This is a genomic window from Candidatus Poriferisocius sp., from assembly GCF_965214065.1.
Taxonomy (GTDB): Bacteria; Actinomycetota; Acidimicrobiia; order Acidimicrobiales; family Bin134; genus Poriferisocius.
In genome coordinates this window covers 1,312,397-1,413,503 of sequence record NZ_CBDCAT010000028.1, presented here as the reverse complement: position 1 = coordinate 1,413,503, position 101,107 = coordinate 1,312,397, and the positions used below count along the sequence as shown (strand labels likewise).

The following is a 101,107-nucleotide window of genomic DNA, read 5'->3' as shown; positions in this document are numbered from 1 at the left end:
AAGAATCAGGGGATGCTTCAGCTTGTGAACAGGCCGCCGTTGCTCAAGCATACGCCGAGGAACACTGGGGCCGAGTCATCGAAGAGCACATCGCTGCTGATCAAGCATTGTCCAGCGACCCAGCATCAGAAGGCGCCCTGGCGGCGCACGACGACTCGGCCGGGCTGCTGCTGGGTGCGCGAGTCGAAGTGATACTGGCTGAGGCGGAGACTTGGCAAAGCTGCAGGTAATTGACAGAAAGAGAGAGTGACCTTGGCGTGACCCCTTGTGGTTGGTCCACGTGATCTGTCCCCCTTGTTTTGGTCTTGGTATGTGAGAGTGGCGGTGTTGCGAGCTGGGAGGTGCAGGGATGCCGTTTGCGTATTCGTCGGAGTTCCGGGAGATGGTGCTGGACCAGATGCGGGGTGGCCGGTCGGTGGTCGTGCTGGCCCGGGATCTGGGGATAGCGGAGTCGACGCTGTATCGGTGGAAGCGCCAGGACCTTGTTGATCAGGGGTTGGTGGGTGGCACGTCGAGTTCTGAGGGTGCTTTGCTGCAGGCGGCCCGTCTGCGGATCAAAGAGCTGGAGGCCGAGTTGGCGGCGGCCAAGCGGGCGTCGGAGCTGTTCGGCGAGGATCGGGTGATGCGCCCAAAAGACCTGTACCCGATCACAGAGGCCTTGGGGGCTAAGGGGCACGGCCTGAAGGCGTCATGTCGGATATTGGCCGTCTCGGCGTCCGGTTTCTTCTATTGGCGCCAAAGGCCGATGCTGGCTCGGGCTGTGCGCCGGGCGTGGCTGGCAGATGTCGTCGCCGATATCTGGGTGCGGTCCAGGCGTACCTATGGGTGGCGGCGTGTCCAGGCCGAGCTGGCCGAGGTCTACGGCCACCGCGCCGGCCGCAATCTGTTGCTGTCGGTCATGCGCGAGCAGCAGATATGCGGCCTGCCCCGTCGCCAGGGACGCAAATCCGGCAGGTCCCCGGCCGAGACGACCGCTGACCTTGTGAACCGCGAGTTCGACCGGGACGGGCCGAACCAGCTCTGGATGACCGACATCACAGAGCACCCGACGCGCGAGGGAAAGCTCTATTTGTGCGCGGTGCTCGACGCGTGGTCCCGCAAGGTCGTCGGCTGGTCCATCGACCGCAGAGCTACCGCGGCCATGGTCACCTCCGCGCTCGCCATGGCCGTCGCGAGCCGCAGACCGGCCCCCGGAGCGGTGGTCCACTCCGACCACGGCACCCAATACACATCATGGGCCTTCAGCCAGCGGCTCCGAAAAGAGAACCTGAACCAGTCACTGGGCACCGTGGGCGACGCGTTCGACAACGCAGTGGTCGAAGCGTTCTGGGCGCGTATGCAAACCGAGCTGCTGAACACCAGGAAATGGAAGACCTGCACCGAGCTGTCCACCGCGATCTTCGACTGGATCGAGATCTTCTACAATCGGACCCGGCGCCACTCATCGCTCGGCAACATCTCACCCGCCGAGTTCGAGAGACGCCACCAACAACAACCACACGCCGCCTGACTCCCACAAACCAGGACCAAAAAACAGGGCACACATCAAGTGGACCAAAAAACGGGGTCCGATCAACCTGCCAATGAAATAGATTGGCGCGCGACTAAAAGTAGTCACCGTCTGGCCAGAGCGTGCAATCACACACGACATGCGATTCCTTCACTGCCTAGTCAGCCTCCTATATAGTCCCTACTCAAAATCTCTTCCCGACAGAGAGGGGGTCTCTCGTGGCCGAAGTGACCACTACGACTGACTCTTCGACTAGCTCACCACCCGTCGAAGACGAGCGATTAGCTCATCGGGGACCAGTCCAGCAGCTGCTGACCAGGCCCGAGATCGGTGCCCTAATTGGCGCAGTCGGGGTATGGCTGTTGTTCTGGCTGGTGTCAGGGACGTTCGGCACTGCCGGGGGTACGGCCAACTATCTGGATGTGGCTGCCACCCTCGGTCTGATGGCGGTACCGGTGGCCCTGCTGATGATCGGGGGTGAATTCGATCTCTCGTCGGGTTCCATGACCGGGGCCACCGCGGTGATCGTGATCCTGTTGAGCAGCGATACTGCCGAGTTGGGCGGTGCCGGGCTCAGCCTTCACTTCGCAGTGCCGCTCTCTTTGTCCTTTGCCTTGGCCATCGGCTGGTTCAACGGGACGCTGGTGGAAAAGACCTCGCTGCCCAGCTTCATCGTTACTTTGGGCACATTCTTCATACTCATCGGGGCCAAACTGGGTTTCACCAAGCTCTTCACCAACAAGGTAATCGCTGAAGGTCTAGACCGATCGGGCGGCTATGAGTTCTGGGACAACATCTTCGGTGCAACCTGGATCCGAAACGGCCACATCTGGGAAAGCCAGGGCTGGAGCAATCTCTGGAGTAGCAGAGACTGGGCCTGGAGCGGCCTACTCATCATCGGCGCGGTCGTCCTCATACTCGGCACCATGGAGCTGGCCTACGCCCGGCGAGAAAGACCACTCCTGGGTGGATACTTGGTATTCGTGGTTGGAGCGGTTGTTGGCGTAGTTGGCTACATCCTGCTGCTCGAACGGGACAGCAAGAGCTCTAATTGGATCTTCGGCATCATCATGGGAGCTGGAGTGCTATTGGCGATAGCCGGATGGTGTCTGGCCCGATATAGGACCGCCGAGCGAGAGTCCGTCCCAACAGAGCACGATCCGCGAGTCATCCAATTTCTGCTTGCCGGGGCCGTGGCCATCGGTGGAGCCATTTTGATCGCCGCGGTCATGGACTCCAACAATGCCGACCGCCTCGACTTCTTGACCGGTACTCCAGGCCGCGCCGTGCTGGCAATCGGCATCGGCGCCACCGGGGTCTTGGCCGTACTGGCCGCTCTAGGACGAGTCGGCGTGGGATATCCGGCCATCGGCGCTGTGATCGCCCTCATACCCGGCATCAGCTACATGGTGACCGTGCAAGGCGCACGGGCCATCCTCTTTGGCATCTTGGCCATTGCCGGGGTAGTGCTGCTCAGCATGGCCGCCCGGCGTCGCGCGCTGGCGGTATTCTTCACTCTGATCACCGCTGCGGCCGTAGCGGGGCTGGCCTTCTTCATCCAGTACGAGGCTGCGTCCCGCAAGCTGCGGGTAGAGCTGTTCACTGCCCTGCTGTTGATCGCACTAGTTATGGCTGCATCAGCAGTCACACGGCTGATCGCCGCCCGGCGCACTACTGCCCCACCACCGCCAAGTCACGGCCCGCTCGCCCGGCAAATCGGGACAGTACTCGGGTTGGCGGCAGGACTGGTGTCGTTGATCCTCGAATTAGCCGACGGAGATGGAATCCTTTACAGCATCATCATGGCTGCGGTCAAAGGCGGCCTTGTTGCATTTGCTGTTTTCGCGTTGGCCACCCTTTATCGCACTCTATTCACTTCTGATGAGAGTGTCGGACGGTCCCTGGTATTCGTTGGTCTTAGCTCAGTAATGCTGGGTATCTCGGCCAAATTGTTGTTTACTACCAGCGAAGAATTGGCCGTCACCCAGGGCCAGACCAGTTTCCGCGTGGGTGTGATGCTGTTTCTCGTGTACGCGGTATTAGGGGCCTGGATCCTGGCCCGCACCCAATTCGGCAACTGGATTTTCGCGGTGGGCGGCAACAAAGACGCCTCCCGCTCAGTGGGTGTTCCCGCAGCCCGGACCAAGACCACCTTGTTCATGCTGGTGTCGGCGTCGGCCTGGATCACCGGCATGGTTATCGCCTTCAGACTCAACTCGGTACAAGCTGACGTGGGCAACGGAAACGAGTTCCGCTACATCATCGTGGCCGTGGTCGGTGGGTGTCTGCTCACCGGCGGATACGGATCGGCCATCGGTGCGGCCATAGGCGCGGTGATCTGGGGCATGATCACCTCCGGTATCGGCTTCGCCACCTGGAACAGCAACTGGCGGTTCCTGGTGCTGGGTGCCCTGCTGCTGGTGGCGGTGTTGGTCAACAACTACGTGCGCTCGCAAGCGGAGAAAGTCCGATGACCATTTCTTCGCAATACGTTCGGACAACCAAACCCTCAAGGAGGTCTGCTGATGGCTGAATTCCTCGAACTCAACAACATCTCGAAGTTCTACGGGAACATCATCGCCCTCACCGGGGTCACCACCACGGTGAACCCGGGTGAGGTCACCTGCGTGCTCGGTGACAACGGCGCGGGCAAGTCCACCTTCATCAAGATCCTGGCCGGCGTGCACCAGCACGACGAGGGCACTCTGCTCATGGAAGGTGAGGAGGTGAAGTTCAGCTCACCCCGCGAGGCTCTTGGTCGAGGAATCGCCACCGTGTACCAGGATCTGGCCATCGTCCCACTCATGTCGGTGTGGCGGAACTTCTTCCTAGGAGCGGAGCCCAAGACGGGGATTTGGCCCTTCCGCCAGATCGACATCGAGGGGGCTAAGCGAATCGCCAAAGAGGAGATGGCCAAGATGGGCATCGACATCCGCGATGTCGAGCAACCCGTGGGCACGCTTTCCGGCGGCGAGCGGCAGTCGGTGGCCATTGCCCGGGCCAGCTACTTCGGGGCTCGGGTGCTGATCCTCGACGAGCCCACCTCGGCACTGGGGGTGAAGCAGTCCGGTGTAGTGCTGCGGCGGATCATCGAGGCCCGTGACCAGGGGTTGGCGGTGGTGTTCATCACCCACAATCCCAACCACGCCTATCCGGTGGGTGACCGCTTTGTGATCCTCAACCGGGGCCAGTCCATGGGCAACTGGGCCAAAGAAGGGATTTCCCAGGCTGAGCTGACTCAGCTGATGGCCGGCGGTGCCGAACTAGATGCCCTCCAACACGAACTGGCCCAAGCCGGCACATAGAGGTTATTTCGGGCCACAACTAGCATCTCTGCGTGGCTGAAACCCAGGCGACCCCTCTTGAGGTGCTGACCATCGGGCGGGTCAGCGTCGATTTGTACCCCCAGCAGAGCGGCGTGCCGCTGAGCAAGGTCCAGACCTTCTACAAATCGATCGGCGGCTCCCCCACCAATGTGGCCGTGGCGTGTGCCCGGCTGGGCCGCCGGGCCGGAGTGGTGACTCGGGTGGGCGACGACGGTTTCGGCGAATACATCCGCGCTGAGTTGGCCGAAAAGTTCGGGGTGGACAACCGCTACGTGTCCACCGACCCCGAACTGCGCACCGCACTGGCCTTCTGCGCTCTCGACCCTCCCACCGATCCGCCGCTGCTGTTTTACCGCGAGCCCCGCGGGCCGGAGATGAACCTGCGGCCCGAAGACATCCCCGACCTCGCCGCCACCGTGCCGGTGCTTTGGACCGCTGGATCCCGGTTCGCCCAAGAGCCGTCCCGCTCCACCGTTCTAGGGGTGCTCAAACAGCGAGAACACCGCCCCTACACCGTGCTCGACTTGGACTACCGGCCCAGCTTCTGGGCATCCCCCCAGGAGGCCGGCGCCCACATCAGCCAGGCCGTGGACTTGGCCACAGTGGCGGTGGGCAACCGCACCGAGTGCGAGATCGCCGTCGGCACCGCCGATCCCCATGGTGCCGCCGATCGGCTGTTGGAGCGAGGGGTGTCGCTGGCCATCGTGAAGCAAGGGGCCGACGGGGTGCTGGTGGCCACCCCCGAGACGCGAGCTGAGGTGCTTCCAAAGACGGTGGAGGTGGTGTGCGGTTTGGGCGCGGGCGACGCCTTCGGCGGGTCTCTGGCCGACGGGCTGCTGGCCGGCCTCGACCCAGTGGAAATTGTCACTAGGGCCAACGCTGCCGGGGCTATTGTGGCCGGTCGCCTGGCCTGTTCCGACGCCATGCCCACGCCCGGGGAGATTGACGAGATGCTGGCTCGAGAGCCTACCAACCCATCGGAATCCCCAGAATGAGCGGTGCAGCCAAGCGCCATCGCATCTGGATCGACCGCACTCCCCCGGCTGAAGTGGCGATTCCCCCTGATGTGGAGTTGGTAGACGGCCCAGAAGACGCCGACGGGGTGGTGGTGGCCGCTGATCGCCCTTGGGACGACGACGCCTGCCGCCAGCTGCCTAACCTCAAGGTGGTGTCCCGCTCGGGCATCGGCTACGACAACGTGGACGTGGCCGCCTGCGCCGCCCACGGCGTTGCCGCCTGCAACACGCCCGACGCTCCCACGGTCTCCACCGCTGAGCACGCGCTGGCGCTGATGCTGGCGGCGACCAAGCGGCTCAAGAGCTCCGAGGCCCGCCTGGCCTCAGGCACAGCAGGGGGACCGGGTCGACTCATTGGCCCCGGCGCGATGGAGCTTGACGCTCGCACCCTGGGCCTGGTGGGCTGCGGGCGAATCGGCAGTCTTCTAGGGCGCTATGGCGAGGCACTGGGAATGACCGTGCTGGTGTGCGACCCCTACATCGACACGGCCCCAGTGGGCGCGTTGGTCGACATTGAGCAGCTTTGGTCAGAAGCCGACGTGATCTCGCTCCATGCTCCGGCCACCCCGGAGACTCACCACATCATCAACGCCGCCTCGCTGGCGGCCATGCGATCCGGCGTGGTCATCGTCAACTGCGCCCGGGGCGCGCTGGTGGACCAAGAAGCCCTGCTGGCCGGACTCGACTCAGGCCATGTGGGCGGCGCCGGCCTCGACGTCACCGAACCCGAGCCGCTTCCCCCCGACCATCCGCTGTTAGGGCGCGAGAACGTGGTGGTCACCCCCCATGTGGCCTCCACTACCACGGTGGGCATTGTCAGGCTGGTAGGGCAGGCCCTGGATCAAGCTCTCATCTGGCTGCGAGGCGGCACCCCCGAGCACTTGCTCGACGCTGTGGCGGCCCACCCAGGAGTAGACCGACGCTTCAAGGATGGTTCATGACATCCCGGCGGCGAATCGGGCTGGCCGTGGTGGGCTTCGGCTGGATGGGCCAGGCCCACTCCCGCTCGTATCTGCGCCTGCCCACCCTTTTCGACAACCGCGCCTACGACCTCGAATTGGTTATCTGCTCCGACAACGTGGAATCCCGCCGCCACATCGCCCAAAGCGACTTCGGCTTCCAAGAGGTTGCCGATCACTGGGGCTACGCGGTGGAGCACTCCGACGTCGACATCGTGGCCATATGCGCTCCCAACATGCTCCACGAAACCCTGGTCACCGCGGCCGCTGAGGCCGGAAAGCACGTTTTCTGCGAGAAGCCGGTGGGGGGAACCCCCAGCCAGACCGCCCGAGCCGAACAAGCCTGCCGCCAGGCAGGGGTCATCACCGGCGTGGGCTACAACTACCGCTTCGCCCCACTGGTGCTCTACGCCCAAGAGCTCATCGCCAACGGCGACCTCGGCCCGATCACCAACTATCGGGGCCGCTTCTTCTCCATGTACGGGGCCGATCCGATGGGCTTGCTCTCGTGGCGCTTTTTGATCGACCAGGCCGGGCACGGGGCCACCACCGACATCATGAGCCACGCCGTGGACCTGGCCTTGATGCTCAACGGTCCCATCTCACGCGTGGTGGGCATTGGCGAGACCTTCATCGCCGAGCGCCCGCTGCCGTCAGGGGCTGGCACGCACTACGACCGGGGCCGGCCCGGCGATCCCGTCGGCGCGGTCACCAACGAGGACTACTTCGGCGCGCTGGCCGTGTTCGCCAACGGCAGCCACGGCGTCTTCGAGGCCAGCCGGGCCATCGTCGGCCCCCAGAGCCAGATGGCCTTTGACGTCTATGGAACAGAGGGCGCGCTGAGCTGGGACCACGAGACATTGAACGAGCTCCAGATGTTCCGCTCGTCTGATCCGCAGCAGGGCTACACCACCGTGCGGGCCAGCGAGCGCCACCCCTTTCACGGCGCCTTCGTGCCCGGGGACGCCAACTCCATTGGCTTCGAGGACATGGTGGCCATCCAAGACCATGAGTTCCTCACCGCGGTGGCCGAGGGCCGGCCCCACAGCGCGGGCATGGAGCAGGCGCTGTCCTGCGTGAGCGTGCAAGCGGCCATGCTCAAGAGCTGGGAGACCGGCGCTTGGGAAGATGTGGTATCGCTGAGGATCGACTGAAAGGAGGCAAGCCATGGAAACCATCCGCCTGACAACCTCCGGGGCCGTGGTGCGCTATCTGGCTGCCCAGCGCATAGAGGTCGAAGGCCAGACCGTGCCGTTGTTCGCCGGGGTGTTCGCCATCTTCGGACACGGCAACGTCACCTGCTTGGGCCATGAGCTGGAACAGGCCGGTGATGCCCTGCCCACCTGGCGGGGTCAGAACGAACAGGGCATGGCCCTGGCCGCGGTGGCCTACGCCAAGGCCAACCGCCGCCGGCGCATTATGGCCGCCACCAGCTCGATCGGCCCCGGCGCCACCAACATGGTGACCGCAGCGGCGGTGGCCATGGCCAACCGGATGCCGCTGCTGCTGCTGGCCGGAGAAACCTTCAACAGCCGCGTCCCCGACCCCGTGCTCCAGCAGGTCGAGCACTTCGGCAACCCGACGCTCACCGTCAACGATGCCTTTCGGCCCGTTGTCCGCTTCTGGGACCGAATCACCTCTCCCGAGCAGCTCGTCCATTCGCTGCCCAACGCCCTCGCCACCATGCTCGATCCCGGCGACTGCGGACCGGCTTTCATCAGCCTCCCCCAAGACGTCCAGGGGTATGCCTACGACTTCCCCACCCGTTTCTTCACCGAAACCTTGCATGAGATCAGACGTCCTCGTCCCGACACTGGCGAGCTGCGCAGGGCCGCCGCGGCGCTGGCCGCCGCCGAGCGACCGCTGATCGTGGCCGGCGGCGGGGTCCACTGGTCGCTGTCGGAGGACGGACTCCGGGCCTTCGCCGAACAGCACAACATACCGGTGGTGGAAACGGTGGCCGGACGCACCTGCTTGGTGGCCGATCACCCGCTCAACTGCGGCCCCATCGGAGTCACCGGCTGCACCTCGGCCAACGCCATGGCCGCCGAAGCCGATGTGGTGCTGGCGGTGGGCACCCGCCTGGGAGATTTCGTCACCGGCTCTTGGACGGTGTTCAGCGGAGGCAACGATGTGCAGATAATCGGCCTGAACGCGGCCCGCTTCGACGCCACCAAGCACCGCTCGCTGCCGCTGGTGGCCGATGCCCGAGAGGGCCTGGCCGAACTCGGAGCCGTGCTGGGTGCCTACCGTGCGCCCGAGGAATGGTCCGACCGGGCTTCTTCTGAGACTTCGCAGTACCACGCCTACATCGACAAGATCGCCGCTCCCGAGACGGCAACGGCGGCCGAGCGGCCCACCGGCGACTCCGACAGCGATCTGCCCACCTATGCCCAGGTGGTGGGGGTGGTGGACCGGGCCGCTGACGAATCCACCTACGTGCTGGCCGCCGCCGGAGGATTTCCCGGCGAGCTGGTGAACGGATGGCGGGGCCAGGCCGTGCATTCCTTCGACTGCGAGTACGGCTACTCCTGCATGGGCTATGAGATCTCCGGGGGATGGGGGGCCAAGATGGCCCTTCCCGACCGGGAGGTGGTGGTGCTGGTGGGCGACGGCTCCTACCTCATGATGAACAGCGACCTGTACAGCACCGTGCTCACCTGCCACAAGCTCATCGTGATCGTGTGCGACAACGGCGGCTATGCGGTGATCAACCGCTTGCAGATGGCCCAGGGCGGCGTTCCGTTCAACAACTTGATCGCCGACTCCCGGGTGCGGGACGCGACCGCGGTGGACTTCGCGGCCCACGCCGCTTCCATGGGCTGCGAGGCCGAGACGGTGAACACCATCGCCGAGCTCGAGGCGGCTTACGGCCGGGCCCGAGCCGCTGACCGCACCTATGTGATCGCGATTAACACCCACGCCTACCGCTGGACCGAGGGCGGGTCGTTCTGGGAGGTGGGCGTGCCCGAGGTGAGCGCCAGCGCCGATGTGCGGGCCGCCCGGGCTGAAATGGACGCCGGCAAGGCCGACCAGCGGGTGGGATGGTGAGGCCGGAGGGTCGATGGCCGTAGCCGCCCGCGATTATCGAGTCGGCGGCCCCGAGGCCGACCGGGCCGCCGCCGCGGGCCTGGTGGAGGCCGAGTGGTTCCGCCCGCCGATTGACCCCGAGCGCCTTCGCCAACTCCAGGTTCGGGGCAATTTCCGCGCCGCAGCCGACACCGTCGCGTGGCTCGGCCTGCTGGCCGGATTCGGCTACCTGGCCTTGATCTCGCTGGGCACATGGTGGGCGATTCCGGCTTTCGCGGCGTATGGTGCCCTCTACGGCGGCGCTGGCGACTCCCGCTGGCACGAGTGCGGCCACGGCACCGCCTTCAAGACCAAGTGGCTCAACGACGTGGTGTACTACCTGGCCTCGTTCATGCTGCTGCGCCAGCCCACCCTGTGGCGCTGGTCGCACGTCCGCCACCACACAGACACCATCGTGGTGGGCCGCGACGCCGAGATCATCTTCCCCCGGCCCTCCACTCCCGCTTCTATCGCTCTGCTGTTCGTGCCCGTGCTGAACGTGCCCAAGATGGTGGCGCGCTCGGCCAAGCATGCCGTCGGGCGGATCGACGACGAGGCCCGCTCCTTCATCCCCGCCGACGAGCTCGGAAAGCTCAAGTGGGAGTCACGGGCCTACATCGCCATCCTCGCCGGCACAACGGCCTGGTCGGTTGCCGCCTGGACCATCGTGCCGTTGCTGTACGTCGGCCTGCCCACCATCTATGGCGCCTGGCTGATGATCTTCTTCGCCATCACCCAGCACGCCGGACTGCGCGAGGACGTGCTGGACCACCGCCTCAACACCCGCACCGTCTACATGAACCCCGTTTTCCGGTTCTTGTACTCCAATATGAACTACCACGTCGAGCACCACATCTTCCCCACCGTGCCCTACTACGCCCTGCCCGCGCTGCACCAGGAGGTCAAGGGCTACCTGGCCCCGGCTGCGCCCAACACCGGGGCGGCCTACCGGGACATCTTGTCCACCTTGCGCCGCCAGCGGCGCGACCCGGCCTACGACGAACCCCGCGGCGATGTGCCCGCGGTGGCTGGCGCCGCCCGAACCTTCGTAAACACCGGCCACACCGTGTGGGCCGGCGACCGCCACGACGGCATGGTCGACCTCGGCCCGGCCAACGCCCTCGCCCCCGGTTTGGCCAGCCAGATCGAGGTGGGCGACGAGGCCTACGCCCTGTTCTGCTTGGACGACGGCACTCTGGTGTGCGCCGAGGGCTTGTGTACCCATGGCCAGGCATACCTGGCCGAGGGCGTGTTGCTGGGCTGCGAGGTGGAATGCCCCAAGCACAACGGACGCTTCGACCTCCGCACGGGAGAGGCGGTGCGGTATCCGGCCACCGACCCCATAGCCTTGTACCCGGTGGAAATACGAAACGGCCGGGTGGTCTCCAGCCTGCAACCCCTATCTGATGAGGCCCCATCTGATGAGGTGAGCTTATGAACCCGGTGCGTATCGGAGTCTTGGGCTGCGGGCGGATTGGGCGGATGCACGCCGAGCTCATTGCCCGGCAGGTGCCCGGCGCGGTCGTGGCCGCGGTGTACGACGTGGTCGACGATGCATCGGCGGCGCTGGCCAACGGCCTCGGAGTGAGCCAGGCCGCTGCACCCGAAGAGATTCTGGAAGCCGACGACGTCGACGCCGTGGCCATCTGCACTTCTACCCACACCCACATCGACCTGCTGGTTGCCGCGGCCGAGGCCGGCAAGGCCGCATTCGTGGAGAAGCCGCTGGCCCTGAACCTGGCCGACGTAGACCGGGGCATCGCCGCTGTGGAGTCCGCCGGCATCCCGGTGCAGGTGGGGTTCAACCGGCGCTTCGACCCCAGTCACCGCTACGTGAGCGACCGGGTGGCTGCCGGCGAGATCGGCGATGTCCACTTGGTGCGCATCTCCAGCCGCGACCCAGAGCCCCCGCCGCTGATGTACCTAGATGAATCCGGCGGCATCTTCTGCGACATGACCATCCACGACTTCGACATGATCCGCTTCGTCACCCAAAGCGAGGTCACCGAGGTGTACGCCACCGGGGCGGTGCTGATCGACGAAGCCATAGGCGAGGTCGGCGATCTCGACACTGCGGTGATCGTCTGCCACCACGAAAACGGCGCCATCAGCACCATCGACAACAGCCGACAAGCGGTGTACGGCTACGACCAGCGGGTGGAAGCCTTCGGTTCAGCAGGGATGGCTGCCTCAGAGAATCCCTTGACCGCCACGGCGATTACCCGAACCGCCGACGGCGCTCAAGCACCGACCCTGCCCTACTTCTTCTTGGAGCGCTATATCCCCTCGTATGTGGCCGAGTGGGAGGCATTCATCTCCATGATGCAGGGCGAACCGTCGCCGGTAACCATGGCGGACGGGCGGGCCCCGCTGGTGATCGGGCTGGCCGCGTGGCGCTCTGTCCGAGAACAGCGCCCCGTACGCATAGATGAGATCGGCTGATTGATGAGCGGAGACGGCATGACCAGCGAATTCCAGCGAAACGTCGAGATCGGCTGAGCGGTGCGGGCCTACGTAACCGGAGGGACCGGCTTCATCGGCTCCAACATCGTCAAGGTCTTCGCCGAGCGCCACGGCGCTACCGTGCACTGCCCGGTTCGCTCGTTCGTGCCCGACAACCCCCTCAGATACAGCATCGAACCGCTGGACTTGCTGGACACCGATGCGGTGCTGTCCAGCGTGGCCCAGTTCGACCCCGATGTGATCGTCCACTCCATGATCCTCAACGACCTCCACGGGATATACAACCAGCGGGAGCTGGCGTGGCGCAGCTACGTGGACGCCACCCTCGCCATGGCCGAAGCCGCCAACCAGGCCGGGGCCAAGCTCATTGTGGTGTCCACCGACTGGGTGTTCGACGGCACCCAGGCCGGAGCCGATGAGCACACTCCGCCCAACCCGGTGAACTACTACGGAGTGTTGAAGGCCCTCAGCGAGCAGGCCGCACTGTTGCGGGCCGAACGGGCTGCGGTGGCCAGAGTGTCGGCGGTAAACGGCGTCCATTGGGCACGAGACGAGATGCCCAGGGGCCAAGACCCGGGATACGGCTATTTCGTGACCACCGTGCTCGACGCGGTGTCGCAAGGCCAGCAGTTCGGAGTATGGGAGGGCGACGACATCAACATGGCGGCCACGCCCAGCCTGGCCAGCGAGTGTGCCGAGGCCATGTGGCTGATCGCGGCCAACGACCGAGCCGACGGCGTCTTCCACTGCTGCGGCGCCGAACCGGCAGGGCGTATGGAGCTGGCCCGAATGGCCTGCGAGGTCTTCGGCCATGATCCCTCGCTGCTGAGATCGGTTCCGCCCGATTCGGAGATGATGGCCTCAATGGCCGGGGCCCGCATCCCCTACGACACCACGATCCGCACTCCCCGCACCGCTGAAGTCCTGGGCTATGAGCCGCTGGGCGCACGCGAGCTGCTAGATCGCTTCAAGCAAGAACTCGAATCCGGCGATCTCGTTCCCCCGACCATAGGAGTTTGACCATGGCCACTACCCCCCAATCAGGCCCTATTCGCCCCCAACCGGGACCGGGACGGGTTCTCAACATCACCCCGGAATCGGCCGGATGGGACAACGTGGCTTTCTCGGTGGTGGAGCTGTCTCCGTCCGCTCCGTGGTCGGGAGTCGAGCCTGAACGGGAGACGGCCATCGTCCCCTTGTCGGGATCGGGCCGGGTCCGAGCCGGCGACATCGACGCCGCCATCAGCCGCACATCAGTGTTCGAAGAGTTGGGGCGGATCGTCTACCTGCCGCCCGGCACGCCCTATGAGATCACCACCGAGGGCTCGCTTACAGCCGCGGTGGGCTCGGCCCCCGCCGAGGGCCGCTACCCGGCCCGGGTATTCGAGCCGTCTGAGATGCGGGTTGAAATCCGCGGCGGAGGCCAGGCTTACCGCCAGGTGGTCCACTCGCTGGCCCATCCGCTGCCCGCCGAGAAGCTCATCCTCTATGAAGTGTTCGTACCCCGGGGCACCTGGTCGGGCTGGCCCCCCCACTGCCACGACGGGCGGGACGGCTCGCCCTATCTGGAGGAGGTCTACTACTTCCGCCTGGATCGCCCCGAAGGCTATGCCATGCACCGCAACTGGCGCGCTGAAGAGAACTTCGACGAGGCAGTCGTTATCCGAGACGGCGACGCAGCACTGGTTCCCAAGGGCTACCACACGTCGGTGGCCTGTCCTGGCTCCAACATGTACTTCCTCAACTACCTGGCCGGCGAGCTGATCGGCGACGAGCGGCGCACACCCCCCTGCTTCGACGCTGAGCACACCTGGATCGAGGCCGACTGGGGCGCCGGGGCGTGGACGCTGCCGGTGGCCGGCGCAGTGCCCTCCAACTGATATGAGCGTGGCCGACCTCTCCCACAAAGGGCGGTTCGCGGTGCTGGCCATCGACCACCGCGACTCGCTGCGCAGCGTTTTGGCTCCCGACAACCCCGACTCCGTGTCCCACAATGACATCGTCGACCTCAAGCGCGACCTGGTGGCCGGGCTGGCCGCCGGAGCCACCGGGGTGATGCTCGAGCCCGAATACTCCATCCCCCAGCTGCTGGACGGCACGCTGCCCCCCGAGGTGGGCTTCACCGCGGCATTGGAAGCGCAGGGGTACATGGCCGATCCTGAAGCCGCCCCCGTCGCCCTTCTCGACGGTTGGTCGGTTCAGGCCGCAGCCGACTGCGGGGCCGCCGCGGCCAAGCTGCTGGTGCTGTACCGGCCCGACCGCCCCCACGCCGCGGCCCAAGAGCAGGCCGCAGCCGAAATCCTGGCCGAGTGCCGGCGGGTGGGCATTCCCCTTTTGGTGGAGCCGCTGTATTACGGACTGAACGATCCGTCGCTTCGCCCCCAGATCGTGCTCGACACCGTGGACCGGTTCGCCCCCATGGGATTCGACATCTTGAAACTGCCGTTCCCCATCGATGCCGACCACAACCCCGACCCAACCCGATGGGCCGCTACCTGTTCAGAGATCACCAACCGCTGCGACATGCCATGGACCCTGCTATCGGGCGGAGGCACTTTCGACAGCTACCACGCCCAGCTAGAGGTGGCCATGGCCTCGGGCTGCGCCGGATTCACCGTCGGCCGAGCCCTGTGGGGCGAAGCCGCATTAGCCCCCACCCCCGACCGCCCCAAAGTAATCGCCGACCTGATCGCCCCCCGCCTCGCTGCCCTGCGCGACTTGGTTGTCTAAACAGCCCCGCTCAGGCCGCGACCGCGCCGCCGGCTACTAGATCGCCTTGGTAGAAGACCACTGCTTGGCCGGGGGCTACGCGGCGTTGGGGGTGTTGCCAGTCGACTCTGCCCGCTTGGTTTACCACCCCGGATGCGGGGGTTCCATGGGCGCTTACTTGGATGTCAACCGGGCCATCGACCACTCCGTCAGCCCATTGGATATCAGTCACCTCTTGGGTTGGCGTGTATAGGTCCACGCGCCGTCCCACGGTTACACGGCCTGCGGGGATGTCCACATCGGTCACGTAGCGGGGCTCGTCGGTGCCGCCGAGGTTGAGGCCTCGGCGCTGGCCGATGGTCACGGCTTGAACGGCTTCGACTGAGCCCAATTCAGTGCCGTCGGCGTCCACCACGGTGGCCGGCGACTGGCCCAATCGACGGGACAGAAAGCCCTGTCGTCCCCCGGCCCGGTTGGCGATGAAACACACGTCCTGGCTGTCGGGCTTGGCCGAGTTCCGCAAGCCCAGATCAGCGGCCCGCTCCCTGACCTCGGCCTTGGTCAGTTGACCGATGGGCAGCAGCAGCCGAGACATCTGCTCTTGGCCCAGCATGTAAAGCACATAGGACTGGTCCTTGGCGTCGTCTACTCCGCGGCGCACTCGGAACCCTTCGCCCGATGACTCCAGACGGGCGTGATGGCCGGTGGCCACCGCGTCGAAGCCCAGCGCCTCGGCCCGCACCATCAGCTTGTCGAACTTGATGTGGCGGTTGCACTCGATGCAGGGGTTGGGCGTCAGCCCGACCGCGTGGTCATCCACATAGGGTGCCACCACCCGTTGATCGAAGGCATCGCCGAAGTTGAACACATGGTGCTGCAATCCCAACAGGTCGGCCACTCGGCGGGCATCCTCTACGTCGGACACCGAACAGCACCCGGTGTCCGACTCCCCTCCCCACAGCTTGAGGGTCACGCCTACCACATCGTGTCCCTGCTCGGCCAGCATGGCGGCAGCCACCGAGGAGTCCACTCCTCCAGACATGGCCGCCAACACTCGCATCGCTCAGCCTGTCCCCTAACCGGTTCCGTAGTCCCGGAGCCGGGCCACTGCGCCGGGGATCACCGACAGCGCCTGGTCGATATCGGCGTCGGTGGTCTCATAGCCCAGCGAAAGCCGCAGCGAGCCCCCGGCCAGGAACCGGTCGTAGCCCATGGCGGCCAGCACATGCGAAGGGTCCTGCGCCCCGCTGGAACATGACGACGCGGCCGAGGCGTACACCCCGGCGTCCTCCAACAGGAACAACAGCGCCTCCGACTCGATGCCCTCGAAGCACAGGTGAGCCGAACCGGCCACCTTGCCCGACCGCTCGCCGGTCTCCACTGTGCCGTCTACCGCGCCAACAACACCATCCACCAGCCGATCACGCAGTCCGGCCAGGCGTACCACCTGCTCGGCCCGGCTCTTCAGCACCACCTCGGCAGCCGCCGCCATGCCGGCGATTCCCGCGGCGTTGTGGGTGCCCGAGCGCAATCCCCGCTCCTGGCCACCGCCCAACAGCAGCGGCGACAGCTCCACTCCGTCGCGCACCACCAGCGCCCCTACCCCCTTGGGCCCGCCGAACTTGTGGGCGCTGACCGAGATCAGATCGGCCCCGGCGGCCAGCGAAGCCACATCCAGCCAGGGAAACGCCTGCACCGCGTCGGTATGCAGAACTGCTTGAGGCGCAGCCGAGCGCACCAACTCGGCCACCTGCTCCAAAGGCTGGACCATGCCGGTCTCGTTGTTGGCCAGCATCACCGACACCACGGTCACATCGTCGTCAAGGGCTGCGACCAGCGCGTCCATGTCGATCACCCCGGCCGCGTCCACCGCCACCACCCGGCCGCCCAGGTGCTCTACGGGCTCCAGCACGGCATGGTGCTCAATCGCCGAGCACACCGCCACACCGCCGACCTTCATGTGCCGACCGACCACCGCGAGGTTGTCGCCTTCGGTGCCGCCGCCGGTGAACACGATCTCACCGGGCTGCGAACCCAAGGCTTCGGCCATCACATCGCGGGCATCGTCGATCAAGCGGCGGGTGTCCCGCGCCATCCGGTGCGCGCCGGTCGGGTTGGCATACAGCTCCCGATGCAGCGGCGCCATGGCTTCAGCCGCCTCGGGGCAAAGCGGGGTCGAGGCGGCGTTGTCCAGATATGCGATAGCCCCAGATGTCATTGCCGCTCCATCGCCTCTACACCGATGGGAAAACCAGATCGTCGCGCTTGGAGCGCTTCAGCTCGGCGAACGACGGCCACTCGGCCAGCGTCACCACCGCATCCCACAGCCGTGTGGCGTCCTCAGAAGCGGGAACCTTGCTCACCACCGGACCGAAGAACGACGTCGTACCGTCGTTGTGATGGAAGGTGATGATAGGGGTGCCCACATCTCTCCCGGTGCGGCTCAGCGCCTCCAAGGTGGACTCCCGCAGCGCGTCGTCCAGCGACTTGTCCTCGGCTCGCTCAGACAACCCGCGGGGAAGTCCGGCCCGCTCCAGGGCGGCAGTCAAATGCCCATCGGAGGCGACTTCTCCCATCTCGGAGCGAACAACCCCGTCAGGATTCCAGATCGTGGATCCATAGGCGGTGTAAAGCTCACCGGCGGCGGTCGGGCCATGCTCGTCGCGGACGGCCTGGGCCACCCGCAGCATACGCCGACCCTTGTAGTGCAGTTCCTGGTAGCCCTCGGGAAAATCCTCGTAGTCGCTGTCCTCGTTGAGGATCGACAAGCAGATCAACCGCCAGTCCACTGCGTAGTCCCGCTGGCGGGCGACATCGGTCACCCACCGTGAGGTGATCCACGCGAACGGGCAGATCGGATCCCAGAAAAACTCGATGTCGGCATCAGACATGGCATAAAGCCTACGGCTTGGCCGCTGCGGTTCCCCCTGCAAACCGCTCTTAGACTGCCAGATAGACCGTCAGACCCACTTTAGAATCGCAGGCAATGGCCAAGATCCGGGTTTCCACCACCATCGAAGCGCCTCTGGGCGACGTATGGGAGTACGTGCGCCGAGTCGACAGCCACACCGAGTGGATGGCCGACGCCGAGTCGATCACCTTCCGGACCTCCCAGACCGAGGGGGTAGGCACCGCCTTCGAGTGCCTCACCAAGATCGGCCCCATCCGGCTCAAAGACGCCATGGTGATAATCGAATGGGCCGAGAAGAAGGCGATTGGCGTGCGCCACACCGGTTTGGTCACCGGCGAGGGGCGTTTCACCCTTGCCCCCGCAGGCACCGACCGCACCGAGTTCTGCTGGGCCGAGGAGCTTCAGTTCCCCTGGTGGATGGGCGGCTTGCTGGGGGACATTGTCGGGGCTCGCATCCTCGAGTGGGTGTGGCGCCACAATCTGAAGACCCTGCGGGCTCAGTTCTAGGCCCTCTAGAGCGCCTCCACCCTGCGGGCTCAGTTCTAAGGCGGCTAGAACGCCTCCACCCTGCGGGCTCAGTTCTAAGGCGGCTAGAACGCCTCCACCCAGCGGGAGGCGGCCCAGAGCGAACCGGCAAAAGAAGCTGCGGCCACCGCAGCGGCGACTAGCACCGGGGTAGCAGTGGTGTGCTGTTGCTTGCGAATGGCCTGAGCCGCAGCCGCCCCCACCAGTGCGCCACCGATGAGTCCGCCGATATGGCCACCCAGCGAAATTCCGTCAACGGTGAAGCTGATAACAAGGTTGACGACCAGAATTGGGCCTATCGGGGTCTGGAACAGGCCCACCCCTTGGGTCAGCAACATGGCGGCGTAGGCGCCCATCAGCCCGAATATCGCTCCTGACGCCCCCGCGACCAGCGAGTTGGGGGTCTCAATCAGCGCCCCAAAAGACCCGCATACCAATGAAGACAGGTACACCGCGGTGAACGGAACTCGGCCCAGCCACCTCTCCAGGAGCAGACCCAGGATGTACAGCGAGTACATGTTCACCGCGAGATGGAACACGCCGTGGTGCAGAAAACCGCCGGTGAACACCCGCCACCACTCGTTGTAGACGTCGATGGCCACCCCCACGGTGGCGGCTTCCACTACCAAGCCGTCAAGGGTGCTCCTGCCACCGAGGCTGTCCCCCATAGCAATGCCCACGATGAACACCGCCACGTTGGCGGCGATCAGCACGTAGCTGACGTACCAGGTGTCGGTTCTTTGCGGGACCATGCTCGATGAGCAGCTACAAGCCCACCGGCGAGCCGTCGCTCAGCAGGTTCTGGCCTGCGTTCACCACCTCGGTCACCCCGGGCACGCGGTCTTTGAGGATCCGCTCCACCCCGGCTTTCAGCGTGACCGTCGAGGCCGGGCAGCTCACACAGGCCCCTGTCAGCTCCACGGTGACCACGCCGGTGTCCTCGTTTACCTCTCGCAAGAAGATGTCGCCGTTATCGGCCTGCACCGCGGGGCGTATCGCCTCGATCACCTGGGCTACGGCGTTCTGCACGCCCCAATTGTCTCAGCCAGAACCCAATCCGCCAACCTTCCCGCTGAACTCTTCCGCCGATTCGGCCAGCGTCTGGCAGACTCCAACCCGTGGATGTACTGGCGCACCAGGGAGGTTGGGATGAGATCCTCTTGGTGGCCGCGCCTCTGGCCCTGCTAGCCGGCCTGCTGTTGTTGGCTAATCGACGGGCCTCACGCGGCGGACGTCGGGGCTCCAAAAGCGATCAGAAAACCAGCCCCGGCTAATCGTCAGGTGCCCCACGCGGCAGACGTCGGCCCCAAGAGCGCTGAGCTTGCCGGCGAAGTCCTCATAGCCCCGGTCGATGTGGTGGGGGTCGGACACCACGGTCACCCCTTCGCCCGCCAATCCGGCTACTACCAGCGCCGCCCCCGCCCGGATGTCGGACGCCCGCACTGGCGCACCGCTCAGTCGGTCCACCCCGCGGATTACCGCATGGTGGCCCTCGGTGCGGATATCAGCGCCCATGCGCACCAATTCGTCTACGTAGCGGAACCGGCCTGAGAAGAGATTCTCGGTAACGATCCCTACTCCTTCGGCCACCGACAGCATGGCCACCAGCAGCGGCTTGCAGTCGGTGGGCAGGCCTGGATACGGCAGGGTTGATACGTCGGCCGACCGCAAGCGCCCGTTGCTCATGGCCCACATCCCTTCGGAGTCCGACGAGGTTCGCACTCCCATCTCGCCCAGCTTGCGGCACGGCATTGCCATGTGGTCGGGTTGGGCGCCCCGCAGGATGATCTCCCCGCCAGCCACTCCAAGAGCGGCCAGGAATGTTGCCGCCTCTATCCGATCGCTCATCGCGGTGTGCTCGGCTGGGTGCAGTTCGTCCACACCCTCCACCATGATGGTGGACGTTCCCGCCCCGGATACCTGGCCACCCATGTGGTTCAGGAATCCGGCCAGGTCAGCGATCTCCGGCTCCCGGGCGGCATTGTCAATCACCGTCGTGCCCTTGGCCCGGACAGCAGCCATCATCACGTTCTCGGTGGCTCCCACACTGGGAAACTCCAAGAGAACCGGGCTGCCCACCAGATTGTCGGCGGTGGCATGTACATCACCCCCCGAGATCTCGAACCGACAGCCGATGGCTTCTAGCGCCGCGATGTGCATGTCGATGGGCCGGGGGCCGAAATCGTCGCCGCCGGGTAAGGCCACACGGGCGTGGCCGGCACCGGCCAGCAGCGGGCCCAGCACCGCGGTGGAGGCTCGCAACTGCTCGGTCAGCGCATAGGGCGCCTCGGGGGTGATGACCGCGGGGCAGTCGATGGTAAGGGCGTCGCCCAACCGTGTGACCGAGACCCCCATCGCCCGCAGCACATCGGCCATCACCGCGACATCGTCGATGTCGGGCACATTGCGGATCACCGAGGTTCCCTCGGCGAGCAGACAGGCGGCCATGAGCTTCAGCACTGAGTTCTTGGCCCCACCGATGGCCACCGACCCCTCCAGCGGACCGCGGGCCCTAACCTCGATCCGGTCCTGCTGATCGAAGTCCTCCTGCTGGACGCGCTCCACCCGACAAGTATGGTGCCCGCGCCCCCATCAGCGAAGTTATAGCCGCCGATGCCGTCACGGGGTATCTGTCGCTGAAAAGTAGACTGCCTCAAGCCCATGCCCCGAGTGATCTCTCGTCGCGTTCTGAGCGCCGATTCCGCCGATGCCGCACTGAACGGCCCCGACGGCCTGCTCACTCCCCGTTCCGACATCGTCTTGGAGCGCGCCGAGGCTGAGGGGATGTTCACCGCCGTGGAGGGACCGGTCGACCGCTACCGCCGCACGGTCACCATCAAGCCGATCGCCTCTGATCAGGTTGAGATAACCGAGCAGTTCGACTACCGGCTCGCCATCCCGGTTTGGCAGGTGCTCTTCACCGTCCCCATCAGCCGCGCCCTGCGCCGGGGACGGGACCTGCCCTGGTGGCACCCCCCGGACCGCTTCACCGCCCGCCAAGCTCGGATCGTTGCACTGCTGGCCACGCTGGCGGTGCTCGCCGGATTCTTGGGCACGCTGCTCGGCCAGACCATCACCTTTGCGCGAGAGGAGTTCGGGGAGAGCAAGTCAGCCGCCGGCGTCGCCCTGTCGCTGATCCGGCTTAGCATCCTGATCACGGTGGCAGTGGCCGCAATCGCCGACCGGAAGGGTCGGCGGCGCACCCTGCTGTATGCCGCTTCCGGGGCCATTGTGGCCTCGGCCGCCACATCCCTGGTTGGCGACCTAGCCGCTTTGACCGCGGTCCAGGCAATCTCCCGGGGACTGTCCCACGCCATGGCCCTGCTCATCTTTGTGTTCGCCCTCGAAGAAGCCCCGGCCGGCTCGCGGGCTTTTGTGGCGTCCATGCTCGGGATGGCCGCCGGGCTGGGTTCGGGAATCGCCGTCGGATCGGTGCCCCTGGCCGACCTGGGTGTTTCCGCGTGGCGGCTCAGTTTCCTGTTGGCACTGGCCGGACTGCCCCTGGTGTTGTTCGCAGCCCGCAGGCTGCCCGAATCCCAGCGTTTCGAAACGGCCCGTCGACAGCCTCGAACCCGCCCGCCCAAGCAGTACCGCTTCCGACTGGTGCTGCTGGCCGTGACCTCGTTTGCCGTGCTGGTGTTCGCCGCTCCAGCCTCTCAACTCCAAAACGACTTCTTGCGGGATGAGCGGGGCTTCAGCGCCACCAAGATCGCGGTGTTCACCCTGCTCACCGCCTGGACAGCGGGACCGGGCATGCTCATAGCGGGCAAGCTGGCCGACCTGCGGGGCCGGCGAGTCCTTGCCTCCGTCGGGGTCAGCGGGGGCGCGCTGCTCGCCCTGTGGCACTTCACCCTGGCCGGATGGCCCATGTGGGTTCTGATCGCCGCTGGGACCCTTTTGACCGCCACTACAGTGCCCACGCTGGGGGTGTACCGAGCTGAGATGTTCGGCACCATCCGCCGGTCGGAGTCCAATGGCCTCCTCGGCATAGCCGGTGTGGCCGGCAGTGCCGCCGGCCTGGCAGCCGCGGGGATAATGGCCGACGCCTGGGGCTATGGCACCGCGTTCAGCGTCTTGATAGCCGGCCCGATCCTCGTGGCCATCGCGGTGCTCCTGTTCTACCCCGAGACCACCAGACGGTCCCTAGAAGAACTGAACCCCGAAGACAGCTAGAACAGGCAGGCGGCTCCGAGGCCAGGGCTGGCCAGCCCGGTGGGAGCAACCGCTAGAGGCCCTCCAACCAGCCTGCCACCGCGGCGACGATCTCAGCGTCAGACTTGATGGGGCTGTGGCGCTCGCCTTTGAGCCACACCGTGGTCACCGGGCCTTTGATGGCCGGCAGATGCCGGTCGAACTCCTCGGGACTGCCGAAGGGGTCGCGATCGCCGGAGATGAAAAGGCAGGGAACGCCTATCTCTGGGAAATGCCCGGTCCGCAGATTCTCGGGCTTCTTCGGCGGGTGCAGCGGATAGCCCAACAGCACCAGCCCGGCTGCGGGCATCCCCTCGGCTACCGCCATTGAGCACATCCTCCCGCCCATCGAATGGCCGCCCAGCACCAGGCGGTCGGGCTCGGCCCCCAGCCGGGCGGCGATGGCTGGAATCTCCTCGCGCAAGAAGGCCAGCAGCTTGGGCGCCCGGTCAGGCGGTCGGCGGCCCTGGTTGCGATAGGGGAAGTTGACTCGCTCCACCGGCAGAGGCGCCAGCCCCTCGGCTATGGCCACCAGCGTGTGCTGGTCGCGGTCCCCGCCCGCGCCGTGGGTCAGCACCAGCCCGTCCACCGCCGGACTCCCCATCACATGAACCGGCGGAGGAGATCCCTGAGGTCAGTGGCGGCTTGTTTGGCCGCGGCGTCGCCTTCGGTCGGATCGGGACCGGCCACCAAGGCCTCCCGCAACCCGTCGGCGCCATCCAGCATGGCCCGCCAAAACTCGGCGTCGTACCCCCACGGCAAGCTGAGCTGCACTACTTGATCGTGGGCAATGGCGAAGTCCTCCACCGCTTTGGTGTCGGAAGTGTTGCGGCGAAGCCGGTCGGAGGAAAAGAACAGCGCCTCCAACACCTGATAGGGCTCCACGCCGGGCAGGCCTGGGCCGAACTGCCGCTGGGCGGCCGCGTTGATCATCAGGTCGAACAGGGCGTCCACCACTTCTTCGTCGGCCTCCCCCACCACCAAGTTGCCGGCGTAGTCCACCTCGTGGGCGATGCCCTCGCTCAACAGCTCGCTCATGACGTCGGCCTTTTGGGTGTCGTCGTAGTCCCCTAGTTCATAGACCACCGCAGGAATGCCCTTGTCGAGGTTAGGCAGGCGGGCCCGCAGAATCTTCTCCACCGCCTTGTCGACTTCCTCCTCGTCGGCCTCGCACACGATCAGAGTCGGGCCCAGCCAGGCGTGCTCCAGCCCGAGGGCCCGCAGCTCGGCCTCAAGGCCGTTGCGGGCGTCGTAGGCCCATTCGTGGAACTCATAGGCTATTTGCTCGTCGTCGGGGCCGCCCACCTCCTCGGCAGACTGCGGTGGCGAGGGAAAAGTGGCCACACCACATTCGGCGCACTCGGCCACATCTTCATCAAAGGAGGCACCGCATTGGAAGCACCAGACCATGCTGAACATGGTTTCAGACCACATCTGCCTGGTCGCATCGTCGCGGCAACACGGGCTAGGAACCACGAAGTAGGGGGTGCACAGCACTACGGTTGGGCAACGTGAACCCATCGCCCGAAACACCCGACCGCAACTTGGCTATGGAGTTGGTTCGGGTAACCGAAGTCGCAGCTCTGGCCGCTTCCCGATGGATGGGCCGGGGTGACAAAGAAGGGGCCGACGGCGCCGCAGTCGAGGCCATGCGGGTGCTCTTGCGAACGGTGCCGATGGACGGTGTGGTGGTGATCGGAGAGGGCGAGAAGGACGAGGCCCCCATGCTCTTCAACGGCGAGCTGATCGGCGACGGCACGCCCCCTGAATGCGATATCGCAGTCGACCCCATCGACGGCACCACGCTCACCTCGCTGGGCCGGGGCAACGCCTTGTCGGTCATCGCGGTGTCTGACCGGGGGACCATGTTCAACCCCGGACCCTGCGTGTACATGGAGAAGATCGCCTTCGGGCCCGAGTGCATGGGCTATGGCATCTCGCTGGACAATTCCCCCACCCGCAACCTCGAGCTGGTAGCCGAGGCCAAGAGCGAGGCGGTGCGGGATGTGACCGCGGTGATCCTCGACCGCGACCGCCACTGCGACCTGATCGCCGAGGTGCGCGACGCCGGGGCCCGTATCCGCTTGATCCCCGACGGTGATGTGGCCGGAGCAATCTCCACCGCCTGGCCTGACTCTGGGGCCGACATCCTGTTCGGCATCGGGGGAACCCCCGAGGGGGTTATCGCCGCGGCTGCCCTGAAGTGCATGGGCGGAGAGCTGCTGGGCCGGCTCTGGCCCCGCAACGACCGGGAGCGCAAAGAAGCAGAGAAACTAGGTCGAGACGTGACCCAAACGCTCACCGCCGACGACTTGGTCCAAGGCGACAACTGCTTTTTCGCCGCTACCGGAATCACCGACGGTGACCTGCTCAAGGGCGTCCACTACAGCAAGAACCACGCCAATACGCAGTCGCTGGTTATGCGGTCCAAGTCCGGCACCGTCCGGCTAGTCACCGCCGACCATCAGCTGGACAAGCTCAACAGCTTCTCCGCCATCGAGTTCGGCTAGTGGTGTGTCTTGGGTTTATTCGCGCGTGTCCTGCTAGGCATCGACGCCCCTCGCTGCGTTGCCCCTCCTTGCCGTACGCTCCAGGTATGGCTGCGTCGGTGCGTCTTGCGAGGAACGCTGCTGCCGTCGCAATCCACGGCGCTAAACCCAAGACACACCACTAGCGGCCTACAGGTCGGTTCGGAATAGGTAGCGCAGATCCCAATAGCCGTAGAGCGTCGGCGTGTAGTTGCCGAACACGTTGCGGACCGCACCCAGCCGCTCGCTGAGGGTGGTGAAGATCACCGGCACGTTCTCAGAGATGATGGCCTGTGCCTCCCGGTAGAGCTGCACGCGCCGGTCGCGGTCCAACTCGGTGCTGGCCTCGGTGTAAAGCTCATCGATCTCAGCCTCCCACTCGGTGGCGGGCTCGGCCTGATTGGGATGCCACAGGTGCAGCGATTCGCTGCTGTGCCACAACGAGATGCCGCTGTAGGGATCGCTGCCGCCGGTGAAGCCTATAACCATGGCCTCCCAGTCGTAGGTCGTGTCCAGCATGGACAACAGATGGGCCCATTCGACTACTTCCAATTCGACATCGAGGCCCACTGCGGCCATCCCGTTTTGGGCGATCTGGGTGATTTCGCCCCTCACGGTGTTGCCGTCGTTGGTTACCAGTGTGAACGAGATCGGGTTGCCGCGATCATCCTCGCGGACGCCGTCGCCATCGGTGTCCAGCCATCCCAGCCCGTCGAGTATCTCATTGGCCCTGTCCAGGTCGTAGGGGTACCGACTCACATCGGGATTGTGGAAATCGCCCGCTGCCGGGCTCACCGCTGACCACTGCGGATAGCCCAAACCGTGGTGGACTCCGTCGATCATGGCTGCCTTGTCCATGGTGTGGGCCACGGCCTGTCGGAATGCCGTGTTCTGGAACCAGTGCAGCTTTCCCCGATCGACATAGGGCTCACCGCCATCGTCGGACCCTGGATTCTGGTTGAGCATCAAGAAAGTCGTTCCAAAGCCGGGGCCCCTCCGGTGCAAGCTGAAGTCCTCCTGCTCGGCCAAAGGCTCAAGCAATGCGTACTCCTCCCCCAGCACGCCGTGGAAATCGCTGGTGCCGTCGCGGAACAACGCCAGCTCGTCTTCGTACTCATCCACAATCAGCCTCACCACCCGATCCAGATAGGGCAGGCGCCCGCCGGAGTCGTCGGTCAGCCAGTAGTCGGGGTTGCGCTCGTAGACAATCCGCTCGTCGGGTGTGTATTCCCCGATAGTGAACGGCCCGGTGCCGATGATCTCGGCGGGATCGGTATCGATGTCCCAGAATTCTTCAAAAGTGCCCGCGGCAATAGGCCCTTCCAGGATGTGCTTGGGGTATATGTGGGTGGTCATTGCCCGCAGAAACGGGGCATAAGGCTGGGGCAGAACGATCTCCACGGTGTGGTCGTCTAGTGCGGTCACCGTCATCGGCGACTCTTCCCAGTCACCGGTCTCGGAGTCCAAGTAGCGGAATTCGAAGGTGGAGCGGCTCGAGGCCTGGAAGTCGTCGCTGTAGATGACCTCGTTGAATGTGAACTCCACATCTTGAGCAGTGAACGGCGTCCCGTCGTGCCACTGCACGTCGTCGCGCAAATGGAATACCCAGCGCAAGCCGTCGTCGGAGCGCTCCCACGACTCTGCCAGCAACGGCTCGACCTCATCGGTAAGCCACGATGTCTCGGTGAGCCCCTCGAACAAGTACCCCAGCACCCGTGAAGTTCCGGCATCATTGGACAATTCGAAATTGAAGGTAAGCGGCCCTGAGATCGTCGCCAGCGTGAGGGTGCCTCCGTGGGCGCCTATCTCATAGGTGAACTCCTCGGCATTGCGGCGGAGTTCTTCCACAATGGCTGTGTTGGCTGCCTCCGCCGCGGAACCACTGGAGCAGCCGCTGGCGGGAACCAGCTGGGTGTCCACGCTGTACTTGCACCTGAACATGTTCAGCTTGGCTTCCAGAGCGGCAATCTGGCGGTCGCGGTCTGAGATGTCGGCTTCGGCGGGTTGCCCTACGGGGGGCGAAGGCGCTGCTGCGCTCTCAGCGGGAGCGCCGTGGGTACAGCCGCCGGATACCTGCTCGACCTCCTCGCCAAATAGGCAGCGGTACACGTCCAGCAGCGCCTCCTGGTCGGCAATCAGCTGGTCGCGGACTTGAATGTCGCTCAGCGACGGAGCGGCCGACGCTCCGGCCGTTGCCAGCGCGCCCACCAGGGCAACGGCCAGCGCGAGGGAGGACACCACTGAAAATATTCGTCTCACAGGCGACCACATTAGCCAACGCCCCACAGAGTTAACACCCAATAGGGCTCACACCCAACAGAGTTAACACCCAACCGGTTTGCCCAGCTCCCGGACTGGAGCGGCTGGGACCACTAGCGCCAGTTGCGACGGGCGTTCCAGCCCAGGATTGAACGGCGAATCCCGCGGGGAGCTTTGCTGGAGAATACGGCCAGCAGCCTGTTGTGAAGACCGGTGACAACCTCGGGCCGGGAATTGGCCGCCGCCCGCAATGCCTCAGCAGCAACGGCATCGGCGCTCTGCCACCCCGCCGAAGGCCAGTTTCCGAGGTCCCAGCGTCCTCGCTCATGGAACTCGGTACGGGTTAGCCCCGGCAAGACTGTGGTAACGGTCACATCGGTGCTCTTGTGCTCTTCGTGCAAGGCCTCCCCCAGGCTGGTGATAAAGGCCTTGGTGGCCGCGTAGACCGCGGTCATGGGGAGGCCCTGAAGCGAGGCCATGGAAGACACCAGCACTACCTGGCCCTTGCCTCGTGCAGTCATCGTCTTCAAAGCAGCATGGGTGAGGCGAACCAGCGCCAACACGTTGACCCCAATGGTCTCCGAAACCTGATCAGCCTCTTGGGCGTGGAAGGGGCCTTCATAGCCCAGTCCCGCGTTGTTCACCAGCAGGTCGATGGGGGCCTCGTCTGAAGCCACCCGATCTTCCACCGCGGCCAGCCCGGCCGGATCGGCCAAGTCGGCAGCCAGAACCTCCACTTCCAGACCCGAGCCGCCGGCCCGCAGTTCTTCGGCCAGCTCCTCCAGCCGGTCACCATTTCGGGCCACCAACACCAGATCAACCCCAGCGGCGGCCAGCTGCATCGCCATGGCCCGCCCTATTCCCGCGGACGCCCCCGTAACTAGCCCCCGTTCCCACTGCATTTCCCGCGACCTTCTCAAACCCATTCCCAGCAACCCTTTCGAGTGCGAAGCTGGCGCTCTCACGCTGGCAAAATACTGATAGTTCAGCTTACGACTGCGGTGTCGCTCAGCAGGGCTACGTTGTCGTGGGAGACTTCTACGAAGCCGCGCTCGACGGCGATGGAGGTCTTGGCGCCTTCGGAGGTGTACACCCGGATTTCGCCGGGCACTAGCACGCCCAAGAAGGGGACGTGGCCGGGCTGGAAGGCGATCTCGCCGTCGGTGGTGCGAGCCACCACCATCTCGGCCTCGCCGGTGTAGACGATCTCCTCGGGGGAGACGAGCTCTACGGTCAGGGCCATCGCTACTTCCTCGGCTCCGACGCTTCGCAACCCTCAGCCACAGCTAAGCCGCCTGGGCCTCTAGCTCGGCGGCTTTGCGGTGGGCGTCCTCGGCGCCGCCGACCATGAAGAAGGCCTGCTCGGGCAGGTCGTCGAGGTCGCCGTTCACCAGGGCCTCGAACGAGTCCACCGTCTCGTTCACCGGGGTGAATATCCCACCCATGCCGGTGAACACCTCGGCCACGAACATGGGCTGCGACAAGAATCTCTGCACCTTGCGGGCCCGGGACACAATCACCTTGTCCTCTTCCGACAGCTCGTCGAGGCCCAAAATGGCGATGATGTCCTGAAGCTCCTTGTAGCGCTGAAGGATCTCCTGCACCCTGCGGGCCACGCCATAGTGGCGGTCCCCCACCACCTCGGGGGTGAGGATGGTCGAGGTGGATGCCAGCGGGTCCACCGCCGGGTAGATGCCCAGCGCAGCGATGTCGCGGCTCAGCTCGGTGGTGCCGTCAAAGTGGGTGAACGAGGTGAACGGCGCCGGGTCGGTGTAGTCGTCGGCGGGCACGTACACCGCCTGGAGCGAGGTGATGGACCGGCCCCGGGTGGAGGTGATGCGCTCCTGGAGCTCGCCCATCTCGTCGGCCAGGGTGGGCTGGTAGCCCACCGCCGAGGGCATGCGGCCCAACAGGGTGGACACCTCTGAGCCGGCCTGCACGAAGCGGAAGATGTTGTCGATGAACAGCAGCACGTCCTGGTTCTGCACGTCGCGGAAATACTCGGCCATGGTCACCCCGGCCAGGCCTACCCGCAGCCGCACGCCGGGAGGTTCGTCCATCTGGCCGAACACTAGGGCGGCTTTGTCGAGCACACCCGACTCTTCCATCTCCAAGAACAGGTCGGTGCCCTCACGGGTGCGCTCGCCCACCCCGGCGAACACCGACACGCCGCCGTGCTGGGTGGCCACCCGGTTGATCATCTCGGTGATGAGCACTGTTTTGCCCACACCGGCGCCGCCGAACAGGCCGATCTTGCCCCCCTCCTTGTAGGGGGTGAGCAGGTCGATGACCTTGATGCCGGTCTCGAACATGCGGGTGGACGGCTCCAGGGAGTCGAAAGACGGCGCTGGGCGGTGGATCTCCCACTCTTCGCCCACGTCCAGGGTGCTGCGGTCGGTGTCGAGGCAATCCCCCACCACATTCCACACGTGGCCCAGGGTGACGTCGCCTACCGGCACGGTCATGCCCTGGCCGGTGTTGCGCACCACTGTTCCTCGGGTGAGGCCGTCGGTGGGCTTGAGGGCGATGGCTCGCACCCGTCCATCACCGATCTGCTGGGCTACCTCGGCCTTCACGGTCACGGTTTCGCCGTCGACGGTCACGTCGAACTCGAGGGCGGTGTTGATCTCTGGCAAGGCGTCCGAGGGGAATTCGGCGTCGATGACCGGGCCGGCGATGGCTACGACTCGGCCGTCTTTGAGGTTCTCCGACATCTGAACTTCTTCTCCTACTGGTTGGCGGTGGTGAGGAGATCGGCGATATCGCCGTCATCGTCCTCATCCTTGAGGGCTTCGGCACCGCCGACGATCTCCATGATTTCGGTGGTGATGGCGTCTTGGCGGGCCCGGTTCATGGCCCGGGTGAGCTTGGTGATCAGATCCTCGGCGTTGTCGGTGGCCGCTTTCATGGCCCGCTGGCGGTTGGCGTGCTCGGAGGCGGCCGCGTCCAGCAGCGCCGAGAACAGCCGCGACTCCACATACCGGGGAAGCAACGACTCCAGCACGCCCTCGGGGGATGGCTCGAACTCGAAAGCGGCCCGCACCTCGCCCGTTCCAGCGGCGGCGATCACGTCGATGCTCTCCAGCGGCAAGAAGCGCCGCACTGCCACCCGCTGGGTGCCGATGGTGAAGAACTCCATGTAGGCCAAAATCACCTCGTCGATATGGCCCGACTCGAATCGGTCGGCCACGATCTCGGCCACTTGGCGGGCGTCGTCGTAGCTGGGGGTATCGCTCATGCCGGTAAAGGACTCGTCGATCCGGTAGTTGCGGAACCTGAAGTAGTCCTGGCCCTTCTTGCCGATGAGCATTAGCGAGTAGTCGCGCCCTTTGGTCTGGGCGTCCATCAGCTCGCGCTCAGCAGCCTTGATCACCGAGCTGTTGTACGGCCCGGCCAGGCCCCGGTCGGAGGTGATGACTACGAACCCCACCCGGCGCACTGGATCGCGCCGCTCCAGCAGTGGGTGGGTGGCCTCAGCGCCACCGGCAGCCACGTCTTCGATGACGCTGGTGAGCTTGGTCGAGTAGGGCCGAGCAGCGTGGGCCCGCTGCTGGGCCTTGACCACTCGGGTGGCGGCGATCAGCTCCATGGCCCGGGTGATCTTCTTCGTCGACTGCACCGACGAGATGCGTCGGCGAAGCGCGCGCTCTTGTCCTCCGGGCATTACTCACCCACCTGGCAGCCACTCGCCCAACGGCGATAAGCCGGTTGGGGTCCACCCGGCATGGATCAGTCTTCCTCGGGGCGCTGGATGTCGGTCTCCGGCAGGGTGTGGTCGGCGTCGACCACACCGGCCTCTGCCGCGGCTTGAGCCTCCGCGTCGGGCGCATCGCCCGCGGGCTCGGCCGACGACTCGAATTGGGCGGCGAAGGCCGAAACCGCAGCCTCCAGCCCCTCTTCGTCCACCGCGCCGGATTCCACCACGGCCGACATCAGGCCGGCGTTGCGAGTCCGGACCCATTCCAACAGCTCTGCCTCGAAGCGGGCCACGTCCTCGACGGGAATGGTGTCGAGGTAGCCCCGGGTGCCGGCGTACAGCGACACCACCTGCTCCTCCACCGGCATGGGCGTTTGGATGCCCTGCTTGAGAAGCTCGGTGAGGCGGTAGCCGCGGTCGAGCTGGGCTTGGGACACGGCATCGAGATCGGAGCCGAAAGCGGCGAAGGCCTCTAGCTCTCGGAACTGCTGGAGGTCGGCCTTGAGCGTGCCCACCGCGGTTTTCATGGCCTTGATCTGAGCGGCAGAGCCCACCCGGGAAACCGAGATGCCCACGTCCACGGCGGGCCGCACCCCCGATTTGAACAAGTCGTCCTGCAAGAAGATCTGGCCGTCGGTGATGGAGATCACGTTGGTGGGAATGTAGGCCGACACGTCGCCGGCTTTGGTCTCGATGATGGGCAGCGCGGTCAGCGAACCAGCCCCCCGCTCGTCGCTCAGCTTGGCCGCCCGCTCGAGCAGCCGGCTGTGCAGGTAGAACACGTCGCCGGGATAGGCCTCCCGTCCCGGCGGGCGGCGCAACAGCAGCGCCATCTGCCGGTAGGCCTCGGCCTGCTTGGACAGGTCGTCGTACACCGCTAGGGCGTGGCCGCCGTTGTCCATCCAGTGCTGGCCCATGGCACAGCCGGCGTAGGGGGCCAAGTACTTGAACGGCGCTGGGTCGGAGGCCGGGGCCACCACCACCACCGTGTACTCCATGGCGCCCCGCTCGGCCAGCGTGGCCACCGCCTGGGCCACGGTGGAGGCCTTCTGGCCGATGGCCACGTAAATGCACTTCACCCCCTGGCCCTTCTGGTTCAAAATGGTGTCCATGGCCACGGTGGTCTTGCCCGTCTTGCGGTCGCCGATGATCAGCTCCCGCTGACCCCGACCGATGGGGATGAGCGAGTCGATAGCCTTGATGCCGGTCTGAATGGGCTCGTGTACCGGCTTGCGCCCCGTGATGCCTGGTGCCTGCACCTCCATGCGCCGGGTCGCGGCGCCCACGATGGGGCCCTTGCCGTCCACCGGCTCGCCGAGAGCGTTCACCACCCGGCCCAAGAGGGCGTCGCCAACCGGGACCGACAAAATGTCGCCAGTGGAGCGCACGGCCTGGCCTTCTTCGATCTCATCCACCTCGCCGAGCACCACTGCGCCGATGGAGCCCTCGTCGAGGTTCAGAGCCAGTCCGATGGTCCCGTTCTCGAACTCCAGCATCTCGTTCACCGCCGCGCCGGGCAGCCCGGAGATGCGGGCGATGCCGTCGCCCACCTCGGTGATCCGACCCACCTGGGCCAGCTCAACCTCGGGTTGGAACCCATCCAGGTTGCGGCGGATGGCCTCGGCGATGGAACCAGTGTCGATGGTCAGCTCTGCCATTGCTCTCCTCGGTAAGAAATGTTCATCAAATCAATCGCATTGGGCTAGAAGGTGTCCCGAAGCTGGCTCAGGCGGTGGCGGACCGATCCGTCGATAACCTCGTCGCCGATGGTGGCCACCACGCCGCCCATGATGCTGGGATCCACTATCACCTTGATCTCCACCTGATGGCCGGTGGCTGCGCTCAGCGCGGCCGACAGCCGCGTGGCCTGGTCGTCGGTGATCGCCACCGCCGTGCGCACCTCGGCCACCGAGCGGCCCCGGTCGCGGGCGTTGATCTCCACCGCCTCCTGGGCGATGACCGCCAGATCGGACGACCGCCCCGCGGCCACGATCATGGACACCACCGCGGTGGTGGTCTCCAATGCCTGGCCCCCCAGCAGGTCTTCCACGATCTGCTGGCGGCGGGCGGCGGGGATCTGCCGGTCGGACAGCGTCATCCGAAGCTCGTCAGAGCCCTCCAGCGCCCGAGCAACGCGGAAGAGCTCGTCAGATACCACGTCGAGGTTGCCCTCGGCCCGGGCCACAGCGGCAACGGCGTCGGCGTAGCTCGCAGATCGCTCGGCCATCGGGTCAGTCCTGACCAGCGCCCACGCTGGCGATGTAGTCGTCGACAAGCTGGCGCTGCATCTCCGGGTCTCCCAGGCTGCGGCCCAACACCGCCTCGGCGGCGCCGAGGGCGATGTCGGACACCTCCGACTGCAAGTCGGCGATTGCTTGGCGCTTGGAGGCCTCCACGTCGGCCGCGGCCCGCTCTCGCATATCAGCGATGTCGGCCTCGGCCCGGGTCTGGAGATCGGCCCGCACAGTGGCGGCCTGGTCCCGGGCCTCGTCCACGATGCGAGCGGCCTCGGCTTTGGCGTCGGCTAGCTCCGCTTCGTAGCGAGCCCTGACCTCGGCGGCCTCAGCCCGCTCCCGGTCGGCGTCGTCGAGAGAGTCTTGGATCCGCTGGGTCCGCTGCTCCATGAGGTTCTTCACCACCGGGAACAGCCTCCACGTCATCAGGGCCAACAAAATCAAGAACGCCGCACCGCCCCAGATGATCTCGGTGCGCTCGGGAATGATCGGGTTGGGCGCGTCAAGACAGCCTTCGAGGTCGTCGCCAAAATCCTCTTTGAGTTCTTCAGCGTGCTCGTCGCCAGCCGCGGCCAGCGTCTTCAGGTTCTTAGCCGCAGTAAAGCCTTCTCCCTCGATGCCCTCGAACTCAACATCGGCAATCTCATCGAGAATGCAGGAACCCACCGTCTCCGCGGCATTGGCCACCGACATGCTGAATACGACCGCGACCACCATAACGACAGCCGCGGCCCAAAGCCGCCGCATCATGCGAACGCAAGAAGGACGAAGACAACGAAACCGATGAGGGCCAGCGCCTCGGTGAAGGCGATGCCCAAGAACATCGTGGTCCGAGCCACACCAGCCGATTCGGGCTGGCGGGCCATGGCGGTGATGGCGTTCCCCACCACAATGCCGATGCCGACGCCAGGGCCGATGGCGGCAAGGCCGTAGCCTAGACCAGCGCCTATGGCCCTCATGCCAGCTTCACCGTCGCCGGTCAACTCGGCAAGGATCGCAGAAATCAGTGCAAGCAAGGTTTTCTCCTAATGCTCGGGGTGTAGGGAACCGCCGATGTACACGGCGGTGAGAATGGTGAAGATGAAGGCCTGAAGGGCCGAGACGAAGATCTCGAAAGCAGTGAGCAGGATCAGCATTGCAAACGGAAGCACTGCTGGCACGTAGAGGGTTCCCCACAAGGCGGCCGACAGCACCGCGAAGGTCACAAGCAGCAGGTGGCCGGCCACCATATTGGCCCAGAGCCGGATAGCCAGCGACAAAGGCCGGATCAGGATGATCTGGAGCAGTTCGATGGGCACTACCAGGACGTAGAGGAATGTGGGTACGCCGGGTGGGAACAATGCGCTCTTGAAATATTGAAAGAAACCCTGGGCCCGAATGCCCACCACGTGGTAGACGGCCCACACCACTAGAGCAAGCAGGAGCGGGATTGCCATCCGGGAGTTGGCCGGGAACTGTACGAACGGAATTACCTCGAAGATATTGCTGAAGAGCACGAAGAAGAAGATCGTGGTCAAGAAGGGCATAAACCGGCGGCCGTCGGGGCCGATGGTCTGCATGACGATGTTGTTCTCCACGAACTCGATGCTTGCCTCCACCACAGTCTGTGTCCCGGTGGGGACCAACGCCCCCCTCCGACCAGCCACCCAGAACATTCCAGCAGTGAGAAATAACGCGGCAATATAGATCAGCCCGGTCTTGTTTAGGGCCACCGGCGTATCGGTGAACAAGAAGTTGGGCCACTCGAAGAGCTGCGAGACTGGCGGAAAGTCCAAGGCAAACACGTTCACTGATTGGCTCCTTGTGGCTTCAAGCCGGGGTAAGCGAGGGACATGGAGACATATCGGGTCTCCCAAACCAGCAGAACAATATGGGCCGCGACCAGCGTGATGACAAACGGCAGCGCCTCAAACCAGCCGGTATTTCGCACCAGGAAGTAGGCACCGGTGAGAATTCCCAGGCGTATGAAGTACCCGCCCATCACCCCGGCCATCAGCATGGTGGGCGAAATCCGCACCGACCATGTGATCAGCGAGGCAGCCAACCAGAAATTGAACAGGATCAAGCCAAGGGCAAAACCGCTCGACCACAAGCCGTCGAACCCCCAAAATCCAGCGCATACGCCCACCAGGACCGGCCCGCCGATCAAACCTCGGCGAATGATGTCTAGTGCCACCGCTCGCTCTGGGGCCTCCTCGCCTGACTGCGGCACGGACTCAGCCATCGGTGGCCTCCGAATCTGATTCAACCCGTCGGCTAGGCAGGTTGCGATCAAAAGCCTCCATCCGATCGCTATAGGTCCTCACGGCCTTCCAACCAGCGTAGACCGCAGTTAGGAGGCCCAGAACCAGCGTGAACACCGGCCTAGTCCCCAGCGCTCCGTCAATGAGCCAGCCGAAGAAGGCGAATACCGCCGGGGTGGCCACCAACTCGAAGGCGATGGAAAGGGCGTCTCCCGCGCTCTGGCGGTTGTGAAACTGGCGATTCTGCGTCATTGCAGTTGGCACGGGTTGGGCCCCTATAGCGAGTGGATTGGCCTCGCCAAAATGGTTTCGCGTACCAGGCTACGGGGCCAAATCATCAGCCTGGCCAAATGAAAGACAGATCAGGGGGTCCGGCGGCGCAAGATGGGGTGGAAGACGGTGTAGAGCACAAGCACCAGCACCGCGGCGGCCGGAACCACTATGGCCTCGCCTTCGCCGGTATAGGTGGGATACAGCACCAGGGTTGACATCAACGCGGTGAACAGCCAAAGGATCAGCACGCTTCGGCGATGTCCATGGCCCAGACTCATCAGTCGGTGGTGCAGGTGCTCCTTGTCGGGGGCGGTGATGCTGGTGCGGGCCCGAGTGCGGCGCAGCACAGCCCACAGCACATCGACCACCGGCACGGCCAGGATGATCAGCGGGATGAGCATGGGGGCGAACAGGAAGTAGGTCTGGCCCGCAAAGGGCTCGCTGCTGCGGCCCCCCACCGAGACCGTTGAGGCGGCAAGCAGAGTGCCCAAGAACAGCGCACCGCCGTCACCCATGAAAATGCGGGCTCGATGGAAGTTCTGGGGCAGAAAACCCACTGCCACTCCACTGGCGAGGATCGCTATCAGCGGCCCGATGTTGTTGGGCAACAGAACCTCTTCATCGGTGAGCTTGATGGAGTACACAAAGAAGGTGAGACCGGCGATGGCCACGATACCCGCGGCCAATCCGTCGAGTCCGTCGATCAGGTTGATGGCGTTGGCCATGGCCACCAGCCACAGCACCGTGACCACGAAAGCCAGGTCTTGAGACAGGATGAGGGCTTCCAACACCGGCAACCTCAAATTCAGCACCGTCACCCCGGCAAACGAAAGGACGCTGCCGGCCAGCACCATGGAGGCCACCTTGGCCGGGGCCGACATCTCCCTCACGTCGTCGTAGGTGCCGAACACGATCATCACTAGCGCGGCGACCACGATGCCCAGCGGCTCTGAGGCGGTGGCGAAGACCACGTCGAAATCGCTCAACAGCCAAGCCACCCCCATAGCCGACAAGAAGCCGACGAACATCGCCACCCCGCCGAGCACCGCGGTGGACCGCTCGTGGACTCGGCGGGCATCGGGCTCCACCATTAGGCCCCAGCGCTCGCTGATGCGCCGCAGCACCGGGGTGGCCACCAGGGTGACCCCCGCGGCAACGGCAAAGACGATCAGATAGCTGTCAACACCAGGGGCCATGGCGGCTGGCGGGGCTCTTTCCCACGCCTATTCGGCGAGCGAATAGGGAGTGAACCGCCCGCAAAGGCCGACAACCTCGGATCGGACCTCAGCCACCGCCGTCTCGTCATCGCGCTGGCGAAGGGTCCTGCCGATCATGGTGGCAATGAGGCCCATCTCCTCGAGACCCATGCCCTGGGTGGTGGTGGCCGGCGTGCCGATCCGCACACCGCTGGTCACGAAAGGAGAGCGGGGATCGTCGGGCACGGTGTTCTTGTTCAGGGTTATTCCCGCTCGGTCAAGCACCTCTTGGGCCACCTTTCCGGTGAGGTCGTCGTCGAAAGACCGAAGGTCCACCAAGAGCAGATGGTTGTCGCTTCCTCCCGAAACCAGGCGGAACCCCTCCTCGGCCAGGCCCTTCACCAGGGCACCGCTGTTTTCCACGATGCGGGCCGCGTAGTCGGCGAATTCGGGGGTGGCGGCCTCGCCGAAGGCCACCGCCTTGGCCGCGATCACATGCTCCAGAGGTCCGCCCTGGAGTCCCGGGAACAGGGCCTTGTCGATGGCCGGGGCCAAATCCTGAGTGCATAAGATGGCGCCGCCTCGGGGGCCGCGCAGCGTTTTGTGAGTGGTGAAGGTGACGATGTCTGAATGGGGCACCGGATTGGGGTGAACGCCGCCGGCAATGAGCCCGGCGATATGGGCCGCGTCAAACATGAACAGGGCGTCCACCTCGTCGGCAATCGAGCGGAACGGCGCCGGATCGATGATGCGGGGATAGGCGGTGGCTCCGGCCACGATGAGCTTGGGCCGGTGCTCGAGGGCCAGATCCCGCACCTGGTCGTAGTCGATGCGCTCATCGCTGGGGGTCACCCCGTAGGCCACAAACTCATAGGTGCGGCCGCTTATGTTCACCGGGGAGCCGTGGGTGAGGTGGCCCCCGTGGTCCAGGCTCATCCCCAACACGGTGTCGCCTGCCTCCAGCACCGCCAGATAGGCAGCCACGTTGGCGTTGGCCCCCGAATGGGGCTGCACGTTGGCGTGGTCGGCGCCGAACAGGGCAGCGGCCCGCTCGCGGGCGATGGACTCCACCTCGTCGATCACCATGTTGCCGCCGTAGTAGCGGCGACCCGGGTACCCCTCGCTGTACTTGTTGGTTAGCACCGACCCGGTGGCGCTCAGAACCGCGGGCGAGGTGAAGTTCTCCGAGGCGATGAGCTGAACGGTGGTGTTCTGGCGCTCCACCTCCCGGCCGACCATGTCAAACACCGGGTCTTTACTGCTGTCGGGCCACATCACGGGGCTACCTCTTCTGTGTACAACGCGGCGTTGGTCTACTGCTGTCGGGCCACATCACAGGGCTGCCTCTTCTGTGGGCAATAGCGCGTCGATCTTGGCCACCCGGGGAACGTGGCGGCCCTCTTCGAAGGTCGCCTCCAAGAAGCTGTCTAGGGCTTCCCGGGCTGCCTCGGGACCGATCAGCCGCTCCCCCAGGCAGATCACGTTGGCGTCGTTGTGCTGGCGGGTCAGCCGGGCCGAGGTCACGTCGTGTACCGTGGCCGCTCTCACGCCGGGCACCTTGTTGGCTGCCATGGCGATACCGATGCCGGTGCCGCACACGCACAAGCCCAGCTCGACTTCGCCGGTGGCCACCTTGCGGGCCACCGCTTCGCCGTAGTCGGGATAGTCCACCCGTTCGGCGTCGTGGGTGCCGCAGTCGACGACCTCGTGACCCAACTCCCGCAAGTGGGCCACCAGCTCATCTTTCAATTGCACTCCGGCGTGGTCAGCCCCGGCAGCGATTCGGGCCATGGGCGTCAATCTATCCAGCCTCCTGTCCACTTACCACGACCGCACCTTGTCGCAAGACGATGATTGCGTCTTCGGTGACCTCCACGACAGTAGAGGGCGGGGACTGGAGTTTGCCGCCGTCGACCACCAACTCCACCGCGGGGAATGCAGCAGCGGCCTCGGACGCGGTGTCAGGGGTGGGCTGGCCGCTCAGGTTGGCGCTGGTAGTGGCTATGGGACCGACTTCCGCCGCCAGGGCCTGCACCAGCGGGTGGTCGGGGCAGCGCACGCCGCAGCCGTCTTGGACGATGGTTAGCGCCCCTGGCCAGAACTCCTCCATGAGCCGACGGGTAACAGGAAACGGATCGAACATCTGTTCGGCGTCGGCCGGGCGGGCCACCAGGATGGCCACAGCTTTGTCGAGTGGGCGCTGTTTGAGTTCGAACAGCAGGTCGACATTCTCCGGCAGGGCGGCCAGCCCGTACACCGTGTCGGTGGGGATGATCACCGCCCGCCCGGCCCGCAGCTCGACTCCGGCCATCTCCACCAACTCGGCTGGGCCGCCCATGCTCACTGGCTTCGGCATTGCAGCACTCGGTTTCGGCCGGCTAGATCAGCGTGGATAGCCTCTACGTTCAGCCCTTGGGCCACCGCGACGCTCGCGGCCTCTTGCATCTGGTCGGGGGACAGTTCCAGCAGCACCGATCCCCCCGTACTCAGCCACTTGCCGGCGTCGGCCAATATCTGGCGAGCGCCGTCCAGCCCGTCGGGACCGCCCCGCAGGGCCAGGGCCGGTTCCCAGTCGGCCACGTCCGCAGGCAGCGCCTCGTCGTCGCGCACATACGGCGGGTTGCTCACCACCACGTCCACCATTCCCACCAACGACTGGGGTAGGGCCTCGAACCACGACCCCTGCCGGATCGACACCCGCACCGCGGCCCGGCCCAATCCGACCAAGTTGGCCTGGGCCACACCTGCTGCATCGGACGACACGTCGGTAAGCACCACGTGGGCGGTCTCACACTCGGCGGCTACCGACAGGCCCACCGCCCCGCTGCCTGTGCCCAGGTCCACTACAACGCCGCCGGGCGGATCGCGGCGAGAGAGCTCGGCGATGGCTAGACCGGCCAGCGTCTCCGTCTCGGGGCGGGGAATGAGCACCGCGGGGCTCACCATCAGGTCCAGCCCCCGAAATCCCCAGCGCCCGAGCACATACTGCAACGGCTCACCGGCCAGGAGTCGGGCCAACATATCGTCCAGATAGGCCAATTGCCGCTGGGTGGCCGCCTTGGTCAGGCCGACGTAGTACTCGCCGCCCTCATACCCTGAAGCCTGCTCCACTAGGCGACGCGCCTGGGATTGAGCATCGGCGACCCCGATTTCTTGGAGACGGTGGGCGGTGTCGTAGGCCACATCGCCCCAGGTAACGGGCTCCGCCGCCAAGCTCACGACCCGTCCAAGATGTCCTGGCGCTCGGCTTCGGCCAGGGCATCCACCACCTCGTCCAAACCCCCGGCCAGGATGCGATCCAGTTTGTACAAGGTCAGGCCGATGCGATGGTCGGACACCCGGTTCTCCTTGAAGTTGTAGGTGCGTATCTTCTCCGACCGGCCCCCGCCGCCCACCTGGCCTCGGCGCTGCTGCGAAAGCTCGTCTTGGCGGCGCTGCTGCTCGGCCTGGAGCAGCCGGGCCCGCAGCACGGCCATCGCCTTGTTGCGGTTCTGGAGTTGGCTCTTCTCGTCCTGCATAGACACCACCATCCCGGTGGGCTTGTGGGTGACGCGGACCGCGGAGTCGGTGGTGTTCACCGACTGGCCACCCGGCCCTGATGACCGGTAGACGTCAACCTGGAGGTCCTTTTCGTCGATTTGAACCTCTATTTCCTCGGCTTCGGGCAGCACCGACACGGTGGCCGACGACGTGTGCACCCGGCCCTGCGACTCGGTGACCGGCACTCGCTGTACCCGATGGGGACCGCCCTCGTACTTCATCTTGCGCCACACATCGTTGCCCCGCAGCATGAACACCACGTCGGTGTAGCCCCCCATGTCGGAGTTCTGGGCGTTCATCATCTCCAGCTCCCAGCGGTTCTGCCCGGCGAAGGCCTGGTACATGTCGAACAGGTCCCGGGCGAAGAGATTGGCCTCTTCTCCCCCCTCGGCGCCCTTGATCTCCACAATCACGTTCTTTCCATCATTGGGGTCCCTCGGGGCCATCAACTCGGCCAATTCGGCTACCAGCCCATCAGCGGCGGCGACTGCGGTCTCGATCTCTGCTTCCAGCAGTTCCCGTTCATCGGCGTCGGCTTCGGTCAGCATCTCGGTTGCCGCCTCGACGTCCTCTTGGTGGCGCCGCAGTTCCCGTATGCGGACAGCCTTAGTCTCCAGCTCTTTATAGCGCCGGGCCACGGCGGTATAGCCATCTCGATCGGCCAGCAATTCCGGGTCGGCCAGCTGCCCCTCGAGCGCGTTGAACTCCGCCTCTATCTCCTCGTAGGCAGAATTCCCATCCATGCGTTCAACCTACCGCCGGGGTGAGTAGTCGGCGGGGATGGATTGGCGAGGTCGCGCTGGCCGGATCTATTTGGACGAGCGCTTGCGCTGGCCGTAACGGCGCTCGAAGCGCTCCACCCGGCCGGCAGTGTCCACAATGGTCATCTGTCCGGTAAAAAACGGATGGCTGGCGCTAGAGATCCCCACCTTGGCCAGGGGGTACTCGTTGCCGTCCTCCCACTCCACGGTCTCGGTGGTCTCGATCGTGGACCGGGTCAGAAAGGACGTGCCCGCGGAGGTGTCCTGGAACACCACCATGCGGTACTCGGGATGGATATCAGGCTTCATGCTCCTCCTAGCCTCACACCCCGGCGGGGCCCTTTGCCACTTCTTCTAGGAATGCGGCGTTGTTGGGGAAAGTCCGCAGGCGATCCATCAGCAGCTCCAAGCCGGCTGCCCCACCCCCGTTGCCGTCGCTGGAGAGGCCGTTGAGCACTCGGCGCAGCTTCCACACTTGCTGAAGCTGGCGACGCTCGAACAGCAGCTCCTCGTGGCGAGTCGAAGAGGCGTCGACGTTGATGGCCGGGTAGATGCGCCGCTCGGCTATGTGCCGGTCGAGGCGCAGTTCCATGTTGCCGGTGCCCTTGAACTCCTCGAAGATCACCTCGTCCATGCGGGATCCGGTCTCCACCAGAGCGGTGGCCAGGATGGTGAGCGAGCCGCCCTCTTCCACATTGCGGGCTGCTCCGAAGAATTTCTTGGGCGGGTACAGGGCACCGGTGTCGATGCCGCCGGACATGATGCGCCCGGTGGCCGGGGCGGCCAGGTTGTACGCCCTCGACAGCCGGGTGATGCCGTCGAGCATGATCACCACGTCCTCGCCTCGCTCCACCATGCGCTTGGCCCGCTCGATGGTCATTTCCGCCACATGGGTGTGCTCATCGGCCGGACGGTCGAAAGTGGACGCAGCCACCTCTCCCCGCAGCAGCCAGCGCTTCATGTCGGTGACTTCCTCAGGCCTCTCGTCCACCAGCAGCACCAGCAGGTGCACTTCGGGGTTGTTGAGCTCGATAGACCGGGCGATCTCCTTCATGATGGTGGTCTTGCCTGCTTTGGGCGGCGACACGATCAGGCCGCGCTGACCCTTTCCGACTGGCGACAGGAGGTCGATGATCCGACAAGTCATGTTGGACGGGTCGTCAACTCGCTCAAGCCGCAGATTCTGATCGGGGAACAGCGGGGTTAGGTCCTCGAACTTGGGCCGCTGTTTGACTGATTCGGGCGGCTGCCCATTGACGCTGTCGATGTGCAGTATGGCCGGGTTCTTCTCGTTCCGGGTGGCCGGCCGACAGCCGCCGGTGATGTAGTCGCCCTTGCGCAGTCCGAACTGCCGAACCTGCTTGACCGACACGTAGGCGTCTTCTTTGCTGGGGTGGAAGCCCTTTATTCGCAAGAAGCCATAGCCGTCGTCCCTCAGGTCCAGATAACCGGATATGGCAATCGGGTCGCCCTCCCAGGGCTCCTCCGGCCGATCCCGGTCGTTGCGGCCCCGGCCTCGGCGGCGCCGGCGGTTGCCGGCCTCGGGCTGGTCGTCCTGGTGGCGGGGCCGGTCTTGGCGATCCCGGTCTTGGCGATCCCGGTCTTGGCGATCCCGGTCTTGGCGATCCCCGCGGTCTTGGCGATCCCGGTCCTGGCGGGGCCGGTCTTGGCGCTCTCCGCGGTCCTGACGCTCTCCGCGGTCCTTTCCTGAGCGGTCGCGGTCGACGGCTTTCTTGGCGGCGGCTTCCTCGGCTGGTTTCTCCTGCTCGGCTTCTGTTTCATCGGTGGTCGACGGATCGGCGTGCCGGGCTTCAACCTGAACGGCCGCATCCTCGGCCTCCTGAACGGTCGCATCCTCGGCCTCGTCCTTCGTCTCTCCCCCCTTGGCGTCCATCGCCTGTGGGGGGGCGGCCCCGTTGCCGGCTGGGTCGGGCGCGGCTTGGCCGTCACCGTCGGCGCCGATGCCGGCCAGTTCGAGGATCATGTCCACGATGTCTGCTTTGCGGGCTTTTGCATCTGGGCGCCCGCCCATGGCCCTGGCGATGATCTGAAGTTGCGCCCGGTCTTTGCGCTGAAGTTTGGACCGAGACAGCTCAGTGGTCTCTACGCTCACGTTTCTCCCTTGAAATGCCACAGCTGAGGGGCACTCATTGCTCCCTTGAGATGCCACAACTGAGAGGCACCCGTTTCTCCCTTGAAATGCCACAGCTAAGGGCACTTCTTGTTGTTTGGCGCGCTGCCCGCGAGTGCGGGCGGCATGGTTCGAGTAGCCGTTAACCACCGGGACGCTGACAAAAGGAATGTCGAAATGGACCGAGCGGTCAGAGGACTTCCCGTTGGACTGCAAGCAATTCCGCAGTCCCAACGCACCGAAGAATACCGCAAACCGCTGCTACTGGCAACATGCCCGGTCTTTTGTCGAACTAGTCCAAAAGCTTCGCCATGAGGTGATGGCCGGGTACCACCTCGGCAGAGGCCGCCCCCCGTTCGGTGTAGACACCGCCGGGGCCGTCAATTTCTGAGTCCACCATCAGGTAGGGAACCGGGTCGTCGGTGTGACTCCGCAGCGCCAGGGGCGTGGCGTGGTCGGGCAGAAGCAGCAGTCGCCACGGCCCCATAGTGTCGAGCCCGTCTACCAGTCCGGCCAGGATGCGTCGGTCCCAGTTCTCCAGACACTTGACTTTCTCAGCTACGTTGCCCTCGTGTCCGGCCTCGTCGCTGGCCTCCACATGGATCGCATAAAGATCGGCGCCAGCGGCCAGCCCGTCCAGGGCTGCGTCCCTCTTCCCCTCGTAGTTGGTGTCGTACCAGGCGGTGGCCCCGGGCACGTCGGCCACCGACATGCCGGTGAGAGCGCCGATCCCCCGCACCAAGTCGACCGCGCTGACCATCCCGGCGGCTACCCCGTGCATCTCACGGAACGAGGGCATCTCCGGCTGGAAGCCCTGTCCCCACAGCCAGATCCGATTGGCCTTCAGGCCGAAGCGGCCCACCACCGAATGGGAAGCCTCTTCCAGAGCGGCCAGCTTGGGGCCTGCTGGGCCATGGGGCCCTACCACCGGCTGATCGGAGAGCTCGTGGGGAGGAGTGCACTCTGCGTCGGCCCACTCAGCGGGGGCGATCATGGTGTGGCGGTATTGGACGCCTGCGTGGAACCTGACCTCGCCGCCGAGCTCGTCGTCCAACGCGGCGATGACCTCGGCCGCCCGGCTTGAGTCGGGGTGCCCGCCGGAGAAGTCAGCCATGATCCCGTCGTCGGTTACCGTGACCAGGTTGCAGCGGTAGGCCACCTGATCGGGGGTGAGGGTGAGGCCCAATGCCGCTGCTTCGATTGGCGAGCGCCCGGTGTGGTAGCGGGCGGGGTCGTACCCGAAGATGGACATGTTCCCAACATCGCTGCCCGCTGGCATGCCCGGAGGGATGACCTCGGCCAATCCCACCTTTCCCCGAGCGGCCAGAGCGTCGAGAACCGGGGTGTGAGCAGCCTCCAACGGCGTGGCCCCGTCCAGCTCAGGTACCGGCAGATCGGCACATCCATCAGGAATGCACACGACGTACTTCACGACGCTCGATTCTGCCAGAACATCACTGGGGTACGGCTATCCGAGAGGTATTGATGAGCACTTGGCGACGTAAGCCTTCACTGCCGCCAAGTTGTTGGGCAAACGCTCACAGCGCTCGGGACGCTCGGCCAACTCAGCCAGCGCGGGCGGCATCGGCGGTTGAGTCCCGATGGCTGCCTCCACTGCGGCGCCGAACTTGGCCGGGTGGGCGGTGGCCAGCACCACTATTGGCTCGTTCGAGCCTCGACGGCAACGGCGGGCGGCGGCCAGGCCTACCGCGGTGTGGGGGTCGATGATCATGCCGGTTTCGCGGTAGAGATCGGCGATGGTGGAGGTGGTCTCGGCATCGTCCACCCGAACTCCGCTCCATTCCCGGTGCAGATCGGCGGAGATTCGGCTTTCGATCTGCATCTCACCAGTCTGGCGGAAGTCCTCCAGCGTCTCGGCGGTGCGGATCCCGTCCCGTTCCAGCAACTCGAACAACAGCCGTTCGAGGTTGGACGACACCTGGATGTCCATGCTGGGCGACAGCGTGGGGTGCACTTCAGTGATAGCCATCGATCCGGTGGTGAAGAACTGGGTCAAGATGTCGTTGCGGTTGCTGGCCACGATGAATCGATCGATGGCCAGGCCCATCTGGCGGGCAACGTGGCCGGCCAGCACGTTGCCAAAATTGCCGGTGGGTACCGAAAAGGACAGCCGCTCCAAGCCGGGCCGGGTGGCAGCGGCTACGTAGTACACGGTTTGGGCCATCACCCGGGCCCAGTTGATGGAGTTGACCGCAGACAGGCGCTGCTCGGCCCGAAAAGCAGGGTCGGCGAACATGGCCTTCACCAAGTCTTGGCAGTCGTCGAACGTCCCCTCGATGGCCACGTTGTGGACGTTCGCGCTGTCCACCGTGGTCATCTGCCGACGCTGCACTTCCGAGATCCGCCCGTGGGGATGCAAAATCACGATCTGGATGTTCTCCCGGTCGCGCACCGCCTCGATGGCCGCCGAGCCGGTGTCGCCCGACGTGGCTCCCACGATGGTTACCTGCTCGCGTCGGCGGGTCAGCTCCTCGTCGAACAGACGTCCCACCAGCTGGAGGGCGACATCTTTGAATGCCAGTGTCGGGCCGTGGAACAGCTCCATGAGCCACAGTCCGTCGCCCAGCTCTACCAGCGGTGTCACCTCGGGATGGGCGAACACTGCATAGGCCTCCCGTACCAACTCGTCAAACCGGGCCCGAGGATAGGCTCCGTCCACAAATGGCCACATCACCTCGGAGGCCAGATCGGCGTATTCGCCTCGGCCAGGGCATCCGCTCAGCGCCTCGGGAGACAGCACCGGCCAGCGTTCGGGCACGTAGAGCCCCCCGTCGGCAGCCAGCCCGGCTAACAAGACGTCGCTGAAGTCCAGGACCGGCGCCCGGCCCCGGGTGCTGATGTATTTCACTGGCTGATCACTCGTAGCAGGGCGGGCACTCCCCGCACCGATTCCAACTCCCGGAGGTCGCCTAGCGTGGCCTGCACGTCGCGCTCGGTCGCCTCGTGGGTGATGAACACCAGCCGGGCTTGATCGCCCAAGCCCTCCTGCTCCATCGAGCGGATGCTCACCCCGTGGCGCCCAAACACTCCGGCAACCGCGGCCAGCACTCCTGGCCGATCCAATACCTCCATGTTGATGTAGTACTCCGACTCCAGATCGTCGATGGAGCATATGACCGCCTCGCCCAGGTCGCCGATGGGCGTCGACGTGCCCCGTCCCCAATTGCCGGCGGCGTCGACCAGATCGCCCAGCACGGCACTGGCCGTCGGCCGTCCGCCCGCGCCCCGGCCATACAGCATGAGTTCGCCCACAGCGTCGCCCTCAATGAAGACGGCATTGAAGGAGTCCCGAACCGAGGCCAGCGGATGGTCGGCGGGCACCATCGCCGGATGGACCCGAACCGCCAGTTCGGGCTTGCCGTCGACATGGCCCACCCGCTCGGCGATGGCCAAGAGCTTGACTACGTAACCCAATCTTTGGGCAAAGGCGATGTCGGCAGGCCCGACGCTGGAAATGCCCTCTCGGTAGACGCTGCCCGCCAGCACCCGGGCCCCAAATGCCACCGTGGCGATGATGGACGCTTTGGACGCGGCGTCGAACCCCTCCACGTCGGCAGTCGGATCTCGCTCGGCGTATCCCAGCGCCTGAGCGTCGGCCAGGGCGTCGTGATAGCTAGTTCCGTGCTCGGTCATCTGGCTGAGGATGTAGTTGGTGGTGCCGTTGACAATGCCCATGACCCGGCGGACCGGCTCAGCTGACAATGACTCACGCAACGAGCGGATGAGGGGAATTCCCCCGCCGACTGCGGCCTCGAACAGCAGATCAACTTTGGCGGCGTCGGCGGCGGCATACAGTTCGGCGCCGTAGTTGGCTAGCAGTTCCTTGTTGCCGGTGACCACAGGCTTGCCTTGCCTGAGGGCGTTCGACACCAATTCGCGGGCCGGCTCGATCCCTCCGATCAGCTCCACCACAACGTCCACTTCAGGATGGTTGACCACCGAGGCAGCGTCGGTGGTAAGTACCCCATCGGCCAGAGCCAAATCGCGGTCGCGCGAAGCGCTGCGTACCGCTACCCGCACCACCTCCAGATTCAAACCAGTGCGTTCAGCAATCACCGTCCGTTGCTCTTCCAACAACCCGATCAACGACGAACCGACATTCCCGCAGCCCAGCACGCCGACGCCGATCCGCACCCGAGAGGACTCGCTCACCCGCACCACCGTACCGGCTCAGTGTGGCCCGATTGACAAGATTTCCGGCCTCACACGGATTCTATTGATTTTCATGTATAAAAGTATATTTTAAATGCTAAATGATGTCGTATGAGCTGTTCTCGTTAGCCAGCGACCTCCGACGGCAGGCCGCGGCCTGTGAGCGGGTGCGGGCCGACGTAGACCCGATTTGGCGCAGTCTCGACCACTTGCTCGATCAGCCGATGGCCAAGCACGGGCCTGCTGTGTGGCAGTCGGCCGCGGCTGAAGGTAGCCGCATGCGGCTCCACCACCAGCGCACTCATCTGACTCGGTTGCGCTATGAAATCGAGCGAATGGCCCGCCGTCTCCAGGCACGAGCCGACGAGCTCTACGCCGACGCGGCCCGGGTCGAGCTTGCTGCCGACGCGGCCCGACGGCGGGAAGCCCGTGAACTGGGACTGCAAGCCAGCTATTTTCAATAGGCATCCCACCTGTCCGATACCTGCCGATCCCGGTTCTCTTGCAGCGTCGCAGCAGCGACGAGTACCGGCCATTGGACTGGACCAAACGTGATCTTTGGGCCGTGGGACGAGCAGTGGAGCGGGCAGAAGCCGCCAGCGACACACTCCGGGATCAGCACCAGTTCTCGGCGAGCCGCCGGGGAACGGCCACGGTCCTCAGGGCCATCGATCAGGCTTGGGGCGGGGGCTACTACATCGTGGACCCGCAAGCCGAGACCGATCCGGAAGCCGCTGACGCAGTTTTCGAGGGCGATGAACTCGTGATCGATGTTCAAACGCACTACATCGCTCGCCATCGGGCCCATGCGCCCGGCGTCGCGGGAATCATGTGGTTCATCCGCAACGTGGCCCCTGACCGGTGGAAGGGGCTTGACCCGGAGATCCATCTCGACCTCGGCAACTATCTGCGTCACGTCTTTTTGGAGAGCGAAACCGCCGCCGCCGTGCTCACCTGCACAGCCGGCGACGAAAACCACAGCATCCTCACCAACCCCGAAGTTGCCGCTACCCGCGAGCTCATCGATCGAATGGCCGGTACCGGGCGCCTCATCAACCATTCGATCGTCCATCCCAACGCACCGGGCGAGTTGGACCGGCTGGGGTCGCTGATAGAGCACAACAGGCCGTCGGGGTGGAAAGTCTACACCATCCAGGGGTGGGGAGATCAGCCAGGCTGGCGGCTCGACGACGAAGAATCTGGCCTGCCGTTCTTGGAAAGCAGCCGAGAGCTGGGGGTGAGTATCGTTTGCGCTCATAAAGGGCTGAGTGCCTTGGCGCCGGCTGGGTCTCCAGCCGACATTGGCCCGGCCGCGGCCTGCTTTCCCGACATCAACTTCCTCGTCTACCACTCTGGATACGAGACACCGGTCGGCGATGAAGAAGAAGGCCCCTACGACGAGAGCGAACCTTCTGGCACCGACCGCCTGATCAAGAGTCTGGCCGATGCGGGAATAGGGCCAGGCGGCAATGTCTACGCCGAGTTGGGGAGCACCTGGTATATGTTGGTGCGTCGGCCCCGGGAGGCAGCCCACGTACTCGGAAAGCTGCTCAGGGCGGTCGGCGAGGACAACGTCTTGTGGGGCAGCGATTCGATTTGGTACGGGTCGCCCCAGCCCCTCATCGACGCCTTTAGGGCCTTTCAGATACCTGTAGAATTGCGCCAACGTCACGGCTACCCGGAGCTCACCCTCCGCATCAAGGAGAAGATCCTCGGGCTGAACGCGGCTCGGGTCTATGGCATCGACCCGGACCTGACCCGGAGCCGGGTCGCGGCCGACGATCTCTCTTGGGTCAAGGCCGCCTTCGATGAATACACAGCTAAAGGCGGCTTTCGGTAGTTTCAATATATTTCTTGCTATTTCATCTTCAAGGGGCTATCAAGGGCTCAACCTGGTCCGTCAGAGGGATCAGCCGTACGAAAGGCCCCGCCATGTCTGTGCTCACGATGAACACCGAGGAGATGGACCATCTCCAGCAGCAATTCACCGCATTCGCCGGCCAAGTGGAAGACCTCCGCACTCGCCTGACCGCGACCCTGGAGGGCACCACCTGGACGGGCAGTCGCTCCGAGAGATTCCGGGGCACCTGGCACGAGCAGTGGTCGCCCTCCCTGGGGCAGTTGCAAGAGGCGCTCACCGAGCTGGCCACTGCGGTGGGCTTGGAGCGCCAGAACACCGTCGCGGCTCTCGACTCCATCTAGCCGTGTTGGCTGCCTTCGGCTTGGCTTGATCGGCATCAGACCAGGCACCGCCACTTCAGATCGTGCGTCTGCTCTACGACGGACCGGAGGGCACCCGGGAGGTGAGCATCGTCGGCGGCCCGGTAGCCGATATTGGGGAACTGGCCGAATTGCTCGGCCTGCCTCCGCCGGTTGCCGGACTCTGGGTCGGCGACCAGTGGATTGAAGCCCATCGCCGCCTCGACGAGTCTGGGGTGGCCGACGGCACCCGAGTGGGCGTGCGCCCCGGCCCAAGTCCCGACCAGTCGGGGAGGACTCTGGAGGTAGTCGGAGGACTCTGCGCAGGCGACCGCCATCTGCTTCCCATTGAGGGTCTTAGCCTGGGCCGCTCTCCCGATGCCGACGTACCTCTGCCTGGTGTTGGCTTGCGACCACAGCACGCCCGCTTGGAGTGCCGAGACGGAGAGGTCTTTGTTCAGGTGGGCGACAACGAGCTGGCGAAGGTGGAAGTCTTCTCGCCATTTCAGCTGGGCGGCGCGTTGGTCCAAGTCTCCAACACCCCCGACGACCGCCCAACTGGTCTGGCCGCCATTTTGGGGCGCACCGCTTCGGGGAAGATCGCTTTCAATCGCCCTCCTCGAACGGCACATCCCGTGAGGCCCGATCCACTGCCAATTCCCGCCGAAGATGTCCAGAATTCGCCGCGCGCGATCACCTTCGGTTGGGCTGCGCTAGCCGGGCCGCTGTTAGTCGGAGCGCTGATGGCGGTTCTCTACAGCCCCTACATGGCCCTGTTCGCCCTACTCAGCCCGGTCATGATGGGAGCCAACTGGTTCGACAACCGCCGTCGCCACCGTGTTGAGCGTCGCCGATCCCAGCGACGGGCGCAGGACTCACTGATCGACTTCCAAGTGGCAGCGCAGGCGGCCCACGCCGCTGAGATCCGCCGCTGCCGCGACCTGCACCCCCATCTGGCCGAGGCCGTCAGGCGGATCCGCCAGCCCAGCGTGCGGCTGTGGGAGCGAAGGCCCGACCACGACGACTTCATGTCGCTGGTCGCCGCGCAAGGCTCCGTTCCCTTTGTTCCCGAACTGGCGGCCAGCGGACATCAACCGGCCGCCGAGGCGGTCACCGTGCTTGAACAACTCGGGCCGATACCCCATTCGCCCATCTCCGTAGATCTGGGTCCGGGCAAGATGCTCGGCCTGGTGGGTCCCCGCGGTGCGACCATCGCGATTGCCCGGGGTTTGCTCATTCAAGCGGTGTCCTTTCATGGCCCGGCCGATCTGGCCGTGCTGGTGGCTGCCGATGAAATCACTTCTCCGGCCTGGGCCTGGACCGCATGGCTCCCCCACATCTCCCACTTTTCCGTCGGCCGGACGCATCTGTTTGCCGACCATCGTGATGCGGCTGCGGAATCCGCCCGCGCATTGGCTGATGCCTGGAGTCGGCGGGGAGATGCCCACTGGCCCCAGCTGTTGGTGGTGGTCGACGGCGAGAATCTGGCCACCGGTAGGACATCACCCATTCGCCCGCTGCTCCAAGGATTGGCCGGGCCGGTCTCAGCCATCGTGTTGGCGTCCAGCGTTGACCAGTTGCCCGCGGCCTGCACGGCGGTGATCGAAGGCCGTGATTTATCCGGTTCTGTCGATCTGTCCCAATCCGGCCAGACGTACCCCTCGGTGTTGGCCACTGGGATGAGTATGGGGTTGGCCCGTGCTGTCGCTCGCGGTTTGGCCCGCTACGAAGACCCCGAACAGCCCGGGGTCGATTCTGCCATTCCCGACCAGGTGTCGCTGTTCGATCTTCTCGGTCTGCCCACCCCCGAAGGCGACAACGCCTCGCAAGCCTTGCCCGATGCCGTTGCCACTCGCTGGCGAAAAGCAAAGGACACCGACGGTCTGGCTGCACCCATCGGGGTCGATGGACGCGGCACGTTGATGGCCGACTTGGCCGCCGACGGCCCCCACGCCCTGGTCGGGGGCACCACCGGATCGGGCAAGAGCGAACTGCTGCGCACGCTGGTGGCCTCGATGGCGGCCGTCTACTCCCCCGAACAAGTCAACTTCGTGCTGGTTGACTACAAGGGCGGCAGCGCATTTGACGCCTGCGCCTCCCTGCCCCATGCGGTCGGGCTGGTCACCGACCTTGACGACCGGCTGGCTGAGCGGGCCCTTCGTTGCCTGGAAGCCGAGCTTCGCCACCGCGAACAAGTGCTGCGAAGGCATGGGGCCACCGACTTGGCCCACTATCGAGCCCTGGCTCAATCCGGGCCGGAAGTGCCCCTGGCGCCGTTGCCCCGATTGGTGGTGATCATCGACGAGTTCGCCGCTCTGGCCGCCGAGCTACCGGGCTTCATGGACTCGCTGGTGAACGTGGCCCAGCGGGGCCGCAGTCTGGGCATGCACCTGGTGTTGGCTACTCAGCGTCCTGCGGGGGCGGTGAGCGCCAACATCCGTACCAATACTGCGTTGCGGATCGCCTTGCGAGTACTCGACGCCGCCGATTCGGTCGACGTGCTCGACAGCCCAGAGGCCGCGGCCATCGGCCGGCACCGGACCGGACGAGCGTACGCCCGATTCGGCCCCGGCGAACTGGTGGAGTTCCAGTGTGCCCTGGTCACCGGGGTCACCGTCGCCCAGCGGGGCCCCCGAGTCGTTCTCGCCCCCGACGGCATCCCCGAGTCCGAGCCGGAAGCTGCTGCCAATGAGGAAAGCCCCGATGACCTGACCCGTCTGGTCGCCGCGGTGGACACCGCCTGGCACAGCTGGGAGGGTGTCCCACCCCGCCAACCTTGGCCCGACCCCCTGCCGTCGATGGTCTCGCTCGACGAGCTGACTGCCGATAGCACTTTGGGAACCGGAGTGGTGATTGCCCTGGCCGACGACCCCAACCGGCAGTGCCAGTATCCCCTGACATGGGATCCCGCCGAAGGCAATGCCTTGTTCGTGGGCAACCCGGGCAGCGGAACCACCACCGCATTGGGGTCGTTGGCCATTGCCCTGGTCAGCCGCTACTCGCCAAGCGAGTGCCACCTGTACGCCTTGGATTCCGGCACCGGCCAGCTGTCTCCGCTGGAAAGGCTGCCCCACTGCGGCGCGGTGGTGGGTCCCGACGAGCGCGACCGAATTCGACGGCTAATCCGTCGGCTTGAAGACGAACTCGACCGACGAATGGGCCATAGTCGGACTTCCCAAGAATTCTGCCCTCCGCTGGTGGTGGCACTGATCGACAACTGGGGTGGCTTGGCCAAGAGCCTGGACAACCTGTCCGATCACGCTTTGCTTACCTCTCTGGAGCGGTTGTGGTGTGAGGGCCCCGCCGTTGGGCTGTGCCTGGTCGCAGCCGCCGACCAGCTTTCCAAGGTGAATCGGGCAATTCAAGCGGCCACTCCCCAGACCTTCGTCTTCCGCCTGGGCGATCCGGCCCTGTATCGCCAATGGGGTGTGGCCTTGGACGACCCGGTCACACTTCCCCCCGGCCGAGGCTTCGCCATCCCTTCGGGCATCGAGATCCAAGTGGCGATGTCCGAAGGCGGTCTGGCCCGCGCCGTGGCGGAATTAGCAGCCGGACACCCCCAAACCGACGGCCCGCCGCCGGTGGAGACCCTCTCCGCAGTGATCGATCCGACCCGATTGGGCCCAGCCCGCCTAGACGATTCGCCGGTGTTCATCCCGCTGGGGCTGAATGACGACTCCCTGACCCCGGTGGGACTCACCCTCTACCCTGGCGAGCATGCCCTGATCGTGGGGCCAGCCCGCTCAGGCCGATCCTCGGCTCTTGCGCTAATCGCCGCGATGGCAACTGCGGAAGGTGGTCAGGTGATCACGTTGGCCAATGAGGGATCGCCGCTGGCTGACAGCCCTTGTTTCCAGCTCGTCGCCGACATCGGCCAGCTACTCACCGCGGCTCGCTCAGCCGCGCCCTCAACCCTGCTGCTGATCGACGACGCCGAGAAGGTGGGAGACTCCGACGGCGCCCTGAAGTCGCTCGCCGCCGACAGCCGCCCCGGCCTCCACATCGTTGCCGCCGGTCGAGCCGACCGCCTCCGCACGGCCTACGGCCACTGGACCGCCGAGATCCGCTTCTCCCGTACCGGAGTCCTACTCCAGCCCACCCCCCTCGACGGCGACCTGTTCACCATCCAACTCCCCGCCCGCCCCACCCTCCCTCCACTCCCCGGCCGCGGCTACCTAGTCCAAAACGGCCAACCCTCCATCATCCAGATCGCCGCGGCATTCGCCGGGGAGGAGCGCTAGACGTCGTTGCGGAGGAGGTCTTGGTGGGTCTCGCGGCGGACGACTAGGCGGGCGTCGCCGTCACGGGCGAACACCACGGCGGGGCGGAGGACCTTGTTGTAGTTGGAGCCCATGGAGTGGCCGTAGGCACCGGTCACCGGGGTGGCCAGGATGTCGCCCACCGCAACGTCGCCCGGTACCCGACCGTCTCGCACCAGGAGATCGCCCGACTCGCAGTGCTTGCCCACCACTCTCACGGTCTTGTCGCGGTCGCGGTCGACTGCTCGGGGTAGGAACGTCTCGTAGCCGCTGCCATAGAGAACCGGGCGGGGGTTGTCGCTCATGCCGCCGTCAACTGACACGTAGGTGCGGATGCCGTCCAACTCCTTGATGGTGCCGACCTCGTAGAACGTGGCTGCGGCGGCGGCCACCAGTGCCCGGCCCGGCTCCACGCTCACCGGGGCGGTGAAGCCGGCCGATGAGCAGGCTTGATCGATAGCTGCGGCCCACTCGGCAATGGTGGGGGCCGACTCCCCCTCCACGTAGGCCACGCCCAGGCCGCCTCCCAGCGAAAGCTCGGGCAGGCCGTAGGGCTGGGCGAATCCGGCAATCACTTCCACCGCCCGCTGGAAGGAGCGCAGTTCGAAGACCTGGCTGCCGATATGGGCGTGTAGACCAACCAGCTCCACCGATTCAGCTTCCCGAGCTCGGCGGATGGCGGCATCAGCCAACCCGGTGGAGGCGGTGAAGCCGAACTTAGTGTCGTCCACACCGGTGGTTACGTACTCATGGGTGTGGGCCTCCACTCCCGGTGTGATTCGCAGCAGCACCTTGGAGCGGACACCGGTGGCGGCGTGAAGGTTGTCGAGGCGGTCGAGTTCGTCGAACGAGTCCACCACGATTCGGCCCACTCCGGCCTCGACCGCGGCAGCCAGTTCGTCGGCTGACTTGTTGTTGCCGTGCACAACCAAGCGGTTGCCGGGCACTCCTGCGGCCTGGGCTACATACAACTCCCCGCCGGTGGCCACATCCAGGTCGAGCCCCTCCTCATGCACAAGGCGGGCCATGGCCAGACACAAAAACGCCTTTGAGGCGTAAGCCACCGATCCGCTGAATGCAGCCCGGGCTTGGCGGCACCTCTCCCGAACATGGTCCTCGTCGTACACAAAGAGCGGGGTGCCAAACTCCCGGGCGAGCTCCAAGGCGTCACACCCGGCGATGGTAAGTCGCCCGTCGTCGCCCACCGCGGCATTGTCGGACAGGAGATGGAGGGGCAAAACCGACATCGCCAGCCCCTACATTGACTCGGGCGCGCTCACGCCCAGGGTGCCGAGGCCGACGGCCAGGCCCACCCGGGCGGCATCGATCAACACAAGCCGGGCCTGGGTGAGCTCGGGGGGGATGTCAGAGCCCACCACATAGCAGTCGTGGTAGAAGCTGTGCACGGCGGCGGCGAAGTCCCGCAGCCAGGTGGTGACCCGGTGGGGGGCCCGCTCGGTGGCCGCGGCGGCGATCACCTCGCCCAGCGTGGAGAGCTGGCGCATCATCTCCAGCTCCCGCTCGTGGAACAGCACGCTCAAGTCCACCTGGTCGGAGCTCTGGCGCACCACCCCGCCGGCTCGGGCACGGGCCGCGATGGAGCACACCCGAGCGTGGGCCATTTGCACGTAGAACACCGGGTTTTCCATCGCCTGGGCCGCGGCTTTGGCGAGATCGAAGGTCGGGGTGGTGTCCATTGACTGGAGCAGGTAGGTGAACCGGGCGGCGTCAGCCCCCACCTCGTCGATCACCTCGCGCAGCTCGATGAGGTCGCCGGTGCGCTTGGACAATCGCACTTCCTCGCCGTCGCGCTCCAGGCGCACCAGCTGGGTCACCACCACCTCCAAGGCGGCGGGATCACAGCCCAGCGCGGCCATGGCCGCCTTCATCCGGGCCACATAGCCATGGTGGTCGGCTCCCCACACATTGATGAGAGATCCCTGCGAACCGGCCCGTTCGAACTTGTCGCGGTGATAGGCGATGTCGGGCAGCAGGTAGGTGTACTCCCCGTCGGACTTGATGAGCACTCGGTCTTTGTCATCGCCGTGGTCACTGGAGCGCAGCCACAGGGCTCCTTCGGACTCATAGGAGACCCCAGCGGCGTCGAGCGCACCCAACGCGTCGTCGATAGCCCCGGAGTCCACCAGCGACTGCTCGCTGGTCCAGGCGTCGAACTCCACCGCCATCGAGCCCAGTACTTCCCGCTGGTCAGCCAGCGCCCGCTCCCGTCCCCACTGTCTGGAGTCGGCATCCGCGGGCATCCCCGCCGCCCAGTCGACGATGTATCGGCCGTTGTAGCCGTCTTCGGGTACCGGTAGCCCTGTTCGGACCGCAGCCAAAGAGGCGGCGTACAGCTCCATCTGCGTGCCCCGGTCATTGATATAGAACTCCCGCTGCACGTCGTAGCCGCACCACTCCAGCAGCCGGGCCACCGCGTCGCCATAAGCGGCTCCCCGCCCGTGTCCGGCGTGTACCGGACCAGTGGGGTTAGCACTTACGAACTCCACAATCACCGTGCGGCCCGCGCCCATGTTCTGGCGGCCGTAGCCTTCGACACCAGCGGCCACTGCGTCGGCCACCACTCCGTGCAGCCAACTCGGCGCCAGCCGGAAGTTCACAAACCCGGGACCAGCCACGCTCACCTCGGCCACATGCTCCGGCTGGTTCTCCTCTAGCCAAGCGGCCAGCTCCCCAGCCAGCTCCCGAGGGTTGCGCTCTGCTCCCTTGGCTATAGCCAGCGCAGCATTCGACGACCAGTCTCCATGCTCGCGCCGCGCCGGCCGTTCCAGCCCGACCGAGAAGCCAGCAGGCAGGTCGACGCCCGCGGCCATGAGCGCGGCGCGCAGGGCGTCAGAAAGAGAGGTGCGAATGTCGGCCATGAACTGGCACATGGTACTGGCGCCCCGCTGGGTATACTCAGCCAGTTACTGCCCACGTAGCTCAGGGGATAGAGCACTTGCCTCCGGAGCAAGGGGCCGCAGGTTCGAATCCTGCCGTGGGCGCTTCCGGGTGTTCTACGGATCTCCGCACCCGTCGTCGGCGCGACGGGCGGCGAGGTTGATTGCGGCGACAGAGCGTATGAGGACGCCGGTGAATGCCTCGCGCTCAGCCGCGTTGGCGTCGGGGTGCCGTTGGGCGAAGTCGGCTAGTCCGTGCAGCAAGAGCACCGCCGTGAGTGTCAGCCGGTGTCCGAGGTCGGCCATCTGGGCATCATTCACCAGCTCGACGAGGGCTTGAGCCACGCGGCGAAGGCCAGGTCTGGGCTCGGCGAAGGTCTGGCCGCTGCCCATGTCCACCAGCACCTCTTGCATCAGGTCGAAGTCGCTGGGAAGCCTTGCTGCGCCGACGAGCTGCGCCCGAATCCTGATGTAGTGACGGCCCGACTCGTTGTCGAGAAGGGAGGCGAGGGGCCGGACAAGCACATCGATGAGGTCGTCGAGCCCCGGCCGCTCGCCGAGTTGGTCGAGCATCTCGGCTCGTTGAGCATCGAGGCGGTCCTGGTGGGAATCGAGGATCGCCTGGAGAAGCCCGGCCTTGTTGCCGAAGTGGTATTGCACTGCCGAGCTGTTGCGTTGCCCGGCTGCCTGTACGACGTCGCCCACCGGCACCGCGTCAACACCTCGCTCGGCGAATAGGCGCTCGGCTACGGCAATGAGCGCTTCACGGGCGGGCTCGGGCGACCGGGGCATCAGCCGAGAGGATAACCAGCCGGAGTCGCCCCGCTCACCACGGCGCGCCCGCCGCGAGGAGTCGTGATCGTGCCCTCGGTCCTAGGAGTCGAGTCCGGAGTAGAACTGGAGCGCCCACTCCCGGCCGACGCGGATGTTCCGCTCGACGGCGGTCACCAGCGGCTTGGGCTGGTAGCGCTTGTTCTCCCAGATGGCGATGTCTTGGCTGATGCCGTCGGCGAAGCCGGCGACAAGTTTCTGAAGGGCTGCTTCCCCCACCGAGCGGGGCATGGTGAACCACCACGTCATCTTCACGTTCTCCTCGTCGGTCGGCAGGAGCGACTGGCCGATTCGCACCGATTCGCCGATCGATATGAGGGTGCAGCCCAAGCCGAAGTTCTCGATCGTGAAGGTGCCGTTGCTGTTGTGCCGGTAGGTCCCCTCAACGACTACGTCGGTACTGGGCAGCGGGGGCGCCCCGTGCACGTATTTGAAGTGCTGGACGTCGAACTCGCCCTCGGCGAACTCCTGGACGATGGTGCCCACCTCGAAGTGGAGGACCTCGTAGGGCTGCCAGTCCGGGTCCTCGAACTCTGGGAAGTAGGGCACGTCATAGAACGGCTCGTGGCCCTCGAGATGGTGCCACGCCCAGATCATGTGGTCGCGCTCGATGATCGGATAGGTGCGCACCCTCGCCTTCGCGGGGATTGCCTTACCCTTGGCATACGGGATGTCGATGCAACGGCCGTCACCGTCGAAGTGCCAGCCATGGAACGGGCACCGCATACCGTCGCCGTCGACTCTGCCGCCCGCTCCTATGTGGGCACCCAGGTGGGGGCAGTAGGCGTCAATGAGCCGGGCCTCGCCGCTCTCAGAGCGGAACAGCACGAGGTCCTTACCGAAGGCGAAGAGATTCTTGTGCTCGCCGGGGGCGAGCTCGCGGCACTCGTCGATAACGAACCAACCGTTGGGGATCGGGAATGGAAATCGCTTCTCGCCGAGGCCTTCCCGGCGGATCCGAACGCGTTTGCTTGGGTCAAATACGGCTGCCGGATCGGACCGCATCGGCCCGACTTCGAACACTGCATCCTCCATGCCGGGTCGTGCTCCGTATCCAGGTTCATTTGCAATAGTGCTCATCGGTCGACCTCCTGGAGGCCCGGCATTGGGTGCCTGCGGGCCTGTCTTTTGTCTCGACTCTTGCTAATGTATCAAGATTACTAAGAAGTTGGCTATAGCGGACGGAGCAGATGAGCATCACCGATGACCAGCCGACGCAATCGCTGCCGGAATTGGACGAGATCCGGGACCGGTACCGCACCGAGCGCGAAAAGCGCCTGAGGCCCGACGGGCCCGACCAGTACATCCAGGTAAATGGGGCGTTCGCCCACTACACCGACGACCCCTGGGCCGACGGGGACTTCACGCGCCAGCCGCTCCACGACGAGGTCGAGGTCGTCGTCATCGGCGGAGGCTTCGGCGGCCTGGTGGCTGGAGCGCGGCTGCGCCAGCAGGGCCTCGACAAGATCCGATTCGTCGACCCGGCGTCCGAATTCGGTGGAACCTGGTACTGGAACCGTTATCCGGGCATTTCCTGTGATGTCGAGTCGTACGTCTATCTCCCCCTGCTGGAGGAGGTCGGCTACGTTCCGAAACGCAAGTACTCATACGGCCAGGAGATCCTCGAGCACTGCCACGCGATCGCCCGCCAGTTCGACCTCTACCGCGACGCCTGCTTCCAGACCCGGGTCACCGAGCTCCGATGGGACGGCGACGCCTCGCGCTGGATCGTCGAGACCGACCGCGGCGATCAGATGAGGGCCCAGTACGTGTGTCTCGCTCTCGGCCAGCTGAGCCGGCCCAAGCTGCCTGGGATTCCCGGCATCGAGGCATTCGAGGGCAAGTCGTTTCACACCAGTCGTTGGGACTACCACTACACCGGAGGCGACCAGGAGGGGAACCTCACCGGTCTGAGCGGGAAGCGGGTCGGTGTGATCGGCACCGGCGCGAGCGGTGTGCAGGTGGTGCCCCGCATCGCCGAGTGGGCGGAGCATCTCTATGTGTTCCAGCGGACACCGTCGTCGGTCGACGTCAAGCACAACCCCGATACCGACCCAGAGTGGGCCCGGTCGCTGTCGCCGGGCTGGCACCAGCACCGCCGCGACAACTTCAACGCGCTGGTCTCCGGCGTCCCCCAGGAGGAGGACCTCGTCGACGACGGCTGGACCGATTTGATCGGCAACATCATGAAGCTCTTGAGGGGGGGCGACAGCGGGGACTTGTCGCCAGAGGGCATCCAGCGCACCTTGGAGCTGGCCGATCTCCAGAAGATGGAGCAGATCAGGGCGCGGGTGGACGAGCTGGTCGACGACCCCGAGACCGCCGAGAATCTCAAGCCCTACTACCGGCAATTCTGCAAGCGACCCTGCATCGACAACGACTACCTCCCCACGTTCAACCGTTCGAACGTGACGCTCGTCGACACGTCGGGCAAAGGCGTTGAGCGCATTACGACAACGGGTGTCGTGGTCGACGGGCAGCACTACGAGGTCGACTGCCTGATCTACGCCAGCGGCTTCGAGGTTGGAACCCCGCTTTCGCAGCGAGGGGGGTTCGAGATCATCGGAGGCAATGGCGAGACGCTCATGGAGAAGTGGGCCGACGGTCTTCGCACGCTGCACGGCATGCACATGCACGACTTCCCCAACCTCTTCCTCATGTCCATCGGCCAATCGGGCAATACCGTGAACTACACGCACATGCTCGACGAGCAGGCCATCCATCTCGCCTACATCGTCGCCCGGGCCCGCGAGATGGGGGCGTCAACGGTGGAAGCCACCGCCGAAGCCGAGGACGCCTGGGTCGCCGCGTGTCTCGAGAAAGTGAACAGCCGCGGCGGGCTCGCCAACGACTGCACCCCCGGTTACTACAACAACGAGGGAAGTCACACCCGAAGCCCTCAGAACGGCCCCTACGGCCTAGGTCCGGGTACCATCGAGTTCCTCCAGCTACTCAGCGACTGGCGCTCAGCCGACGAGCTGGCCGGCCTGGAGATCCGAGGGGCGTCATGACTACCGACCAGGCGAGCATCGAAGCGGTGGCCGATCGGTTCTTCGCCGCCTATGCCGCCGCTGACGAAGACGGCATCCGCGGGGTCCTCTCTCCCGACTTCGAGGGATGGACCAGCTCCTTCGGAGGCCGAGACCTCACGGTCGACACTCTCGTCGACGGCGCCAAGTGGGAGGCCGACAACGTCATTGACATGACACTCGAAGAAGTTCGCCGCCATGTCACCGACCGTGGCTTCGTGCGCCAGTTCGTGATCCGCTTGGCCAACGCCGGGGGCGCGCCGGTCGAGATCCCCGGGTGCATGGTGGCTCTGGTGGCGAACGGGCGGATCACCCGATTCGATGAATACCTGATCATGCCGACCGCGGGACAGGAGTGACCCGCCTAGACCTGCCGTGAGCCTCGGAGAGGAGCCCACCCCATGACCGATCCAGCAAACCCCGCCGAACCGGCGCCGGAAAAGAGCCTCTTGCGCCGCCTAAGCCCCTACCTCGCCATAGCGGTGATAGCCGCCATCGTGGTCATCGTGCTGGTCGTGACCGGCGGCGGCAACGGGGACGACGATGGTGACGACGCGTCGGTCGACACCGCGCCCCCAGCAGCCGAAGAGCCCGCTGACGACGACTCCACGGACGAAGACGTCACCGACGCGGGTGAGGGCGACACCGCGGCCCCGGCGGCCGATGAGCCCGAGGACGACGACTCTACGGGCGGCGGCGATGCCGACGCCGGCGAAGGTGACACCCCCGCCGAGGAGGACGTCACCCCCGCTGCCGATCCGCCCGATCCGCCCGAGCCGGCTGAGCCCGAGTATCCGGGGATCGGGTCCCAAGCAGCGCTGGCCAACCCGCACTGCGATCCGGAGACCGGGAGGGTTCGGGTTCCCATCCTGGACGCGCCGCCGTGCGTCGTCGAGTGGCCTGAAGGGGCCGACAACGGCGGAAGCACGGCCCCGGGCGTCACCGCTGATTCGATCGTCATGGTCGTGAGGGTGGATGCCGGCCAGACGGAGATCATCGATGACGTGGGCGGAATCCCTCGCGCCTGGAAAGACGTCGTCGACATCTACAACGAGCACTTTGAACTATGGGGCCGCCAGGTCCAACTCGAGTTCATCGACTCGAGCGGTTCATCCGAGGTGGCCCAGCGAGCCGACGCCACCCGGGCCGTGAACGACTTCGAGCCGTTCTTCACCCACGACGCCACCACCGACGGAGACGGGCGGGCGATCTTCGAGGCGGAGATGGCGGCCCGAGGGGTGATCGTATGGGGTGCGATCGTCTCTTGGCAGGAAACCCAGGACCAGCCCGGCTTCCGCTGGTCGGGCCTGGCCGACGGCAGGGTGACGCTGCTCCACGTGCTGGAGTACGTGGGCAAGCGGGTCGCCGGAGATCCGGTGCAGTGGGCCGGTGACGACTCCCTGATCGGCGAGCCCCGCCGGATCGGGATGGTCTACACCGACCGGTGGGACCGAGATTTCATCGACGAGCAGGCCGCACTTCAGGGCTTTGAGCTCGTGGAGGCGGTGAGCTATGACGAGGGGGCCGAGAGCACCCAGCGCCAGGAACGAGCACGGGTGATCGCCGCCCGGATGAAGGACGCCGGCGTCACCACGGTGATCGCCGGGACCGACAACTTGTTCACCGGCACGCTGACCAAGGCGGCCACCGAGCAGCAGTGGTTCCCGGAATGGATCATCACCGGCTACGGCGCCCACGACGCGGCCTTCTTCGCTCGCGGCTACGACCAGCAGCAGTGGGCCCACGCCTTCGGGCCCGGTCCGATCGGGGTGAGGGTCGACGGCGTGAGCACCGCCTACCAATTGCTGTTCGAGTGGCATCACGGCCGCCCGCCGGGGTCGCTGGCCGCGAATCAGGCCTTGTCGGTCGTGCGGTGGCCGCTGACGTGCATCCATCTCACCGGCCCCAACCTCACCCCCGAGAGTTTTAGCGAGGGCTGCTTCGCGATGCCCCCGACGGGCGGCGCGTACTGCGACTGCGTAACCACGACGGGCGCAACATTCGGCGACAGCCTGCTTCCCTGGACCGACTACACGGCCTTCGACGACATGGCCGAGAAATGGTGGGACCCCACGTTCGAGTACACGACGCCGTCGGGGTTCACTCAGGTTGGCGCATACCTGGTGGTCGACGGCGGACGCCGGTACGCGGTCGGTGGGTGGCCTGACGGCCAGCCGAATGTGTTCGATCCGGATGCCGCCGTATTCCGCCTCGCGGATTATCCACCCAACGAGGTCCTGCCGAGCTACGAGCGTTAGGCGCACTTGTAGCGGGGGAGGACTCACGCATTTTCGGGGATCTCCTGGATGCGGGCGTCGTCGACCACGGCCCACAGGCGGTCGTAGGCGCTGCCGGTCCCGATCAGCTCGTCAGGTGGGCCGATCTCGACCACCCGGCCGGCCTCGAGCACGATGGCGAGATCGGAGTGCTGGGCTACGTTGGGGCGGTGGGTGACGGTGAGGGTCGTGACCCCTAGTGCTCTGATGGCCTCGAGGACCCGATCTTCCAATGGTCCGTCGAGGCTGGACGTCGCCTCGTCGAGCACGAGGATGTCGGGCCGGCCGAGCCACACTCGCGCCAGGGCGACGAGTTGGCGCTGGGCGGCGGTGAGGTTGCGGGCTTCCTCGTCGACGGGGTGGTCGTAGCCGTCGCTTAGGGCGGTGAGCACTTCGTGGGCGCCGATGGCGCGCACCGCCCGGTCGATCTCATCGAGTGAGGCATCGGGTCGCGAGTAGGCAATGTTGGAGCCGATGGTGCCCTTGAACAGGAAGGCGTCCTGGGGGACGATTCCGAGCCGGCGCCTATAGGAGCGTGATTCATAGTCGGCGATGTCGACGCCGCCGGCGAGGACTCGGCCCGCGGTCGGGTCGTAGATCCTGCTGAGCAGTTTGGTGATCGACGACTTCCCTGCGCCGGTGAATCCGACGAGGCAGGTCACTGCGCCCGCAGGGAGCGTGAACGAGACGTTTTCGAGGACGGAACGGGTGGTGTGCGGGTAGGTGAAGTCGACCGATTCGAAGTTCAAGTCGCCATCGAGAGGTTCCGCTTCGGTCGCGTCGGGCCGCTCGACCGGCAGGATCGGTGTGTCGAATGGCTCGGTGAGGCGGCGCCAGGAGACCCTGGCCTCGAGCAGCTCGCTGTAGATCGAGCTCATGTACGACAGAGGCTGGAGGGCCTGCTGGGCGACGAGCCGGGCCGACAGGGCGGTGCCGACCGCGACTGTGCCGGCGAGCACCTCGTTGCCGGCGCCCAGCAGGATGAGCGCCCCGCCGACGTGGGTGATGAACACCACGAGCTCCGAGTACAGGTTGGCGATCGAGGTCGCCCACCGTCGGCTCTGGCGCAGCTCCCAGGCGTCCTCGACGAACCGGCGGTTCGCCTTGTCGATTGCGCCGCAGCCCCGCAGCTCGCTGCGACCGGCGAAGTGCTCCTCGAACGTGGCAACGGTGCGGCCGAGATCGTCGCGCGCCCGATTGAAGGCGCGCATTCCGTAATAGAGCTGTGCGGCGGTGAGCGCGAGGATCACCGCGACCAGGCCGATGATCGTAGGGGCCAGTTGCGGGACGAGGACGAGCACGACCACAACCCCCACGGTGAAACGGCCCAGACTGGTGATGAAGCGGAACAGCTTCTCCCCGACGAAACCGAGGATTGTGTCGAGGTCGTTGACCACCCGGGTGGCCACCTCGCCCGGCAGCTCGCGGTCGTAGAAGTCGATGCCGAGGTTGGTGAGCCGGTGGAAGATGCGTCGCCTCAGCAGGTAGCCGATCGACTGGGCGATTTTCATCGACAGGATTCTCACGAAGTAGCCGCTGAAGGCGAAAACGACCCCGACGGCGGCCACCGCAACTCCGATCCCGTAGATGGCGCTCGTCTCGCCGTCCACGGCGGCGTCGGTGGCCTGGGCGAAGAGAATCTCAGGACCGATCCCGGCCAGGGCGTTGACCACCAGGAGGATGAGCACGGTGAGGAGGGCGACCAGTGTGATTCTCATAACCCACCGCACCCGGGGCATGGCATCGACCCGACAGTCGGCGTCAGAGACGATGGGCACTTCGTCGGACACCTCGAGCGAGTCGACGACATCCATCAGGTCGGAGACCACCTCGCGGGCATCTGTGTGCTCGGGGGCCGCGGCGGGAGTTGGCGAAGCTGGCACGCCATATAGGCCCAGCTCGACCACGGTGTCGGCCATCGACGCGGGACCGGGGCGCCGGGTGATCGCCACCACCGCGGTTTCGGGCAGGAACTCGGCAACCCGTCGGATGATCTCCATCTCGTGTGAGGGGTTGACGGCCGACAGGGCGTCGTCGAGCACGATGACCCGGGGCCGGGCCACCAGCGCCCGGGCAAGGGCCAGTCGTTGTCGTTGCCCGCCCGACAGGGTGAGGCCCCGGTCGCCCACGTACGTGTTCAGCCCGTCCGACAACCCGGCGACGATGTCGTCGGCGCCCGCCGCGTAAAGGGCCGCGTTGATCTCGTCGTCGGTGACGCTCCACGCGGCCCCGAGGTCGAGGTTCTGGCGAAGCGACCCCGAGAACAGCACCGGCTCCTCGGCCACGATGCGCACCATTGTGCGGATTGCGGTGATGTCGAGCTCGCCGAGTGGCCGCCCGCCGAGCAAGACTTCCCCGCTGGTCGGTTCGACCAGGCCGCCGACCAAGCCGGCCAGCGTGGTCTTGCCGGAGCCCGGTGGCCCGTTCACCACTACAAGCTGACCAGAACGAGCCTCGAATGAGAGGCGGTCGAACACCGGGGCGCCGCCAAAGGAGACATCCACGTCGCGAAGCTCGACGGACTCGAAGCGGCTGGCGGCCGGCCGTCCCTCAGCGGGCCGGGACCCCAGGGCCAGCACCTCCGACAGCCGGCTCTGGGCGGTGCGCAGGAACTGCCATGAGCTGGCCAGCTCGTCGAGCAGCTGGGCGATGACGATGACGTATCCCGCGACCTGGAACGTGACCAGGAACACGCCGACCGACAACTGATCTGCCGCGATGAGCCGGGCGCCGGCCACGAGCACAAGCGCGTTGATGAGGAGGGGCACGGCCTTGAGCAGAATGTCGTAGCGGGCCAGCAGCCGGACCCGGGTCATGGAGAAGCGGTAGGTCCGCAGCGCCGTCGCCCCCAGTCGCTCCCGTTCGTGCTCCTCGCGCCCGAACGCCCGCATGACCCGCACGCCGCGGACGGGCTCGTCGATGGCGGTGGCAACCTCGGCCCGCTCGTTCAACTCCGCCCAGCTCAGCCCCCACAGGCGCACCCGGAACTTCGAGAGGACCCACAAGTTAAGAGGCAGCGCCAGCGACGCGATCAACGCCAGCGGAGGGCTGAGATACGCCAGGTATAAGAGCAGGGCGATCGTGGCTGGCGCGAGTGTCACTATGGAGGGAAGGAACTGGACGATGCGCTGCACCATCTTGAGGTCGGTCATCGACCGGGTGACGAGTTGCCCGGTGGCCATCTGGGCGGACATGCGGAGGTCGGCCCACTGCACCCGGGTGTAGAGCCAGGCCCGCAGGTCGTACTCCAGCTGATAGCCGATCCGGGCGCTGAGCTGGCGGCTGGCGAAGCCGACGACGAAGCCCAGCAGGGCCAGTTTCGCGATATGGGTCACATAGGGCCCGATGGGGGCGGCCTGGTCGACGATGCCATTGTCGACCATGTCCACGACCGCGCTGACGATCTGGAGGGTCACGATGCTGTGCAATACCAGCAGGAGGACCAGCGCGCGCACCGGCCCCCTCTGGCGGGCGAGGAGCTTCCACACGATCGATCGACGCGCGGCCGAGTTGGTGGTGGCCGCTCGTTTCCGCACCGACTCGAGCCTGGTCATGTCGCCCTGCTGACGTCGGGTTCACGGCCCCCCGGCACCCCGCCAGATCGATCGAAGCCAGATCGCTTGATGCCGGATCGCTCGATGGCGGAGCGGGAAACACCAAGGTAGGAGGCGATCACCTCGGGGTTCTCGAGGACCTCGGCCACTGCCCCCTCGACCACCTTGGAGCCGAGGTCGAGGGCCACCATCCGGTCGCAGATCGACGCGAGCACGGACATGTCGTGATCGATCACCAGCAGGCTCGCCCCGGTGCCGTCGCGGATCCGCTCAAGCACCGGCCCCAGCGCCTCCGCTTCACGTTGGGCGATGCCCGAGGAGGGCTCGTCGAATAGGATCACCCGTGGCGCGCTCGCTGCTTGACACGCCAGATCCACAATTCGCCGGCTTCCGGTGGACAACTCAGACACGAACTTTTCACGGTAGGCATCGAGCCCGAGCAACCCGACCAGCTCGTCGACCCGTTGCTGGAGACGTTCCTCGGCCCTGCGGACGTCGGGAAAGCCGAGTGCGGCGGCGATCGGATCGCGGGTGGCCATGGTCTGGTCGAGGGCCACCTTCAGTGCGTCCTCAACGGTGAGCGACCCGAAGAGTCGAGAGTCCTGGAACGAGTGCCTGAGTCCCAGCCGGGCCCGGCGATCGGGCGAGAGGTGGGTGATATCGCGCCCGTCGAGCAGCACCTTTCCCTCGTCGGGGTTCTGGAGGCCCGAGATCAGGTCGAACACGGTGGTCTTCCCCGCGCCGTTGGGCCCGACTATGCCGACTATCTCCCCCTCGCCCACTCGAAGCGAGACCCGGTCGACCGCGCGGTTTCCGGCGAAGGACTTGGACAGGTCCTCGATCTCGAGCCGCGGTGCCGCCTCAGTCCCGTCCGGGGCGCGGACCGGCTGTCGTCGCTCTGACGCGCGAGTCGCAGCCCCGCCCAAGAACACCGATCGGAAGACGTCGTCGCGCTCCAGCAGGTCGCTGGTGGGTCCCCGGAAGCGAACTTCGCCCTTCTCCATGAAGAACGCGGTGTCGGCGATTGTGAGGGCCAAGTTGACGGATTGCTCGACCACCACGATCGTGACCCCGTCGTCGTTCATGGCCTGCACGACCTCGAGGAGTTGCTCTACCACCACGGGAGCCAGGCCGAGCGACAGCTCGTCGATGAGGAGGATCCGGGGCTTGGACATGAGCGCCATCGCCAAGGTGAGCATCTGCTGTTGGCCGCCTGACAGGTTGGCCGCCAGCTCGTTCTGCTTCTCCCGAAGGCCCGGGAACATCTCGAATACGCGGGCGGTCTCCCGCTCCATTTGCTGTTTGTCCCGGCGGTGAAGCCATCCGCCCAGGGCGATGTTCTCGGCGACGGTGAGGGAACCGAACACGCCCTTGCCGCCGGGGACCTGAGCGATACCGAGCGCAGCGATTCGGTGCGGGGCCATCGTCGTGATGTCGACGCCTTCGAGAGACACCGACCCGCCGCTGGGTACCGAGAGACCAGAGATGGCCCGCAGCACGGTGGACTTTCCCGAGCCGTTGGTTCCCAGCAGCGCGACGAGGTCGCCTTGGGCGAACTCGAGGTTGACGCCGAACAGGACCTGCACCGGTCCGTACGACACGTCTATCGACCGGACGCTCAACAGCGAGCCGTCGTGATCGTCGCCGATGATGACGTCGGGAAACGAGAAATAGTCCGTGGCCGGTGCCTGCTTGCTCGGCAGATAGCGGAACACGCCCTTGGCATCGCGACGGGGCGATCTCACCATAGCAACCGGTTCCGAGTACCCGGGCCCTGCGGTCTGGTCGGCTGCGGTGGGATCGTCGATGCGCTGGTCGGCGAACAGACTCGGGACCGGGATCTGGCGACGGAAGGCCACGATGGCCAGCAAACGCCGACGGACCTCGTAGAGCAGCCCGCCGAGGCCCTCGCGCAGGAACATCAGCACCACCAAGAGGCCGACACCACCGCTGGCGAACAACCACAACGGCCGGATGTCGGCTGGGAGGTTGTCGCCGAAGTACTCGGTGCCCTGAAGGAACACCGCGCCGAGGAGCGCACCTGGTACCGACCCCAGCCCGCCTATAACCACCATCGTGAGGACCCGGATGCTCTCCGCCGGTGAGAACGAGCCCTGGCCGAGCGCCTGCTGGTGCAGGGTGAACAGCCCCCCGGCCAGAGAGGCGTAGAAACCCGAGATGGCGAAAGCCATCAACTTGGTGCGGGTCAGGTTCACGCCGAATGCCTGGGCGTTGTCCTCGTTGTCGCGGGCAGCCCGCAAAACCCGCGCCGTGCGGGTTGCCTCCAGCCGCGCCACGGTCCAGGTCACCGCGATCAGTGCGGCGAGACACACGTAGTAGAAAGCGTGTTCGCTCGACACGTCGATCCGCCCCAAGAGGGGCAACCGGGTGACCCGTTCGCCGATGTTGTCGGGAAGGAACGTGAACCGGTCCTCGTCGAGGACGAACGACGCCGTCGCGACCGAGAAGGCGAGTGTGGTCACCGCCAGAAAAAGCCCGCGGATGCGCAGTGCCGGGAGCCCGACGATCACCGACGCGACCGCCCCGAAGAATCCAGCCAGCAGCAGGGTCAGAGTGAGGTCCCACTGGAAGTGGAAGTTCACCACCGCCGCGGTGGCCGCGCCGATGGCGGCGAAGCCCATTTGGCCGAGGCTGATCTCCCCGGACCAGCCGGTGAGGATCACCATGCTCACGGCGATGACCCCGTAGATCATGACCGCCGAAGCGAAGTTGGTGTCGGAGTTATCGAGCGCGGTCGGCAACCACAGCAGGAAGATGACTGTCACAACCTTTGCCAGCCACCCACCCCAAAACACCTCCGGGAGCGAGGCCAACTGGCGGGGGATCTTCTTTATCGACGCGACCTCGACCCACGATCCCTCGGCCTCGGTCCGCACTCGGCCGCGGGCCCGCCGCTGGAACAAGAGCACACCGACGACGATCACGAACAGCGCTGGGTCGATCAGCGCCGCGGTGTCCTCGTTCCAGATGATGGCCGTCTCCAGCACGCCGAGAAACGTGGCGCCGGCGAACATCACCGAGTAGTTCTGCATCCGTCCCATCACCGCGGCGGCGAGCGCTCGCAGAAGAATCGCTGGTCCCAGGGCGGGCCCGAGCGGGAATCCGAACATCCCCGCCCGCAGCAACAGGCCCACGGTGGCCAGCACCGCGGCGATGACCCACACCACATTCTGGGTTCCCCGCACGTCGATGCCCACCAGCGACGCGCGGTCCCGACTCTGGGCACTGGCTCTCACGGATGTGCCCAAGTCGGTCCGGTTGAGGAAGGCGACGAGGCCGATGATGACCACGGGCACGATGATCATGGCCAACAGGTCGTTGGCCGTGAAGACGATCGGATCGATCTCGAATGTGAGATCGAATGGAGGGTTGAATCTCGGGAAACGGAGGAGCGCCATTCCGTCCTCGTCGCTGAAAAGAGTTGGTATGTAGAAGCCGACTCCGAGCAGCAGCTGCGCAAGGCCGATGGTGGCGACGCTGAGGATGAGCCGCGGCGCCTTCCAGAACCGGCGGATCACGAGGAACTCGACCGCCGAGCCCAGCGCCATGGCGACCATGATCGTGGCCGGGAGCACGACGAAGTACGGCCAGTCCCAGTCCCTGAGAAGCGAGAGGCCAATGGTGGCCGGCACCACGCCCAGGTCGGCCTGGGCGAAGTTGATGATTCCGTTCGTCTTGTAGACAAGCGACAGCCCGAACGCCAGCAGCGCGGTGAGCGAGCCGACCACCACGCCCTGAACGATCACGCCCGGCGGCGTGGGCCAGATGAACTGGAGCGCGCCGAGCGCAGCGCCCCAGATCACCGCCTGGCGTGTGTGGCGAACAAGAGTGTGGGAGCTCAACAGAGATCCTCCCGACCCTCTTCGCATTCGTCGTCGGGCGGCTCGCCGCGAACGATCAGGACGCACCCGCGGGAGGTGACCGCGCCGTTTTCGCTCACGCCGAAGTCGGCCGCGCCCCAGTCCGACCGGTCGAGGGCGTGCTCGTCCACCGAGAAGAAGTCAGCCCCCGTGGGATCCTCGGTAAACCAGGTGAGGATGTCGCCGTCGAAGTCGTCATCCTTGTCGGCGGGAAGGAATTCTGCGCTCACGAAGAACTCGCCGTCGGCCCGCTCGTAGGCGCGACCATGGCGCAGCGTGCCGTCCTCGGTGAGGCGCGCTTGCAGCGTCTCCATGGTGACGATGAGCGCGACGTCGCATTCGGAGGAGTCGATCGAGGGACCCGCGCACGCGGCGAGGATTGGGACGACAAGGGCCACGATCACCGAGAGGCTGGCGCGCCGGCGCCCAGCGGCGACGGTCATGGTCGTTTCGGGTGGGCACGCCGTTGACTCGGTCATCTCTGCCCTCCCCGATCTCGATATGTGTCCGGGCGGATGCTGCCGCCTGATACGTCGCCCTGTTGTCTAGGGCAATGAGCCGTACTCAGAGGTAGACATTACGTCGTCGCGGACGGCGCCTGGTTGAGCGCCAACGAGATTTGGGTCAGGCCTCGGGAGAATCCTCGCTGCCGAGCTGGTCGGCGATGTCGCGGAGCCGCTCAACGGCGGTTTCATCGTCGAGTTCGCCGAGGTAGGCGGGGAGTTTGATGCCTACTTGGGCCGCTAGGTCGTGGATGGGGGGCAGGGAGCCGGCTAGGCCGGAGAGGAAGTTGGCGGTGCTGTTCCCGGAATTGCCGTCGCTGCCCCCTGAGTCCCAAACGGTAATCTGGTCGATCTTCAGATTGGAGATGGCCTTTACCTGCTCGGCCACCAGCGTCGGCATCTGCTCGGCGATCAGCAGCAGGGCAGCCAACTGGGGATTGCCGCCGGCGCTGTCCACCAGCGCACCCAGACCCTCGGCCCGACGGGTGAGCAGGGCCAGCAAGCCCAGCGCCTCGGCCTCCATGAGCAGTCGCTGACCGTCGGCCTCGCCGCCTTTGACCAGCCTGATGCGGTCGGCCTCGGCCTCGGCCAGGGTGCGCACTCGCTCCCTCTCCACCTCGGCGGGCACCACGATATCGGCTTCCTGCGAAGCCTTGTCACGGGAGGCCCTGGCTTGCTCGGCTTGGCCTTCGGCGGCAAACGACTCTTCGGCCGCCCGGGCTTGGGTGACCCGCTCGGCGGTGACCGCGGCCCGCTCGGCCTCGGCCTCCTGCTGGCGGCGCTCGCCGTCCGACTGGGCGATCACCACATGCGACTCGTTCTCGCCCTCGGTAGCGGTGGCGTTGGCCTGGGCCACTCTGATGCGCTGTTCCCGCTGGGCTTCGGCGGCACCGATGTCGCCGTCGCGCTCCTGCTCTGCCACCTTGATCTTGGCCTCGTTGATGGCCCGGGCGGCTGCTTCCCGGCCCAGGGCGTCGATATAACCCGACTCGTCGGTGATGTCCTGGATGTTGACGTTGATGAGTCGCAGGCCCACCTTGCGCAACTCGATCTCCAGCGACTCGGTGATGTTGGTGATCAGCTTCTCCCGGTCGGCGTTGATCTCCTCGATGGGCATGGTGGCGATTACGACCCGCATCTGGCCGAAGATGATGTCCCGGGCCAGGTTCTCGATCTCCACCAGGCTGAGCCCCAGCAGCCGCTCAGCGGCGTTCTGCATCACGCCAGGCTCGGTGGAGATACCCACCGTGAAGGTGGCCGGCGTGTTGACCCGGATGTTCTGCTGGGACAGGGCGCCTTGGAGCTTGATCTCGATGGGTATGGGGGTGAGGTCCAAAAAGGCGTAGCCCTGGATTACGGGCCACACCAGGGCGCCGCCGCCGTGGAGGCACCGGGCCGACTGGCCCTGTCCGCCTACCCGACCGTAGATAACCAGTACTCGATCAGAGGGGCATCGCTTGAAGCGGGAGGAAATCCACAGCAGGGCGATGAGAAGAATGACAATTAGGCCAGCAACAAGGGCTATAGCAGCCATCAACGAGTCCTTTCGGTTCTATCTAGGTATGAGTTACAGGGGTCTGACTAGGACGGTGGACTGATCCACCAACGAAACCACGGTGACGCGGGTCTGAGCCGGGAGATCGTCGTCCGAATTTGTGTAGGCATCGATCACCCGAAGCCGCCCCTGGATGAGGATTTCGACTTTGCCGGGCATGGATCGGTTGGCCGGGATCGGCAAGTACACAGTGCCGATGATGCCCACCGCGCTCTGGTAGTCGACCGAGCCGCTCTCCTCCATCTGGGCGAACTTCCGCCACATCAAGGCAACGGCGAAGAACACCGCTAGCCCCACCGCGATGGCCACGATCACCGAGACTGGGGTAGAGCTGTCCGCCTCCTTCATCAACACGCCGGTCCAGCCGAAGGCGAAGAAGAACGCCGTCAGGCTTCGCAGAGACAGAAATCCGGTGCCCGCGCCCTCGTCGTCAAGATCGATATCGAGGTCGGAACCGACGCCGAAGCCCAAGAAAAGGAGCTGGAGAATTAGGAAGACGCCAGCGATGATGCCGATCAGATAGAAGACCTGGAGGTCGCCGGTTAGGCCTTCCCACCAGTCGCCCATCTGTTTGTCCTCCCGTCTATATCTCGCAGTCCGGCTCGCAGTCTGGCGCTCAGTCTGGCGCTGGCCTGCGGTTTGGGCCTCAATCGTGGCCATCCTACTGGCTTTTCCGCCAATTTCCTCCCCGCCCCTCCCCCATCGTCACTTCCTGGGCAAATAGGCCTTGAATGACCAAATCACATGCCCGGCGTGGCAAAGTCTCCCCATGGCCGAAGCCAAAGTTCGCTGGACCCACCAGTGGAAAGAGCTCTACGAGGAGGTCATCGACTCGGGGCTGTGCACCGGCTGCGCCGGTTGTGTGATCGCCTGCCCCCACGATGTGATCGGCTACAAGCACGAGCCCGGCCAGTACAAGCCCTTCCACCTCGAAGAGGAGCTAGGCCTGACCGACTGCATCCACGGCCAGAAGGGGTGTACCTCCTGCACTCGGGCCTGTCCCCGGTTCCGTACATGGGAGGCCGAGGCCGACGAGCACCTGTTCGGGCGCATCCGCAACGAGGACGAGGTTTCGGGCATCTACAGCGACATCCTGTTAGTGCGGGCCTCAGACGACTACGTGTACGAAGTAGGCCAGGACGGCGGGCTGGTTTCGGCCATCTTGATCTGGTGTCTGGAGAACGACGTGATCGACGGCGCCCTCACCTCATTTCTGGAGGGCGGCGACGCCGACGGCTGGAAGGCGGTCCCCGGCCTGGCCGTTAACCGGGAGGAAGTGCTGCGGGGCGCGGGCAGCCGCTACACCTACTCGGCCAACCCGCTGGCCTACCGGGAAGCCAAGGAGAAGGGGCTGGATCGCCTGGCCCTGGTGGGCATGAGCTGTCAGACCTCCATCGGCCCGGTGATGTGGAACCGCAAGGTGGGCAAAGTGGGCCGCCCTATCAAGTTGAACATCGGGCTTCTGTGCTCCAAGAGCTTCGACGACTCCATGTTCGAAGAGCTGTTCTGGGTGAAGTACGGCCTGCCCACCGACCAGATCGCCAAGATGAACATCAAAGGCGTGTTCCAGGTTTGGATGAAGAACGGCGACTACCACGAGATCAACCTCAAGGAGTGCCACGCCTGGACCCGGGAGGGCTGCAACCTCTGCCCGGACTTCGCCGCCGAGCACGCCGACATCTCTACCGGAGGCATCGGCGATGCCACCGACTGGACCCTCACCGTGGTCCGCACCGAATTGGGCCGAGCCGTCATCAACGCCATGCTGGAAGACGGGGTGATCGAAGCCCGTCCCGGCGATGACGACCCCGGCGCGGTGGCCCTGATGCACAAGCTGGCCGCCAAGAGCCGCAAACGGTGGCCCGATTGGGCCGAAAGCGCGGTCCGGGTAGGCGTTTGAGCCCTGGTTGGCTGCCGGCTTCCCGCCGAGCCAGCTAAATCCCGGATTCCTCCAGAATGCACTGGCGCATGATCAGGCTCACCTCTTCGGTCAGGTCGGCGTTGATATCGCTGCGGAGGTCGTCGTCAAGCTGCTTGAACTCCTCAAAAGTCAGCGCTTCCCTTATCTTGTCGAAGCCGCACTTGCACACGTCGGCCAGGTTGGCCCTCACCTGCTCGTCCAGGTTGTCGCGGCCCGCTTCTTTGCAGCCGTCGCGGAAATTCCGCTCAGGCTGGCCGACATTGGGCTCCACCGGACTGTTGTCATCGAATTGGTAGTCAGCGGCATTGTCGTCGTAGAAGGTGGGCGCGCCGGAATTGCCGCAGGCGGCTGCCACCAACAACAGCGCAGCCACCACTGCTAGCAAACGACCCTTTGTCACGGCCCCAACGGTATCTCCCTATTCCCCGTGGGCGCGAACCATTCCCGGCCCTATATGGAGTCGGCCAGTTCCAACGAGCGGGCGAACACCTTGTCCAGCATGTCGGAAGTGAGCCGACCGGTGAAGGTGTTCTGCTGGCTCACGTGGTATGAACACACCACCATGCGGCCCCCTGGGGCGGCCGTCTCCAGGCCGTGGGAGAACTTGGGCCGGGGCTTCACCCCCAACTCGGCTGCCACCGCCCCGTAGCCGATGGCTCCAAGGGCAACGAACACCCGGGCCCGGCTCAACAGGGCCAGTTCCCGCACCAGGTACGGGCGGCATGCATCCCGTTCGGCCGGGGTCGGCTTGTTCTGGGGCGGCGCACACCGCACAGGAGCGGTGATATAGGTGTCGCGCAGCACTAGGCCGTCGTCTCTATCGGTGGCATCGGGCTGGTTGGCCAGCCCTACCCGGTGCAGCGAGGCGTACAGGAAGTCGCCTGAACGGTCGCCGGTGAACATGCGCCCAGTGCGGTTTGCGCCGTGGGCCGCCGGGGCTAGACCCACAACCACGATACGGGCCTCGGGATCGCCGAAACCCGGCACCGGCCGACCCCAGTAGGTCCAATCGCGGTAGGCGGCCCGCTTGACCTCGGCCACCTCCTCTCGCCATGCCACGAGTCGGGGACAGGCCTGGCAAGAGATAACATCGGCGGCCAGTTCGTCAAACGAGTCCACGACCGGCAAGCTAGAAGATCCAGAGACCCAATGGCTGGCAATTACTGTCAACCGGAACTCCCAGCAAAGTCCAGAATCCACAGAGCAAATGGCCAGTAAGAACCGCAAACCCACCATGGTGTTGTTCGTGCGCCACGGCCAGACCCCCACTACCGGAGCGGTGTTGCCCGGGCGGGCGCCGGGTCTCCACCTCAGTGACCGGGGCCGAGAGCAGGCCGAGCAGGCCGCGGCCCGCATCGCCGCCCTGGGCGCCGATCGCATCGCCGCGGTGTACGCCTCGCCCATGGAGCGGGCCAGGGAGACGGCCGCGCCCATCGCCCGGGCGGTGGGCCGACGGGTGCGGGTGCTGGACGGCCTCAACGAGTGTGATTTCGGCCGGTGGACCGGACGGCGCCTCAGCGACCTGCGCCGCCGGCGCGAGTGGCACCAGGTGCAGCGCACCCCCAGCAGCTTCCGATTCCCGCAAGGAGAGTCGTTCGCCGAGATGCAAACCCGCATGATCCACGCTGTGCAGTCGCTGGTGATCCGCCACCCCGGCTCAACGGTGGTGGCGGTGTCGCACGCCGACACCATCAAGGCTGCGATTTCCCACGCCTCCGGCGCCCACCTGGACATGTTCCAGCGGATCGTCGTGTCGCCCTGCTCGATAACTGCCATCCTCTACAGCCCCGAAGGCCCCCTGGTCCTGGCCGTCAACAACACGTCCGACCTGAAGTCACTTGTGCCGTCATGAGCCCGTCATTCGACATGAACGACCTCGAGCACTTTACGGTGGGCACCGTTGGCCCTGCTGGCCAGCGGGTCTTCTATCTCCAAGCCGGAGTCACCGGCACCCTGATTTCACTGAAACTGGAAAAACAGCAGGTGTCCGCCCTGGCCGAATACCTGGACGGCGCTTTGCGGGACATCGCCGACGAACGAGGCGCTGTCGAACCTGAAGTCGACATCGGCCTCATCGATCCGGTGGAGGCCGAATGGACAGTCGGCGACATCGGCATCGGATACGACGCCGATGCCGACCGGATGCTGATTATGGCTACCGAGGCGCCCACCCAACAAGAGGACGAAGATCTCGCCACCGCCCGGTTCCACATCACCCTGGGGCAGGTTGCCGGGTTCATCGCCCGGGCCCGACAGGTGGTGGCAGCAGGCCGCCCACCGTGCCGCTTCTGCGGTGCCCCCCTCAATGACGACGGCACTTGGTGTCCCTGCTCCAACTGATGAATCCCGCCCAGTCGAATACCGAGTCTCCGTTTCGCGACCGACCCGCGCTCGATGACGAGGCTGCTGTCGAGATCTTGGCCACCGGCGAGTTCGAAGTACTGGGGCGCATGCCCTGGAGCTCCAACATGACTTTCTTGGTGGACGTCAACGCCCCCAACGCCCCCATCGTCCAGGGGGTGTACAAGCCAGTGCAGGGCGAGCGGCCCCTCTGGGACTTCCCCGCCGGTCTGCACAAGCGGGAGATCGCCGCCTTCGAATTGGCTCGAGCCCTGGGTTGGGATTTGGTGCCCCCCACAGTGCATCGCGACGGTCCGCTAGGAGAGGGTTCGGTGCAACTCTACGTGCCCACCGACTACGACGAGCACTACTTCACCCTGCGGGAGGAGCCCGCCCATCACCAATGGTTTCAGCGGCTGTGCGTGTTCGACTTCATCATCAACAGCACCGACCGCAAGGGCGGCCACATCCTGCTGGGTGACGACGGCCGGCTCTACGCCATCGACAACGGGCTGTCGTTCCACTGCGAGTTCAAGCTGCGCACCGTCATCTGGGAATGGGCCGGCGATCCCCTGCCCACTGATCTGGCCGCCGACGTGGCCCGCCTGCTCGACGAGGACCTGCCGCCCGACGTAGCCAACCTGCTCACCCTGCTGGAACGAGACGCCCTGTTGACCCGGGCCAGTGCCCTGGTCAGCGAGGCACGCTTCCCCACCGATCCCAGCGGCCGCCGCCACCCCTGGCCGTTGGTGTAGGGCGGGGTTAGCTGCGGGCTTGCAGCGCTTCGATCAGTTTGGGGAGCACCTTGTGCACATCGCCGACTACGCCGAGGTCGGCGATGCCGAAGATGGGGGCCTCGGCATCTTTGTTGATGGCGATGATGTTCTTGGAGCCCTTCATGCCCACCATGTGCTGGGTGGCCCCGGAAATGCCGCAGGCCACATAGACGTCGGGCTTGACCACTTTGCCGGTCTGGCCCACCTGGTGGGAGTAGGGCACCCAGCCGGCGTCCACGATGGCCCGCGACGCGCCGGCCGCACCTCCGAGGAGCTTGGCCAGATCTTCGATCATGGAGTACTTATCGGCTTCGCCCAGTCCCCGTCCACCGGAGACCACCACACCGGCCTCGTCCAGCTTGGGTCCGCTGGACTCCTCGGCAAAGCGATCGACCACCCGGGCCGCCCCGGTGGCGCCCAGATCAGGCACCGGCAAAGCAGAAACCGCCGCCGGTCCCCCGCCGCTCTCTTCGGCGGCGAACGACTTTGGTCGGACCAGGAAAAGACCGATGCCCGACCCGTTGAACCGGGTGCTTACGTTGACCGTGCCGCCGAATACCGGTTCGGTTCCCACCAATGAACCGTTGGCTTGCTCCAACTCGACGACGTTGGTGATGACCGATGCGTCCAGCTTCACCGAGAGCCGACCGGCCACGTCACGGCCGTCATAGGTCGTGCCGAACAGCACCGCGTCGGGGGCACTGCCCCCCTCAATAGCTGCGGCGATGGCCGAGGCCACCGCCGGGCCGGCCAGGCCGTCACCTAAATCGCCGGTGGCATGGACCGTGGTCGCCCCGTGAGCGCCGAGTTCGGCCGCTACCGACTCCCCGTCGCCTCCCACCACCGCTTCCACGGTGTCGGCCAACTCACGGGCCCTGGTCAACAACTCCAAGCTGATCGTGGCGACCTTGCCGCCCGAGGCCTCTGCAAATACCCAGATGGTTCCCATGCTGTCTCCTAGCGTCCTGGCTCCTAGACGATCCTGAGCTCTTCGAGCAGGGCGACGATGCTTTCGTGGGCGTCGCCCTCGTCGGTGATGATCTCGCCGGCTTCCCGCTCGGGAGCAGGGCTGACGTCGGTGATCTCCTGGCCGCCGCCGGCCCAGCCCACCTGGTCGGCGCTTATGCCCAAATCGCCGATCCCCACCTGGTCCATGGGCTTGGACTTGGCCGCCATGATGCCCTTGAACGACGGGTAGCGGGGCTCGACCACCCCGGCAGTGACCGATACCACTGCGGGCAGCGGGCACCGCACTTCGTCGTAACCAGCCTCGGTCTGGCGTTTCACCAGCACCTCGCCGCTGTCAGCCTGGATTTCCTTGGCGAAGGTGACCGAGGGTAGGCCTAGCAACTCGGCCAGCTGTTCAGGGACCGTGCCGGTGTAGCCATCAGACGACTCGGTGGCGGCCAAGATCAGATCAGCTTGGGCTCTTCCGATGGCTGCGGCCAGCACCCGGGCCGTGCCCAGTGCGTCGGTTCCGGCCAGGGCTTCGTCGCTTACCAAGATGGCCTTGTCGGCGCCCATGGCCAGCGCGGAGCGCAGCCCGTTTACTTCTTCGTGGGGGGCCATTGACACCAGGGTTACCTCGCCAGCGCCAGCGGCGTCGCGGAGCTGGAGGGCCATCTCCACGCCATAGGAGTCCGACTCGTCCAGGATGAGCTTCATGTCCCGCTTGAGGGTGTTGGTCTCCGAATCGAGTTCCCCGGGATCGGCCGGATCGGGGATTTGTTTCACGCAGACGACAATGTCCATAGCGCACAAGTCTCCCACCACGCCTCGGGCGCGCAAAACCAAGCGAAGGGGAACTGGGAGCAATTGCCGTCAGCCGCGTTTCTTGCCTCAAACCGGCAAGCAGTAGCGTTGAGAACCTGAAAGTTCTGCTACTCGTCAACCCTCACGCCTCGTCGGTCACCGCTCGGACCCAGGTTGTCATCCAAAAGGCGCTGGGCGCTGACCACGAGGTGACCCTGGCCGAAACCCATAGGCGAGGGCATGCCTCGCGCCTGGCCCACGGGGCGGTGGCCGATGGGTGCGATGTAGTGGCTGTGCTGGGTGGTGACGGCACGCTCAACGAAGCAGTCAACGGACTGGCCACCTCTGGCGTGGCGCTGGCCCCCCTGCCGGGGGGATCGACCAACGTGTTTGCCCGGACGATAGGGCTGCCCGACGATCCCGTGGAGGCGGCCGCAATGTTGCTGGAGACGCTGGCCGCCCGCCACTTAAAACGGGTGGGGCTGGGGCAGGTGAACGGGAGGTACTTCCTGTTTCACGCCGGAGTGGGCTACGACGCGGCCGTGGTACAGCAAGTGGAACGGCGGGCGGGGCTGAAGAGGTACGCCAACCATGCTTTGTTTGCCTTCGCGGCAGTCGACACCTGGCTGCGCCACTACGACCGGTCGCAGCCCCGGTTCACCGTCTACCACGCCGATGGCGAGGCCGTGACCGGCCAGTTCGCCATCTGCCTCAACACCGATCCCTATACCTATCTGGGGTCGCGCCCCTTCACTGTGATGCCCGATACGAACCTGGACATGCCTTTGTCTTTGGTAACCCTGCGCTCGCTGAGAGCGAGCAGGCTCCTTCGGACGGCAGCCAGCGCCCTCGGTTACGGCCCTCCGGTCACTGCCCATCGCCACGTCCACTCCCGTGCCGATGTGGCTAGCGCAGTAGTGGCCAGCGACACCCCATTCCCCTACCAACTCGACGGCGACTACCTCGGCGAAACCACCCGCCTCGAGTTCCACCACGCCCCCGAAGCTCTCGCTTTGGCCCTGCCCATGGGGTGATCGTTATTCCTCGCCCAGGACCTTGCAGGCGATGTCGGGGACGTCGGTGATGACGGCGTCGGCGCCTATGGCGGCTAGTTGGGCGATTTGGTCGGGGTCGTTGACGGTCCAGACGTTGACTTCGAGGCCGGCGGCGTGAGCGGTGGCCACTAGGGCCTGGCTGGTGGAGGCCACGTAGGGATGAATTGCCGTGTGGCCGGCGGCGGCCACACGGTCCACTAGCAGGTCGGGGGCCAGTACCTCGAAGGTCAGGTAGGCGGTGGGAATCTCGGGGTCGATGGCCCTGATGCGGTTGAGGGCTTCCATGTCGAACGACGAGACGATCACCCCACTGCCGGCCTCGCCGATCCCCCACCCCAGCACCAGACCCGCGACGGCGGCAGATACCTGGTGTTCGGCGTCGTAGTCGGGGTCATTGGGAGCGCTCTTGATTTCTATGTTGATGACGAAGTCCCGGTCGATGGCCGGGTCCCGGCAGACGTCCATGACCTCGGCCAGCGTCGGCACCCAGTCGGGCAGCTCTTGGTCTTGCAGGTCGATGATGGCCCGGCCGTCGGGCAGATGGGCATCGTGATGCACCACGAGCACCTCGTTGGCCGTCCGCCTTACATCGAGCTCCACGCCGTCGGCATTCAGGCGCACTGCGGCCTGAAATGCCTTCAGTGTGTTCTCTCGCTCGGCCGCCGACGCCCCCCGGTGGGCGATCACCTTCACGACAACAATCTTGCCAACTCGTTCACGAATCCCATACTCACAACGCCAACACGGTTACCAGAAAACAACAAATTCATCATCAGCCCCTCTTGCCACACCAGTACACCACCCCTATCCTTGTCCCTGCGTGATTACCAAGGGCCTGCTTTTCGAATCCGACAATGCGGCGGATGATTGGCGATGCCAAGCCGCCTGTCGCGACACGGATCCGGATCTATTCTTCCCCGTGGGCAGTACCGGTCTAGCCCTTGAGCAGATCGAGTCGGCCAAGGTGGTTTGCCAGGAGTGCAACTCGCAAAACGCTTGCTTGGAGTTCGCCTTGGCCACCAACCAGGACTCTGGAATCTGGGGCGGCACATCTGAGGAGGAGCGCCGCCAGCTCCGCCGACTCAGGGTAGCCGAGCAGCGCCAGACGCCCATCTTCTTGGCCTAGCCGCCGTCTGGGGAGCGGAACCCCAGCAAGGGGATCGCCAACTCCACCACCGTTCCGAACCGGGGCGGGTCTCCGTCGCCATTGCTCATGGTGATGCTCCCCCGCAGATCGGTGCTCACCAGATTTCGCACGATGGCGATCCCCAGCCCATCAGCGCTGCCAGCGTCGAAGCCCGGTGGCAGCCCGACCCCGTCATCGGTCACCCGCACCTGCACCCGGTCGCCGTCGTTGTCCAGTTCGATTCGCACCTGTCCGCCGGGCGGCTCGGGATAGGCGTGGTCCATCACATTCTGCAAGCACTCGTTCAACACCACCGCCAAGGGCGTGGCCACATCGGCGGCCAGCTCTCCAGCATCGCCCAGCACCTTGAATTCCACCGGTCGGTCGGGACCGGTCAGCCCCTCTTCCACCATGCGCACCAGCGACCGCACGATCTCGACGAACGGTACGTCGCTGCTGGCATCGCGCGACAAGATTTCGTGGACGATGGCGATGGCACGAATACGCCGCACCGACTCCTCTATAGCGTCCCGGGCTTCTGCCGCGGTTGCTCTGCGCCCCTGCAATCGCAATAGCGACGACACCGTCTGGAGGTTGTTCTTCACCCGGTGGTGGATCTCGGCGATAGTGGCGTCTTTGGACATCAATAGCCGGTCCCGGCGGCGCAACTCGGAGATGTCCCGCATCAAGACCAATGCGCCGGTCACCTCTCCCCTTCCGATCAGCGGCAGGCAGCGCAGGACAACCGTGCCTTGATCACCGTGTTGGATCTCCTCGGTCTGGGGAAGACGGGAGGCGAAGGCAGCCCGGATAGCCCGCTGTTCCAGGCCGATTTCCACCAGCCGGCGACCCTCGACCTCGCTGTGCAGGCCAATACGGTGCAGCGCCGATGCGGCATTGGGGGAAATCAGCAGAACTCGGCCCGAGGCGTCCAGCAGCATCAGCCCGTCGCCCACCCGGGGAGACTCCTCTGTCTCGATGTCGTCCACCGGGAATGGGTATTCCCCCTCGGCAATCATGGCTGCCAGCCGCCGGAACAGTTTGAAGTAGCTCATCTCCAACTCGCCAGGATTTCGCTGGATGTCGGGATCGAATTCCCGAGCCATCACTGCGACCACTTCGCCGTGACAGTTCACCGGCACAGTTAGCGTGCGGATACGGGGCTGGTCGGCTCCCCCGATGCGCCCCCCGTCGGTGATCCGCCCCTCGCGGTAAGCCACGTCCACCAGCGGACGCTGCTCGGGGGCGAAAACAGCCCCCACCAGATCGCTGCGATGCACTGACCGGGCGGTGGTGGGCCGGATCTGACCCGCGATGGCGTACCCGCTTGGGTTCTCGGTGGCGGGAGTCTGACCCACCGCGCCGGTGGGTACGTACAGCAGCAGGTCGGCGAAGGAGATGTCGGCCAGCGGTGCCCACGTCCGCATGAGCCTCTGGAGATGGTTCAGACGCGACTGGGGCAGGCCGGGCGCCAATTCCTCCAGGCTCGCCATCCGACAAGTTTATTGTCTATTGGCCAGGAGCGAATCAGCTCCCGAAGCCGATGGATCGGCCGGATGCCGAGGGATCGAGCTCCACGTAGGCCACGCTGGCGGCCGGAACCCCCACCTCGCGGCCCCGATGGTCGGTCAGCCACAGCATCTCGCCGGACGCCAACTCTGAGGTGATGGCCTTTTTCACCGACTCCACATCGGAGTCGGGATCCAATTCCACCTCGATTTCCTTCTGGCTCCGGATCACGCCGATACGAACATGCATTGAATGATCTCCTTGGGACTCGATCCTGCTAATTGATCTTGAGTTCGGGGCTGTAGATGCGCCGCGGAGGGGGGTTGTCCACCAAGTGGGCGGCCATTGCCGCGAATTCCCGACCGGCCTCCGAGTCAGAGGCCTCAGCCGCGATGGGCCGGCCCCCATCAGCCCCCTCTCGCAGCGCGGGCAGCAGCGGCACCTGCCCGATCAGAGGCACACCGAGCCGGTCGGCCAGTTCTCGACCTCCTCCGGCGCCGAACAGCTCGTACCGCTTGCCGTCGTCACCGGTGAACCAGCTCATGTTCTCAATTACCCCTCGCACGGTGAGGTTCACCTTCTCGGCCATGAACGCGGCCCTCTGTGCTACTCGCTGGGCGGCGGGCTGGGGGGTGGTAACCACATACACCTCAGAGCGGGGCAGGAACTGGGCCAGGGAGATGGAGATGTCCCCGGTGCCCGGCGGCAGGTCGACCAGCAAGAAATCGGGGTCGTCCCATGCCACGTCGGTGAGGAACTGCTCCAGCGCCTTGTGGAGCATGGGTCCCCGCCAGATGACTGCTTGGTCTTCCTCGGCGAAGAACCCCATGGAAATGCACCGCACGCCGTGGGCCTCGGGGGGAACGATCATCTCGCCGACCATCTCAGGAGACCGGTCGATTCCCAGCATCTTGGGAACGGAGAAACCCCACACATCGGCGTCCAGCACCGCGGCTCGGTGCCCGGCCGCGGCCAAGGCGACCCCCAGGTTCACCGTGACCGACGACTTGCCCACACCGCCCTTGCCGGAGGCGATCAGCATCACTCGCGTGGTGGACGCCGGATCGGCGAAGGGGATGGTCCGGCGCGGCGGGGTGGGGGTGTCGCCAGCGGGGACCATGCCGGTAGATTACGGCATCGACCCAGAAATCCCTGTGCCGTGAGCACTCCATAACCGTGACTATCCCTGTGCCGTGACCAGTCGCCACTATCTCGACCACGCTTCAACCTCGCCCATCAGGCCCGAGGTGGTGGCGGCCATCAACCGCTGGTGGGCCGCGGGCCACGGCGACCCCTCCCGGATGCACGCTGAGGCGCTGGCCGCCCGATACGAAATCGAGCAGGCCCGACAGCAGGTAGCCGACTGCTTCGGCGCCCGATCTCGAGAGGTGGTCTTCACCAGCGGGGCTACTGAGTCGATCGCGGCCGCAGTGTGGGGGGTGTCTAACCGGGGCACCCATCAAGTGCTGAGCGCGGTGGAGCACTCCGCGGTGCGGCTGTCGGCCCGACGATTGTCAACCCAAGGGCACCGCGCCACCGTGGTCGGCGTAGACGGCGCCGGCCGGGTAGACCCCGAGGAGATGGCCGCGGCCATCGAGCCGGATACCGCGGCGGTTCACTGCCAGTGGGCCAACCACGAGGTGGGGACGGTGCAGCCGGTGGCCGAAGTAGTGGCCGCCTGCCGAGAGCGGTCCCCCGATGTACTGGTCCATGTGGACGCCGCGGCTGCCGCCGGGCGGATTCAGGTCAGCTTCGAAGAGGTCGGCGCCGACTTGTTGTCGATCAGCGCTCACAAGTTTGGAGGACCGCCGGGTATCGGGGCTTTGCTGGTGCGCCGGGGGCTGCGCTTGGTGCCGCTGTTGGAAGGCGGCGACCAGGAACGGGCCCGGCGGGCTGGGCTGGAGAACGGCGCGGCCATCGCTGGCTTTGGAGCAGCGTGCGCCGCCCTCGGGGACGGCGGCTTGGAGCAAGAGGCGGGCCGGGCTCAGGCTCAAACCGACAGAATCCGAGACAGGGCGCAAAATATCGATAGCGTCGTGTTCTACGGCCATCCCACCCATCGCTTGCCTCATTTGGTGTGTCTGGGCATCGGCGACGTGGAGCCCCAGGCCGTGCTGATCGCCTTGGACCGCGCTGGCGTGGCAGCTCATTCAGGCAGTTCTTGCGCCTCGGAGTCGCTAGAGCCGTCGCCGGTGCTCGAGGCCATGGGCGTTGACGCCGATCATTCGCTGCGTCTCTCAGCAGGGTGGTCGACCACCGACGCCGATGGGGACGCGGCCATTGAAGCCCTCGAAGAAGCTCTGGCCGAATTGCGCAAGCTGCGGGGTTAGTGGTCCGTCTGCAAATTGAGCATGGCGTCCTGCTAGGCATCGACGCCCCTCGCGGCGTTGCTCCTCCTTGCCGTACGCTCCGGGTATGGCTGCGTCGGTGCGCCTTGTGAGGAACGCCGCTGCCGTCGCAATCCGCACCTGCCAATTCACAGACGGACCACTAGCCCAGCCAATCGAAGAAGTCAGCACCGGCCAACGCGTTGGAGATGCCGTTTAAATCCTCAACGTGCAGAAACTCAAACCCAGCCGCCTCGGCGTAATAGCGGTCGACGTCGGTGTCGCCGATGTGGATGTAGCGGGAGGCCTCGAACTGGTTGCGCACCTCGTCCAGGTGGTGCTTGCCCCCCACAAAATCCACGTCGATTTCATGGATGTCCCACAGCCGCTGCTGGTCAGAGCGCACCCGATCTGAGCCGCTGCCAATCACATAGCCCCTGGCCTTGGCCTGCCGCATGGCCTCCAGCAAGATAGGCCCTGGCGGATCACCGCACTCCAGCGTGCCATCGATGTCGAACGAAATGAGGATGGAGGCAGCATACAGTCGACCCGGACCAGCCCTCTCGCCGTCCACCATCTCATTCGCTGTTCTTGGAAAAATGTGTTTGCATCACGGCAGTGAGCACTGATGGGGGTCCGACCGGCAGCATGCTGGGCAACGACGGCAAAGAGTCGGGATTCTCGCCCTGACTGCGCTCGAGATATTAATCATCATCGGCTTCTCCACAGCCGGAGCTGTGGTGCACGGCTCTTTGGGGCTCGGGGCGGCCCTCGTAGCCGGCCCAGCTCTGGTGGCCATCGACCCGGGGTTCGCTCCCGGACCGCTCATCGTCATAGGCCAAATCGTGGGATTCCGGCACGCCATCGTCGAACGCCGGCATACGGACCGCCGAGCAGTGCGCCATTGCGTCATCGGACTCCCATTTGGATTGGCCGCCGGCCTCGCCGTTCTCACCGCAATCAGCGACGAAATGCTAGGACTCTTAATCGGGAGCCTGACCGCCGCAGCCGCCGTCTCGCTCCTCTGCGGCCTGCGAATCCGCCGCAACCCGCCCGTCGAGATGGCCACCGGCTTTGCCACCGCGTTCACCGGCATTACTGCCGGTCTGCCTGGTCCGCCGCTTGTACTCACTTTCTGCGACATGAAGCCAGCCACATTGCGCGGAACTTTTGCCACATTCGTCCTCATGGTGGCGGCTGCCGGGGTTGTAGGGCTTGTCGTCACCGGTGAGTTCGGCCGCCATGAACTAGAGCTCACTGGTTGGCTGGCCCCAGGGGTCGTACTCGGGCTGGCCATGGCTCGCTTCGTGCGCCCCTACGTAGATCGCACATGGTTCAGGCCCGCCGTGCTGATCGTGGCCCTAGCCGGTGCAATCGCTTTGATTCTTCGCCAACTCCTCTGAAGCCCCCTAACGTGGTGGCATGGCCCTTCGCCGCGGCACCGATGTCCTTGTGGAAACCGTCGATGTGGCCGGACAGGACGTCCTAGATGTGGGTTGCGGAGACGGCACGCTAGTCCGGTGGCTGCACAGCCAGGGGGCACGCGCCCTCGGAGCCGATTGCGGTGCCGAGATGCTTCGACGAGCTCTGGAGGCCGATCCCGCGCACTCCGACAGGTACGTTGACGCGCCGGGCCAGGCCCTGCCGTTTGACGACAACTCCTTCGATGTCGTTGTCTTTTCAAATTCCCTGCACCACATCCCAACCGAAGACATGGCCCAGGCCCTCGAAGAGGCCGGCCGCGTGCTCCGGCCCGGAGGGACGCTTTATGTGGCCGAGCCCGAGATTGAGGGCCCCGAAGACTCGATGGGTTACCCGGTTATCGACGAGACCGCCGTTCGCACCGCAGCCCAGCAAAGGCTGGACGAACTCGACCAAGCCCGGTTCGAATCGCTGCGCCGGTTCACCTACACCTCGGAGGCCGTGTACGAGAGCTTCGATCGGTGGTGCGATCGGGTGGTGGGCATCGACCCCGAAAGAGCCGCTGCCCTAGAGCAGCACAGAGAAGACCTAAACGAACGATTCCACCGCTTGGGCGAACGCCGGCCCGAGGGTTGGGCTTTTGCCCACAACAGCCTCGTCTCAGTCACCACCGCCCGCTGAGCCTGACCTGCTCATGGCAACGGCTGGGCGTCGAGCAGTACAAAGGCCAGGCGAGCAGGCACAGCACCCCGGTTCTCCCAATGGTGGGCAGTGCCGCGCTGGACCACCGTGTCGTACTTGTGCAAGGTCACCTCGCCTTCGTCCAGCAGCAGTGTGACTTCGCCGTCAAGGACAACCATGTAGTCGATTGTCCTGGTTGTGTGCATACCGGGTCGGCCGTCGCTGTGCGTAACGGCACCCTCCCTTGCCAGCCGCTCAGCGGTTTCTGTAACTGCTCCCGGGGCCAGTTCGTGGCTAGGAGGGAGCTCAACTAACCAGAACAGCGAGCCTTGCGGAGGGGCTTCGAGGCGAGTCTCCCGCAGAGCGGCATCGGTGACCTCCCCGGAGTTGTCGGCTGGGGAGCCCTCTGTTGTCCAGATCTGTACCCGGCGCTTGTAGTCGTGGACATCGTTGAAGACGATCACCGACCGACCGTCGGCATCGTGGCCGGTGACCACCCGGCGGATCTCGTTGGCATTGTCCATTGTCTGCCTCCTTGTAGATCGATCAGAAGATCCTCTGGCCGCCCTCAGAGCGGCATTACCCGTCCGCCGCTGGCGTGAATGGTGGCTCCAAGCATCGCGTGGCTCGGAGCAGAGGCGGCATAGGCGATCACATCGGCCGCCTCTTCGACCCCCAGGAGCCGACCCCACGGCAGCAATCCGCGGTGAACAACATTCAACATGCGTTCGTCCTGTTCAGGAGTTGGAGGATTCTCGCTGCCCATGCCGCCGGTGGAGATTCCCCCAAGGGCGACAACGTTCACCACAATGCCGTAGGGGGCCAGTTCTGCCGCAGCCGACTTGGTCCAGGCGATCAAGCCCCCCTTGGCGGCGTTGTACAGGGACACAGGGCTCATATCGGCCGGAGGCGGGTTGAACGGCGCCGTGGACGCCACGCTGACCACCCGGCCGTAGTTGGCCTCCTTCATGGCCGGAACGACCGCCTGGGTGCACAGCATCGGGCCAAGCAAGTTGACACCGATGACCTGGTTGAATTCCTCGACTTCGAAATGCTCAGTGCTGCTGGCCCCGCCGATGGCGGCGTTGTTGACCAGCGCATCGATGCGGCCAAACTCTCCGAGCACGGTGTCGGCCATCGCGGCGACATCGTCACGATTCGATATGTCGGCCCGCACCCAGATCGCCCGCTGGCCGGTATCTTCCACAATGGCCCCAGCGCTCTGCTCGCCCCAGTCCTGGCGGAGGTCGACTAGCGCGATGTCGTAGCCCCGTTGGGCAAGGGCCCGCGCGGTCGCCCCACCCACTCCCCAAGGGCGAGCCCCAGTGACGATGGCAACCCTGTTCTCGGTGCGTGTGGTCATTCTCTGTGCTCCCTTAGCTCCTGTGATGGGGGGGAATTGTCGGACTCTGTCGGGCTATGGGTGGGATCGAAGGTGACCAGCAGCTGGGTGCGGCCACGAAGGATGTAGCTGTCCATGAATGCGTCAGTGTGTTCGTTGGCCAGCGTCACGTTGGGCAAGTCCAACATGGCGTTGGTACCAACCTTGGCCTCAAGGCGGGCCAAGCCCTGGCCAATGCAATAGTGCTCTCCATAGCCGAAGGCCACATGGTCATTTGGATCGCGATCGATTTTGAAAGCGTCAGGCATCGGGCATGCCTCAGGATCTCGGTTGGCGGCCGCGAAGGCCAGCCATGCGAACTCTCCCTTGGCCACCGGCTTCCCTCCGAGGTCGGTATCGCAAGTTGCAACTCGGAATAGACCAGTTACCGGCCCTTCGTGGCGCAGCGCCTCCTCGACGAACGCCGGCACTAGGTCCCGGCTCGAGGCCAGGCGATCACGCAAGTCGTGGTTGGTGGCTAGGCGGTGGCCAATGTTGCCCAACAGCGTGGTGGTCGTCTCGTTGCCGGCCAGCAAGAACTGCCGCAATGCCCCCATGCGCTCTTCGTAGGTCAGCGGCTCGCCATCAACCTCGGCGTTGGCCACATCGGAGATCAGATCGTTGCGGGGCTCGGCTTGGCGCTGTTCGACCAGGGTTGAGAAGTACTGGTCAAATTCGTACTCCGATTTGATGTAGCTGCGTACCTCGTCGCGACTGGGTCGGGCTCGCCCGATGGGAATGGCGAAGTCGTCCGACCATCCCTTGAACATCTCCAGTTCGTCTTCGGGAACCCCCAGCATCCGCGAGATCATCACCATCGGCAACAACACGGCGTATTCCCGGACGAGATCGGCTCGACCCCGCTGGGCGAAAGCAGCAACCAGCGAATCGGAAACCGACTTGACCTCGGGCTCCAATGCCCGAAGGCGCGCGGGCCGAAAGGCACGGTTCAGAGCTCTCCGCTGGCGCACGTGTTCGGGAGGATCGGCCGTGTTGAGCACCCGACCTCTTGAGCGGCTGCGAAATCGAGCAACCGCCTCGGCCATCTCGGGTTCCTCTTCGACGGCTCTGGCATGCTCGGCCACTGGATTGCGAAATTCATAGGTGGCAGTGGGCGAACGGTTTGACCAAGTGGCCGGGTCGAGCACAATGTCGCGAAGCAGTTGGTAGCTGGTAATGACCCAGGCCCCCATGGCCTCGCTGTAGAACGCGGGATCGGATGCCGACCGCACATCGTCGAATAGCGGCCAGGGACAAGCCAGTAGTTCCTCGTCGCGATCCAGCAGCCGCTGAATCCGGCCGTCCAGTAAATCCGTCATCTTCGGGAGTACGTGTCGATCATCGATGCCACGGGCGACTAGTTGGCCGCCACTGGACAATCGCCTTCCACCAGGAGCCTTCGCAGTACGCGATCGCCCTCCCAAGGATCGCGCACCGCGAAGTGAGCAGTGCACCGCTCGTCCCAGATAACGACATCTCCGTTGCGCCAGCGCCAGCGACACGTCACGCTGGGATTCGTGGCGTGTTCGGTAACGGCAGCCATGACTTCATGGCTGGCTTCGTCATCGAGCCCGTCGACGGGGGCATCCCCAACGCAGAAGATCGCCTCCTCCCCCGTCTCAGGGTGCCGCCGAAGCAGGGGCTGGTGCACCCCCTGGAGGTTGTCCCGCCAAACCTGGGCTTCAAATTCTGGAAAAATCGTCTTCTTCAAGCCAATGAGGGTGTCGGGCACACTGTGCACTGTAGAGCGCCCCTGCATTTGCTCCCGCAGCTCGTCGGGCAGCCTCGACGCGGCAAGCACCAAGTCGGCCCACATGGTGTCACCACCCACAGACGGTACGTCGATGGCCCGCAAGATGCCGAAGGCGGGCGGGTTGGGGGCATACAGCACATCCAGATGCCATCGGTCGGTCAGCAACTGGTGGTCGCTTTTGACCCTCAACTCCGACGGCTCGGCCGAATCGACACCAGCAAGACGGTCCATGGGATGGATCCACGGCTCGCCGAGAGACTGGGCAAGTCGGACGTGCCCAGCATCGTCTAGGAACTGATCGCGAATGCCAACCACCTTGTACTCCAGCAAGGCTCTCCGCAGGTCCGAGGCCGTATCGCCGTCGAGTTCCCCGAGGTTGATGTCCAACAACTCGGCACCGAGTGCCGCCGTGAGTGGTTCAATTCGCATGCTGCTGACCTCCCGTTTCTACGTTGCGGCAGATATATGGCTCTACTTGATCTGCGCCCGAATTGCGAATGCTGTAACCGGAATCGGCCGGCGACCTCGCCAACTACCCCGCCAACACCACCCGGGTACTACACCCCGAGGGGTGTCCTCGATCTTAGGACTGGCCACGGATGGAGATGTTATGGTGCGCATATGCGCACCACTATCACCATTGATGATGAGGTATACGAAGAAGCCCGGCGAATCGCCTTTGAATCTCGCCGAACCCTCGGCGAAATCATCAATGAGCTCCTTACCGAGGGGCTCAAACTTGTGGCTCAGCCATCAAAGCACCGCCAGCTTGGGCAGCTCCGGGGAACGATCACCATCGCCGATGACTTCGACGACACCCCGGTTGAAGTGCGCGACTCCCTCAGTGCTCCGATCTGATGGCCGACCTGCTGCTCGACACCCATGTTCTGCTCTGGGCCAACGAGGCGCCAGAGCGGCTTTCTCCCGAAGCCGTCACCGCGCTGGAAGACCCGACAAATCGCCTACTTGTGTCGGCTGTCTCGGTTGCTGAGATCGAGATCAAGCGACGGCTTGGAAAGCTGTCCATGGAACACAGCTGCCAAACCCTGGTGTCTCGGCTCGACGGGGCGTGGCTCGACCTGACTGCCGCTCACACCATGGGACTGCGTGCACTGCCCCTGCTGCATGCCGATCCGTTCGACCGGCTGCTCATAGCCCAGGCGGTCTCCCATGGCTGCCCCCTCGTCACAGCCGACCAGAAAATCCTCGCCTACCCAATTGAAACGCTCACCGCTTGACCGGCTCTTATCAAGTGTGGCTCTTGGGAGGCAGCGGCCTATAGGACTGCTGGGATCGCGGCCAGAGTGAGGGTGGTCTATTTTGCAGGTCGTATATGACTACGTGGAGCGAGTTCTGTGATCGGATTGCGGCCCTCGGCGAAGGCCTCGACGATGAGGGGCAGCGGCACCTGGCCAACCAGGTGGCCTGCTGGCTGACTTATTCGATAGGCCACAACGATCCCCGCCATCCTGCCTTCTTCCGGAGCAGCGACCCGGTGTACCAATGGGGCGGGCCCAACGCCGATCAGGTGGCCCGAAGGACTGCGATCGACGGGGACGGGGTGTACCGGATCTCGGGCCAAATGGGCGCTTGCGAGGAATTCGTGCTCCAAGTCAAGCTCGGGGCTACTCAGAGCGGTGGCGCGGGCGTTGGGTTGGAGGTGACCGGATCAAGCCTCGGAATTGGCCCTGGAGACGAGATCAACATCTGGCTGGGCGGCGAAGAACGCAACGACGGCCTCGGAAGCTGGTTGCCGCTTGATCCCGAGGCGTCGTTTGTGCACATCCGCGACTACTACTTCGACTGGCAGCCCGCCGAGCCGGCCACCTTTGTCATTGAGCGCCTCGACACGGTTGGCGAGCCCAAACCCGATGTCGACGCCGCCGCCATCCTCAGCACCGCGTTGGGCGAGATCGAGCACTCCTTCGACTTCTGGAACGGCTACCAGGAGCGCATGCTCTGTGATCAGCCCCCCAACACGTTCCTACCCCCAGCCGGGATGGGCCGCGGCGTCAAGACGCTCATCTACAGCCACGCCGGGGTGGCCATCGATGCCGACCAAGCCCTCATAGTCGACATCGACCACCGGGGAGCCGCCATGTGGGACATCCAGCTCTACAACCGCCCGTGGTATGAGGCGCTCGACTTCACCAACCGACTGACGTGCCTCAACCATGCTCTGATCGAACCTGGGCCCATCGTCATCGCTGGCTGCGATCCTGGTGGATCCAACTGGCTCGACACCGAAGGCCGGGACTCAGTTCTGTGCACCATCCGCTGGTGGCACCCACCCGGCACCCCGGTGGTCGAAGCGAAGGTCGTCCCAGTCACCGAGCTCGACCTGCCCCCAGTGGACCGCCAAACCCAGATCGCCCGCCGCTCCTCCCATATCGCCTGGCGCTACCGGACTTGAAGGCTCGGGCTCTCAGCCCTGCGCCAACAAGCGCATCATGTTCGACCGAGCCTTCCTCGGCGGGTCCAACAACCACCGCGACCGCGCCGCTGCCCTTGGCGATTGGTAGAGCCAGGGAGGGTGAAACCTCCGGAGAGGCCCGATACAGTCCCGCATGCTGGAAGCCGCAGGAGATGTCATGTCGACGAAGCCACTCATAGGGAATGTCGCAGTCGTGACCGGCGCGGGGCGTGGTATCGGACGGGCGTGTGCTGAGCGTTTGGCCCAAGAAGGCGCCGCGGCGGTGCTTGCGGCTCGTTCTGCCCATGAACTCGATGAGGTTGCGGCCGGGATCCAGGCTGCCGGCGGACGGGCCGAGGTGGTCGTGACTGATGTGTCGGCACGGGCTGATGTCCGCCACCTCTTCGAACGCACCAAAGAGGTCTTCGGCCGGCTGGACATCCTGGTGAACAATGCCGGGGCGATGCAGCCGCTCGTACCGGTGGGGCAGCTTGTTGACGAAGACTGGGACCGCTGCTTCGACGTCAATGTGCATGCAGTGCACTACTGCTGCGACACCGCACTTGAGTTACTTGCCGCTGGTGACGGCGGGCACATAATCATGATCGGCTCCGGCCAGGGTCATTCGCCCTCACCAGGAGCCGCTGCTTACTGCTCGGCAAAAGCAGCTGTGTCTATGTATGTCCGCGTGCTGGCACTAGAACTCCGGCCCCGGGGCATCACGGTCAACGAGATCGTCCCGGGTGCGGTTGCCACTGAGCTGTTGAGCTGGACGGTGGGTCTGCCGATGGAGCGGCTGCATGAGCTGGAGCCGGCTCTTGGAGGAGATCGCATGAAGGATCCCAACGAGGTAGCCGACTACGTCGCGTTTCTCGCTACCCGCTCAACCAAAGCCGGCCCGACCGGTCAGTGCTTCAGCCTGCTCGGGCGCGACCTGTGAAATCGTTTTAGGAATAGGGGCCGTTGGTGCGGAAGGCGAAATAGCCGTAGCCCTGGCGCTCCGGTCCGTCTAGGGCTGGCACTGCCTCCAGGGGCGTGGTGATCTCCTCGATAGCGGGGCCGATCTGATCGGCGATCCCCCGCAACTTGTCGACATCGAGCCCATAGACGCGGGCGGCGTTCTCGCCGACGATGGCCCGGACCTTGTGGTGGGGAGTGCCGGCCATGGCGTGGCGCAGGGAGAGATGGGTCATGGGCGTCTCGTCGGGGTCGTCGGAGTATCGCCAGGTGCCCTCAGGGTGGGGATAGTCGCGGCCCCAGAATATGTTGGTCCACCACCAGTCCCCCACTGCGGCCTCGACCTCGAACGGGGCGACGAAGCTGGCGCCGACGAAGACGTTGGACTTGAAATATTCGCTGGGTGCCTTCGAGAGTTTTCCGTTGCTCAGCGGCAGGGGGGCCTCCGCAGCTGAGTCGAGTTCGACAAGCGCCGACGGGATCCACACGCCGGGCTGTTCGGTCATGGCCAGTTTGAGTCCCGGAAACCGCTCGAAGACCCCACCCAGGATCATGCGGGCGATCGCCCTGCGGTTGTAGGCACCGCCAGCTTCCATCAACAGCAGCGGCGTCCCGTTAACCGCCCGCACGGCTGGGTCAGTTGCTGCTCCAGCATGAGTGGCCAGCACCATTCCGGCTTCTTCCACCGCAGCCCAAAACGGGTCCCAGTGGGATTCGTTGTACTGGACCCACTGCGGGCGGGCACTGGGGAAGTTCACCGCCCGCAACCCGTGAGCCGCGGCCCACCTCACCTCTTCGATTGCGGTGTCGAGGTCCCACAGCGGAATATGAGCCAGCCCGATCAGGCGCTCGGGGGCCGCCGAGCAGAAGTCGGCTAGCCACCGGTTGTAGATCTGGAATCCCACTCCGGCCAGCTCAGGACTGTCCAGTTCGGGCCAACCCAGGTCGTTGAACGGCATGGGTTCGCCATTGAAGCTGTTATGGAACATCACTTCGGCGGCGATTCCGTCTCGGTCCATGTCAGCCAGACGAGCCTGCGGATCGCCGTGTCCCGAAGTCTTCAGATACAGCGCTCGCCCTTGTCGCGCTCCTGCCCGCATTTCCTCGACCTGCGGGCTGATGACGAACTCATCAAAGGCCTCTAGGTGTTCCTCGGGACAGTACGCACGCAGCGCATCCAAGGTTGGTCCCACATGGGAATCCCCCGAAACCAACAGCACCCGCTTTTCGCCAACGCTTGTCAACTTAACTCCCCCAGTCGCTCGCGGACAGCAGGCGCGTTTCGAGTTGGGCGGGCTGCTCGGTGGGGAGCAGGTAGCGCCAGAAGATGGTGCCGGTAGGGGCACCCGCGGTGTCCAGCCAGTTGGGGACGCCGGGGTCGCGGTGGGCGAGGATCATGCGGAATGAGCCATCAGGCTCGAGCACCGTTTGGCGTCGATTCAGGGAAACCCGGCGGCTCCGGTATGGCGGGGTCTGGATAAAGCGGTTGTTGAGCACCACGTTGGCGAACCGGCATTGCGGAAACCGACCGCGAATCTCAAGCGCCTCGTCCGGTCCGAGCTGATAGCGGGTCGATCGGTAGGCGTTGTCGGCCGCGGCGTAGCCAATGGCCCGGTTTCCCTCATCGAGCGGAGGATTTGTGAACTGGTTGGAAACGGTTGAGCTCCACGCCAGTGGTTCTCGCGGGCCGGAGGGCCAGTTCACGGTAACGCTGCGAAGAAAAGTGATCGCCCGCTGGAGTCCTTCGGCGCAGGTCTCGTCATCGGGTATTGCTGGCGGACCGGGATCAACCGTTGGCTCGATGGACAGCGGAACGTGCATGTTCGGGTCGGTTGCCGCGGGGCGATCCCACTCGAAGTAGTGCCGGGTGGTGATGCTGCCGGACTCCGGCGAGAGCGCTAACCAATTGCCGGGCTGGGGGTTCTGGCTGGCGTGCAACTCGTAGCTTCCATCGGCGTTGACCTCGATCTCATCGTCGTTGAGTGTGGCTCCGAGCCCGCTCGACATCGCACCGCCAGCGGTTCCCTGCTCAACCGTAAACGAGGTGTACACCGCCCCGGCCAGGTTCCCCCGGATCACATAGTCGCGACCGGGATCGATCACGCTGCCGTAATAGATGGCATCAGGGTTGTCCCCCAGCAGCTTCTTGGTCGGAGAGAACCACCGATAGAACCACGGCCGGGCCGGATCAGCCTGCGACCAGAACTCCAAGGCATGCTGCAAGCCATTCAGAGCAAACACCCGCGCCTCCGCCCGGTCGTCAGCAGTCGGCATCGCTCTTGCCTCCCGCCACCAATCGCGCTCGATCTCACCCATCAATTCAACGAGTTCATCCCATACCTTTGCCGATCGGTCAGCCACTTGAAACTCCTTCTAATTGCGCTTGGCTCTCGCTATTCAAAATCGATCAGTGGTCAGAGTCAAGCAGCGGGCCAAAGGCGGCGGCGCACCGCTGGGAGTCGTAGAATTCGCGGAATCGGCTGATCAGGCCTTCCCGCATGTCCACCAGCGTGATGTAGCTGTTCTGGTATCGCTCACCTGAGCCGAGCATATGGCCGTCGCTATCATACTCGACCAGGAAACGATCAGGGTCGGAGAGTTCGTAGATCTCGGTGATATGGAAGGCCATGCTGACCAGCCCGTACGAGGTTGAAAGCCGGTCGTAAACCGCCTGTTTGCCAACGGTGCGCGAGGGCTTCCCCGTAAACGAGAATGGAGCCTCGAACACGATGTCGTCGTGCCAGTACTGCGCCAATGCATCGACATCGCCAGTGGCGATCAGATCGAAATACTCCCGAATCTGCCCGAGATTGGCTGTTTGGCGAGCACCTATGTCCACGAGCGGAATCTACCTTCTACGGGCTTGACGTGTTCCCGGCCGACGACGGTTCCACTTCGGTGACTGCCGACCAGTCGTAATGATCGACCACACACTACGGACCACTAGAGTGTTTTCCAGTGCGCGTCATGATGACAGGGGCAACGGGATTCATCGGCGGTCACACCGCGGCGCGGGCAATCCAGGCAGGTCACGAAGTTTGTGCGCTGGTGAGATCGCCCCAAAAACTTGAAGACCTCTGCGACGCCTTCGACTTGCCCCCGATCGATTTTGTCGTGGGCGACATGACCGATCCTGATGCCGTCACCTCAGCTCTCGACGGCGCCGACGCGGCCATCCACTGCGCCGCCGTCGTGTCGCTCGACGCCCGCGGCAACGCCCAGGGGATTGAGAACAGCATCACTGGTGCCCGGCTTGTGCTCCAGCAGGCCCACGCCATGGATCTCGACCCGATCATTCACGTCTCCAGCGTGGCTGCCCTGTTCGACCCCGGAGCAGGCTCGCTCACGGTCGATCACCCCCCTTCTTCAGCCGGTTACACCTACGGCCAAGCCAAGGCCGACGCGGAGATAGAGGCCCGGAAACTCCAGGCTGACGGGGCTCCTATTGCCATCGTGTATCCGAGCGCGGTGATTGGCCCGCCCGCGGGCTCGGCTTTCGGGGAGGCCAGCGAGGACATGGCCCGATTCAGCGCAACCGGCATCATTCCCACCCGCAAGGCCGCGGTGGCCATCTCCGATGTCCGAGATATGGCCTCGCTCCTGGTGGCACTACTTGAACCGGGCCATGGGCCCCGTCGTGTTATGTGCGGCGGTCATCTGGTGGATATGAACCTCTTCGCCCGCATCCACCGCGATATCACCGGTCGAAGATTCCCCATGATGCCGCTTCCCCCTTCTGCTCTCCGGGGGATGGGTCGCGCGGCTGACGCGATACGTCGTGTCGTCCCGATCAACTCGGCCATGAACAGATTCAGTATGAGCGTCCTCACCCAGTGGGAAGGATCGGAAGACAGCGATCTCTCCGTATACGGGGTTGAGTTCCGCGATATTGAGGAGACTTTCTCCGACAGCCTCGCCGCTTGGCATGAAGCCGGCCTCCTCTCCAACCGCCAGATCGGCGAAGCAATCCCCTCCCCTGATCCCAGCAAAGCGCCGACACCGCCCAAGGGTTTCCGGATGCCGGCCCGCGTGGTGCTCTCTCGGCCGTTCAGGATCCTCGGTCCGCGCATTGTGCCGCGGGCCCACCGGGCGATCAACCGGCTCACCCGGGGGCGAACACTGCTCGATTCCGCCACCCAGCCAATGCTCATGCTTTTCTCCACCGGCGCCAAGACCGGACAGACCCGAGAGACCCCACTCGGCGCGGTCCCGCTCGAAGAGGGCCGCTTCTTGGTGGTGGGCAGCAACTTCGCCCGCGGTGATCATCCCGCGTGGACAGCCAACCTCCTGGCCAACCCCAATGCCGAGATCGTATTCCGCGGCCAGCGCACACCAGTGCAGGCTCGACTCCTCACCGGTACCGAGCGGGAATCAAGGTGGCAGACCGCAGTGGGCTGGTATCCGCTTTGGACCCAGTACGACGCCGTAACCGAACGCGAGTTGCGCTTGTTCGAACTCGAACCCATAACCGGTGGAACGGGCAGCTAGAGCACTGGCCTGCCTGGGATCTTCGCCGAGCGATCTCCTAGTGGTAGGTCAGATACTCGTTTAGCTCCCAGTCGGTGACTGCTTGGGAGAATCGGCGCCACTCCTCGCGCTTCATGGCCACGAAATTGGCCACAAGTTCTGAGCCCACGGCTTCTACCAAGACCTGGTCGGCCTCGAGGGCATCGAGAGCCAGGCTCAGGTTCTCGGGAGCGCAGCGCACTGTGTTTGCGGTTTCAAGTCCGTCGCCCTCCTCGCGCGGGGGTGGCGAGATCTGGCCTTTGGCTCCGAGCAGCGCGGCCTGCAACAGCGCTGCGGTGGCCACGTAGGGATTCGACGCGCCATCAGGCACTCGGTTCTCCAGACGGGTGGCAGCACCGCGATCCTGGGGAACGCGAATCGCCACGGCGCGGTGGTCGTAGCCCCAATTGGCCCAATAGCCCGACAACTGCCCGGGAATGAGCCGCTTGTAGGCGTTTACGGTGGGGGCGCACAGCGCGGTCAGCGCCTCGTGATGCTCGAGCATGCCCCCGATGCCGTGGTGGGCGAGGGCGGAGAGCCCATCGGCGGCCTGAGGATCTTGGAACAGATGCTCGCCGGCATCGTTCTGGAAGCTGATGTTCACGTGGAGGCCGTTCCCGCCGCGATCGCCGAAAGGCCGGCCGAGAAACGTCAACAAAAGCCGGTGTCGGGCGGCGATCTCACGGCACAGCAGCTTGAGGAGGAAGGTGTTGTCGATGGCCTCTAGGGGCTCCTGGTGCTCGATCGTGAACTCGAATTGAGGGGTGTCGTACTCACTGGCGATGGTCTCCAACCCAATGCCCGCAGTTGCGGCCGCGGCCATGATGTCGTCCAGCAATCCGGAGGGGTCCACCAGCGGGCCGGTTCCATAGCAATGCGAGCCCGGGGTGTCCCATTCCTCCCAGCCTCCCTTTCCGTCGGGTTGGAGCACGTAGGCCTCGAGCTCGGTCCCGACTCTGGCCCGGTACCCGGCGGCCTCGAGGTCATCGACCGCTTTGGCCAACGCGTTCCGAGGCGAGATGGCGAGGGGCGTGCCGTCCTGGACGAGATCGGCGATGACTACGCCGGTCGCCTCCTGCCAGCATTCTCTGACCCGCTCTAGGTCGTAGACAGCACGGAAATCACCGAGTCCGTCGAGCACTTCGGCACCGGGGGCTGGAATCAAAGCCCGGTCGTATCCCACCCCGAAGATGGCGATGGAGAAGCCCACCTCTCCGGTGGCCGCCGCCATCGGGATGTATTTTCCGCGGGCGAAGCCGAACAAGTCGGGGTAGAGCACCCGCACTCTGGTGTGGTCAGGATTTGCCATGGAGCACCTCCCATATCCGGTTCGGTGAAAGCGGCGTGGTCACGTTGGTCCAGTCCACGTCGGGCAGCGCAGCGCAGACAGCATTCACGACCGCAGCGTAGGCGCCGTTGGTTCCCCCCTCCCCCATCCCCTTCATCCCCCCTGGGGTGTACGGGCTGGGGATCTCCAAGTGCTCGATGCGGATGTCAGGCATCGTCGCGCTATCGGGAACGTGATAGTCGAGCAGCGTCGACATCAGCGGCTGACCATTGTCGTCGTAGACGAACTCCTCGATCAGCGCTGCGCCCAAACCCTGCGCCACACCCCCTTGGATCTGGCCTTCGACGATGGTGGGGTTGACCATGGTGCCGCAGTCGCTCACCACCACATAGTCCTCGACGGCTACTTGTCCGGTGCCAGGATCAATCGCCACCCGACAGGCATGGGTGGCATAGGAGAACGTGGCGCTGGCGGGGTCGTAGGAGTACGACTCCGCCAACCCAGGCTCGATCCCCTCGGGAAGCCGGAATCCCTGCCAGGCCCGTTTGGCCACGTCAGGGATGCCTACACCGACTCCGGTACCCGCCACGCGAGCTTTACCCTCACCGAGCTCGATGTCCGCGGGACTCGCCTCCAGCATCTCAGCCGCGATGGCTCTTATCTTGTCCGCTACCCGCTGGGATGCGACAACCGCGGCTCCGCCGCCCACGGCAATCGATCGCGAGGCGGCCGTGCCGTAGGGAGAATACGGGGTGGTGTCGGTGTCGCCGTGCACCAGCTGAATCGTGTCCAGTCCCACGCCGAGTTCGTCGGCGACCAGCTGGGGAATGGTTGTCTCCAGACCTTGGCCATGGGGAGAGACCCCGGTTGCCACCCGAACCGACCCGTCTGGCTCAACGCGGATGTCGGCGCTCTCAAATCCTCCGATGCTGAGGCCGATGAACTCGTTCGCGGTACTCGGCCCGATCCCGGCCATCTGGACGTAGCAGCAATAGCCCACGCCGCGGAGCCGCCCATCGTTAGGAGCGTCAGGACCGCTGTTGATGAGCTGGCTGGCCCGCTGAAGCGATTGCGGGTAGTCACCGTTGTCGAACTCGATCATGGTTCGAATCCGATAGGGCAGCTCTTCGGGGCCGATCATGTTCTGAAGCCGAAGCTCTACTGGATCACGACCCAGCTCCGCGGCCACCCGGTCGACCACT

Annotated in this window: 95 protein-coding genes and 1 tRNA gene (1 of these 96 only partly in view); 38 read left to right on the top strand and 58 right to left on the bottom strand. The window is 65.1% G+C overall.

The genetic code is table 11. The features are described 5' to 3' along the window. From ACOOGG_RS18010 to ACOOGG_RS17950, 13 genes are all read left to right on the top strand, one after another. The coding region (locus ACOOGG_RS18010; RefSeq protein ID WP_420437585.1) for a hypothetical protein at positions 1 to 230 on the top strand (230 nt) is incomplete at its 5' end. Between the two features lie 119 nt (positions 231 to 349). After that, complete coding sequence (locus ACOOGG_RS18005; protein WP_420437583.1) at positions 350 to 1,510, top strand: IS3 family transposase; 1,161 nt, start codon at positions 350 to 352, stop codon at positions 1,508 to 1,510. A 218-nt stretch (positions 1,511 to 1,728) separates the two neighbouring features. Continuing rightward, complete coding sequence (locus ACOOGG_RS18000) at positions 1,729 to 3,984, top strand: ABC transporter permease (RefSeq protein WP_420437581.1); 2,256 nt, start codon at positions 1,729 to 1,731, stop codon at positions 3,982 to 3,984. 51 nt (positions 3,985 to 4,035) lie between these two features. After that, positions 4,036 to 4,815: an ATP-binding cassette domain-containing protein gene (locus tag ACOOGG_RS17995; RefSeq protein WP_420437579.1), complete on the top strand. Its 780-nt coding sequence runs from the start codon at positions 4,036 to 4,038 to the stop codon at positions 4,813 to 4,815. Between the two features lie 32 nt (positions 4,816 to 4,847). Beyond that, positions 4,848 to 5,831 (top strand): 5-dehydro-2-deoxygluconokinase, encoded by a 984-nt coding sequence (gene iolC, locus ACOOGG_RS17990; protein ID WP_420437577.1) that lies wholly within the window; start codon positions 4,848 to 4,850, stop codon positions 5,829 to 5,831. After that, a complete protein-coding gene (locus tag ACOOGG_RS17985; RefSeq protein ID WP_420437575.1) occupies positions 5,828 to 6,793 on the top strand; it encodes an NAD(P)-dependent oxidoreductase in 966 nt (321 codons plus the stop codon). The genes iolC and ACOOGG_RS17985 overlap by 4 nt, the downstream gene beginning before the upstream one ends. Then, entirely contained in the window at positions 6,790 to 7,965 is a 1,176-nt protein-coding gene (locus ACOOGG_RS17980) for a Gfo/Idh/MocA family protein (protein ID WP_420437573.1), read from the top strand. The genes ACOOGG_RS17985 and ACOOGG_RS17980 overlap by 4 nt, the downstream gene beginning before the upstream one ends. Positions 7,966 to 7,978: 13 nt before the next feature. Then, complete coding sequence (gene iolD, locus ACOOGG_RS17975) at positions 7,979 to 9,862, top strand: 3D-(3,5/4)-trihydroxycyclohexane-1,2-dione acylhydrolase (decyclizing) (RefSeq protein WP_420437571.1); 1,884 nt, start codon at positions 7,979 to 7,981, stop codon at positions 9,860 to 9,862. A 13-nt stretch (positions 9,863 to 9,875) separates the two neighbouring features. Continuing rightward, the gene (locus ACOOGG_RS17970; RefSeq protein ID WP_420437569.1) at positions 9,876 to 11,318 is read left to right on the top strand and encodes a fatty acid desaturase; all 1,443 of its coding nucleotides are present in this window, start codon (positions 9,876 to 9,878) and stop codon (positions 11,316 to 11,318) included. Next, positions 11,315 to 12,322, top strand: coding sequence for an inositol 2-dehydrogenase (iolG, locus tag ACOOGG_RS17965; RefSeq protein ID WP_420437567.1), 1,008 nt, complete (start codon positions 11,315 to 11,317; stop codon positions 12,320 to 12,322). Before ACOOGG_RS17970 ends, iolG begins: the two co-directional genes overlap by 4 nt. A 60-nt stretch (positions 12,323 to 12,382) precedes the next feature. Next, positions 12,383 to 13,363: an SDR family oxidoreductase gene (locus ACOOGG_RS17960; protein WP_420437566.1), complete on the top strand. Its 981-nt coding sequence runs from the start codon at positions 12,383 to 12,385 to the stop codon at positions 13,361 to 13,363. Between the two features lie 2 nt (positions 13,364 to 13,365). Next, positions 13,366 to 14,223 (top strand): 5-deoxy-glucuronate isomerase, encoded by an 858-nt coding sequence (gene iolB / locus ACOOGG_RS17955; protein WP_420437564.1) that lies wholly within the window; start codon positions 13,366 to 13,368, stop codon positions 14,221 to 14,223. Position 14,224: 1 nt separating this feature from the next. Beyond that, entirely contained in the window at positions 14,225 to 15,073 is an 849-nt protein-coding gene (locus ACOOGG_RS17950; RefSeq protein ID WP_420437562.1) for a hypothetical protein, read from the top strand. Between the two features lie 10 nt (positions 15,074 to 15,083). On the opposite strand, the gene mnmA is transcribed toward ACOOGG_RS17950, so the two are convergent. The 3 genes from mnmA to ACOOGG_RS17935 are packed head-to-tail and all read right to left on the bottom strand — an operon-like array spanning position 15,084 to position 17,943. Beyond that, positions 15,084 to 16,112: a tRNA 2-thiouridine(34) synthase MnmA gene (gene mnmA, locus ACOOGG_RS17945; protein ID WP_420437560.1), complete on the bottom strand. Its 1,029-nt coding sequence runs from the start codon at positions 16,110 to 16,112 to the stop codon at positions 15,084 to 15,086. 15 nt (positions 16,113 to 16,127) lie between these two features. Beyond that, positions 16,128 to 17,270: a cysteine desulfurase family protein gene (locus ACOOGG_RS17940; RefSeq protein WP_420437558.1), complete on the bottom strand. Its 1,143-nt coding sequence runs from the start codon at positions 17,268 to 17,270 to the stop codon at positions 16,128 to 16,130. A gap of 16 nt (positions 17,271 to 17,286) precedes the next feature. Beyond that, a complete protein-coding gene (locus ACOOGG_RS17935) occupies positions 17,287 to 17,943 on the bottom strand; it encodes a hypothetical protein (RefSeq protein ID WP_420437556.1) in 657 nt (218 codons plus the stop codon). A 95-nt stretch (positions 17,944 to 18,038) separates the two neighbouring features. Between ACOOGG_RS17935 and ACOOGG_RS17930 the strand changes: the two genes are divergently transcribed. Next, positions 18,039 to 18,470 (top strand): SRPBCC family protein, encoded by a 432-nt coding sequence (locus tag ACOOGG_RS17930; RefSeq protein ID WP_420437554.1) that lies wholly within the window; start codon positions 18,039 to 18,041, stop codon positions 18,468 to 18,470. Positions 18,471 to 18,553: 83 nt separating this feature from the next. On the opposite strand, the gene ACOOGG_RS17925 is transcribed toward ACOOGG_RS17930, so the two are convergent. The 3 genes from ACOOGG_RS17925 to murA form a co-directional block, all read right to left on the bottom strand. Then, a complete protein-coding gene (locus tag ACOOGG_RS17925) occupies positions 18,554 to 19,240 on the bottom strand; it encodes a rhomboid family intramembrane serine protease (RefSeq protein ID WP_420437552.1) in 687 nt (228 codons plus the stop codon). Positions 19,241 to 19,253: 13 nt separating this feature from the next. Beyond that, complete coding sequence (locus ACOOGG_RS17920) at positions 19,254 to 19,517, bottom strand: NifU family protein (protein ID WP_420437550.1); 264 nt, start codon at positions 19,515 to 19,517, stop codon at positions 19,254 to 19,256. 177 nt (positions 19,518 to 19,694) lie between these two features. Next, positions 19,695 to 21,053, bottom strand: coding sequence for a UDP-N-acetylglucosamine 1-carboxyvinyltransferase (gene murA / locus ACOOGG_RS17915; protein WP_420437548.1), 1,359 nt, complete (start codon positions 21,051 to 21,053; stop codon positions 19,695 to 19,697). 96 nt (positions 21,054 to 21,149) lie between these two features. Here murA and ACOOGG_RS17910 point away from each other — a divergent pair, with 96 nt between their 5' ends. Further along, positions 21,150 to 22,661, top strand: coding sequence for an MFS transporter (locus ACOOGG_RS17910; RefSeq protein ID WP_420437546.1), 1,512 nt, complete (start codon positions 21,150 to 21,152; stop codon positions 22,659 to 22,661). A 52-nt stretch (positions 22,662 to 22,713) separates the two neighbouring features. On the opposite strand, the gene ACOOGG_RS17905 is transcribed toward ACOOGG_RS17910, so the two are convergent. Continuing rightward, on the bottom strand, positions 22,714 to 23,268 hold the full coding sequence (locus ACOOGG_RS17905; protein WP_420437544.1) for an alpha/beta fold hydrolase: 555 nt from the start codon (positions 23,266 to 23,268) through the stop codon (positions 22,714 to 22,716). 14 nt (positions 23,269 to 23,282) lie between these two features. Further along, on the bottom strand, positions 23,283 to 24,098 hold the full coding sequence (locus ACOOGG_RS17900) for a hypothetical protein (protein ID WP_420437543.1): 816 nt from the start codon (positions 24,096 to 24,098) through the stop codon (positions 23,283 to 23,285). Between the two features lie 131 nt (positions 24,099 to 24,229). On the opposite strand from ACOOGG_RS17900, the gene glpX reads away from it, so the two are divergent. Next, positions 24,230 to 25,189 (top strand): class II fructose-bisphosphatase, encoded by a 960-nt coding sequence (gene glpX, locus ACOOGG_RS17895; RefSeq protein ID WP_420437665.1) that lies wholly within the window; start codon positions 24,230 to 24,232, stop codon positions 25,187 to 25,189. A 168-nt stretch (positions 25,190 to 25,357) separates the two neighbouring features. On the opposite strand, the gene ACOOGG_RS17890 is transcribed toward glpX, so the two are convergent. From ACOOGG_RS17890 to ACOOGG_RS17780, 23 genes are all read right to left on the bottom strand, one after another. Beyond that, positions 25,358 to 27,466, bottom strand: coding sequence for an ABC transporter substrate-binding protein (locus tag ACOOGG_RS17890; protein WP_420437541.1), 2,109 nt, complete (start codon positions 27,464 to 27,466; stop codon positions 25,358 to 25,360). A gap of 113 nt (positions 27,467 to 27,579) precedes the next feature. Further along, complete coding sequence (locus tag ACOOGG_RS17885) at positions 27,580 to 28,368, bottom strand: SDR family NAD(P)-dependent oxidoreductase (RefSeq protein ID WP_420437663.1); 789 nt, start codon at positions 28,366 to 28,368, stop codon at positions 27,580 to 27,582. 83 nt (positions 28,369 to 28,451) lie between these two features. Further along, positions 28,452 to 28,709 (bottom strand): F0F1 ATP synthase subunit epsilon, encoded by a 258-nt coding sequence (locus tag ACOOGG_RS17880; protein ID WP_420437539.1) that lies wholly within the window; start codon positions 28,707 to 28,709, stop codon positions 28,452 to 28,454. 43 nt (positions 28,710 to 28,752) lie between these two features. After that, positions 28,753 to 30,180, bottom strand: a complete 1,428-nt coding sequence (atpD, locus tag ACOOGG_RS17875) for a F0F1 ATP synthase subunit beta (RefSeq protein WP_420437537.1) — start codon at positions 30,178 to 30,180, stop codon at positions 28,753 to 28,755. A 14-nt stretch (positions 30,181 to 30,194) separates the two neighbouring features. Next, positions 30,195 to 31,130 (bottom strand): F0F1 ATP synthase subunit gamma, encoded by a 936-nt coding sequence (locus tag ACOOGG_RS17870; RefSeq protein WP_420437535.1) that lies wholly within the window; start codon positions 31,128 to 31,130, stop codon positions 30,195 to 30,197. Between the two features lie 65 nt (positions 31,131 to 31,195). Beyond that, positions 31,196 to 32,821, bottom strand: coding sequence for a F0F1 ATP synthase subunit alpha (gene atpA / locus ACOOGG_RS17865; protein ID WP_420437533.1), 1,626 nt, complete (start codon positions 32,819 to 32,821; stop codon positions 31,196 to 31,198). A gap of 44 nt (positions 32,822 to 32,865) precedes the next feature. After that, a complete protein-coding gene (gene atpH / locus ACOOGG_RS17860; RefSeq protein ID WP_420437531.1) occupies positions 32,866 to 33,390 on the bottom strand; it encodes an ATP synthase F1 subunit delta in 525 nt (174 codons plus the stop codon). Positions 33,391 to 33,394: 4 nt separating this feature from the next. Further along, complete coding sequence (gene atpF / locus ACOOGG_RS17855) at positions 33,395 to 34,114, bottom strand: F0F1 ATP synthase subunit B (RefSeq protein WP_420437529.1); 720 nt, start codon at positions 34,112 to 34,114, stop codon at positions 33,395 to 33,397. Positions 34,115 to 34,143: 29 nt separating this feature from the next. Then, the gene (gene atpE / locus ACOOGG_RS17850) at positions 34,144 to 34,356 is read right to left on the bottom strand and encodes an ATP synthase F0 subunit C (protein ID WP_420437661.1); all 213 of its coding nucleotides are present in this window, start codon (positions 34,354 to 34,356) and stop codon (positions 34,144 to 34,146) included. Between the two features lie 66 nt (positions 34,357 to 34,422). After that, positions 34,423 to 35,187 carry a F0F1 ATP synthase subunit A gene (gene atpB, locus ACOOGG_RS17845; protein WP_420437527.1) on the bottom strand — a complete coding sequence of 255 codons (765 nt, stop codon included), beginning with the start codon at positions 35,185 to 35,187 and terminating at the stop codon, positions 34,423 to 34,425. Then, the gene (locus ACOOGG_RS17840) at positions 35,184 to 35,621 is read right to left on the bottom strand and encodes an ATP synthase subunit I (RefSeq protein ID WP_420437525.1); all 438 of its coding nucleotides are present in this window, start codon (positions 35,619 to 35,621) and stop codon (positions 35,184 to 35,186) included. The genes atpB and ACOOGG_RS17840 overlap by 4 nt, the downstream gene beginning before the upstream one ends. Further along, entirely contained in the window at positions 35,614 to 35,904 is a 291-nt protein-coding gene (locus ACOOGG_RS17835; protein WP_420437523.1) for an AtpZ/AtpI family protein, read from the bottom strand. Before ACOOGG_RS17835 ends, ACOOGG_RS17840 begins: the two co-directional genes overlap by 8 nt. A 98-nt stretch (positions 35,905 to 36,002) precedes the next feature. Next, positions 36,003 to 37,109: a glycosyltransferase family 4 protein gene (locus tag ACOOGG_RS17830; RefSeq protein ID WP_420437521.1), complete on the bottom strand. Its 1,107-nt coding sequence runs from the start codon at positions 37,107 to 37,109 to the stop codon at positions 36,003 to 36,005. A 27-nt stretch (positions 37,110 to 37,136) separates the two neighbouring features. Beyond that, positions 37,137 to 38,384, bottom strand: a complete 1,248-nt coding sequence (gene glyA / locus ACOOGG_RS17825) for a serine hydroxymethyltransferase (protein WP_420437659.1) — start codon at positions 38,382 to 38,384, stop codon at positions 37,137 to 37,139. Positions 38,385 to 38,441: 57 nt separating this feature from the next. Beyond that, complete coding sequence (gene rpiB, locus ACOOGG_RS17820) at positions 38,442 to 38,900, bottom strand: ribose 5-phosphate isomerase B (RefSeq protein WP_420437519.1); 459 nt, start codon at positions 38,898 to 38,900, stop codon at positions 38,442 to 38,444. Positions 38,901 to 38,910: 10 nt separating this feature from the next. Beyond that, on the bottom strand, positions 38,911 to 39,447 hold the full coding sequence (locus tag ACOOGG_RS17815) for an L-threonylcarbamoyladenylate synthase (RefSeq protein WP_420437517.1): 537 nt from the start codon (positions 39,445 to 39,447) through the stop codon (positions 38,911 to 38,913). A 2-nt stretch (positions 39,448 to 39,449) separates the two neighbouring features. Next, positions 39,450 to 40,328: a peptide chain release factor N(5)-glutamine methyltransferase gene (gene prmC, locus ACOOGG_RS17810; RefSeq protein WP_420437515.1), complete on the bottom strand. Its 879-nt coding sequence runs from the start codon at positions 40,326 to 40,328 to the stop codon at positions 39,450 to 39,452. Then, positions 40,325 to 41,392 carry a peptide chain release factor 1 gene (gene prfA / locus ACOOGG_RS17805; protein WP_420437513.1) on the bottom strand — a complete coding sequence of 356 codons (1,068 nt, stop codon included), beginning with the start codon at positions 41,390 to 41,392 and terminating at the stop codon, positions 40,325 to 40,327. Before prfA ends, prmC begins: the two co-directional genes overlap by 4 nt. Before the next feature lie 66 nt (positions 41,393 to 41,458). Further along, positions 41,459 to 41,719 carry a type B 50S ribosomal protein L31 gene (locus ACOOGG_RS17800; protein WP_420437511.1) on the bottom strand — a complete coding sequence of 87 codons (261 nt, stop codon included), beginning with the start codon at positions 41,717 to 41,719 and terminating at the stop codon, positions 41,459 to 41,461. Between the two features lie 13 nt (positions 41,720 to 41,732). Then, a complete protein-coding gene (gene rho, locus ACOOGG_RS17795) occupies positions 41,733 to 43,523 on the bottom strand; it encodes a transcription termination factor Rho (protein ID WP_420437509.1) in 1,791 nt (596 codons plus the stop codon). Between the two features lie 310 nt (positions 43,524 to 43,833). Beyond that, a complete protein-coding gene (gene apgM, locus ACOOGG_RS17790; RefSeq protein ID WP_420437507.1) occupies positions 43,834 to 44,973 on the bottom strand; it encodes a 2,3-bisphosphoglycerate-independent phosphoglycerate mutase in 1,140 nt (379 codons plus the stop codon). A 36-nt stretch (positions 44,974 to 45,009) separates the two neighbouring features. Next, on the bottom strand, positions 45,010 to 46,410 hold the full coding sequence (thrC, locus tag ACOOGG_RS17785) for a threonine synthase (protein ID WP_420437505.1): 1,401 nt from the start codon (positions 46,408 to 46,410) through the stop codon (positions 45,010 to 45,012). Further along, positions 46,407 to 47,714: a homoserine dehydrogenase gene (locus ACOOGG_RS17780; protein WP_420437503.1), complete on the bottom strand. Its 1,308-nt coding sequence runs from the start codon at positions 47,712 to 47,714 to the stop codon at positions 46,407 to 46,409. The genes thrC and ACOOGG_RS17780 overlap by 4 nt, the downstream gene beginning before the upstream one ends. Before the next feature lie 101 nt (positions 47,715 to 47,815). Here ACOOGG_RS17780 and ACOOGG_RS17775 point away from each other — a divergent pair, with 101 nt between their 5' ends. The 4 genes from ACOOGG_RS17775 (at position 47,816) to ACOOGG_RS17760 (ending at position 54,154) form a co-directional block, all read left to right on the top strand. Then, positions 47,816 to 48,178, top strand: coding sequence for a hypothetical protein (locus ACOOGG_RS17775; protein ID WP_420437501.1), 363 nt, complete (start codon positions 47,816 to 47,818; stop codon positions 48,176 to 48,178). Between the two features lie 101 nt (positions 48,179 to 48,279). Beyond that, a complete protein-coding gene (locus ACOOGG_RS17770; protein WP_420437499.1) occupies positions 48,280 to 49,554 on the top strand; it encodes an amidohydrolase family protein in 1,275 nt (424 codons plus the stop codon). 92 nt (positions 49,555 to 49,646) lie between these two features. After that, positions 49,647 to 49,916 (top strand): WXG100 family type VII secretion target, encoded by a 270-nt coding sequence (locus ACOOGG_RS17765; RefSeq protein ID WP_420437497.1) that lies wholly within the window; start codon positions 49,647 to 49,649, stop codon positions 49,914 to 49,916. 62 nt (positions 49,917 to 49,978) lie between these two features. Further along, the gene (locus ACOOGG_RS17760; protein WP_420437495.1) at positions 49,979 to 54,154 is read left to right on the top strand and encodes an FtsK/SpoIIIE domain-containing protein; all 4,176 of its coding nucleotides are present in this window, start codon (positions 49,979 to 49,981) and stop codon (positions 54,152 to 54,154) included. On the opposite strand, the gene lysA is transcribed toward ACOOGG_RS17760, so the two are convergent. After that, entirely contained in the window at positions 54,151 to 55,419 is a 1,269-nt protein-coding gene (lysA, locus tag ACOOGG_RS17755; RefSeq protein WP_420437493.1) for a diaminopimelate decarboxylase, read from the bottom strand. The genes ACOOGG_RS17760 and lysA overlap by 4 nt on opposite strands. A gap of 9 nt (positions 55,420 to 55,428) precedes the next feature. Beyond that, positions 55,429 to 57,051, bottom strand: coding sequence for an arginine--tRNA ligase (locus ACOOGG_RS17750; protein ID WP_420437491.1), 1,623 nt, complete (start codon positions 57,049 to 57,051; stop codon positions 55,429 to 55,431). A 50-nt stretch (positions 57,052 to 57,101) separates the two neighbouring features. Here ACOOGG_RS17750 and ACOOGG_RS17745 point away from each other — a divergent pair. Then, positions 57,102 to 57,174 (top strand) — tRNA-Arg (locus ACOOGG_RS17745). A 12-nt stretch (positions 57,175 to 57,186) separates the two neighbouring features. Here the strand turns inward: ACOOGG_RS17745 and ACOOGG_RS17740 are convergent. Both ACOOGG_RS17740 and ACOOGG_RS17735 read right to left on the bottom strand, forming a co-directional pair. Continuing rightward, on the bottom strand, positions 57,187 to 57,861 hold the full coding sequence (locus ACOOGG_RS17740) for a TetR/AcrR family transcriptional regulator (protein WP_420437489.1): 675 nt from the start codon (positions 57,859 to 57,861) through the stop codon (positions 57,187 to 57,189). An 81-nt stretch (positions 57,862 to 57,942) separates the two neighbouring features. Beyond that, a complete protein-coding gene (locus ACOOGG_RS17735) occupies positions 57,943 to 58,980 on the bottom strand; it encodes a Rieske 2Fe-2S domain-containing protein (RefSeq protein ID WP_420437487.1) in 1,038 nt (345 codons plus the stop codon). Positions 58,981 to 59,090: 110 nt separating this feature from the next. On the opposite strand from ACOOGG_RS17735, the gene ACOOGG_RS17730 reads away from it, so the two are divergent. From ACOOGG_RS17730 to ACOOGG_RS17720, 3 genes are read left to right on the top strand one after another with little or no spacing between them, the layout of a single operon-like run. After that, positions 59,091 to 60,911: a flavin-containing monooxygenase gene (locus ACOOGG_RS17730; RefSeq protein ID WP_420437485.1), complete on the top strand. Its 1,821-nt coding sequence runs from the start codon at positions 59,091 to 59,093 to the stop codon at positions 60,909 to 60,911. Then, positions 60,908 to 61,288 carry a nuclear transport factor 2 family protein gene (locus tag ACOOGG_RS17725; protein ID WP_420437483.1) on the top strand — a complete coding sequence of 127 codons (381 nt, stop codon included), beginning with the start codon at positions 60,908 to 60,910 and terminating at the stop codon, positions 61,286 to 61,288. Before ACOOGG_RS17730 ends, ACOOGG_RS17725 begins: the two co-directional genes overlap by 4 nt. 42 nt (positions 61,289 to 61,330) lie before the next feature. After that, complete coding sequence (locus tag ACOOGG_RS17720) at positions 61,331 to 63,187, top strand: hypothetical protein (RefSeq protein ID WP_420437481.1); 1,857 nt, start codon at positions 61,331 to 61,333, stop codon at positions 63,185 to 63,187. A gap of 23 nt (positions 63,188 to 63,210) precedes the next feature. Here the strand turns inward: ACOOGG_RS17720 and ACOOGG_RS17715 are convergent, their stop codons facing one another. The 5 genes from ACOOGG_RS17715 to ACOOGG_RS17695 all read right to left on the bottom strand — a co-directional run bounded on the left by ACOOGG_RS17715 (position 63,211) and on the right by ACOOGG_RS17695 (position 73,265). Continuing rightward, on the bottom strand, positions 63,211 to 66,759 hold the full coding sequence (locus tag ACOOGG_RS17715; protein ID WP_420437479.1) for an ABC transporter ATP-binding protein: 3,549 nt from the start codon (positions 66,757 to 66,759) through the stop codon (positions 63,211 to 63,213). Continuing rightward, the gene (locus ACOOGG_RS17710) at positions 66,756 to 70,622 is read right to left on the bottom strand and encodes an ATP-binding cassette domain-containing protein (protein ID WP_420437477.1); all 3,867 of its coding nucleotides are present in this window, start codon (positions 70,620 to 70,622) and stop codon (positions 66,756 to 66,758) included. The genes ACOOGG_RS17715 and ACOOGG_RS17710 overlap by 4 nt, the downstream gene beginning before the upstream one ends. After that, a complete protein-coding gene (locus ACOOGG_RS17705; protein WP_420437475.1) occupies positions 70,619 to 71,083 on the bottom strand; it encodes a hypothetical protein in 465 nt (154 codons plus the stop codon). The genes ACOOGG_RS17710 and ACOOGG_RS17705 overlap by 4 nt, the downstream gene beginning before the upstream one ends. A 181-nt stretch (positions 71,084 to 71,264) precedes the next feature. After that, a complete protein-coding gene (locus ACOOGG_RS17700) occupies positions 71,265 to 72,677 on the bottom strand; it encodes a flotillin family protein (protein ID WP_420437473.1) in 1,413 nt (470 codons plus the stop codon). Positions 72,678 to 72,710: 33 nt separating this feature from the next. Beyond that, positions 72,711 to 73,265 (bottom strand): hypothetical protein, encoded by a 555-nt coding sequence (locus ACOOGG_RS17695; RefSeq protein WP_420437471.1) that lies wholly within the window; start codon positions 73,263 to 73,265, stop codon positions 72,711 to 72,713. Between the two features lie 202 nt (positions 73,266 to 73,467). Between ACOOGG_RS17695 and ACOOGG_RS17690 the strand changes: the two genes are divergently transcribed. Further along, positions 73,468 to 74,598 carry a Coenzyme F420 hydrogenase/dehydrogenase, beta subunit C-terminal domain gene (locus tag ACOOGG_RS17690; RefSeq protein WP_420437469.1) on the top strand — a complete coding sequence of 377 codons (1,131 nt, stop codon included), beginning with the start codon at positions 73,468 to 73,470 and terminating at the stop codon, positions 74,596 to 74,598. A 34-nt stretch (positions 74,599 to 74,632) separates the two neighbouring features. Here the strand turns inward: ACOOGG_RS17690 and ACOOGG_RS17685 are convergent, their stop codons facing one another. Together ACOOGG_RS17685 and ACOOGG_RS17680 are read right to left on the bottom strand one after the other, a co-directional pair. Further along, the gene (locus ACOOGG_RS17685; protein ID WP_420437467.1) at positions 74,633 to 75,019 is read right to left on the bottom strand and encodes a hypothetical protein; all 387 of its coding nucleotides are present in this window, start codon (positions 75,017 to 75,019) and stop codon (positions 74,633 to 74,635) included. Between the two features lie 50 nt (positions 75,020 to 75,069). Beyond that, on the bottom strand, positions 75,070 to 75,738 hold the full coding sequence (locus ACOOGG_RS17680; RefSeq protein WP_420437465.1) for a uracil-DNA glycosylase: 669 nt from the start codon (positions 75,736 to 75,738) through the stop codon (positions 75,070 to 75,072). An 88-nt stretch (positions 75,739 to 75,826) separates the two neighbouring features. Between ACOOGG_RS17680 and ACOOGG_RS17675 the strand changes: the two genes are divergently transcribed. From ACOOGG_RS17675 to ACOOGG_RS17665, 3 genes are read left to right on the top strand one after another with little or no spacing between them, the layout of a single operon-like run. Next, a complete protein-coding gene (locus tag ACOOGG_RS17675) occupies positions 75,827 to 76,471 on the top strand; it encodes an MSMEG_4193 family putative phosphomutase (protein ID WP_420437463.1) in 645 nt (214 codons plus the stop codon). After that, a complete protein-coding gene (locus tag ACOOGG_RS17670; RefSeq protein ID WP_420437461.1) occupies positions 76,468 to 76,959 on the top strand; it encodes a DUF3090 family protein in 492 nt (163 codons plus the stop codon). The genes ACOOGG_RS17675 and ACOOGG_RS17670 overlap by 4 nt, the downstream gene beginning before the upstream one ends. Beyond that, on the top strand, positions 76,941 to 77,714 hold the full coding sequence (locus ACOOGG_RS17665) for an SCO1664 family protein (protein WP_420437459.1): 774 nt from the start codon (positions 76,941 to 76,943) through the stop codon (positions 77,712 to 77,714). The genes ACOOGG_RS17670 and ACOOGG_RS17665 overlap by 19 nt, the downstream gene beginning before the upstream one ends. A gap of 7 nt (positions 77,715 to 77,721) precedes the next feature. Here the strand turns inward: ACOOGG_RS17665 and ACOOGG_RS17660 are convergent, their stop codons facing one another. Together ACOOGG_RS17660 and ACOOGG_RS17655 are read right to left on the bottom strand one after the other, a co-directional pair. After that, positions 77,722 to 78,684, bottom strand: a complete 963-nt coding sequence (locus ACOOGG_RS17660) for an electron transfer flavoprotein subunit alpha/FixB family protein (RefSeq protein WP_420437457.1) — start codon at positions 78,682 to 78,684, stop codon at positions 77,722 to 77,724. Positions 78,685 to 78,707: 23 nt separating this feature from the next. Then, positions 78,708 to 79,469, bottom strand: a complete 762-nt coding sequence (locus tag ACOOGG_RS17655; protein ID WP_420437455.1) for an electron transfer flavoprotein subunit beta/FixA family protein — start codon at positions 79,467 to 79,469, stop codon at positions 78,708 to 78,710. A 71-nt stretch (positions 79,470 to 79,540) separates the two neighbouring features. Here ACOOGG_RS17655 and ACOOGG_RS17650 point away from each other — a divergent pair, with 71 nt between their 5' ends. After that, positions 79,541 to 80,521 carry a diacylglycerol/lipid kinase family protein gene (locus tag ACOOGG_RS17650; RefSeq protein ID WP_420437657.1) on the top strand — a complete coding sequence of 327 codons (981 nt, stop codon included), beginning with the start codon at positions 79,541 to 79,543 and terminating at the stop codon, positions 80,519 to 80,521. A gap of 3 nt (positions 80,522 to 80,524) precedes the next feature. Here the strand turns inward: ACOOGG_RS17650 and ACOOGG_RS17645 are convergent, their stop codons facing one another. Continuing rightward, positions 80,525 to 81,235 (bottom strand): glycerophosphodiester phosphodiesterase, encoded by a 711-nt coding sequence (locus ACOOGG_RS17645; RefSeq protein ID WP_420437453.1) that lies wholly within the window; start codon positions 81,233 to 81,235, stop codon positions 80,525 to 80,527. Positions 81,236 to 81,377: 142 nt separating this feature from the next. Between ACOOGG_RS17645 and ACOOGG_RS17640 the strand changes: the two genes are divergently transcribed. Beyond that, positions 81,378 to 81,668 carry a WhiB family transcriptional regulator gene (locus ACOOGG_RS17640; protein ID WP_420437655.1) on the top strand — a complete coding sequence of 97 codons (291 nt, stop codon included), beginning with the start codon at positions 81,378 to 81,380 and terminating at the stop codon, positions 81,666 to 81,668. Here the strand turns inward: ACOOGG_RS17640 and ACOOGG_RS17635 are convergent. Genes ACOOGG_RS17635 through ACOOGG_RS17625 form a run of 3 tightly spaced genes read right to left on the bottom strand, consistent with a single transcriptional unit; the run spans position 81,665 to position 84,297 of the window. Continuing rightward, positions 81,665 to 83,161: a sensor histidine kinase gene (locus ACOOGG_RS17635; protein ID WP_420437451.1), complete on the bottom strand. Its 1,497-nt coding sequence runs from the start codon at positions 83,159 to 83,161 to the stop codon at positions 81,665 to 81,667. The two genes, ACOOGG_RS17640 and ACOOGG_RS17635, sit on opposite strands and share 4 nt — an antisense overlap. 34 nt (positions 83,162 to 83,195) lie before the next feature. Then, a complete protein-coding gene (locus ACOOGG_RS17630; protein ID WP_420437449.1) occupies positions 83,196 to 83,426 on the bottom strand; it encodes a DUF3107 domain-containing protein in 231 nt (76 codons plus the stop codon). A 28-nt stretch (positions 83,427 to 83,454) separates the two neighbouring features. Next, entirely contained in the window at positions 83,455 to 84,297 is an 843-nt protein-coding gene (locus ACOOGG_RS17625; protein WP_420437447.1) for an Mrp/NBP35 family ATP-binding protein, read from the bottom strand. Positions 84,298 to 84,370: 73 nt separating this feature from the next. Here ACOOGG_RS17625 and ACOOGG_RS17620 point away from each other — a divergent pair, with 73 nt between their 5' ends. Beyond that, on the top strand, positions 84,371 to 85,507 hold the full coding sequence (locus ACOOGG_RS17620; protein ID WP_420437445.1) for a cysteine desulfurase family protein: 1,137 nt from the start codon (positions 84,371 to 84,373) through the stop codon (positions 85,505 to 85,507). Positions 85,508 to 85,667: 160 nt separating this feature from the next. On the opposite strand, the gene ACOOGG_RS17615 is transcribed toward ACOOGG_RS17620, so the two are convergent. Continuing rightward, complete coding sequence (locus tag ACOOGG_RS17615) at positions 85,668 to 86,078, bottom strand: DUF7124 domain-containing protein (RefSeq protein WP_420437443.1); 411 nt, start codon at positions 86,076 to 86,078, stop codon at positions 85,668 to 85,670. Between the two features lie 103 nt (positions 86,079 to 86,181). Here ACOOGG_RS17615 and ACOOGG_RS17610 point away from each other — a divergent pair, with 103 nt between their 5' ends. Together ACOOGG_RS17610 and ACOOGG_RS17605 are read left to right on the top strand one after the other, a co-directional pair. Further along, positions 86,182 to 86,907 (top strand): TSUP family transporter, encoded by a 726-nt coding sequence (locus ACOOGG_RS17610; protein WP_420437653.1) that lies wholly within the window; start codon positions 86,182 to 86,184, stop codon positions 86,905 to 86,907. A gap of 19 nt (positions 86,908 to 86,926) precedes the next feature. After that, on the top strand, positions 86,927 to 87,607 hold the full coding sequence (locus ACOOGG_RS17605) for a class I SAM-dependent methyltransferase (RefSeq protein WP_420437441.1): 681 nt from the start codon (positions 86,927 to 86,929) through the stop codon (positions 87,605 to 87,607). 11 nt (positions 87,608 to 87,618) lie between these two features. On the opposite strand, the gene ACOOGG_RS17600 is transcribed toward ACOOGG_RS17605, so the two are convergent. From ACOOGG_RS17600 to ACOOGG_RS17585, 4 genes are read right to left on the bottom strand one after another with little or no spacing between them, the layout of a single operon-like run. Continuing rightward, on the bottom strand, positions 87,619 to 88,131 hold the full coding sequence (locus ACOOGG_RS17600) for a cupin domain-containing protein (protein WP_420437439.1): 513 nt from the start codon (positions 88,129 to 88,131) through the stop codon (positions 87,619 to 87,621). Positions 88,132 to 88,175: 44 nt separating this feature from the next. After that, a complete protein-coding gene (locus ACOOGG_RS17595) occupies positions 88,176 to 88,970 on the bottom strand; it encodes an SDR family NAD(P)-dependent oxidoreductase (RefSeq protein ID WP_420437437.1) in 795 nt (264 codons plus the stop codon). Beyond that, positions 88,967 to 90,307 carry a cytochrome P450 gene (locus ACOOGG_RS17590; protein ID WP_420437435.1) on the bottom strand — a complete coding sequence of 447 codons (1,341 nt, stop codon included), beginning with the start codon at positions 90,305 to 90,307 and terminating at the stop codon, positions 88,967 to 88,969. The genes ACOOGG_RS17595 and ACOOGG_RS17590 overlap by 4 nt, the downstream gene beginning before the upstream one ends. A gap of 38 nt (positions 90,308 to 90,345) precedes the next feature. Next, positions 90,346 to 91,170, bottom strand: a complete 825-nt coding sequence (locus tag ACOOGG_RS17585) for a TauD/TfdA dioxygenase family protein (protein WP_420437433.1) — start codon at positions 91,168 to 91,170, stop codon at positions 90,346 to 90,348. 192 nt (positions 91,171 to 91,362) lie between these two features. Between ACOOGG_RS17585 and ACOOGG_RS17580 the strand changes: the two genes are divergently transcribed. The 4 genes from ACOOGG_RS17580 to ACOOGG_RS17565 all read left to right on the top strand — a co-directional run bounded on the left by ACOOGG_RS17580 (position 91,363) and on the right by ACOOGG_RS17565 (position 94,094). Further along, on the top strand, positions 91,363 to 91,599 hold the full coding sequence (locus ACOOGG_RS17580; RefSeq protein ID WP_420437431.1) for a hypothetical protein: 237 nt from the start codon (positions 91,363 to 91,365) through the stop codon (positions 91,597 to 91,599). Beyond that, positions 91,599 to 91,979 (top strand): type II toxin-antitoxin system VapC family toxin, encoded by a 381-nt coding sequence (locus ACOOGG_RS17575; RefSeq protein ID WP_420437429.1) that lies wholly within the window; start codon positions 91,599 to 91,601, stop codon positions 91,977 to 91,979. The genes ACOOGG_RS17580 and ACOOGG_RS17575 overlap by 1 nt, the downstream gene beginning before the upstream one ends. A gap of 95 nt (positions 91,980 to 92,074) precedes the next feature. Then, on the top strand, positions 92,075 to 93,154 hold the full coding sequence (locus ACOOGG_RS17570) for a hypothetical protein (protein WP_420437427.1): 1,080 nt from the start codon (positions 92,075 to 92,077) through the stop codon (positions 93,152 to 93,154). A 178-nt stretch (positions 93,155 to 93,332) separates the two neighbouring features. After that, positions 93,333 to 94,094 (top strand): SDR family NAD(P)-dependent oxidoreductase, encoded by a 762-nt coding sequence (locus tag ACOOGG_RS17565; protein ID WP_420437425.1) that lies wholly within the window; start codon positions 93,333 to 93,335, stop codon positions 94,092 to 94,094. A gap of 7 nt (positions 94,095 to 94,101) precedes the next feature. Here ACOOGG_RS17565 and ACOOGG_RS17560 read toward each other — a convergent pair whose 3' ends face one another. The 3 genes from ACOOGG_RS17560 to ACOOGG_RS17550 are packed head-to-tail and all read right to left on the bottom strand — an operon-like array spanning position 94,102 to position 96,950. Beyond that, entirely contained in the window at positions 94,102 to 95,304 is a 1,203-nt protein-coding gene (locus tag ACOOGG_RS17560) for an amidohydrolase family protein (protein ID WP_420437423.1), read from the bottom strand. A 52-nt stretch (positions 95,305 to 95,356) separates the two neighbouring features. Then, the gene (locus tag ACOOGG_RS17555; protein ID WP_420437421.1) at positions 95,357 to 96,472 is read right to left on the bottom strand and encodes a DUF1214 domain-containing protein; all 1,116 of its coding nucleotides are present in this window, start codon (positions 96,470 to 96,472) and stop codon (positions 95,357 to 95,359) included. Between the two features lie 46 nt (positions 96,473 to 96,518). Next, positions 96,519 to 96,950 carry a nuclear transport factor 2 family protein gene (locus tag ACOOGG_RS17550; RefSeq protein ID WP_420437419.1) on the bottom strand — a complete coding sequence of 144 codons (432 nt, stop codon included), beginning with the start codon at positions 96,948 to 96,950 and terminating at the stop codon, positions 96,519 to 96,521. A 128-nt stretch (positions 96,951 to 97,078) separates the two neighbouring features. Between ACOOGG_RS17550 and ACOOGG_RS17545 the strand changes: the two genes are divergently transcribed. Beyond that, positions 97,079 to 98,599, top strand: a complete 1,521-nt coding sequence (locus ACOOGG_RS17545; RefSeq protein ID WP_420437651.1) for a nitroreductase family deazaflavin-dependent oxidoreductase — start codon at positions 97,079 to 97,081, stop codon at positions 98,597 to 98,599. A gap of 37 nt (positions 98,600 to 98,636) precedes the next feature. Here ACOOGG_RS17545 and ACOOGG_RS17540 read toward each other — a convergent pair whose 3' ends face one another. After that, on the bottom strand, positions 98,637 to 99,926 hold the full coding sequence (locus ACOOGG_RS17540; RefSeq protein WP_420437417.1) for a glutamine synthetase family protein: 1,290 nt from the start codon (positions 99,924 to 99,926) through the stop codon (positions 98,637 to 98,639). Then, positions 99,913 to 101,107 carry the 3' portion of a xanthine dehydrogenase family protein molybdopterin-binding subunit gene (locus tag ACOOGG_RS17535; RefSeq protein WP_420437415.1) on the bottom strand. Its footprint extends 1,115 nt past the window's final position, so the window shows 1,195 of its 2,310 coding nt (coding positions 1,116-2,310); its start codon lies beyond the right edge, outside the window; the stop codon is at positions 99,913 to 99,915. Before ACOOGG_RS17535 ends, ACOOGG_RS17540 begins: the two co-directional genes overlap by 14 nt.

What these genes read in the sequence shown, in the direction of transcription:
- ACOOGG_RS17735 (WP_420437487.1), bottom strand. Translation starts at nt 58,980, where the DNA reads ATGAGCACTATTGCAAATGAACCTGGATACGGAGCACGACCCGGCATG.
- ACOOGG_RS17625 (WP_420437447.1), bottom strand. Translation starts at nt 84,297, where the DNA reads ATGGTCCCCGCTGGCGACACCCCCACCCCGCCGCGCCGGACCATCCCC.
- ACOOGG_RS17725 (WP_420437483.1), top strand. Translation starts at nt 60,908, where the DNA reads ATGACTACCGACCAGGCGAGCATCGAAGCGGTGGCCGATCGGTTCTTC.
- ACOOGG_RS17900 (WP_420437543.1), bottom strand. Translation starts at nt 24,098, where the DNA reads ATGTTCAGCATGGTCTGGTGCTTCCAATGCGGTGCCTCCTTTGATGAA.
- atpE (WP_420437661.1), bottom strand. Translation starts at nt 34,356, where the DNA reads ATGAGGGCCATAGGCGCTGGTCTAGGCTACGGCCTTGCCGCCATCGGC.
- ACOOGG_RS17970 (WP_420437569.1), top strand. Translation starts at nt 9,876, where the DNA reads ATGGCCGTAGCCGCCCGCGATTATCGAGTCGGCGGCCCCGAGGCCGAC.
- ACOOGG_RS17600 (WP_420437439.1), bottom strand. Translation starts at nt 88,131, where the DNA reads ATGGACAATGCCAACGAGATCCGCCGGGTGGTCACCGGCCACGATGCC.
- glpX (WP_420437665.1), top strand. Translation starts at nt 24,230, where the DNA reads ATGGAGTTGGTTCGGGTAACCGAAGTCGCAGCTCTGGCCGCTTCCCGA.
- ACOOGG_RS17540 (WP_420437417.1), bottom strand. Translation starts at nt 99,926, where the DNA reads ATGGCAAATCCTGACCACACCAGAGTGCGGGTGCTCTACCCCGACTTG.
- ACOOGG_RS17670 (WP_420437461.1), top strand. Translation starts at nt 76,468, where the DNA reads ATGAGCCCGTCATTCGACATGAACGACCTCGAGCACTTTACGGTGGGC.
- ACOOGG_RS17980 (WP_420437573.1), top strand. Translation starts at nt 6,790, where the DNA reads ATGACATCCCGGCGGCGAATCGGGCTGGCCGTGGTGGGCTTCGGCTGG.
- lysA (WP_420437493.1), bottom strand. Translation starts at nt 55,419, where the DNA reads ATGTCGGTTTTGCCCCTCCATCTCCTGTCCGACAATGCCGCGGTGGGC.
- ACOOGG_RS17930 (WP_420437554.1), top strand. Translation starts at nt 18,039, where the DNA reads ATGGCCAAGATCCGGGTTTCCACCACCATCGAAGCGCCTCTGGGCGAC.
- ACOOGG_RS17695 (WP_420437471.1), bottom strand. Translation starts at nt 73,265, where the DNA reads ATGGGCGACTGGTGGGAAGGCCTAACCGGCGACCTCCAGGTCTTCTAT.
- ACOOGG_RS17545 (WP_420437651.1), top strand. Translation starts at nt 97,079, where the DNA reads ATGATGACAGGGGCAACGGGATTCATCGGCGGTCACACCGCGGCGCGG.
- atpF (WP_420437529.1), bottom strand. Translation starts at nt 34,114, where the DNA reads ATGGTGGTCGCGGTCGTATTCAGCATGTCGGTGGCCAATGCCGCGGAG.
- ACOOGG_RS17925 (WP_420437552.1), bottom strand. Translation starts at nt 19,240, where the DNA reads ATGGTCCCGCAAAGAACCGACACCTGGTACGTCAGCTACGTGCTGATC.
- ACOOGG_RS17880 (WP_420437539.1), bottom strand. Translation starts at nt 28,709, where the DNA reads ATGGCCCTGACCGTAGAGCTCGTCTCCCCCGAGGAGATCGTCTACACC.
- ACOOGG_RS17940 (WP_420437558.1), bottom strand. Translation starts at nt 17,270, where the DNA reads ATGACATCTGGGGCTATCGCATATCTGGACAACGCCGCCTCGACCCCG.
- glyA (WP_420437659.1), bottom strand. Translation starts at nt 38,384, where the DNA reads ATGTGGCCCGACAGCAGTAAAGACCCGGTGTTTGACATGGTCGGCCGG.
- iolG (WP_420437567.1), top strand. Translation starts at nt 11,315, where the DNA reads ATGAACCCGGTGCGTATCGGAGTCTTGGGCTGCGGGCGGATTGGGCGG.
- ACOOGG_RS17575 (WP_420437429.1), top strand. Translation starts at nt 91,599, where the DNA reads ATGGCCGACCTGCTGCTCGACACCCATGTTCTGCTCTGGGCCAACGAG.
- ACOOGG_RS17950 (WP_420437562.1), top strand. Translation starts at nt 14,225, where the DNA reads ATGAGCGTGGCCGACCTCTCCCACAAAGGGCGGTTCGCGGTGCTGGCC.
- ACOOGG_RS17995 (WP_420437579.1), top strand. Translation starts at nt 4,036, where the DNA reads ATGGCTGAATTCCTCGAACTCAACAACATCTCGAAGTTCTACGGGAAC.
- prfA (WP_420437513.1), bottom strand. Translation starts at nt 41,392, where the DNA reads ATGGATGGGAATTCTGCCTACGAGGAGATAGAGGCGGAGTTCAACGCG.
- iolB (WP_420437564.1), top strand. Translation starts at nt 13,366, where the DNA reads ATGGCCACTACCCCCCAATCAGGCCCTATTCGCCCCCAACCGGGACCG.
- ACOOGG_RS17815 (WP_420437517.1), bottom strand. Translation starts at nt 39,447, where the DNA reads ATGGGCGGCCCAGCCGAGTTGGTGGAGATGGCCGGAGTCGAGCTGCGG.
- ACOOGG_RS17705 (WP_420437475.1), bottom strand. Translation starts at nt 71,083, where the DNA reads ATGACCGTCGCCGCTGGGCGCCGGCGCGCCAGCCTCTCGGTGATCGTG.
- atpD (WP_420437537.1), bottom strand. Translation starts at nt 30,180, where the DNA reads ATGTCGGAGAACCTCAAAGACGGCCGAGTCGTAGCCATCGCCGGCCCG.
- ACOOGG_RS17730 (WP_420437485.1), top strand. Translation starts at nt 59,091, where the DNA reads ATGAGCATCACCGATGACCAGCCGACGCAATCGCTGCCGGAATTGGAC.
- ACOOGG_RS17565 (WP_420437425.1), top strand. Translation starts at nt 93,333, where the DNA reads ATGTCGACGAAGCCACTCATAGGGAATGTCGCAGTCGTGACCGGCGCG.
- ACOOGG_RS17585 (WP_420437433.1), bottom strand. Translation starts at nt 91,170, where the DNA reads ATGCGAATTGAACCACTCACGGCGGCACTCGGTGCCGAGTTGTTGGAC.
- ACOOGG_RS17715 (WP_420437479.1), bottom strand. Translation starts at nt 66,759, where the DNA reads ATGACCAGGCTCGAGTCGGTGCGGAAACGAGCGGCCACCACCAACTCG.
- ACOOGG_RS17985 (WP_420437575.1), top strand. Translation starts at nt 5,828, where the DNA reads ATGAGCGGTGCAGCCAAGCGCCATCGCATCTGGATCGACCGCACTCCC.
- ACOOGG_RS17675 (WP_420437463.1), top strand. Translation starts at nt 75,827, where the DNA reads ATGGCCAGTAAGAACCGCAAACCCACCATGGTGTTGTTCGTGCGCCAC.
- ACOOGG_RS18005 (WP_420437583.1), top strand. Translation starts at nt 350, where the DNA reads ATGCCGTTTGCGTATTCGTCGGAGTTCCGGGAGATGGTGCTGGACCAG.
- ACOOGG_RS17750 (WP_420437491.1), bottom strand. Translation starts at nt 57,051, where the DNA reads ATGGCCGACATTCGCACCTCTCTTTCTGACGCCCTGCGCGCCGCGCTC.
- ACOOGG_RS17800 (WP_420437511.1), bottom strand. Translation starts at nt 41,719, where the DNA reads ATGAAGCCTGATATCCATCCCGAGTACCGCATGGTGGTGTTCCAGGAC.
- ACOOGG_RS17910 (WP_420437546.1), top strand. Translation starts at nt 21,150, where the DNA reads ATGCCCCGAGTGATCTCTCGTCGCGTTCTGAGCGCCGATTCCGCCGAT.
- mnmA (WP_420437560.1), bottom strand. Translation starts at nt 16,112, where the DNA reads ATGCGAGTGTTGGCGGCCATGTCTGGAGGAGTGGACTCCTCGGTGGCT.
- ACOOGG_RS17570 (WP_420437427.1), top strand. Translation starts at nt 92,075, where the DNA reads ATGACTACGTGGAGCGAGTTCTGTGATCGGATTGCGGCCCTCGGCGAA.
- ACOOGG_RS17870 (WP_420437535.1), bottom strand. Translation starts at nt 31,130, where the DNA reads ATGCCCGGAGGACAAGAGCGCGCGCTTCGCCGACGCATCTCGTCGGTG.
- ACOOGG_RS17765 (WP_420437497.1), top strand. Translation starts at nt 49,647, where the DNA reads ATGTCTGTGCTCACGATGAACACCGAGGAGATGGACCATCTCCAGCAG.
- atpA (WP_420437533.1), bottom strand. Translation starts at nt 32,821, where the DNA reads ATGGCAGAGCTGACCATCGACACTGGTTCCATCGCCGAGGCCATCCGC.
- ACOOGG_RS17595 (WP_420437437.1), bottom strand. Translation starts at nt 88,970, where the DNA reads ATGACCACACGCACCGAGAACAGGGTTGCCATCGTCACTGGGGCTCGC.
- ACOOGG_RS17635 (WP_420437451.1), bottom strand. Translation starts at nt 83,161, where the DNA reads ATGGCGAGCCTGGAGGAATTGGCGCCCGGCCTGCCCCAGTCGCGTCTG.
- ACOOGG_RS17605 (WP_420437441.1), top strand. Translation starts at nt 86,927, where the DNA reads ATGGCCCTTCGCCGCGGCACCGATGTCCTTGTGGAAACCGTCGATGTG.
- ACOOGG_RS17700 (WP_420437473.1), bottom strand. Translation starts at nt 72,677, where the DNA reads ATGGCTGCTATAGCCCTTGTTGCTGGCCTAATTGTCATTCTTCTCATC.
- ACOOGG_RS17830 (WP_420437521.1), bottom strand. Translation starts at nt 37,109, where the DNA reads ATGGCCCCTGGTGTTGACAGCTATCTGATCGTCTTTGCCGTTGCCGCG.
- ACOOGG_RS17740 (WP_420437489.1), bottom strand. Translation starts at nt 57,861, where the DNA reads ATGCCCCGGTCGCCCGAGCCCGCCCGTGAAGCGCTCATTGCCGTAGCC.
- rpiB (WP_420437519.1), bottom strand. Translation starts at nt 38,900, where the DNA reads ATGGCCCGAATCGCTGCCGGGGCTGACCACGCCGGAGTGCAATTGAAA.
- ACOOGG_RS17840 (WP_420437525.1), bottom strand. Translation starts at nt 35,621, where the DNA reads ATGGCTGAGTCCGTGCCGCAGTCAGGCGAGGAGGCCCCAGAGCGAGCG.
- ACOOGG_RS17660 (WP_420437457.1), bottom strand. Translation starts at nt 78,684, where the DNA reads ATGGGAACCATCTGGGTATTTGCAGAGGCCTCGGGCGGCAAGGTCGCC.
- ACOOGG_RS17935 (WP_420437556.1), bottom strand. Translation starts at nt 17,943, where the DNA reads ATGTCTGATGCCGACATCGAGTTTTTCTGGGATCCGATCTGCCCGTTC.
- iolD (WP_420437571.1), top strand. Translation starts at nt 7,979, where the DNA reads ATGGAAACCATCCGCCTGACAACCTCCGGGGCCGTGGTGCGCTATCTG.
- ACOOGG_RS17885 (WP_420437663.1), bottom strand. Translation starts at nt 28,368, where the DNA reads ATGCAGTGGGAACGGGGGCTAGTTACGGGGGCGTCCGCGGGAATAGGG.
- atpH (WP_420437531.1), bottom strand. Translation starts at nt 33,390, where the DNA reads ATGGCCGAGCGATCTGCGAGCTACGCCGACGCCGTTGCCGCTGTGGCC.
- ACOOGG_RS17590 (WP_420437435.1), bottom strand. Translation starts at nt 90,307, where the DNA reads ATGACGGATTTACTGGACGGCCGGATTCAGCGGCTGCTGGATCGCGAC.
- ACOOGG_RS17630 (WP_420437449.1), bottom strand. Translation starts at nt 83,426, where the DNA reads ATGCATGTTCGTATCGGCGTGATCCGGAGCCAGAAGGAAATCGAGGTG.
- ACOOGG_RS17720 (WP_420437481.1), top strand. Translation starts at nt 61,331, where the DNA reads ATGACCGATCCAGCAAACCCCGCCGAACCGGCGCCGGAAAAGAGCCTC.
- ACOOGG_RS17690 (WP_420437469.1), top strand. Translation starts at nt 73,468, where the DNA reads ATGGCCGAAGCCAAAGTTCGCTGGACCCACCAGTGGAAAGAGCTCTAC.
- ACOOGG_RS17775 (WP_420437501.1), top strand. Translation starts at nt 47,816, where the DNA reads ATGATGTCGTATGAGCTGTTCTCGTTAGCCAGCGACCTCCGACGGCAG.
- ACOOGG_RS17580 (WP_420437431.1), top strand. Translation starts at nt 91,363, where the DNA reads ATGCGCACCACTATCACCATTGATGATGAGGTATACGAAGAAGCCCGG.